The organism is Paraburkholderia sp. J7 (genome assembly GCF_905220155.1).
Classification (GTDB): domain Bacteria; phylum Pseudomonadota; class Gammaproteobacteria; order Burkholderiales; family Burkholderiaceae; genus Paraburkholderia.
In genome coordinates, this window is sequence record NZ_CAJMYZ010000006.1 from 173015 (window position 1) to 288357 (window position 115343).

The 115343-nt window shown below is 64.7% G+C and carries 102 protein-coding genes and 8 tRNA genes (1 of these 110 cut by a window edge); 29 read left to right on the forward strand and 81 right to left on the reverse strand.

Features of this window, described 5'->3' with window-relative positions:
* Positions 1-98 precede the first annotated feature (98 nt).
* Together U5A58_RS12100 and aceA are read left to right on the forward strand one after the other, a co-directional pair.
* Entirely contained in the window at positions 99-1817 is a 1719-nt protein-coding gene (locus tag U5A58_RS12100) for a DEAD/DEAH box helicase (RefSeq protein WP_321961623.1), read from the forward strand.
* Between the two features lie 420 nt (positions 1818-2237).
* Positions 2238-3545 carry an isocitrate lyase gene (gene aceA, locus U5A58_RS12105; RefSeq protein ID WP_321961624.1) on the forward strand — a complete coding sequence of 436 codons (1308 nt, stop codon included), beginning with the start codon at positions 2238-2240 and terminating at the stop codon, positions 3543-3545.
* A gap of 287 nt (positions 3546-3832) precedes the next feature.
* Here aceA and U5A58_RS12110 read toward each other — a convergent pair whose 3' ends face one another.
* Complete coding sequence (locus U5A58_RS12110) at positions 3833-4267, reverse strand: universal stress protein (protein ID WP_321908842.1); 435 nt, start codon at positions 4265-4267, stop codon at positions 3833-3835.
* A gap of 202 nt (positions 4268-4469) precedes the next feature.
* Positions 4470-5372: a LysR family transcriptional regulator gene (locus U5A58_RS12115; protein WP_321961625.1), complete on the reverse strand. Its 903-nt coding sequence runs from the start codon at positions 5370-5372 to the stop codon at positions 4470-4472.
* 165 nt (positions 5373-5537) lie between these two features.
* On the opposite strand from U5A58_RS12115, the gene U5A58_RS12120 reads away from it, so the two are divergent.
* Positions 5538-6311 carry a haloacid dehalogenase type II gene (locus U5A58_RS12120; RefSeq protein ID WP_321961626.1) on the forward strand — a complete coding sequence of 258 codons (774 nt, stop codon included), beginning with the start codon at positions 5538-5540 and terminating at the stop codon, positions 6309-6311.
* Between the two features lie 69 nt (positions 6312-6380).
* Positions 6381-7973, forward strand: a complete 1593-nt coding sequence (gene aceB / locus U5A58_RS12125) for a malate synthase A (RefSeq protein ID WP_321961627.1) — start codon at positions 6381-6383, stop codon at positions 7971-7973.
* Positions 7974-8084: 111 nt separating this feature from the next.
* Here the strand turns inward: aceB and U5A58_RS12130 are convergent, their stop codons facing one another.
* Positions 8085-8492 carry a gamma-glutamylcyclotransferase family protein gene (locus tag U5A58_RS12130; RefSeq protein ID WP_321934877.1) on the reverse strand — a complete coding sequence of 136 codons (408 nt, stop codon included), beginning with the start codon at positions 8490-8492 and terminating at the stop codon, positions 8085-8087.
* A 182-nt stretch (positions 8493-8674) separates the two neighbouring features.
* Between U5A58_RS12130 and U5A58_RS12135 the strand changes: the two genes are divergently transcribed.
* Positions 8675-9568: a helix-turn-helix transcriptional regulator gene (locus U5A58_RS12135; protein ID WP_321961628.1), complete on the forward strand. Its 894-nt coding sequence runs from the start codon at positions 8675-8677 to the stop codon at positions 9566-9568.
* An 18-nt stretch (positions 9569-9586) separates the two neighbouring features.
* Here the strand turns inward: U5A58_RS12135 and U5A58_RS12140 are convergent, their stop codons facing one another.
* From U5A58_RS12140 to gltX, 9 genes are all read right to left on the reverse strand, one after another.
* A complete protein-coding gene (locus tag U5A58_RS12140) occupies positions 9587-10051 on the reverse strand; it encodes a GNAT family N-acetyltransferase (RefSeq protein WP_133181337.1) in 465 nt (154 codons plus the stop codon).
* A 176-nt stretch (positions 10052-10227) separates the two neighbouring features.
* Positions 10228-10304: transfer RNA gene (locus tag U5A58_RS12145), tRNA-Asp, on the reverse strand.
* Positions 10305-10384: 80 nt separating this feature from the next.
* Positions 10385-10460: transfer RNA gene (locus tag U5A58_RS12150), tRNA-Glu, on the reverse strand.
* Between the two features lie 58 nt (positions 10461-10518).
* Positions 10519-10595, reverse strand: a tRNA-Asp gene (locus tag U5A58_RS12155).
* 94 nt (positions 10596-10689) lie between these two features.
* Positions 10690-10765: transfer RNA gene (locus U5A58_RS12160), tRNA-Glu, on the reverse strand.
* Positions 10766-10836: 71 nt separating this feature from the next.
* Positions 10837-10913 (reverse strand) — tRNA-Asp (locus U5A58_RS12165).
* 74 nt (positions 10914-10987) lie between these two features.
* Positions 10988-11063: transfer RNA gene (locus tag U5A58_RS12170), tRNA-Glu, on the reverse strand.
* Positions 11064-11113: 50 nt separating this feature from the next.
* Positions 11114-11189, reverse strand: a tRNA-Ala gene (locus tag U5A58_RS12175).
* Positions 11190-11424: 235 nt separating this feature from the next.
* Positions 11425-12846, reverse strand: coding sequence for a glutamate--tRNA ligase (gene gltX / locus U5A58_RS12180; protein ID WP_321961629.1), 1422 nt, complete (start codon positions 12844-12846; stop codon positions 11425-11427).
* A gap of 495 nt (positions 12847-13341) precedes the next feature.
* On the opposite strand from gltX, the gene U5A58_RS12185 reads away from it, so the two are divergent.
* Positions 13342-14286: a patatin-like phospholipase family protein gene (locus U5A58_RS12185; protein WP_321961630.1), complete on the forward strand. Its 945-nt coding sequence runs from the start codon at positions 13342-13344 to the stop codon at positions 14284-14286.
* 100 nt (positions 14287-14386) lie between these two features.
* On the opposite strand, the gene U5A58_RS12190 is transcribed toward U5A58_RS12185, so the two are convergent.
* The 5 genes from U5A58_RS12190 to U5A58_RS12210 form a co-directional block, all read right to left on the reverse strand.
* On the reverse strand, positions 14387-15097 hold the full coding sequence (locus U5A58_RS12190) for a C40 family peptidase (protein WP_321908858.1): 711 nt from the start codon (positions 15095-15097) through the stop codon (positions 14387-14389).
* A 160-nt stretch (positions 15098-15257) separates the two neighbouring features.
* Positions 15258-16877, reverse strand: coding sequence for a dipeptide ABC transporter ATP-binding protein (locus tag U5A58_RS12195; RefSeq protein ID WP_321961631.1), 1620 nt, complete (start codon positions 16875-16877; stop codon positions 15258-15260).
* On the reverse strand, positions 16874-17980 hold the full coding sequence (locus U5A58_RS12200; protein ID WP_158757636.1) for an ABC transporter permease: 1107 nt from the start codon (positions 17978-17980) through the stop codon (positions 16874-16876). The genes U5A58_RS12195 and U5A58_RS12200 overlap by 4 nt, the downstream gene beginning before the upstream one ends.
* A gap of 1 nt (position 17981) precedes the next feature.
* Positions 17982-19019 carry a microcin C ABC transporter permease YejB gene (locus U5A58_RS12205; protein WP_321908863.1) on the reverse strand — a complete coding sequence of 346 codons (1038 nt, stop codon included), beginning with the start codon at positions 19017-19019 and terminating at the stop codon, positions 17982-17984.
* 27 nt (positions 19020-19046) lie between these two features.
* Positions 19047-20981 carry an extracellular solute-binding protein gene (locus tag U5A58_RS12210; RefSeq protein ID WP_415774211.1) on the reverse strand — a complete coding sequence of 645 codons (1935 nt, stop codon included), beginning with the start codon at positions 20979-20981 and terminating at the stop codon, positions 19047-19049.
* 109 nt (positions 20982-21090) lie between these two features.
* Here U5A58_RS12210 and fabI point away from each other — a divergent pair, with 109 nt between their 5' ends.
* Positions 21091-21879 (forward strand): enoyl-ACP reductase FabI, encoded by a 789-nt coding sequence (gene fabI, locus U5A58_RS12215; RefSeq protein ID WP_321908866.1) that lies wholly within the window; start codon positions 21091-21093, stop codon positions 21877-21879.
* Between the two features lie 135 nt (positions 21880-22014).
* Here fabI and U5A58_RS12220 read toward each other — a convergent pair whose 3' ends face one another.
* From U5A58_RS12220 to cysS, 7 genes are all read right to left on the reverse strand, one after another.
* On the reverse strand, positions 22015-22365 hold the full coding sequence (locus U5A58_RS12220) for a hypothetical protein (RefSeq protein WP_321908868.1): 351 nt from the start codon (positions 22363-22365) through the stop codon (positions 22015-22017).
* 593 nt (positions 22366-22958) lie between these two features.
* A tRNA-Ser gene (locus U5A58_RS12225) sits at positions 22959-23052 on the reverse strand.
* Between the two features lie 224 nt (positions 23053-23276).
* Positions 23277-24527, reverse strand: a complete 1251-nt coding sequence (locus U5A58_RS12230) for an aspartate kinase (RefSeq protein ID WP_321908870.1) — start codon at positions 24525-24527, stop codon at positions 23277-23279.
* A 493-nt stretch (positions 24528-25020) separates the two neighbouring features.
* Positions 25021-26451, reverse strand: a complete 1431-nt coding sequence (tilS, locus tag U5A58_RS12235) for a tRNA lysidine(34) synthetase TilS (RefSeq protein WP_321961633.1) — start codon at positions 26449-26451, stop codon at positions 25021-25023.
* Positions 26452-26492: 41 nt separating this feature from the next.
* The gene (locus U5A58_RS12240; RefSeq protein ID WP_158757629.1) at positions 26493-27464 is read right to left on the reverse strand and encodes an acetyl-CoA carboxylase carboxyltransferase subunit alpha; all 972 of its coding nucleotides are present in this window, start codon (positions 27462-27464) and stop codon (positions 26493-26495) included.
* 128 nt (positions 27465-27592) lie between these two features.
* Entirely contained in the window at positions 27593-28477 is an 885-nt protein-coding gene (locus U5A58_RS12245) for a DNA-3-methyladenine glycosylase (protein WP_321961634.1), read from the reverse strand.
* Positions 28478-28524: 47 nt separating this feature from the next.
* Positions 28525-29922, reverse strand: coding sequence for a cysteine--tRNA ligase (gene cysS / locus U5A58_RS12250; RefSeq protein ID WP_321961635.1), 1398 nt, complete (start codon positions 29920-29922; stop codon positions 28525-28527).
* A gap of 285 nt (positions 29923-30207) precedes the next feature.
* Between cysS and U5A58_RS12255 the strand changes: the two genes are divergently transcribed.
* The 4 genes from U5A58_RS12255 to U5A58_RS12270 all read left to right on the forward strand — a co-directional run bounded on the left by U5A58_RS12255 (position 30208) and on the right by U5A58_RS12270 (position 33055).
* Complete coding sequence (locus U5A58_RS12255; RefSeq protein ID WP_321961636.1) at positions 30208-30924, forward strand: tetratricopeptide repeat protein; 717 nt, start codon at positions 30208-30210, stop codon at positions 30922-30924.
* A 61-nt stretch (positions 30925-30985) separates the two neighbouring features.
* Complete coding sequence (locus U5A58_RS12260) at positions 30986-31570, forward strand: peptidylprolyl isomerase (protein WP_158757625.1); 585 nt, start codon at positions 30986-30988, stop codon at positions 31568-31570.
* 159 nt (positions 31571-31729) lie between these two features.
* A complete protein-coding gene (locus tag U5A58_RS12265; RefSeq protein WP_321908879.1) occupies positions 31730-32224 on the forward strand; it encodes a peptidylprolyl isomerase in 495 nt (164 codons plus the stop codon).
* 33 nt (positions 32225-32257) lie between these two features.
* A complete protein-coding gene (locus U5A58_RS12270; RefSeq protein ID WP_321908880.1) occupies positions 32258-33055 on the forward strand; it encodes a UDP-2,3-diacylglucosamine diphosphatase in 798 nt (265 codons plus the stop codon).
* Positions 33056-33097: 42 nt separating this feature from the next.
* Here U5A58_RS12270 and cysE read toward each other — a convergent pair whose 3' ends face one another.
* Positions 33098-33922, reverse strand: coding sequence for a serine O-acetyltransferase (gene cysE / locus U5A58_RS12275; RefSeq protein ID WP_321961637.1), 825 nt, complete (start codon positions 33920-33922; stop codon positions 33098-33100).
* Positions 33923-34143: 221 nt separating this feature from the next.
* Positions 34144-34938 (reverse strand): RNA methyltransferase, encoded by a 795-nt coding sequence (locus U5A58_RS12280; protein WP_321961743.1) that lies wholly within the window; start codon positions 34936-34938, stop codon positions 34144-34146.
* Positions 34939-35467: 529 nt separating this feature from the next.
* Between U5A58_RS12280 and U5A58_RS12285 the strand changes: the two genes are divergently transcribed.
* The 4 genes from U5A58_RS12285 (at position 35468) to U5A58_RS12300 (ending at position 41907) form a co-directional block, all read left to right on the forward strand.
* Positions 35468-36268 (forward strand): inositol monophosphatase family protein, encoded by an 801-nt coding sequence (locus tag U5A58_RS12285; protein ID WP_321934887.1) that lies wholly within the window; start codon positions 35468-35470, stop codon positions 36266-36268.
* A gap of 155 nt (positions 36269-36423) precedes the next feature.
* Complete coding sequence (gene lplT / locus U5A58_RS12290; protein ID WP_321908883.1) at positions 36424-37722, forward strand: lysophospholipid transporter LplT; 1299 nt, start codon at positions 36424-36426, stop codon at positions 37720-37722.
* Positions 37723-37808: 86 nt separating this feature from the next.
* A complete protein-coding gene (mutS, locus tag U5A58_RS12295; RefSeq protein ID WP_321961638.1) occupies positions 37809-40496 on the forward strand; it encodes a DNA mismatch repair protein MutS in 2688 nt (895 codons plus the stop codon).
* A gap of 100 nt (positions 40497-40596) precedes the next feature.
* A complete protein-coding gene (locus U5A58_RS12300) occupies positions 40597-41907 on the forward strand; it encodes a hypothetical protein (RefSeq protein WP_321961639.1) in 1311 nt (436 codons plus the stop codon).
* Positions 41908-41914: 7 nt separating this feature from the next.
* Here the strand turns inward: U5A58_RS12300 and U5A58_RS12305 are convergent, their stop codons facing one another.
* Complete coding sequence (locus tag U5A58_RS12305) at positions 41915-42460, reverse strand: peptidylprolyl isomerase (RefSeq protein ID WP_321908888.1); 546 nt, start codon at positions 42458-42460, stop codon at positions 41915-41917.
* A 32-nt stretch (positions 42461-42492) separates the two neighbouring features.
* On the opposite strand from U5A58_RS12305, the gene U5A58_RS12310 reads away from it, so the two are divergent.
* Together U5A58_RS12310 and U5A58_RS12315 are read left to right on the forward strand one after the other, a co-directional pair.
* A complete protein-coding gene (locus U5A58_RS12310; RefSeq protein ID WP_321908890.1) occupies positions 42493-43725 on the forward strand; it encodes a cupin domain-containing protein in 1233 nt (410 codons plus the stop codon).
* A 232-nt stretch (positions 43726-43957) separates the two neighbouring features.
* The gene (locus U5A58_RS12315; RefSeq protein ID WP_112172866.1) at positions 43958-44233 is read left to right on the forward strand and encodes a hypothetical protein; all 276 of its coding nucleotides are present in this window, start codon (positions 43958-43960) and stop codon (positions 44231-44233) included.
* 167 nt (positions 44234-44400) lie between these two features.
* Here the strand turns inward: U5A58_RS12315 and U5A58_RS12320 are convergent, their stop codons facing one another.
* The 3 genes from U5A58_RS12320 to U5A58_RS12330 form a co-directional block, all read right to left on the reverse strand.
* A complete protein-coding gene (locus U5A58_RS12320) occupies positions 44401-46608 on the reverse strand; it encodes an ATP-dependent DNA helicase (protein WP_415774216.1) in 2208 nt (735 codons plus the stop codon).
* A 139-nt stretch (positions 46609-46747) separates the two neighbouring features.
* Positions 46748-46981 (reverse strand): DUF465 domain-containing protein, encoded by a 234-nt coding sequence (locus U5A58_RS12325; RefSeq protein WP_028204122.1) that lies wholly within the window; start codon positions 46979-46981, stop codon positions 46748-46750.
* Between the two features lie 87 nt (positions 46982-47068).
* Entirely contained in the window at positions 47069-48073 is a 1005-nt protein-coding gene (locus U5A58_RS12330; RefSeq protein ID WP_321961744.1) for a colicin transporter, read from the reverse strand.
* A 172-nt stretch (positions 48074-48245) separates the two neighbouring features.
* On the opposite strand from U5A58_RS12330, the gene U5A58_RS12335 reads away from it, so the two are divergent.
* Entirely contained in the window at positions 48246-50597 is a 2352-nt protein-coding gene (locus U5A58_RS12335; protein WP_321961641.1) for a Tex family protein, read from the forward strand.
* 97 nt (positions 50598-50694) lie between these two features.
* Here the strand turns inward: U5A58_RS12335 and U5A58_RS12340 are convergent, their stop codons facing one another.
* The 17 genes from U5A58_RS12340 to ndk all read right to left on the reverse strand — a co-directional run bounded on the left by U5A58_RS12340 (position 50695) and on the right by ndk (position 70379).
* Entirely contained in the window at positions 50695-52581 is a 1887-nt protein-coding gene (locus U5A58_RS12340; protein WP_321961642.1) for a potassium transporter Kup, read from the reverse strand.
* Positions 52582-52839: 258 nt separating this feature from the next.
* Positions 52840-53409, reverse strand: coding sequence for a phosphoribosyltransferase (locus tag U5A58_RS12345; RefSeq protein WP_321908898.1), 570 nt, complete (start codon positions 53407-53409; stop codon positions 52840-52842).
* Positions 53410-53432: 23 nt separating this feature from the next.
* Positions 53433-54779, reverse strand: coding sequence for an adenylosuccinate synthase (locus U5A58_RS12350; protein ID WP_321908899.1), 1347 nt, complete (start codon positions 54777-54779; stop codon positions 53433-53435).
* 179 nt (positions 54780-54958) lie between these two features.
* Positions 54959-56110: an ATP phosphoribosyltransferase regulatory subunit gene (locus U5A58_RS12355; protein ID WP_321961643.1), complete on the reverse strand. Its 1152-nt coding sequence runs from the start codon at positions 56108-56110 to the stop codon at positions 54959-54961.
* 122 nt (positions 56111-56232) lie between these two features.
* The gene (locus U5A58_RS12360; RefSeq protein ID WP_028210024.1) at positions 56233-56424 is read right to left on the reverse strand and encodes a DUF2065 domain-containing protein; all 192 of its coding nucleotides are present in this window, start codon (positions 56422-56424) and stop codon (positions 56233-56235) included.
* Positions 56425-56471: 47 nt separating this feature from the next.
* A complete protein-coding gene (locus U5A58_RS12365; RefSeq protein ID WP_321908903.1) occupies positions 56472-57386 on the reverse strand; it encodes a protease modulator HflC in 915 nt (304 codons plus the stop codon).
* A 13-nt stretch (positions 57387-57399) separates the two neighbouring features.
* Positions 57400-58872: an FtsH protease activity modulator HflK gene (gene hflK / locus U5A58_RS12370; RefSeq protein WP_321961644.1), complete on the reverse strand. Its 1473-nt coding sequence runs from the start codon at positions 58870-58872 to the stop codon at positions 57400-57402.
* Between the two features lie 98 nt (positions 58873-58970).
* On the reverse strand, positions 58971-60140 hold the full coding sequence (gene hflX, locus U5A58_RS12375) for a GTPase HflX (RefSeq protein WP_321961645.1): 1170 nt from the start codon (positions 60138-60140) through the stop codon (positions 58971-58973).
* A 74-nt stretch (positions 60141-60214) separates the two neighbouring features.
* Positions 60215-60451, reverse strand: coding sequence for an RNA chaperone Hfq (gene hfq / locus U5A58_RS12380; RefSeq protein WP_027793540.1), 237 nt, complete (start codon positions 60449-60451; stop codon positions 60215-60217).
* Between the two features lie 162 nt (positions 60452-60613).
* Positions 60614-61951: a ribosome biogenesis GTPase Der gene (der, locus tag U5A58_RS12385; RefSeq protein WP_321908907.1), complete on the reverse strand. Its 1338-nt coding sequence runs from the start codon at positions 61949-61951 to the stop codon at positions 60614-60616.
* A 468-nt stretch (positions 61952-62419) separates the two neighbouring features.
* Positions 62420-63565, reverse strand: coding sequence for an outer membrane protein assembly factor BamB (gene bamB, locus U5A58_RS12390; RefSeq protein ID WP_321961646.1), 1146 nt, complete (start codon positions 63563-63565; stop codon positions 62420-62422).
* 87 nt (positions 63566-63652) lie between these two features.
* Complete coding sequence (locus tag U5A58_RS12395; RefSeq protein WP_321961647.1) at positions 63653-64282, reverse strand: tetratricopeptide repeat protein; 630 nt, start codon at positions 64280-64282, stop codon at positions 63653-63655.
* A 78-nt stretch (positions 64283-64360) separates the two neighbouring features.
* Positions 64361-65698, reverse strand: coding sequence for a histidine--tRNA ligase (gene hisS, locus U5A58_RS12400; protein WP_321908911.1), 1338 nt, complete (start codon positions 65696-65698; stop codon positions 64361-64363).
* An 85-nt stretch (positions 65699-65783) separates the two neighbouring features.
* Complete coding sequence (gene ispG, locus U5A58_RS12405) at positions 65784-67091, reverse strand: flavodoxin-dependent (E)-4-hydroxy-3-methylbut-2-enyl-diphosphate synthase (RefSeq protein WP_321961745.1); 1308 nt, start codon at positions 67089-67091, stop codon at positions 65784-65786.
* A 125-nt stretch (positions 67092-67216) separates the two neighbouring features.
* Positions 67217-68431, reverse strand: a complete 1215-nt coding sequence (locus tag U5A58_RS12410) for a RodZ domain-containing protein (protein WP_321961648.1) — start codon at positions 68429-68431, stop codon at positions 67217-67219.
* 211 nt (positions 68432-68642) lie between these two features.
* Positions 68643-69806 carry a 23S rRNA (adenine(2503)-C(2))-methyltransferase RlmN gene (rlmN, locus tag U5A58_RS12415; RefSeq protein ID WP_321961649.1) on the reverse strand — a complete coding sequence of 388 codons (1164 nt, stop codon included), beginning with the start codon at positions 69804-69806 and terminating at the stop codon, positions 68643-68645.
* A gap of 147 nt (positions 69807-69953) precedes the next feature.
* The gene (gene ndk / locus U5A58_RS12420) at positions 69954-70379 is read right to left on the reverse strand and encodes a nucleoside-diphosphate kinase (RefSeq protein WP_321908916.1); all 426 of its coding nucleotides are present in this window, start codon (positions 70377-70379) and stop codon (positions 69954-69956) included.
* Between the two features lie 316 nt (positions 70380-70695).
* Between ndk and U5A58_RS12425 the strand changes: the two genes are divergently transcribed.
* Complete coding sequence (locus U5A58_RS12425; protein ID WP_158757600.1) at positions 70696-71394, forward strand: Bax inhibitor-1/YccA family protein; 699 nt, start codon at positions 70696-70698, stop codon at positions 71392-71394.
* A gap of 123 nt (positions 71395-71517) precedes the next feature.
* Here U5A58_RS12425 and U5A58_RS12430 read toward each other — a convergent pair whose 3' ends face one another.
* The 10 genes from U5A58_RS12430 to U5A58_RS12475 form a co-directional block, all read right to left on the reverse strand.
* On the reverse strand, positions 71518-72294 hold the full coding sequence (locus U5A58_RS12430; protein ID WP_321961650.1) for an MBL fold metallo-hydrolase: 777 nt from the start codon (positions 72292-72294) through the stop codon (positions 71518-71520).
* Positions 72295-72305: 11 nt separating this feature from the next.
* On the reverse strand, positions 72306-73445 hold the full coding sequence (bamC, locus tag U5A58_RS12435) for an outer membrane protein assembly factor BamC (RefSeq protein WP_321908919.1): 1140 nt from the start codon (positions 73443-73445) through the stop codon (positions 72306-72308).
* 138 nt (positions 73446-73583) lie between these two features.
* Positions 73584-74489 carry a 4-hydroxy-tetrahydrodipicolinate synthase gene (gene dapA / locus U5A58_RS12440; RefSeq protein WP_321961651.1) on the reverse strand — a complete coding sequence of 302 codons (906 nt, stop codon included), beginning with the start codon at positions 74487-74489 and terminating at the stop codon, positions 73584-73586.
* 44 nt (positions 74490-74533) lie between these two features.
* Positions 74534-75166 carry a class I SAM-dependent methyltransferase gene (locus tag U5A58_RS12445; protein WP_321961652.1) on the reverse strand — a complete coding sequence of 211 codons (633 nt, stop codon included), beginning with the start codon at positions 75164-75166 and terminating at the stop codon, positions 74534-74536.
* 8 nt (positions 75167-75174) lie between these two features.
* Positions 75175-76377 (reverse strand): tryptophan--tRNA ligase, encoded by a 1203-nt coding sequence (locus U5A58_RS12450; RefSeq protein WP_321908926.1) that lies wholly within the window; start codon positions 76375-76377, stop codon positions 75175-75177.
* A gap of 4 nt (positions 76378-76381) precedes the next feature.
* Positions 76382-77047, reverse strand: coding sequence for a site-2 protease family protein (locus U5A58_RS12455; RefSeq protein WP_321908927.1), 666 nt, complete (start codon positions 77045-77047; stop codon positions 76382-76384).
* Between the two features lie 61 nt (positions 77048-77108).
* The gene (locus U5A58_RS12460) at positions 77109-77747 is read right to left on the reverse strand and encodes an L-threonylcarbamoyladenylate synthase (protein WP_321908928.1); all 639 of its coding nucleotides are present in this window, start codon (positions 77745-77747) and stop codon (positions 77109-77111) included.
* 179 nt (positions 77748-77926) lie between these two features.
* A complete protein-coding gene (locus U5A58_RS12465; RefSeq protein ID WP_321908930.1) occupies positions 77927-78757 on the reverse strand; it encodes a 3',5'-nucleoside bisphosphate phosphatase in 831 nt (276 codons plus the stop codon).
* A gap of 122 nt (positions 78758-78879) precedes the next feature.
* Positions 78880-79773 (reverse strand): alpha/beta hydrolase, encoded by an 894-nt coding sequence (locus U5A58_RS12470; protein ID WP_321961653.1) that lies wholly within the window; start codon positions 79771-79773, stop codon positions 78880-78882.
* 61 nt (positions 79774-79834) lie between these two features.
* Entirely contained in the window at positions 79835-80755 is a 921-nt protein-coding gene (locus U5A58_RS12475) for a ferritin-like domain-containing protein (protein ID WP_321961654.1), read from the reverse strand.
* Between the two features lie 188 nt (positions 80756-80943).
* Here U5A58_RS12475 and U5A58_RS12480 point away from each other — a divergent pair, with 188 nt between their 5' ends.
* The 3 genes from U5A58_RS12480 (at position 80944) to U5A58_RS12490 (ending at position 83077) form a co-directional block, all read left to right on the forward strand.
* Positions 80944-81468 (forward strand): gamma carbonic anhydrase family protein, encoded by a 525-nt coding sequence (locus U5A58_RS12480; protein WP_321908935.1) that lies wholly within the window; start codon positions 80944-80946, stop codon positions 81466-81468.
* A gap of 77 nt (positions 81469-81545) precedes the next feature.
* A complete protein-coding gene (gene hslO / locus U5A58_RS12485; RefSeq protein ID WP_321908936.1) occupies positions 81546-82511 on the forward strand; it encodes an Hsp33 family molecular chaperone HslO in 966 nt (321 codons plus the stop codon).
* A 164-nt stretch (positions 82512-82675) separates the two neighbouring features.
* A complete protein-coding gene (locus U5A58_RS12490; protein WP_415774212.1) occupies positions 82676-83077 on the forward strand; it encodes a hypothetical protein in 402 nt (133 codons plus the stop codon).
* 96 nt (positions 83078-83173) lie between these two features.
* Here U5A58_RS12490 and ftsB read toward each other — a convergent pair whose 3' ends face one another.
* The 9 genes from ftsB to U5A58_RS12535 form a co-directional block, all read right to left on the reverse strand.
* Positions 83174-83596 carry a cell division protein FtsB gene (gene ftsB, locus U5A58_RS12495; RefSeq protein WP_321934904.1) on the reverse strand — a complete coding sequence of 141 codons (423 nt, stop codon included), beginning with the start codon at positions 83594-83596 and terminating at the stop codon, positions 83174-83176.
* A 101-nt stretch (positions 83597-83697) separates the two neighbouring features.
* Positions 83698-84981: a phosphopyruvate hydratase gene (eno, locus tag U5A58_RS12500; protein WP_103703989.1), complete on the reverse strand. Its 1284-nt coding sequence runs from the start codon at positions 84979-84981 to the stop codon at positions 83698-83700.
* 335 nt (positions 84982-85316) lie between these two features.
* Positions 85317-86171, reverse strand: coding sequence for a 3-deoxy-8-phosphooctulonate synthase (gene kdsA / locus U5A58_RS12505; RefSeq protein WP_028204156.1), 855 nt, complete (start codon positions 86169-86171; stop codon positions 85317-85319).
* Positions 86168-87829: a CTP synthase gene (locus U5A58_RS12510; RefSeq protein ID WP_158757586.1), complete on the reverse strand. Its 1662-nt coding sequence runs from the start codon at positions 87827-87829 to the stop codon at positions 86168-86170. The genes kdsA and U5A58_RS12510 overlap by 4 nt, the downstream gene beginning before the upstream one ends.
* 151 nt (positions 87830-87980) lie before the next feature.
* Positions 87981-88784: an alpha/beta hydrolase gene (locus U5A58_RS12515; RefSeq protein WP_321908941.1), complete on the reverse strand. Its 804-nt coding sequence runs from the start codon at positions 88782-88784 to the stop codon at positions 87981-87983.
* 76 nt (positions 88785-88860) lie between these two features.
* Positions 88861-91494, reverse strand: coding sequence for a ComEC/Rec2 family competence protein (locus tag U5A58_RS12520; RefSeq protein WP_321961655.1), 2634 nt, complete (start codon positions 91492-91494; stop codon positions 88861-88863).
* Between the two features lie 90 nt (positions 91495-91584).
* A complete protein-coding gene (locus tag U5A58_RS12525; protein WP_321961656.1) occupies positions 91585-92373 on the reverse strand; it encodes a TatD family hydrolase in 789 nt (262 codons plus the stop codon).
* A gap of 21 nt (positions 92374-92394) precedes the next feature.
* Positions 92395-93126: a lipoprotein-releasing ABC transporter ATP-binding protein LolD gene (gene lolD / locus U5A58_RS12530; RefSeq protein ID WP_321961657.1), complete on the reverse strand. Its 732-nt coding sequence runs from the start codon at positions 93124-93126 to the stop codon at positions 92395-92397.
* Positions 93119-94372 (reverse strand): lipoprotein-releasing ABC transporter permease subunit, encoded by a 1254-nt coding sequence (locus U5A58_RS12535; protein ID WP_321908947.1) that lies wholly within the window; start codon positions 94370-94372, stop codon positions 93119-93121. The genes lolD and U5A58_RS12535 overlap by 8 nt, the downstream gene beginning before the upstream one ends.
* Positions 94373-94713: 341 nt before the next feature.
* On the opposite strand from U5A58_RS12535, the gene U5A58_RS12540 reads away from it, so the two are divergent.
* The 5 genes from U5A58_RS12540 (at position 94714) to U5A58_RS12560 (ending at position 101592) form a co-directional block, all read left to right on the forward strand.
* Complete coding sequence (locus U5A58_RS12540; protein ID WP_321961658.1) at positions 94714-95841, forward strand: regulator; 1128 nt, start codon at positions 94714-94716, stop codon at positions 95839-95841.
* 33 nt (positions 95842-95874) lie between these two features.
* Entirely contained in the window at positions 95875-97581 is a 1707-nt protein-coding gene (recJ, locus tag U5A58_RS12545; protein WP_321908950.1) for a single-stranded-DNA-specific exonuclease RecJ, read from the forward strand.
* A gap of 106 nt (positions 97582-97687) precedes the next feature.
* Positions 97688-98792, forward strand: a protein-coding gene (gene prfB, locus U5A58_RS12550; protein ID WP_321908951.1) for a peptide chain release factor 2 whose coding sequence is annotated in 2 segments (ribosomal slippage) — positions 97688-97768 and positions 97770-98792 — 1104 coding nt in all. Because the reading frame shifts where the segments join, the coding sequence is not laid out codon by codon here.
* Between the two features lie 211 nt (positions 98793-99003).
* Positions 99004-100539, forward strand: a complete 1536-nt coding sequence (gene lysS, locus U5A58_RS12555; RefSeq protein WP_321961659.1) for a lysine--tRNA ligase — start codon at positions 99004-99006, stop codon at positions 100537-100539.
* Between the two features lie 315 nt (positions 100540-100854).
* Positions 100855-101592 carry a glycine zipper 2TM domain-containing protein gene (locus U5A58_RS12560; RefSeq protein WP_321961660.1) on the forward strand — a complete coding sequence of 246 codons (738 nt, stop codon included), beginning with the start codon at positions 100855-100857 and terminating at the stop codon, positions 101590-101592.
* A 106-nt stretch (positions 101593-101698) separates the two neighbouring features.
* Here the strand turns inward: U5A58_RS12560 and iscX are convergent, their stop codons facing one another.
* The 12 genes from iscX to U5A58_RS12620 form a co-directional block, all read right to left on the reverse strand.
* Complete coding sequence (gene iscX, locus U5A58_RS12565; RefSeq protein ID WP_028204168.1) at positions 101699-101896, reverse strand: Fe-S cluster assembly protein IscX; 198 nt, start codon at positions 101894-101896, stop codon at positions 101699-101701.
* A gap of 30 nt (positions 101897-101926) precedes the next feature.
* Complete coding sequence (fdx, locus tag U5A58_RS12570) at positions 101927-102268, reverse strand: ISC system 2Fe-2S type ferredoxin (protein ID WP_158757575.1); 342 nt, start codon at positions 102266-102268, stop codon at positions 101927-101929.
* 184 nt (positions 102269-102452) lie between these two features.
* A complete protein-coding gene (gene hscA, locus U5A58_RS12575; protein WP_321961661.1) occupies positions 102453-104324 on the reverse strand; it encodes a Fe-S protein assembly chaperone HscA in 1872 nt (623 codons plus the stop codon).
* A gap of 61 nt (positions 104325-104385) precedes the next feature.
* The gene (hscB, locus tag U5A58_RS12580; RefSeq protein ID WP_321908959.1) at positions 104386-104934 is read right to left on the reverse strand and encodes a Fe-S protein assembly co-chaperone HscB; all 549 of its coding nucleotides are present in this window, start codon (positions 104932-104934) and stop codon (positions 104386-104388) included.
* Positions 104935-105020: 86 nt separating this feature from the next.
* Positions 105021-105344 carry an iron-sulfur cluster assembly protein IscA gene (gene iscA / locus U5A58_RS12585; protein ID WP_028210067.1) on the reverse strand — a complete coding sequence of 108 codons (324 nt, stop codon included), beginning with the start codon at positions 105342-105344 and terminating at the stop codon, positions 105021-105023.
* A gap of 143 nt (positions 105345-105487) precedes the next feature.
* Positions 105488-105892, reverse strand: a complete 405-nt coding sequence (gene iscU, locus U5A58_RS12590; protein ID WP_028216879.1) for a Fe-S cluster assembly scaffold IscU — start codon at positions 105890-105892, stop codon at positions 105488-105490.
* A gap of 111 nt (positions 105893-106003) precedes the next feature.
* Complete coding sequence (locus U5A58_RS12595; protein ID WP_321934908.1) at positions 106004-107227, reverse strand: IscS subfamily cysteine desulfurase; 1224 nt, start codon at positions 107225-107227, stop codon at positions 106004-106006.
* A gap of 90 nt (positions 107228-107317) precedes the next feature.
* Positions 107318-107851, reverse strand: a complete 534-nt coding sequence (gene iscR, locus U5A58_RS12600) for a Fe-S cluster assembly transcriptional regulator IscR (RefSeq protein WP_321908964.1) — start codon at positions 107849-107851, stop codon at positions 107318-107320.
* Positions 107852-108005: 154 nt separating this feature from the next.
* Positions 108006-108488 carry a low molecular weight protein-tyrosine-phosphatase gene (locus U5A58_RS12605; protein WP_321961662.1) on the reverse strand — a complete coding sequence of 161 codons (483 nt, stop codon included), beginning with the start codon at positions 108486-108488 and terminating at the stop codon, positions 108006-108008.
* 103 nt (positions 108489-108591) lie between these two features.
* Complete coding sequence (locus U5A58_RS12610; protein WP_321961663.1) at positions 108592-108822, reverse strand: hypothetical protein; 231 nt, start codon at positions 108820-108822, stop codon at positions 108592-108594.
* Positions 108823-108981: 159 nt separating this feature from the next.
* Positions 108982-110418 (reverse strand): lactate utilization protein B, encoded by a 1437-nt coding sequence (locus U5A58_RS12615; protein ID WP_321961664.1) that lies wholly within the window; start codon positions 110416-110418, stop codon positions 108982-108984.
* 88 nt (positions 110419-110506) lie between these two features.
* Positions 110507-111229 (reverse strand): (Fe-S)-binding protein, encoded by a 723-nt coding sequence (locus tag U5A58_RS12620; RefSeq protein WP_321908971.1) that lies wholly within the window; start codon positions 111227-111229, stop codon positions 110507-110509.
* A gap of 181 nt (positions 111230-111410) precedes the next feature.
* Here U5A58_RS12620 and U5A58_RS12625 point away from each other — a divergent pair, with 181 nt between their 5' ends.
* Positions 111411-112211, forward strand: a complete 801-nt coding sequence (locus U5A58_RS12625; RefSeq protein WP_321908974.1) for an IclR family transcriptional regulator — start codon at positions 111411-111413, stop codon at positions 112209-112211.
* Between the two features lie 70 nt (positions 112212-112281).
* Here U5A58_RS12625 and U5A58_RS12630 read toward each other — a convergent pair whose 3' ends face one another.
* The 3 genes from U5A58_RS12630 to pbpG form a co-directional block, all read right to left on the reverse strand.
* The gene (locus U5A58_RS12630) at positions 112282-112806 is read right to left on the reverse strand and encodes a DNA-binding protein (RefSeq protein WP_321961665.1); all 525 of its coding nucleotides are present in this window, start codon (positions 112804-112806) and stop codon (positions 112282-112284) included.
* A 3-nt stretch (positions 112807-112809) separates the two neighbouring features.
* A complete protein-coding gene (locus U5A58_RS12635; RefSeq protein ID WP_321961667.1) occupies positions 112810-113097 on the reverse strand; it encodes a hypothetical protein in 288 nt (95 codons plus the stop codon).
* 237 nt (positions 113098-113334) lie between these two features.
* Entirely contained in the window at positions 113335-114519 is a 1185-nt protein-coding gene (gene pbpG, locus U5A58_RS12640; protein WP_321934911.1) for a D-alanyl-D-alanine endopeptidase, read from the reverse strand.
* A 716-nt stretch (positions 114520-115235) separates the two neighbouring features.
* On the opposite strand from pbpG, the gene U5A58_RS12645 reads away from it, so the two are divergent.
* Positions 115236-115343 carry the 5' portion of a phasin family protein gene (locus tag U5A58_RS12645; protein WP_042264853.1) on the forward strand. It continues 465 nt past the right edge of the window, so only the first 108 of its 573 coding nucleotides appear in the window; its start codon is at positions 115236-115238; its stop codon lies off the right edge, out of view.

Sequence of the window (115343 nt, forward strand, 5' to 3'; positions counted from 1 at the left end):
CGCGGATTGCCCCCGTTTTTCGATTTGTTCGCAAAATCCGACGACTTGGGTATGCCGATTGGCGCCGACGTTCTATTTCCTGTGTAACAAGGATTTTCATGACTTCGAGCAATACCCAAAGCCCCCTGGACGCAATCGCCGATCAGGCCCTCGGTCTTCCCGCCGCCGCCGACGCTTCCGCTGAAGCCCCCGCGCAGGCCGCAGATGCAACCGACGGTTCGGAATTCGCGTCGCTCGGTCTGTCGCCGGAGATCGTCTCCGCGCTGATCGCAGCGGGCTACAAGGCCCCGACGCCCGTGCAGGAACGCGCCATTCCTGCCGCCATCGCCGGCCGCGACCTGCTGGTCTCGAGCCCGACCGGTTCGGGCAAGACCGCAGCATTCATGCTGCCCGCCATCGAGCGCTTCGCGCAGATCCAGAAGGCCCAGGCCGCCCAGCCGCGCGAGCCGCGTCCGCAAGGCCAGAACGGCCAGCAAGCCGATCGCCGCCAGCGCCGCCCGCAACCGGTCGCGCGCCCCGGCCTCCTCGTGCTCACGCCGACGCGTGAACTCGCGATGCAGGTAACCACCGCCGCTTCGACGTACGGCAAGCACCTGCGCCGTCTGCGCACCGTGAGCATTCTCGGCGGCGTGGCATACGGCCAGCAGCTCATGCTGCTCGCGAAGAACCCCGAGATTCTCGTGGCGACGCCTGGCCGTCTGCTCGATCACCTCGAGCGCGGCCGCATCGACCTGTCCGAACTCAAAATGCTCGTGCTCGACGAAGCCGACCGCATGCTCGACATGGGCTTCATCGACGACATCGACACGATCGTCGCCGCCACGCCCGAAACGCGTCAAACGATGCTGTTCTCGGCCACGCTCGACGGCAAGATCGCTTCGATCACCGGCCGCCTGCTGAAGGACCCGGAGCGTATCGAGATCGTGCGCAAGGTCGAAGCGAACTCGAATATCGCGCAAACCGTGCACTACGTGGACGACCGCGATCACAAGGATCGTCTGCTCGACCACCTGCTCCGTGACGAAAGCCTCGACCAGGCCGTGGTGTTCACGGCCACGAAGATGGACGCCGACCAGCTCGCCGGCAAGCTTGCCGACGCCGGCTTCGAAAGCGCCGCGCTGCACGGCGACCTGCCGCAAGGCGCGCGTAACCGCACGATCCGTGCGCTGCGCGAGCGCCGCGTGCGCGTGCTCGTCGCGACCGACGTCGCGGCGCGTGGTATCGACATCCCCGGCATCACGCACGTGTTCAACTACGACCTGCCGAAGTTCGCCGAAGACTACGTGCACCGTATCGGCCGTACCGGCCGTGCCGGCCGCTCGGGTGTGGCGGTGAGCCTCGTGCATCACGCCGAGCAAGGCGCGCTCAAGCGCATCGAGCGTTTCGTGCGCTCGCCGCTGCCCGTGAACGTCGTGGAAGGCTTCGAGCCGCGCAAAGCGCCGCCGGCTAACCGCGGCTTTGGCGGCCGCGGCCGTCCGGGCGGTGGCAATGGCGGTGGCCGTCGCTTCGGTAACGGTGGCGGCAATGGCAAGCCGGGTGGCTACGGCGCCCGTGGCGGCAATGGCGGCAACGGTGGCGGCGATCGCAACGGCAACAGCTGGGGCAACAAGCCGGAAGGCTCGCGCGGCGGCTATGGCGCCCGCGAAGGCGGCTACGGTTCGCGTGAAGGCGGCTTTGGTGGCGGCTCGCGTAGCGGCGAAGGCAACCGTGGCGGCTACGGCCAGCAACGCGAAGGCTACGGCCGCTCGCGCGAAGGCGGTGGCGGTTACGGCGCGCGCCGTAACGACGGCCCGCGTGGCGCACGTCGCGACAGCTAAATCGTCGACAAGCGGCGCACGGCGCGGCCTTTGAGCCGCCCCGCCGCCGCAGCAACATGCTCAGGACCGGTGCTTAGGCACCGGTCTTTTTTTATCGACGCCCGAATTTCACGATATGAAAAATTTTTTTACCTCGTAAAAAATCGTGCTGCATGGCACAAAGCGCTCGATTGCAAGATGGAAAATTGCCTTTCACATTGCAAAAATAGTTTTTTACATCGTTGATTTTATTGAAATAAAAAAGCACAAAAAAGCCCATCGCACGTCTGTTGGTGGTCGACCGATTTGCCTAGACTCTTATATAAGAGTTCGTGAAACGAAACGCCCAAATCCAGAAGCCGGCGCCTTCGTTTTGCGAGATTCAGCGGTTCAGCCGTTTCGTTTCAGCGATCCACTATCAGGCAAACGAAGGAGCACACCATGTCGACTCGTCAACAGCAAGCCCGGCAACTCCAGCAGCAATGGGAAACCGATCCGCGCTGGAACGGCATCAAACGCAACTACACCGCTGACGACGTGGTGCGCCTGCGCGGTTCGATCCAGCCTGAGCATACGCTCGCGAAAAACGGCGCCGAAAAGCTCTGGCAAGGCGTGAACACCGAGCCGTTCATCAACGCATTGGGCGCGCTCACGGGCAACCAGGCCATGCAGCAAGTGAAGGCCGGCCTGAAGGCAATCTATCTGTCAGGCTGGCAGGTCGCGGGCGACGCCAACCTCGCCGGCGAAATGTACCCGGACCAGTCGCTCTACCCGGCAAACTCGGTGCCGCAGGTCGTCAAGCGCATCAACAATACGCTCACGCGCGCCGACCAGATCCAGTGGTCCGAAGGCAAGAATCCCGGCGACGAAGGCTACACCGACTTCTTCCAGCCGATCGTGGCGGACGCCGAAGCCGGCTTCGGCGGCGTGCTGAACGCGTTCGAACTGATGAAGGCGATGATCGAGGCGGGCGCGGCGGGCGTGCACTTCGAAGACCAGCTTGCCTCGGTGAAGAAGTGCGGGCACATGGGCGGCAAGGTGCTCGTGCCGACGCGCGAGAATATCGCCAAACTCACGGCCGCGCGTCTGGCCGCCGACGTCTGCGGCGTGCCGACCGTACTGCTCGCCCGCACCGACGCGGAAGCCGCCGACCTCGTGACGTCCGACATCGACGACAACGACAAGCCGTTCCTCACAGGCGAGCGCACCGTGGAAGGCTTCTTCCGCACGAGAAACGGCCTCGAACAGGCCATCTCCCGCGGTCTCGCCTACGCGCCGTATGCCGACATGATCTGGTGCGAAACGGGCAAGCCGGATCTGGAGTTCGCGAAGAAGTTCGCCGAAGCGATCCACAAGCAGTTCCCGGGCAAGCTGCTCTCGTACAACTGCTCGCCGTCGTTCAACTGGAAAAAGAATCTCGACGACGCGACGATCGCCAGATTCCAGCGCGAACTCGGTGCAATGGGCTACAAGTTCCAGTTCATCACCCTTGCGGGCTTCCACTCGCTCAACTACTCGATGTTCAACCTTGCGCACGGCTACGCGCGCCAGAACATGAGCGCGTTCGTCGAACTCCAGCAGGCCGAGTTCGCCGCCGCCGAAAAGGGCTTCACCGCTGTGAAGCACCAGCGCGAAGTGGGCACGGGCTACTTCGACGCCGTGACGCAGACGGTCGAGCGCGACGCCTCGACCACGGCGCTGCACGGTTCGACGGAGGACGAGCAGTTCTTCGACAAGAAGGTGGCGTAAGACCACCGGCAGTAACGGCAGTAACGGCGGCGCAAGCCGCCGCGCACGAACAGGCAGCTGGCACGCGTACCTTGGCGGGGCGCGCCGGATGCCCACCGGCGCGGCCCGGGCGCATGCCGCAAGGCGTTTCAGGGAGGAAGCGGTAGAGGACACAGGCCGCGCGTGCCGGACAGAATCCGGCTCGCGGCTCGCCCAGCCAACGCACCGGGCGAGCATGGCCTTGTGCTTCATCGCGAATCGGCGAAAAAGCACCCGCCCCGAACGGCGCCTGCATCCCACTAAAAAGACTAGCGATACACGATCACCGGAATCTTCGTATGGGTGAGCACGCGCTGCGTCTCGCTGCCGATCAGCAGGCTGCCGAGCCCGCGACGCCCGTGCGAAGCCATGAATATCACGTCGCAGCCTCCGGATTCGGCGGCTTCGATGATGCCGAGATACGGTGCCGGATGCACGCTCGTGAGGCTGTCGCAGATCACGCCCGCATTGCGCGCAGCCGCCTCGATTTCGTCCAGATGCACGCGCGCCTCTCGCTCACTGCGCGTCTGGAAGTCGCCGGGCGGCTCGATCACCACGTCGGCGTATGGCGAGTACGGATATTGCGGCAGGCACGCGTAGGCCGTGACGCGCGCGCCCACAGTGCGTGCGAGGTCGATCGCGCCGTCGATCGCCTTCTTCGACAGCTCCGAACCGTCAGTCGGTACGAGAATGTGCTTGAACATGGCGCCCTCCGTGGCCTGGCGGATTACGGGCAAGACAAGGGTCAAACGCGGTCAAACGCGGGATTCGAAACGCAGGCAAGCAGTCAGCCAGCGTCTCGCGCAGGCGGGCGCCTTGGCCCACAGGTCGATTGTAGTGCGCGAAAAATCGGCGCAAGCCGTGCGTGCGGGTCAATCCGGATATCGGAAACACGCACTGCGGCCCCTATCCCCAGTAACCGGGTTGACCGTAGGTATGCTTGAGAAAGTCGAGAAAGAGGCGCACGCGCAGCGGCAAATGGCGGCGCTGCGGAAACACGGCGTGGATGCCGATGGGCGGCGCGGCGAACGCGTCGAGCACCGTCACGAGCCGGCCCGCCGCAATATCCTCGCCGACTTCCCACCACGAGCGCCACGCCAGACCGTGGCCAGCGAGACACCACTCGTGCAGCACCGCGCCGTCCGAGCATTCCATCGTGCCCGCCACGCGGATCGACACCACCTTGCCCTCCTGCTGAAACGCCCAGCCGCGCTGCTGGTTCAGGCTCGCGCCGAAAGCGAGGCAGTTGTGACGCACGAGATCGGCGGGCGCTTCGGGCTCGCCGCGGCGCGACAGATACGCGGGCGCCGCCACGCACACGCGCCGGTTTTCACCGAGCTTGAGCGACACGAGGGACGAATCGGGCAATTCGCCCAGCCGCACGGCGCAGTCGAAGCCCTCGTTCACGAGATCGACGAGCCGGTCCGAGAGATCGAGCGCGATGCTCACGTCCGGATGCGCGACCGTGAAATCGGGCACGAGCGGCGCGACGTGCCGCCGCCCAAAACCTGCCGGCGCGGACACGCGCAGGTGCCCGCTCGCCTTCACGCCGCCCTCGGACACGCTCGCCTCGGCGTTCTGCATGTCGTGAATGATGCGCTGGCAGTCCTCGAGGAACGCCGAGCCTTCGAACGTGAGCGTGATGCGCCGCGTGGTACGCACGAGCAGCTTCACGCCAAGCCGTTCCTCGAGCGCATCGATGCGCCGACCGATGATGGCAGGGGCCACGCCCTCGGCCTGGGCGGCGGCGGAAAGGCTGCCCTTGGCAGCCACGGTAACGAAGGTCTCGATCTGTTTGAAGCGGTCCATCAGCGGTCACGGCGCGCACTGGGCGACAGAAACAGTGGAAAAGAGAGATCAGGCCGACAGATTAGGTGGGTAAAAGTAAAAGATCAAGTGATCAATCCCGCCTTTTTCAGTGATACGACTCATGAATACAATCGACCTCGACCTCTGAAGACGGAGTGCAAGGCTATGTCGGCCACAACGACACCATCGACAACACGATTTCCCAAGGCAGTGATCTTCGACGCGTACGGCACGCTCTTCGACGTGCATTCGGTCGTCGCTGCCGCCGAGCAGATGTTCCCCGGCCAGGGCGAGGCGCTCTCGCAGCTCTGGCGCCTCAAGCAGATCGAGTACACGCAGCTGCGCACGCTCTCCGACCCGGCCGGCGCGCGCTACCGCCCGTTCTGGGACATCACGCTCGACGCGCTGCGTTACGCCGCGCGCCGCCTGAACCTGTCGCTCACGGGTGCAGGCGAAAAGCGTCTCATGGACGAATATGCCTGCCTCTCGGCCTTCCCCGACGTGCTGCCCGCGCTGCGCCGCCTGCGTGAGCCGCGCGAAGACGGCACGCGCATGGGCCTTGCGATCCTCTCCAACGGCAACCCGCAAATGCTCGACATCGCGGTGAAGAGCGCCGGCATGAGCGGCCTCTTCGACCACGTGCTGTCGGTCGATGCCGTGCGCGCCTACAAGCCGGCCGCCGCCGCGTACTCGCTCGGCACCGCCGCCTTCGACGCCGCGCCGCGCGACATCGTGTTCGTGTCGTCGAACGGCTGGGACGCCGCGGGCGCCGGCTGGTTCGGCTACACCACGTTCTGGATCAACCGCCAGCGACTGCCCGCCGAAGAGCTCGGCGTGGCGCCGCATGGCACCGGCGGCGGCATGGCAGAACTCGCCGCCTTTCTCGAAACCGCTGCGCCGGACCGGCACAGCCGCCCTCGCCCCAGCCCGGGCGTGTGACGGCGCGCATGGAACGACGCAGCCACAACAACCACACATTCACAGTCTGACCGACCAAGGAGCAAGCAAATGGCGAACACGTTGCAACTGCCGCAAGGCATGCAGATCACGGCTGAAATCCAGCCCGGCTTCGAAACGATCCTCACGCCCGAAGCGCTCGAACTCGTTGCGAAGCTGCATCGCGCGTTCGAGCCGCGCCGCCAGGAACTGCTGAAGGCACGCGTCGAGCGCACGAAGCGCCTCGATGCCGGCGAGCGCCCCGACTTTCTTGCCGAAACGAAATCGATCCGCGAAGGCGACTGGAAGATCGCGGCGCTGCCGAAGGATCTCGAATGCCGCCGCGTGGAAATCACGGGCCCGGTCGAGCGCAAGATGATCATCAACGCGCTGAACTCGGGCGCGGACTCGTACATGACCGACTTCGAGGACTCGAACTCGCCGAACTGGGAAAACCAGATCATCGGGCAGCTCAACCTCAAGGACGCCGTGCGCCGCACGATTTCGCTGGAGCAAAACGGCAAGCGCTACCAGCTCAACGACAAGGTCGCCACGCTGATCGTGCGTCCGCGCGGCTGGCACCTCGACGAAAAGCACGTGACGGTGGACGGTCAGCGTGTGTCGGGCGGCATTTTCGACTTCGCGCTCTTTCTCTTCCACAATGCGAAGGAACTGATTTCGCGCGGCAGCGGCCCCTACTTCTATCTGCCGAAGATGGAAAGCCATCTCGAAGCGCGCCTGTGGAACGACATCTTCGTCGCGGCGCAGGAAGGCGTGGGCATCCCGCGCGGCACGATTCGCGCGACGGTGCTGGTCGAGACGATCCTCGCCGCGTTCGAGATGGACGAAATCCTCTATGAACTGCGCGAGCACAGCTCGGGCCTCAACGCGGGCCGCTGGGACTACATCTTCTCGGCGATCAAGAAGTTCAAGAACGACAAGGACTTCTGCCTCGCCGACCGCTCGCAGATCACGATGACGGTGCCGTTCATGCGCGCTTACGCGCTCGAACTGCTCAAGACCTGCCACAAGCGCAATGCACCGGCTATCGGCGGCATGAGCGCGCTGATCCCGATCAAGAACGACGCGGCCGCCAACGACAAGGCCATGGGCGGCGTGCGCTCTGACAAGGCGCGCGACGCAACGGACGGCTACGACGGCGGCTGGGTGGCGCACCCGGGCCTCGTGCCCATCGCGATGGAAGAGTTCGTGAAGGTGCTCGGCGACAAGCCGAACCAGATCGGCAAGCAGCGCCCGGACGTGAACGTCGCGGGCAAGGATCTGCTCGACTTCCGTCCGGAAGCGCCGATCACCGAAGCTGGCCTGCGCAACAACATCAACGTGGGCATCCACTACCTCGGTTCGTGGCTCGCAGGCAATGGCTGCGTGCCGATCCACAACCTGATGGAAGACGCCGCGACCGCCGAAATCTCGCGCTCGCAGGTGTGGCAGTGGATCCGCTCGCCCAAGGGCAAGCTCGAGGACGGCCGCAAGGTCACGGCCGAGTTCGTGCGTGATCTGATCCCGCAGGAGCTGGACAAGGTGAAGGCGTCGGTGGGCGGCGACACCAAGCCGTACGAGCGCGCCGCGCAGATCTTCGAGCAGATGTCGACGTCGGAAAACTTCGTCGAGTTCCTGACGCTGCCGCTGTACGAAGAGATCTGATTCATCGGGATTGCTAACGAATAGCCGATGCAAAAGGCCCGACGGATGAGAATCCGTCGGGCCTTCGTGTTTTCATGCGCCGCGCTCACGGGAGCGCCGCGCGTCTTCGGGTCAGCGCGCGCGCCGATGCGTGACCCAGTCGCCGCCCGCAATCTCGGGGCGTCCTGCAATGGCGGCAGACGCAACCGGATAGTAGAGGCAAGCAATGCGTTCGCCCTGCACCTCGATATCCACTTCCTTCGACACGAAGAGTCCATCCACACCCGGATAAACCTGCTCGATTTCGTCGAGTACCGCGAGGAGCGCGTCGTCGATTTCGTAGACGTCGCCGACGACCGTCGATTGCGCATCCGGCGCTTCGGCCACCATCCCCGGATAGCTGCCGAAGTCGAAGAGCCGACCGGCGAGCGTCGTGAGACCGAGGTGACGCGGGCGCGCGATCGCGTTGCGATCGGCCGCGAGGTTGATGTCGTTGATCTCGCCCGCGCGCAGCGTGCCGTAGACGAACACATATTTCATGGCTTCTCTCTCCTTCAGGGTGTCTCGCGCCACACGAGCACGCTATCGATCCGTCCACATTATGCCCGGCCATTAATGCATGCGGCCCAGGCCGCCGCCCGCGAGACGTCTACAATGGGTGCGCCAGACTTGGCAAACCCGTTGGCAATCCCGTCACCCAACCCGCCGCCACCGTGCCCGTCATGCCCGAGGATTCGCCCAACCCTGCGGCCAGCACCGCAAGCCACCCGGCGCCGCCGCACGCCGAACTCATCGATATCCCGCCTGAGTTCGCGCCTACGCCCACGCATCCTATCCGCGTGCGTTCGCGGCCCATGCCGGCGGGGGTCTGCATCGCACAGCACACGCACGCGTGGGCGCAGCTCGCCTACTCGTCGCGCGGCGTGCTGCGCATGGCGACGCCCGGCACGACGTGGATGGTGCCGCCCTCGCGCGCCATCTGGGTGCCGCCTCACATCACGCACGAAGTGGCGATCGTCGAGGATGCGTTCCTGCGCACGCTCTACGTGGACGAATCGGTGATTCCGCCCGGCCTCGACGCGTGCCGCGTGGTCGAAGTCTCAGGGCTGTTGCGCGAAACGATCGCCGCGCTCGACGAGCGTGGCATTCCGACGGCGCGCGAGCGCCTGCTCGGCGCGCTGGCGCTCGACGAGATCACGCGCTCGGCGCCGCTGCCGCTCGCCGTACCGATGCCCGAGGAAAAGCGCCTGCGCGCGCTATGCGAAGCGCTGATCGCCGACCCGGCGGCACCTGGCTCGCTTGAATACTGGGCCGCGCATGTGGGCGCGAGTACGCGCACGATTGCGCGGCTCTTTCGTCAGGAATTGGGCGTGAGTTTTTCGCAGTGGCGCCAGCAAGCGATTCTCGCGCGCGCGATTCCGCTGCTCAATCAGGGGCGCCCGATGGCCATCGTGGCGCAGGAACTCGGCTATCAAAGCCAGAGCGCATTCTCGGCGATGTTTCGCCGCGCGTTCGGCGAGAGCCCGCGCGCTTTCATCGCGCGCGGCACGGGCGCTCGCGACGAGGACGAACCCGAAGATTCCGTGGCCGCCGGGCGCGACGACAACGCGCATTGAACAGGCTACCGGCTGCGTTCAGACCAGCCGTGTCATGTGGCGAATCGAACCAAGCCGCGCAAGCCTCGGACCCGCCACGCGGTACCCCATGCGCAGATAAAGACGCGCGGCCGGGTTATCGACGAACACGCGCAGTTGCAGTTCGCGCAAGCCCCGCTCGCGGGCCCATTGGTGCGAGATGTCGAGCAGGAACGTGCCGGCGCCGTTGCCGCGATAGCCTTGGGCGATCTGCACGTCGCGAATGTGCAGCGAGTCGCCCTCCTGCGTCACGCGCAGCACGCCGATCGCCTCGCCGTCGAGTTCGAGGATGAAATTCTCCGACTCGCGATAGCTGGCGAGAAAGAGATCGCCACGCCAGACGAGGTGATGCCGCAGATAGTAGCCACCCATGTTGTTGCGCGTGAGCGTCTCCGCGAACTCGAAATCGTCCATGGTGGCGCGGCGCAGCTGAAACGGCGACGCAATGTCGTTGGGTGCGAACATGTCGGCAAGCGGAGAAACGAGGTTTCGACAACGCTACGATAACGCGCGACCGTCGGCAATCGCAGATTGTCCGTACGGAAAAATGAAATGGCGCGTAGGGAAAGGATGAGGAGAGAAGGAAGAAACGTCTGCGGAAAAAGAAAAAGCCCGTTGGACGTATCCAACGGGCTTCGTTCTGGCGGAGCGGACGGGACTCGAACCCGCGACCCCCGGCGTGACAGGCCGGTATTCTAACCAACTGAACTACCGCTCCAGCTTGCTGCTCACCGGCGGGCGTCGGTCGATTCCCGCTGGCGGCGTCGCCATACTACGCTTTGGCGCCGCATTTTCATTTGGCGTCCCCTAGGGGATTCGAACCCCTGTACTCACCGTGAAAGGGTGATGTCCTAGGCCTCTAGACGAAGGGGACAACACAGGCTTGCGCCTTAAACTGCATTTCGTTCGCAACTACCGAACGACTTTGAATCTGGCGGAGCGGACGGGACTCGAACCCGCGACCCCCGGCGTGACAGGCCGGTATTCTAACCGACTGAACTACCGCTCCAGCTTGCTGCTCAACCCGCGGGCGTCGGTCAATTCCCGCTGGCGGCGTCGCCACACTGCTTGCAGTGTTACTGCTTTGGCGCCGCATTTTCATTTGGCGTCCCCTAGGGGATTCGAACCCCTGTACTCACCGTGAAAGGGTGATGTCCTAGGCCTCTAGACGAAGGGGACAACACGGGCTTGCGCCTGTAATCGTCACTTTAACTAAAAAGCCCGCTCACAGTTTCTGAACGGGCTGGATCTGGCGGAGCGGACGGGACTCGAACCCGCGACCCCCGGCGTGACAGGCCGGTATTCTAACCAACTGAACTACCGCTCCAGTTCGACACAGTCAGATGGACTCCGTAGATTTCCACCTGATGCCTCACCAATCTCATTGACGACGCTCATGTCTGGCGTCCCCTAGGGGATTCGAACCCCTGTACTCACCGTGAAAGGGTGATGTCCTAGGCCTCTAGACGAAGGGGACCTTTTCAGATAATGCCGTTACCACACTCTACTGCGTACTACGCGTTCTGTTGGTGGAGGTAAGCGGGATCGAACCGCTGACCTCTTGCATGCCATGCAAGCGCTCTCCCAGCTGAGCTATACCCCCTTGCAGAACAGAAGCGAGATTTTAAACATCAATTTCGCTTTCGTCAAGAGCTTTTGAATCGTTTTTTGAAGCGCTTCGAGGTTTCTTTGAAACATCGTTGCCCGATTCTGCGGCTCTTTGCGTGAGATTTGCTGCTAATTCGCGGCCATCTCGCGCTCCGTATTCAACGGAGCCCGAATACTACAAGAACTGCCGCCCGGGCGCTAGGGTCTGGGCGAAAAATTCTTCAAAAAATTTACTTTGCAGCCGAAATGCCCTTCTCGATACGGCTCACCACCGCATCGCGGCCGAACAGCACGAGCACCGCATCGACCGACGGCGTATGCGTCGTACCGGCTACGAGCAAACGGGCGGGCATCGCGAGCTGCGGCATTTTCAGCTTGTGCGCGGCGAGCGTGGCCTTGAGCGCGGCCGAAACGCCCTCCTTCGTCCACTCAGCGCCCTTGAGCGCGGCGGCGAGGTCGGCGAGCGCAGGACGCACCGCTTCCGTGATGTGCTGCGCGAGTGCTTCGGCTTCCGGCTGCGGCTCGCGGTAGAACATCATCGCGCTCTCGGCGATCTCCTTGATCGTGTTCGCGCGGTCCTTGAAGAGCGAGACCACGCCTTCGAGCGACGGGCCCTTGGCCAGCGCGGCCTCGTCCACGCCGAGCGCAGCGAAGAACGGCTTGGAGAGCTCGGCGAGCCGCGCGTTGTCCACTTCCTTCAGGTAGTGGTTGTTGAGCCAGTTGAGCTTGTTGTGATCGTACTGCGCGGGCGACTTGCCCAGATGTTCGAGGTCGAACCACTCGACGAACTGCTCGCACGTGAACACTTCGGCGTCGCCGTGCGACCAGCCCAGACGCGCGAGATAGTTGAGCACCGCTTCCGGCAGATAGCCGGCGTCGCGATAGCCCATTACGCTCATCGCGCCGTGGCGCTTGCTCATCTTCTCGCCCTGCTCGTTGAGCACGGTCGGCAGGTGCGCATAGACCGGCGGCTCACCACCGAGCGCACGCAGGATGTTGATCTGGCGCGGCGTGTTGTTCACGTGGTCGTCGCCGCGAATCACGTGCGTGATCTTCATGTCGAGGTCGTCCACGACCACGCAGAAGTTGTAGGTCGGCGTGCCGTCCGGGCGTGCAATCACGAGGTCGTCGAGCTCTTCATTCGAGATCTCCACGCGGCCCTTGACGGCGTCGTCCCATGCCACCATGCCCGTGAGCGGGTTACGGAAGCGCAGCACCGGCTGCACGCCCTCCGGCGGCGTGGGCAGCACCTTGCCCGGCTCCGGGCGCCACGTGCCGTCGTAGCGCGGCTTTTCGCCGGCGGCGCGCTGGCGCTCGCGCAGTGCGTCGAGTTCTTCGGTCGACATGTAGCACGGGTACACGAGACCCTGCTCCTGCATCTCTTTGAGCACTTCGCGATACCGGTCCATGCGCTGCATCTGGTAGAACGGGCCCTCGTCGAAATTCAGGCCGAGCCATTCCATGCCTTCAAGGATCGCATCGACCGATTCCGACGTCGAACGCTCGAGGTCGGTGTCTTCGATCCGCAAGACGAAGACGCCCTTGTTGTGGCGCGCGAACGCCCACGGGTACAGCGCGGAACGGATGTTGCCGAGGTGAATGAAGCCAGTCGGGCTCGGCGCGAAGCGGGTACGAACGACAGAGGTAGTCATGGGCGATTACTCGAGGACGATGCCATCCGGGGCGCGGCACTGGCGATAGAAGCAGCCACGGCGGCGGACGGCCGGGGTTCGCGGCGCATTCGGCCCGCGCGGCGAGCGCGGCAGCGCCGGGGCGCACAAGCTCGCGCGCGAACGGGAATCCGGAAAATTAGAGACGGGATTATACCCGCCAGGCACGGCTTCGGCCTGGGGGCGCGGTCCGGCGCGCGCCTGTCGGTGCTGCGCTTGTCTCACGCAGGTCTCACGCGGGTCTCAGGCGAACCTCCGCGCGCTCGCAAACCGCGCTGGCGTTTTGTCATCTCCCGACACATCGCGTTACATGCACGCTCGCTAAACCGGCCGCGCTTTGCCTTATGATGTCGGCGCGCCGCCACCACGCTGCGGCGTCGCGCGTGCAAACACAGATATTCAGCCGCCCGCGCGAGCAGACCGGGGTACTGCGTCGTTCCTGACCGAACACGAACGCGGACCGCATGGAGAACCTTCTTGAAGCAGTCATCGCCCTCGTTGAGCCGCCGCCACTTTTCGCTTGCGGCCGCCTCCACCGTCCTTGCCGCCTGCACGACCGCGGGCACGCAGACCGCCAGCGTCCCGCCGCCCGTCACCACTGCGCCCCCGCCGCCGGTCGGCAAGCCGACGCGCCCGATTCGCGTGGGCCTCGCGCTCGGCGGCGGCGCCGCGCGCGGCTTCGCGCATATCGGCGTGATCAAGGCGCTCGAGGCGCGCAATGTGCAAGTCGACTTCGTGGTCGGCACGAGCGCGGGCTCGGTCGTCGCGGCGCTGTACGCCTCGGGCATGAACGGTTTCGCGCTCAACAAGCTCGCGCTGACGATGGACGAAGCTTCGATCAGCGACTGGGCGATGCCCTTCCGCACGCGCGGCCTCCTGCAGGGTGTGGCGCTGCAGAACTATCTGAACACCACGCTGCGCGAGCGCCCCATCGAAAAAATGGCGAAGCCGCTCGGCGTTGTCGCGACTGACCTGCGCACGGGGCAGCCCATCCTGTTCCAGCGCGGTAACACGGGTATTGCCGTGCGTGCGTCGTGCAGCATCCCGTCGATTTTCGAGCCGGTGAAGATCGCGGGCCACGAATACGTGGACGGCGGCCTCGTGAGCCCCGTGCCGGCCTCGTTCGCACGCAAGATGGGCGCCGATTTCGTGATCGCCGTGGACATTTCGTCGCGCCCGGAAACGGCCTCGACGCTCAGCCAGTTCGACGTGCTGATGCAGACCTTCACGATCATGGGCCAGACGATCAAGACCTACGAACTCGACAAGTACGCCGACGTCGTGATCCGCCCGAACCTCAACGCGATGTCGAGCAGCGACTTCACGCAGCGCAACGCGGCGATTCTCGCGGGCGAGGAAGCGGCGGCGCGCATCATGCCGGAACTCGAGCGCAAGCTTGCAGCGGCGCGCCTGACGGCCTGACCGCTAGACCCAAGCGCCCCTTGGGCGGGCGCGCAACCACAAAAAGCCTGCTTCGCGAGAAGCAGGCTTTATAGCTACCGGGTGCGCTACAAAGCCCCGATCAGTTGCCGCCGTTGGGGTCGAACTGTGCGCTCACGCGCTTGAGGCTTTGCTGCTGGTCCGGCGTGAACGACGTCTCGACACGGCGTGCGCCCGTGAAGCGCTTTTCCCAATAGCCGTCGTCGAGGTCGTCAACACGGATCGTGCTGCCGGTGGACGGCGAATGCACGAACTTGTTGTCGCCGATGTAGATACCGACGTGCGAGAACGTGCGGCGCATCGTGTTGAAGAACACGAGGTCGCCCGGCTTCAGGTTGCTCATGCTGACCTTCTCGCCCACGCGGCTCATTTCTTCGGCGCGGCGCGGCAGCGACATGCCGAGCGTGTCCTGGAACACGTAGCGCACGAAGCCGCTGCAATCGAGGCCGGAGTCAGGCGAGTTGCCGCCCCAGCGGTAACGCACGCCAATCATATTGAGTGCGCCGACAACGACGTCGCCGGCTTTGCCGGCCATGCCGGAGAGGAACGCCTTGGCGCCGCCTTCGGTCGGGGCCGGAGCCGCCGCCGGGGTCGCCTGGTTGGCATTCTGGAGTGCGTTCTGAACTGCAGGGATGGACTGCGGATTCGCCGAGCTGCTCGGCGAAAATGAGGCATTCTGGTTAAAGCTGCTTACTTCGTCGGCGAACGCGCCGGGAGCTGCGGCCATCAGTACGCCGATGAACATCCCGGCGACGACGCGCGTGCAAGCCTGGGTCAGGTATCGGTGCTGCATTGGTCGGTAGAAATTGCCCGTAAATCAGGGAGTTAGTAGAAAAGTTTGGACGATACTAGCCAGTAAGTATTTGTGTGTCAAAACAAATAGAAAAATTCAATCGCGACATTCACCTCATTGGTGAATTTCACCGAAATTCACCCTAAAGTTCCGCCAAAGCCTAGCGATCGAATGCGGCTTTCAATAATTTTCGGGTGTAAGGATGAGCCGGTCTATCGAAGATATTCGAGACCTCTCCCGACTCGACGATTGCCCCGTTCTGCATCACTGCGATCCGGTGCGCCATCGCGCCGATCACCTCCAGGTCGTGGCTGATGAACACGTAGCCCAGGTTGTACTTGCGTTGCAGATCCGTCAACAATCTCAACACCTGTTGCTGGATCGACACGTCGAGCGCACTGGTCGGTTCGTCGAGCACAATGACGCGCGGCTCCAGTACCAGCGTGCGCGCAATGGCAATCCGCTGGCGCTGGCCGCCCGAAAACTCGTGCGGGTATCGTTGCAAAGCGGTGCGATCGAGGCCCACTTCGCGCAGCACGCCGACCACGCGCTTGCGCCGCTCCTCGGTGGAGAGATCGGGCCGATGCAGCGCGAGCCCCTCCCCCACGATGCGCTCGATGGTCTGGCGCGGAGAAAGCGAACTGAACGGATCCTGAAAGACAACCTGCAGATGCGAGCGCAACGAAAGCCGCTCGCGCCCCTGATAGCTCGCGATCGGCCGCCCCTGGAACTCGACGACACCGCCCGCCGTTCGTTGCAACCCCAACATCGCCATCGCAAGCGTCGTCTTGCCCGAGCCGGACTCGCCGACGATGCCGAGTGTCTCGCCCTGGCGCACCGCGATATTCGCGTCGTTCACGGCGCGATAGCGCCCTTTCTGCCACCAGCCGCGAAAACCCGGCAGCTTCGTTGAAAAGTCGACGATCACGTCCTTCGTCTGCAGCAGAACCGGCGCGATCGGCAGCACGGGGAGCACGTGGCGTTCGGGCCGGCTCGCGATGAGCCGCTGCGTGTACGGGTGTTGCGGCGCCTCGAAGATTTGCTCGACGCTGCCCGACTCCACGAGCCTGCCCTTCTCCATCACGGCCACGCGCTGCGCGAAGCGGCGCACGAGGTTCAGGTCGTGCGTGATGAGCAGCACCGACATACCGCGCCGCGCTGCCTCCTCGCGCTGTAGTTCGAGCAGCAGATCGACGATCTGGCCGCGGATCGTCACGTCGAGCGCCGTGGTTGGCTCGTCGGCGAGCAACAGGCGCGGACGGCACGCGAGCGCCATGGCGATCATCACGCGCTGTCGCTGGCCGCCCGAGAGCTGATGCGGATAGCTCGACACGCGCCGCCGCGCCTCGGCAATGCCCGTGCGCTCGAGCAGCCCCACCGCCTGCTCGTAGGCCGCTTTCTTGGAGACGCCGTCGTGCAGCACGATGGTTTCCGCGATCTGCTCGCCGATCGTGTAGAGCGGATTGAGCGCCGTCATCGGCTCCTGGAAGATCATCGCGATGTCGCTGCCGCGCAGGCCGCGCATCGCGCGCTCACTTTTCGCGAGCAGATCCTCGCCGTCGAGCCGGATCGTTCCGCTGATCTGCGCGTCCTGCAAGAGCCGCAACACCGCCAGCGCGGTCACGGTCTTGCCCGAACCCGATTCGCCGACGAGCGCGACGCGCTCGCCGCGCCCGATCGTGAGCGTGATGTCGTCGACGGCATGCGTCTCGTCAAAACGCACGCTCAAATGCTCGACCGAGAGCAGCGGCGCGGCGATGTTTTCCGGCTGGGCGCTCACTGGTTACCTCCGGCCTTCATGGCGTCGGAAATGCGCGTATCAAGCGCGTTGCGCAGCGCGTCGCCCATGAACGTGAGCAACAGCAGCGTGATGACGAGCACGCCGAATGTCGACATCGAGATCCACCATGCGTCGAGATTGCCCTTGCCCTGCGCGAGCAGTTCGCCGAGGCTCGGCGTGGGCGGAGGCACGCCAAGGCCCAGGAAATCGAGGCTGGTGAGCGCGAGAATCGCGCCGCTCATGCGAAACGGCAGAAACGTGATGACCGGCGTGAGACTGTTGGGCAGCACGTGGCGCCAGATGATCTGCCAGTTCGAAAGACCCATTGCGCGCGCGGCGAGCACGTAGTCCTGGTTGCGGTTGCGCAGGAACTCTGCGCGCACATAGCTCGCGAGCCCGATCCAGCCGAATAGCGACAACAGGACAATCAGCAGGATGAACCCCGGCTCGAAGATCGCCGCGAAGATGATGAGCAGGTAAAGCTCCGGCATCGAGTTCCAGATTTCGATCAGGCGCTGCCCGACGATATCGACCTTGCCGCCGAAATATCCCTGCACCGCCCCAGCCAGAATACCGATGACCGTACCGATCGCCGTCAGCACGAGCCCGAACTCCACGGACACGCGAAAGCCGTAGAGCAGCCGCGCGAACAGGTCGCGTCCGCTCGCGTCGGTGCCAAGCCAGTTCTGTCGCGACGGTGGCGCGGGATTCGGCACCTTTGAAAAGTAGTTGAGCGTGTCGTAGTAGTAAGGGTTGGGCGGATAGATCGCGAAGTTGCCGGGCGCGTCGAACCGGTGGCGGATATACGGATCGAGGTAGTCGGCAGGCGTCGGGAAGTCGCCGCCGAACGTCGTCTCCGGGTACGCCTTGAAGAGCGGAAAGTACAGATGACCGTCGTAGCGCACGACGAGCGGCTTGTCGTTGCACCAGAGCGGCGCCGCAAGGCTCGCCGCGAAGGCCACGACAAAAATGATGAGGCTCCAGTAGCCGAGCCGTTGCTGCTTGAAGCGCAGCCACACCCGCCGCGCGGGCGTGGGCGACTTGAAGGCGCGCACGGACTCGGTGCGCAGCTCGGACTCGGCGCCGGCACGGACTCGGTTCAACTCAGCGCTCCAGTTGTTCGAATTGAATGCGGGGATCGACCCACACGTAACAGAGATCGGAGATCAGATTCGTCAGGAGTCCGATCAACGTGAAGAGATACAGCGTGCCGAGCACGACCGGATAGTCGCGCCGCACGACGGATTCGTATGAAAGCAGCCCTAGCCCGTCGAGCGAGAAAAGCGTTTCGATCAGCAGGCTGCCCGTGAAGAACGCGCCGATGAACGCGGACGGGAAGCCCACCACGAGCGGCAGCAACGCGTTGCGAAACACGTGCTTCCAGAGCACGGTGCGCTCCGAGAGGCCCTTGGCGCGCGCCGTCAGCACGTATTGGCGGCGGATCTCTTCGAGAAAGGCGTTCTTGGTCAGCATGGTCGTGACAGCAAAGCTGCCCACCACCGAGGCGGTAACCGGCAGCGCGATGTGCCAGAGATAGTCGAGAATCTTGCCGCCGAGCGAGAGCGTGTCCCAGTTATCGGAGGTGAGATTGCGCAGCGGAAAGAGCTGCAGGAACGAGCCGCCGCCAAACAGCACAAGCAGCAGCACGCCCAGCACGAAGCCCGGAATCGCGTAACCGACGAGCACGACAAGGCTCGTCACGAGATCGAAGCGCGAGCCGTTGCGCACCGCCTTCGCGATGCCCAACGGCACCGATATCAGATAGGTGAGGAAGAAGGTCCAGAGACCAATGCTGATCGAAACCGGCAGCTTGGAAATGATGAGCGACCAGACGCTCTGGTGATGGAAATAGCTCTGCCCGAGATCGAAGCGCGCGAAGCGCCCGAGCATCAGAAAATAGCGCTGCAGCGGCGGCTTGTCGAAGCCGTAGAGCTGCTTGAGCTGTGCGATCTGCTGCGCGTCCACGCCTGAATGCGCACGCATGCCGAACGGCATGCCCTGCTCCGCGCCTCGCCGCAATTCGCGCACTGCCTGCTCAACAGGGCCGCCCGGCACGAACTGGATCACGCCGAAGGTCAGCGTGAGCACGCCAAACAGCGTCGGGATCATCAGCAGCAGGCGTTTGACGATGTAGCTCCACATGATTCGTTGCTTCCGTCGTGTCCGTTGTTAATGACCAGCGGCTTGCTGCCCGGGTTGCGGCCGGGGTGGTGACTTCAGCCACCACGTCGAGATGATCCAGTCATTCGCGCCATAGTACAGCGGCAATTTCGCCGGATATGCCAGCGTGTTCTTGAACGCCACACGGTGCGTCGCGCTGAACCACTGCGGCACCACATAGTAGCCGTGCATCAGCACCCGGTCGAGCGCATGCGTGGCGTCGAGCAGTTGCTCGAGCGTTTGCGCCTGCGTGAGCGCCTTGAGAATCGCATCGACGGCGGGTGACTTCAGGCCCAGCAAGTTGCCCGAGCCCGGCTCGTCGGCGGCCTTGCTCCCGAAGCGGTCGATCTGTTCCGCGCCGGGCACCTGGACGTCGGGGAACTTGATGGTCGTCATGTCGAAGTCGAAGGCGTCGAGCCGCTTCTGGTAGAGCGCGAAGTCGACCGAACGATAGTTCACCTGGATCCCGAGCCGCTTGAGCGCCTGCGTGTACTGCGCCATGATCGGCGCCCACTGCGCCGAAGCGCTCGTGTCGTCGAGCACTTCGAACGTGAACGGCTCGCCCTTGGCGTTGCGCAGCGCACCGTCGCGGTAGGTCCAGCCGGCGTCGGCCAGCAGCGCGCGCGCCTTGAGCAGATTCGCGCGCAGCGAGCCCGGCGGCGTCGTATCGGGCTGCAAGGGCGGCGGCCCGAACACGGCGGGATCGAGCGACTTGCGCCACGGCTCGAGCAAGGCAAGCTCGCCTGGCGACGGCAGGCCCTTGGCCTGCAGCTGCGTGTTCGCGAACCAGCTGTCGATGCGACGGTACTGGCTATAGAACAGCATGCGGTTGAGCCACTGGAAATCGAGCGCGAGGTCGAGCGCGCGGCGCACGCGCACATCCTGGAACACGGGCTTGCGCAGATTCATGACGAAGCCCTGCATGCCCGTGCCATTGTGCTGCGGGAACTCGCGCTTGATGAGTTCGCCGCTGTCGAAGCGCTTGCCGACATCGCGCCGCACCCAGTTGCGCGCGACATATTCGACGAGCGCGTCGTACTCGCCCGCCTTGAAGGCTTCGAGGCGCGCCACGTCATCCGAATAGAGCTTGTAGGTAATGCGCTCGAAATTGTTGGTGCCCACACGCACCGGCAGATCCCTGCCCCAGTAGTTGGCGTCGATTTTGTAGGTGATCGTGCGGCCGTTCGAGTAGCGGTCGATCACATACGGGCCGCTGCCGATCGGCTGCTCGAACGCCAGCTGATCGAAGGCGATGCGGCTGCCGTCCGGTCGCAATCCCCACTTGTGCGAGAACACGGGCATGCCGCCCGCAATGAGCGGCAATTCGCGGTTCTTGGTGCGAAACTCGAAGCGGATCGTCGCGGGGTCGACCACCACCGCGCGCGTGATCTCGCTGAAATACGCCTGCATGGAGGGCGCGGCCTGGCGGCTCTTCAGGGTATCGAGCGAGAACTTCACGTCTTCGGCCGTCACCGGGTCGCCGTTCGAAAAGCGCGCCTTCGGGTTGATGTGAAACGTCACCGAAAGCGCGTCGGGCGCGATGCGGATGTCGTCGGCGAGCAGACCGTAGGCGGAGGCCACTTCGTCGAGACTTCCCGTCGTGAGGCTCTCGAACAGCATGCCGAGGCCCGGTGCCGGATTGCCGCGCAGCGTGAACGGGTTGAACTTGTCGAAGCTTGTGAGGCGGTCGGGGTTGGCGAGGACGAGCGTGCCGCCCTTGGGCGCATCGGGATAAACGTAGTCGAAGTGCGCGAATCCTTGCGGATATTTGGGCTCGCCATACTGCGCGATGGCGTAGACCGCGTGCGCGGACGGCATGGCCATCAGCCCGAATGCGAGCGCCAGACACGCGGCCGCCAGCCTTTTTCCAGGCGCGAACCATGCCGCAGGAACGGTTGCCCCAAGCGCGCCGCGCGCCGTCCTGCCTCGCGTTCCTGTCGTCATAGATCGGTAATTGTCCGGGCTGCCTTGTCAGTTGTGAGAGAATTCTACCCAAACCACGCGGCGCCGCCCCTACAGGCGCCGGGCGCAATGACCTGATTTAGGAGAATTCATGGGCTTCCTCGCTGGCAAACGCATTCTGTTGACCGGCCTGCTGTCGAACCGTTCGATCGCATACGGCATCGCGCAGGCATGCAAGCGCGAAGGCGCGGAACTGGCGTTCACGTACGTCGGCGACCGCTTCAAGGACCGTATTACCGAGTTCGCGCGCGAGTTCGAAAGCGACCTCGTGTTCCCTTGCGATGTGGCCGACGACGCGCAAATCGAAGCGCTCTTCACCGACCTCAAGCAGCACTGGGACACGCTCGATGGCCTCGTCCACTCGATCGGCTTCGCACCGCGCGAAGCGATCGCGGGTGACTTTCTCGATGGCATGACCCGCGAGAACTTCCGTATTGCGCACGATATTTCGGCGTACAGCTTCCCGGCGCTCGCCAAGGCCGCCAAGCCGATGCTCGCCCAGAATGCTTCGCTGCTGACGCTGACCTATCTCGGCGCCGAACGCGCCATCCCGAACTACAACACCATGGGCGTCGCGAAGGCCGCACTCGAAGCGAGCGTGCGTTATCTCGCGGTGGCGCTCGGCGGGCAAGGCGTGCGCGTGAACGGCATCTCCGCTGGCCCGATCAAGACGCTTGCGGCAAGCGGCATCAAGGGCTTTGGCAAGATTCTCGACTTCGTCGAGCAAAACGCCCCGCTGCAACGTAACGTGACCATCGAGCAGGTCGGCAATTCCGCCGCGTTCCTGCTCTCCGACCTGGCAGCCGGCGTGACCGCCGAAATCATGCATGTCGACTCAGGCTTCAACGCCGTGGTTGGCGGAATGGCCGGCCTCGAATAAGCCCGCCTTCGCGTTGTACGCGCCTCGTTGCGCGTGCAACGACAGACAAGCAAAAGCCGCCCAATGGGCGGCTTTTCTTTTGGCGCAACGCGTTACCCGTGTCACACGCGTTACGCCAGCGACCAGCCTCGCGGCTTAGTGCCAGTGTCCCGGAGGACCACCGTGGTCGCGGTCATAGTGACCACGGCCCGGGCCGTCGTAGCCGCCGTGGTGACGATACCAGTCGTCACGCCCCCAGTAGCGGCGGCCGTCCCAGTAACGGTCGCCATGCCAGCCGATCACGATGGCCGGCGGCGCCGCGTAGACGGGAGCCGGTTGATAAACGACCGGCGGCGGGGGCGGCGGTGCGTAGACCGGCTGCGGAGCGACATAAACCGGGGCCGGAATACCGATGTTGACACCAACGCTCACGCCAGCCATAGCAACGCTCGATGCGCCGATAGCCACGCCCCCGAGCAGCATTGCAACAACACGTGGGAACTTCATGGACTCACCTTTCGGGTTTGATGTTTTGTTGAAACCAATATAACGCACGGTCTTGGCCGGCGTATTTCAAACTTGTAATAACTGATGCACAAACCTGCCCTGCGTTCGATGTCGTTACGTCTCGTTACACCCACGCGAAGGCTGGCGGCGCGCAGCGCAGTGCGAATGCGCGCATCGTTCGCGTGCTTTTCGCGACCCGGTGCTGCCGTGAGCATGGGCGCGGCGAACGACGGCGCAGCGGAGGATATCACCGCTGGCGCCAAAGCGTGCGGGCGCCAGCAAGACCTTGGATCTTGAGTGCGGCATTCACGCGACAAACGCCGTTTCATTCGCATGCCGAACGACTTTGCGCACACCCCGCTCTTCCACGAGGCGTTGCGCACGACTCGATGTGAAACCCCATATCGCTTCCCTGATATATATCCATTGCAGTCCTGATTAAATGAATCCTGGAAATCGGGAATCGAGAACGGAGCCGCCTCGACGGCGGCAAGAAGCAATAAGCGGCCGACCAAACACCGACTTTACGCACAACGTGAGCCAAAAAACAAAAACCCCGCAAGCCGAGACTTGCGGGGTTTCGCCGCCATTACTGGCGGAGACGGAGGGATTCGAACCCTCGATCCAGGTTTTGGCCCAGATGCTCCCTTAGCAGGGGAGTGCCTTCGACCTCTCGGCCACGTCTCCCGAAAACTTCGTTCGCGCCAGGGAGGCAGCGCAACGAAGCCAAGATAATAGCGGGTTAGCGCGTTCCGGTCAATTCATACGACGCTTTTTTGCAAAGTTTTTTCTGCAAGCGCACAACGAACGTCGCGCGCGGCATCTCAAATCAGAATCAAGCGAAAAAACTGCGTCACATCCGCGTCATACAACCCAGACACAACGCCAATACAACGCCAACCCAGCGCGATTTACGCGTGCTCGAGGTCGAATGCCTTGTGCAGCGCGCGGACCGCCAACTCCATGTACTTCTCGTCGATCAGCACCGAGATCTTGATTTCCGAAGTCGAGATCATCTGGATGTTGATGCCCTCTTCCGAGAGCGTGCGGAACATCTTGCTCGCCACGCCCACGTGCGAGCGCATGCCCACGCCGACCACCGAGACCTTCGACACCTTCGGATCGCCCAGCACCTGCTCGGCGTTCACGTGACCCTTCACCTGGTTGTTCAGGACATCCATGGCGCGCTGATAGTCGCCGCGCGGCACCGTGAACGTGAAGTCGGTCTTGCCGGCCACGCTCTGGTTCTGGATGATCATGTCGACGTCGATATTCGCGTCCGCCACCGGGCCGAGGATCTGATACGCGATACCCGGCTTGTCGGGCACGCCCATCACGGCAATGCGGGCCTCGTCGCGCTGGAACGCGATACCCGAGATGACTGCTTTTTCCATGGTCTCGTCTTCTTCAAAAGTAATCAGGGTGCCCGAGGTCATTTCCTCGTCGAGGTTCATCATCGGGTCGGTCAGGCTGGAGAGCACACGCGTCTTCACCTGATACTTGCCCGCGAATTCCACCGAGCGGATCTGCAGCACTTTCGAGCCGAGGCTGGCCATTTCCAGCATCTCTTCGAACGTGATGCGATCGAGACGGCGTGCGTCGTCGACCACACGCGGGTCGGTCGTGTACACGCCGTCCACGTCCGTATAGATCAGGCATTCGTCGGCCTTCAGCGCGGCTGCGACTGCAACCGCCGAAGTGTCCGAGCCGCCGCGGCCGAGCGTGGTGATATGGCCTTCCGGGTCGATGCCCTGGAAGCCCGTGATCACGACCACCTTGCCTTCGTCGAGGTCGGCCAGCACGCGCTCGCCGTCGATGTCGTTGATGCGGGCCTTGGTGAACGAGCTGTCGGTTTTGACCGGCACTTGCCAGCCGGTGTAGCTGATGGCGTCGACGCCTGCATCCTGCAGCGCGATCGAGAGGAGACCAACGCTCACCTGCTCACCGGTCGACGCAATCATGTCGAGCTCGCGCGGGCTGGGCTGCGGCGAAATTTCTTTCGCGAGACCGAGCAGACGATTGGTTTCGCCGGACATCGCCGAGGGCACGACGACCATCTTGTGGCCGGCCTTGTGCCATTTGGCGACGCGCTTGGCGACGTTCTTGATGCGCTCGACCGAGCCCATCGAGGTGCCGCCGTATTTGTGTACGATGAGTGCCATTGTCGTTCTGAACTGGAGATGTTACCGCGCTGGCGCACCGAAGGACTGGGCCGCCCGGACGCTTATGGCCATGGCGGCGGCTTCAGCGCGTGCAGCACGCGCGGGTTTTGCCCTCAGGGGCGCGAAGGCCGGCGCATCGTGTCGATTGGTGATGCGCGCTTGTACCTTCTCGTGCCTTCTTGTGGCTTGCACTTGCGCCCTGCCCGCATGCCGCTACGACGTCCCTGCAACCGTCGGATACCGCTCGAAGGAAAAATCGCGCCTTCATGGCACACGCCGCTTTTGACGGCGTCCGTGAACGCGAAAAAGCGGGCTGGACAAACGACTTACACTACCCGATTGACGTCAAAATTACAAGACGAAACAAGCTTGCGGAGGGCGAAAAAGGCTTGCGGGGCAAGGATTTGCGGGGGAACGATCGCAATTGCGCCGGTCGGTTCAGCGGCAACCGTGCGGCAACTGCGCGTCAACTGCGCGGTGACCGCGCACGAATTCAGGCGATCAGTAAATCTTCGCGCCATTCGATGCGACGCCAGGCCACGCCCGGCTCGCCTTGCACCGCACCGAACACCGACCGGTTGACGCCGATACGGGGCACGAACAACAGCGTCTCGCCCACAAAGAGCAGCGGCACGTCGCGCTCCCATGCGGGCACGCCATGCGTCTGGAACAGATTCTTGAGCGTGCGGCTCACGTTCGCCGCCTCGTCGCGCAAACGCTCGCCGCCGCTACGCTCGCGCGCGACGAGCGGAGCGCTCGCGAGCACATGCTCTGGGACGGCGTCGGGGTCGTCGGGCGCGGCAGGCGCAAAAACGTAGGTTCCGCGCCACGATGGCAGACGCCAGATTTCCTCGCCGCGCCACTTCACCGACACAGGCGCACGCGAATGCGTGGCGCCCTCGCCTGCGCGTTCTTCGCGTACGGCTGCGGCTTGCCACGTGACGATGCCGCGATACGCGCGCAAGCGATATCCGGCGTGATCGACGCGCAATGCGTGAGCGTTCAGGTCGTCGCGCGCAACCTCGCGCAACTGCCGCAACATGTCGGCCAGCCGCGCCGCCGATGCCGCCGGCAGGCCAAGCGAGCGCATCCAGTAGCGCAGCACATTGAGCGCGCGCGGGTCGTCGAGCGCAAGCAGCGCGGGGTGTGAAAGCCCGGCTGTGTCATCGAGTCCAACGTCGCGTAAATCGATCCGCGCAAGATCGTCGAGCAGACGCTGCGAAGCAGCCGCATGCGCCGCCGTGCGCGCGAGCGCGTCGCGATAGCCGGGGAAATGGGCCGAGAGCGCCGGCATCACGTCGTGGCGCAAGGCGTTGCGTGCGTAACGCGTGTCGTCGTTCGACTCGTCCTCGATCCACTGCACGCCATGCGCGCGCGCATAGCGCTCCAGTTGCGTGCGCAACAGAGCGAGCAGTGGCCGCATGCGCACCGCGCCATTGCCGCTCGCACGCGCAGGCGCCATCGCCGCGAGCCCTGCGACTCCCGCACCGCGCAGCAACTGCAGCAGCACTGTTTCCGCCTGATCGTCCGCATGCTGCGCGAGCCAGAGCACCTGGACACCATGCACCGCGCACATCGCTTCGAGCGCGCGATAGCGGGCGTCGCGGGCAGCCGCCTCGACGCCGGCCGCGTCGTCGCGCGCCAGCTCCACACGCCTTGCGTCGAACGCCACGCCGTGGCCGCGCGCGCTCGCCTCGCAATGGGCGAGCCATGCGTCGGCGTTCGGGCTCAGTCCGTGATGCACATGCAGCGCAATCAGACGCGCAGCGCCGGCCGCGCGCACCGCGGCATCGAGCAGCACTGACGAGTCGAGCCCGCCGCTATACGCGATCGCGATGCGTGCGTCGTTGGGAAGCGCGGAAAGCACAACGCCGAGCGCATCGAGAACGATGCGCCCGGCGTCGGATTCGGGATGGTCGGTCACAGCACGACCGCAGACGTAGTGGAGCGTTGACGTCGCGCGCCTTACGCGCCCGGCGTCGTTTCCTTGTACTTGCCGTAGGCCATCAGGCGCTCGAAACGGCGCTCTTTCAGGTCGGCGATGCTCATGCCCTGGAACTGGCGCAGCGAGTCGGCAAGCGCGCGGCGCAGCAGCGCAGCCATGCCCTTCGGGTCGCGATGCGCGCCGCCGAGCGGCTCGTTCACGATCTTGTCGATGAGGCCCAGTGCCTTCAGGCGGTGCGCCGTGAGGCCCAGCGCTTCCGCGGCTTCCGGGGCCTTCGCAGCGCTCTTCCAGAGAATCGATGCGCAGCCTTCCGGCGAGATCACCGAGTAGGTCGAGAATTGCAGCATCATGACCGTGTCGGCAACCGCGACGGCGAGCGCGCCGCCCGAACCGCCTTCACCGATGATCGTCGTGATGATCGGCGTCTTGAGTTCGGCCATCACGTAGAGATTGCGGCCGATCGCTTCCGACTGGCCACGCTCTTCCGCGCCGATGCCCGGGTACGCGCCCGGCGTGTCGACGAACGTGAAGATGGGCAGACCGAACTTCTCGGCGAGGCGCATGAGGCGCTCGGCCTTGCGGTAGCCTTCCGGGCGCGGCATGCCGAAGTTGCGCGCGGCGCGCTCCTTCGTGTCACGGCCCTTCTGATGACCGATCACCATGCAGGCCTGACCATTGAAGCGCGCGAGGCCGCCAACGACAGAAAGGTCGTCCGCGAACGAGCGGTCGCCATGGAGTTCGTGAAAATCGGTGAAAAGCTCGTGCACGTAATCGAGCGTGTACGGACGCTGCGGATGACGCGCGATCTGCGAAACCTGCCACGGGCTCAGGTTCGCATAGAGGTCCTTCGTGAGCTGCTGGCTCTTCTTCGACAGCCGCTCGATTTCTTCCGAAATATCGACGGCCGAATCGTCCTGAACGAAGCGCAGTTCTTCGATCTTCGCTTCCAGTTCAGCGATCGGCTGTTCGAAATCCAGAAACGTGGTCTTCATGTGTGGGAATCCTTCACTTTGCGGCAGCGCGTATTCTAACCGCGCCAGCCCGCGCCGAAATTGGCTCAGAACTATCGACTTCTTCGGTCGATAGGATTTTTCTTAATAGATAACGGCTGACTCAAGCCTCACGACGGCTCGAGGCTGCGCCACATGTACCACGTCGCGACAGTACGCCACGGCTCCCAGTTGGCCGCGACTTCGCGCGCTTCGCTGCGCGTGACCGGCTCGCCACTGAAATAGTTGACGCTGATCGCGCGGATCAGACCGAGATCGTCGAGCGGCAGCACGTTCGGGCGCGCGAGATTGAAGATCAGGAACATCTCGGCGGTCCAGCGGCCAATGCCGCGAATTGCCGTGAGCTCCGCGATCACGTCCTCGTCGTCCATCGACGTCCATTTGCCGACATGCAGCGCGCCCGAGACGAAATGCTGCGCGAGATCGAGAATGTATTCTGTCTTGCGTTTCGAGAGCCCGCACGCGGCGAGCTTTTCGTGACCGAGTTTCAGGAACTGTTGCGGCACGAGCTTCGGACACGCGGCTTCCACACGCTGCCAGAGCGCTTGCGCCGCCGCCGTCGAAATCTGCTGGCCGACCACCGAACGCGCGAGCGTGACGAACGGATCGTCGCGGCTCAGCAAATGCACGGGGCCGAACTTCGGAATCAGCTTCTTGAGAATACGGTCGCGCTTGACGAGGTCTGCGCAGGCCTTGTCCCAATAGTCGGGACGCTGCACTTCGAATTCGAGGTCGCCGAGCGCATTCGCCGCCGGCTCCACGGCCTCGAGCACCGCCGGACCATTGGAGAGCGCGGCTTCGATCGCCGCGCCGTCGAGCGCCTCGTGCAATGTGGACGCGCCGTTTGCCTTACCACGCGCCGCCTTGGTAGCCGGCTTTGTCGCTGCCTTGCCGCCCGCGCCATTGAGCGCGCGCTTTGCACCTGCGGGTGCGCCCGCAGTTCCGCCCGTTAGCGACGCAGACCGCCTGGTCTGCGTCTTCGTGGCCGTTGCCATCCTGCCTCCTGCCTCGCGAATCGATCAGTGGAAACTGGACAGCCCGCTTACACGCGGCGCCACTCGGTCAATCCGCCCGGTTTGTCTTCGAGCGCGACACCGGATTCGAGCAGTTCGGCCCGAATCCGGTCCGCCTCCGCATACTGCTTCGCCTGCTTGGCCGCCGTGCGCGCCGCGATCTTCGCTTCGATCGCTGCCACGTCGAGCGCGCCTGCCTCTTCTGCGCCCGCAGCCTGTTGCAGATACACGCGCGGCTCGCGCACGAGCAGCCCGATCACGCGTGCGAGGCGCTGCAGTTGACGCGCAAGAACGGCGTCGCGCGTACGGTTCACCTCGCTCGCGAGTTCGAACAGCGCGGCGATCGCCACCGGCGTGTTGAAGTCGTCGTTCATTGCCGCACGAAAACGCTGTGCGTACGGCTCATTCCAGTCGAGCTCACCGGCGTCGGGCGTCACGTCCTTCAACGCCGTGTAAAGACGCGTGAGCGCGTTGCGCGCGTCGTCGAGATGCACGTCGCTGTAATTCAGCGGCGAGCGGTAATGCGCGCGCGCCATGAAGAAGCGCACCACTTCTGCATCGTACTTCGCCAGCACTTCGCGGATCGTGAAGAAGTTGCCGAGCGACTTCGACATCTTCTCGTTGTCGATATTCACGAAGCCGTTATGCATCCACGTATTGACGAACGTCTTGCCGGTCGCGCCTTCGCTCTGTGCAATCTCGTTCTCGTGGTGCGGAAACTGCAGATCCTGGCCACCGCCATGAATGTCGAAGTGCTCGCCAAGCAGCGTGCAGCCCATGGCCGAGCATTCGATATGCCAGCCCGGACGTCCGCGCCCGTACTTCGAGTCCCAGCTCGTGTCGGCCGGCTCTTGCGGTTTTGCCTGTTTCCACAGTACGAAGTCAAGCGGATCCTGCTTGGCATCGTTCGTCGCCACACGTTCGCCCGCGCGCAGGTCCTCGATCGACTTGCCCGAGAGCGCGCCATAGTTCGCGAACTTGCGCACGGCGTAGTTCACGTCGCCGTCCGCACCCTGGTACGCGTAACCGTTGCGCTCGAGCTTGCCGATCATGTCGAGCATTTGCGGGATGTACTGCGTCGCGCGCGGCTCATGGTCGGGACGCTCGATGCCGAGCGCGTCCGCGTCTTCGTGAAGCGCTGCGATGAAACGGTCGGTGAGCTGCTTGATCGTCTCGCCGTTTTCCACCGCGCGACGAATGATCTTGTCATCGATATCGGTAATGTTGCGCACGTAGGTCACGTTGTAACCGAGCGCGCGCAACCAGCGCTGTACGATATCGAACACCACCATCACGCGCGCATGCCCGATGTGACAATAGTCGTACACCGTCATCCCGCAGACGTACATACGCACGACGCCGGGCTCGAGTGGCACGAAAATTTGCTTGTCACGCGCGAGCGTGTTGTAGATGCGCAGTGATTCCATAAAGGCGATGGATACGTGGGTCGAAAGAAATCCGCGGCGGCGCCGACCGCAGCCAGCGGGTGATGCCCGCATGACTCAGGCTGCTGTCTGTCGGCGTCCGGACTGCAAACAGGTTGCTATGCTCAGCGGAGACGACCACGAGTGGCGTTGGAAAGCCCGGCGACTCGCGCAAGCGCCCGTAATGCAAACATAACGCGAACAAACGGGCGAGGGACAAAGCGCGCGACGAAAACGCACAGACCTTTTGTTAGAATGGCTCGGAGTATAACACCGCGACCTCACCCTATGAAACCTTCCAGCGGCCGCGCGCCCCGCGCTGCGACCCTTGCCGCGTCGGCTCTCTCGAGCGTCGCGATCGTGCTGTGCAGCGTGAGCATCGCGCATGCCGCGCCCCCGGCGACGTCCGACGCCACGCCTGGCGCCGACGCAGCGATCAGCCAGCAGGACTGGGCTGGCGCGCTGCGCAAGCTCGACGAACGCATCAAGACGAACCCGCGCGACGTGCAGGCGAAGTTCAAGCGCGCGACCATTCTCGCGCGCCTGAACCGCGACGACGACGCGATCGAGGCGTTCACCGAACTTACGCAGCTCTACCCCGAACTGCCCGAGCCTTACAACAATCTCGCGGCGCTTTATGCCAAGCATGGCCGCTACGAGGAGGCGCGCGTCGCACTCGAAACGGCGGTGAAGGCGAACCCTTCGTACAGTCTCGCGTGGGAAAATCTCGGCGACCTGTACCTGCGTCTCGCCGATGCGTCATACCGACGCGCGCAAACGCTCGGTCACACGAGCGGCGCGACGTCGCAACGCCTCGCCGACATCGCGAAGATCATCTCGCCGCCGCCCGCTGCGAAGAAAGCGAACGCCGCTGCGGCAGCGCCAGAAGCCGCGTCGGGCGCAAGCCCGACTGCGCTCGTGCCCGCGTTCACCAATCCCGCGTACCAGTTCGGCGGCTCGACGGGGTCGCTGGCGATGCCGCCTTTCGTGGCGCCGTCGAACTAACACGTGGCGCGCAGCACCTCGCGCGCCGCAACACGTTTTTCCCGCACTTCCGAGGATACTCATGAAATGGTTGATGTTGGCGCTCGGCAGCGCCGCCCTGATCGCGAACGCACCCGCCTTTGCGCAAAACGGCCAGCCGGCCGCCGCGCATCCGCAAGTGCTCTTCAAGACCAGTGAAGGCGACATTCGCGTCGAACTCTATCCGGAGAAAGCGCCGAAGACCGTCGACAATTTCCTGCAGTACGTGAAGGCTGGCCAGTACAACGGCACGATCTTTCATCGCGTGATTCGCGGCTTCATGATCCAGGGCGGCGGCTACACGCAAAGCTTCGTCGAGAAGCCCACGCGCGCGCCGGTCGCGCTCGAAAGCAAGAACGGCCTGAAGAACCTCACGGGCACGATCGCGATGGCGCGCACGAGCGACCCGAATTCGGCCACCGCGCAGTTCTTCATCAACACGGTCGACAACGCCGGCCTCGACTATCCGAACCCGGACGGCAACGGCTATGCCGTGTTCGGCAAGGTCACGCAGGGCATGGACGTCGTGAAGAAGATCGAAGCGGCGCCCACCACCTCGCGCGGCCCGATGGCCGACGTGCCGCAAAAGGAAATCGTGATCGAATCGGCGACCGTCGTCGGCAAGTAAAGCGCCGGCAACACGCCAGGTCATCATCGACTAACCGGGCGGCAACGCCGCCCTCACCCGTCGCACGTCGCGGCGCCGGCACACGCGTTGGGCAACACGCCCCGCCTCTTGCCGACGCAGCGGCGTTCACTCCCCCAGCCACAGGCAAAGGATCCCATCATGGTCGAACTGCACACGAACCACGGCGTCATCAAGCTCGAACTGAACGCCGAGAAGGCCCCGAAGACGGTCGCCAACTTCCTCAACTACGTGAAGAACGGCCACTATGACGGCACGGTGTTCCACCGCGTCATCGACGGGTTCATGATCCAGGGCGGCGGCTTCGACGCCGGCATGAAGCAAAAGCCGACCGAAGCGCCGATCGAAAACGAAGCGAACAACGGCCTGAAGAACGAGCGCGGCTCGATCGCCATGGCGCGCACCAACGACCCGCACTCGGCATCGGCGCAGTTCTTCATCAACGTGGCCGACAACGACTTCCTGAACCACTCGTCGCCGACGCCGCAAGGCTGGGGCTACGCCGTGTTCGGCAAGGTCGTGGAAGGCCTCGAAGTGGTCGACAAGATCAAGAAGGTCAAGACGGGCTCGAAGGGCTTCCATCAGGACGTGCCGGTCGACGACGTCGTGATCGAAAAGGCTGTCGTCGTCGAATAAGCTTCAACCCACTCTCACGCACACCCTTCATCGATGCTGCAGGAAAAGGCTTTACGACACGCTGCCGCGGGCGTGCCCGGCGAGGGCAAGCGCCCGCACGCGGCTCGCCCGTTCCTGTTCATTTCCGATGTCCATCTGAATGAAGGGATTCCGCGTACGGTCGCCGCGTTCGAGCGCTTTATCCGGGTCACGGCCGATCAGGCCGACTCGGTGTTCATACTCGGCGACCTCTTCGAATACTGGATCGGTGACGACATGCTCAGCGATCCGTTCCCCGCACGCATGGCTGCGCTCATGCATACGCTCTCCGAGCGCGGCATCGCGCTCTACATCATGCACGGCAACCGCGACTTTCTGATGGGCAAGCGCTTCATGAAAGCCGCGGGCGCGATCTGGCTGCCCGACCCCATCGCGATCACCGCGTTCGGCACGCGTCTCGCACTCGCGCACGGCGACGCGATGTGCACCGACGATCACGGCTATCAGATCTTTCGCAAGCTAGCGCGCAACCGGCTCGTGCAACTGCTGTTTCTCGCGTGGCCGTTTCGCTGGCGGCGTGCGATTGCCGAGCGCGCGCGCTACGCGAGCGAAAGCAAGCGCAGCGGGCCGCGCCTGCCGAAGTACGACGTCACGGCAAAAGGCGTGGCGGCGCTCTTCAAGCGCGCGCGTGCGAACACCATCGTGCATGGTCACACGCACAGGCCAGCGCGCCACCAGGAGCCCGGCGGCACGCGTTGGGTCTTGCCCGACTGGGATCTCGATCACGGCAAGCCACGCGGCGGCTATCTGCGCGTGGACGCCGAAGGGTTCAGGGTCTTGCCGCTTGACTGAAACCGAGGTGTGCCGCTTCTAGCACCCTGGTCGCGCCGCGCGTCAAACGCGCGCGGGCGCTTTCTCTTCTTCGCTGGCCGCCGCAACGACCTGCGGACCGCCACACTCCAGCCCTTCCGACAGACGCCGCAATTCAGCGAGCGCCGCATCGGCGCCGTGCAGCGCCTCGAGACGCGTGCCGAGACGCTCGAGCGCAACGACGATGGCATCGACACGCTGCGCCTGCGTGGCTGCGTGGTCGATCAGGCCGTGGATCGCGAGCGAAACCGGGTCGTCCGCATTGGGCGTGATGCCGTAAGCGCAGAAGCCCTCGCGCGCCGAAGCCGGCTTGGCCTGCACCGGCGCAGTCTTCGCCGGCGCGACGACGCGCGCGGGGTTGCCCACCGCCGTCGCGCCGTCCGGCACCGGCTTCACGACGACGGCGTTCGAGCCGATCTTCGCCCCGGCGCCCACCGTGAAGCCGCCGAGCACCTTCGCGCCCGCACCGACGATCACGCCCGCACCCAATGTCGGATGGCGCTTCGCGCCACGCGTGAGCGACGTGCCGCCGAGCGTGACGCCCTGATAGATCGTGCAGTCGTCGCCGACCTCGGCCGTCTCGCCGATCACGACGCCCATGCCGTGATCGATGAACACGCGCCTGCCGATGGTCGCGCCCGGATGGATTTCGATGCCGGTAAGAAAACGTGCGATCTGCGAAACGTAACGCGCGAGCCAGCGGCGCTTCGCGCGCCAGCACGCATGCGCGAAGCGATGGAGCACGAGCGCATGCAGACCCGGATAACAGGTCAGGACCTCCCACGCACTGCGCGCGGCGGGATCGCGCTCGCGGATCGTGGCAATGTCTTCGCGAAGTCTCTTGAACATGGCAGTCACGCAAAAAAACGTGTGAAACAGGGGGAATGGCGGCCGCACGCCACCGCAGCGTGCGCGCGAAGCGGCGCAGCGGCTATTGCAGCCACGCGCATTTGCTTATGAATTTACCGCCGGTTTTCAGCCGATTGTAGGCGTAAAGCCGATTTGCGGTCGGAAGTCCCCGTCAGCGGCAAGGTCGGACGCCGGCGCGCACGTCGCGCCGGTCCGGCGCGTCAACGGTGCTCGCCTTTGCCCTTGAGCATCAGAATGTGCTTGGCGATGCCGCGCACGATATTGACCTCCTCGCGCTCGAGCCCCGAGCGGGCGAAGAGCCGCCGCAGTCGCGACATCAGCTTCTTCGGATTGGCGGGGTCGAGAAAGTCGAGCGCGATGAGCGCGTTCTCGAGGTGCACATACATGCGCTCGATGTCGTCGCTCGTCGCAAGCGGCGATCCAGCCGAAAGCTGCGAGGCCCCGCCCGCTCCGCCAGCCACGGGCAGTGCCGCGGCAGGCGCGCTCTCGCCGAGATACGCGAGGCGCAGTTCGTAGGAGAGCACCTGAACCGCCTGGGCAAGATTGAGCGAGCTATAGGCGGGGTTGGCCGGGATGTGCGCAAGCGCGCTGCAGCGCTCGACATCGTCGTTCGAGAGGCCCGTGCGCTCATTGCCGAACACGAGCGCGATGTCGCCGCCGTGCGCCACCTGACGGCAAGCGTCCTGCACCGCCCGGCGCGGCGCGGCGGGCGGCGGCCCGTACTCGCGTGTGCGCGCCGTGAGCGCGAGCGACCATTGCACGCCCGCCAGCGCGTCGGCGAGCGTCGGCACGATGTGGGCGGCCGCGAGCACGTCGTCGGCCCCGCTCGCCATCGCGACGGCTTCCGGGTCGCAGTGGACCTGCGGCACGCGCGGCGCCACCAGCACGAGGCGCGAGAATCCCATGGTCTTCAGCGCGCGCGCGGCCGCGCCGACATTGCCGGGGTGGCTCGGCTCGACGAGCACGAAGCGGGTGGACGTGAAGCCGCCGCGCAGCGGCTCGTGGGCGTCGCCGAAAGCCGGCGCCGGTGCGTGGGAATCAGGTGAATCGGGGTGCGCCAAGATGGTTCTCTAACTGCGAAAGGGAGATTGAAATGTCTATGTTAGCGCGCCTCGCGCCGCGGCGAGGGCCGCTCACGCGGATCGTGGCGCGCCAGGCCGCCCGGCATCGCGTTTGCGCCGGCGCGCAGACCGGCCGAACGTCATATCCATAGAAATCCCGATATCCTGCCCGGGAGAAGCCATAGAAATGCCGATACTCGGGTAAAATGGCGGTTTCGCGCGCGTCCGGCGAATCGTGCAGCCGTGTGGTTGCCCGCCAGACGCTCGGCACGTTGCTGGTCACTTTCCGGCAAGCCGCGCCGCCGCGCACCGCTCTTATCCAATTCGTCTCCGTTGACGGGACAGGTTCCGCAGGTCCGATTCGTGACCCGCGCCCTGTCCAATCGTTAGACGCTTTTATCTTTTGCACCACCGGCACGCAGCGAGCTTTCGCGCGAGCGCCGGACAACAAGGATCCTGGCTCATGCATCCCATGCTCAACATCGCTGTCAAGGCCGCGCGCCGCGCCGGACAGATCATCAACCGCGCGTCGCTCGACCTCGACCTCGTGCAGGTCGCGAAGAAGCAGCATAACGATTTCGTCACGGAAGTCGACAAGGCGGCCGAAGCCGCCATCATCGAAACGCTCAAGACGGCCTACCCCGACCACGCCATCCTCGCCGAGGAATCGGGCGAATCGGACAATGAGTCCGAGTACCAGTGGATCATCGATCCGCTCGACGGCACCACCAACTTCATCCACGGCTTCCAGTACTACTGCGTCTCGATCGCGCTCGCGCACAAGGGCATCGTCACGCAGGCCGTGGTCTATGACCCGACGCGCAACGATCTCTTCACCGCCTCGCGCGGCCGCGGCGCGTTCCTGAACGACCGCCGCATTCGCGTGGGCCGCCGCGACCGTCTCGCCGACGGCCTGATCGGCACCGGCTTCCCGTTCCGCGAAAAGGACGGCCTCGACAGCTACTGCGAACTGTTCGCCGAAATGACCAACGCGTGCGCGGGCCTGCGCCGCCCGGGCGCGGCCGCGCTCGATCTGGCCAACGTCGCCGCCGGCCGCATGGACGGCTTCTTCGAGCAGGGTCTCAATCCGTGGGACGTCGCCGCGGGCGGCCTGCTCGTGACGGAAGCCGGCGGTTTGATCGGCAACTACACGGGCGACTCGGACTTCCTGCACGTGGGCGAAGTCGTCGCGGGCAACCCGAAGATCTACGCGCAAATGGTGCCGATCCTCTCGAAGTACACGCGCGTCACGAAGGCGGCCTGATCGTCCATGCGCGTCGCGGTGCACGCCTTGTTCCACCGCGACGCGTGCAACGCGCGCGCCAGGTCAGCCCTGGCCCACCCATGCGCAGCGAGCGGCTTCGGCCGCTTTTTTGTTTCGCCGGTCGCCCTGCCGCAAGAGGGCCACGCACGCATCCGATGAAAAAAGGCTTCTACACGATCATCGCCGCGCAGTTCGTGTCGTCGCTCGCCGACAACGCACTCCTCATCGCGGCGATCGCGCTGCTCACAGTGATTGCTTCGCCCGCCTGGGTGACGCCGCTCCTGCAGATCTTCTTCACGATCTCTTACGTGCTGCTCGCGCCTTTCGTCGGCGCGTTCGCCGACGCCCTGCAAAAGCGCCACGTGATGTTCGTCTCGAACGCGCTCAAGGCGGGCGGTTGCCTGCTGATGATCGCGGGCGTGCATCCCATGCTCGCGTATGGCGTGGTCGGCTTCGGCGCCGCCGCGTACTCGCCAGCAAAGTACGGAATCCTGACTGAATTGCTGCCGGCCGAAAAACTCATCGCCGCCAATGCATGGCTCGAATCGGCCACGGTGCTCTCCACCATTGTCGGCACGATGATGGGCGGCGCGCTCGTTTCGACCTACGCCGATCGTTTCGTCACGCGCCATCCGCTGCCGCTCATCCATTCGGCCGCCCACCTCGCGATGCTCGCCGTGATGATCACGTATGTGTGCGCCGCGATCATCAACATCGGCATTCCCGACACGCTTGCCCGCTATGAAAACCGGCTCAGGGAGCCGGCGCGGCTCATGGGCGATTTCACGCATAGTTTCAACGTGCTCTGGACCGACAAGCTCGCACAAATCGCACTCTGGGTCACGACCCTGATGTGGGGCGCGGCGGTCACGCTGCAACTGCTCGTGCTCAAATGGGCCGACGCGAATCTCGGACTCTCGCTCTCGAAAGCCGCCGTGATGCAGGGCGTGACAGGACTCGGCATCGCGCTGGGCGCGGGCGCGGCAGCCGCATGGGTGTCGCTGCGCGCCTCGTTGCGCGTGCTGCCCGTGGGCGTGCTGTGCGGCGCGGTGGCGATCGGCATGGCGTTCTACAGCAAGGGCCTGTTTCCGCAAGGCGTGGGCGTGCGCTTCGGCACGTTCATCGTGCCCTTCTATCTGCTTTTCGCGTATCCGCTGATGGTGCTGCTCGGCGTGCTCGCCGGTTTTTTCATCGTGCCGATGAACGCCCTGCTCCAGCATCGCGGCGCGACCCTGCTTTCGGCTGGGCACTCGATCGCGGTGCAGAATTTCAACCAGAATCTCGCGGTGCTGCTCATGCTCGGCGCGTATGCGCTGCTGCTCACCGCGAAGGTGCCGGTACAGTGGATCATCGTCGTGTTCGGCGTGTTCGTTTCCACGATGATCTGGCTCGCCATGCGGCACAGTGCGGCAAACGCGCGCACCGTGGACCTGCAGGCGCTGGTCGACGAATGATCGGATGGCGTTAGCCGTAAGGCTGGCTTTACATGCAATCGGCGCGCGTTAAACTCACGCCCTGAACCCCTAGCAAGACACCGAGGATGGCTACACACACCGCAGGCGCAGCCGACACCGCGCAACACACTCCCATGATGCAGCAGTACCTGCGCATCAAGGCCGATCATCCGGGTACGCTCGTGTTCTACCGCATGGGCGACTTCTACGAGCTCTTCTTCGAAGACGCCGAGAAAGCCGCGCGCCTGCTCGACCTCACGCTCACGCAGCGCGGCGCGTCGGCGGGCAATCCGATCAAGATGGCGGGCGTGCCGCATCACGCGGTCGAGCAATATCTCGCAAAGCTCGTGAAGCTGGGCGAGTCGGTAGCGATTTGCGAGCAGATCGGCGACCCGGCCACGTCGAAGGGCCCGGTCGAGCGCAAGGTCGTGCGCGTGGTCACGCCCGGCACGCTGACAGACGCAGCGCTCCTTTCCGACAAGAACGACGTCTACCTGATGGCCGTTTGCCCGGGGCACAACCGCCGCGGCGTGACGGTCAACGTCGGCCTGGCGTGGCTCAATCTCGCCAGCGGCGCACTGCGCCTCGCGGAAGTCGCGCCTGAACAGGTCGCCACGGCATTCGAGCGTATTCGGCCCGCGGAAATTCTCGTCGCCGAAATGCCGGCGGAAACGTCCGCCTGGGCGCCGCCCGCCGGATCGGGCGCGCTCACGCGCGTGCCCGCCTGGCACTTCGACGTCAGCTCGGGCAAACAGCGCCTGTGCGACCAGCTCGACGTGGCGAGCCTCGACGGCTTCGGCGCGCAAACGCTCACGAGCGCGTGCGGTGCGGCGGGCGCGCTGCTGCTCTATGCGGCGGCCACGCAGGGCCAGCAACTGCGCCACGTGCGCAGCCTGAAGGTCGAAGCCGAGTCGGAATACATCGGGCTCGATCCGGCCACGCGTCGCAACCTCGAACTCACCGAAACGTTGCGCGGCACCGAATCGCCCACGCTCTGCTCGTTGCTCGACACGTGCAGTACCGCCATGGGCAGCCGCTTGTTGCGTCACTGGCTCCATCACCCGCCGCGCCAGGCTGCGATTGCGCAAATGCGCCAGCAAGCCATCGGCGCGCTGTTGGAGGCGCCACCGCAAGCGAGCGTCGATACGCTGCGCGGCGCATTGCGCCAGATCGCCGACGTCGAGCGCATCACGGGGCGGCTCGCGCTGCTTTCCGCGCGCCCCCGCGACCTGTCGAGCCTGCGCGACACCTTCGCGGCGTTGCCCGCGCTGCGCGAACAGGTTGCAGCCGCAAGCGGCGCGGCCACGTCGCTTGCGCACATCGCCGAGGCGCTCGAACCACCAGCAGAATGCGCGGCGCTGCTGCTGCGCGCAGTCGCGCCCGAGCCGGCCGCCATGGTGCGCGATGGCGGCGTGATCGCGCGCGGCTACGACGCGGACCTCGACGAACTGCGGGACATCTCCGAGAACTGCGGCCAGTTCCTGCTCGACCTCGAAACGCGCGAGCGCACGCGCACCGGCATCGGCAATCTGCGCGTCGAGTACAACAAGGTGCATGGCTTCTATATCGAAGTCACGCGCGGCCAGACCGACAAGGTTCCCGACGACTATCGCCGGCGTCAAACGCTCAAGAACGCCGAGCGCTACATCACGCCTGAACTCAAGACGTTCGAGGACAAGGCGCTCTCGGCGCAGGAACGCGCGCTTTCGCGCGAGAAGGCGCTCTACGACGCGCTGCTGCAATCGCTGCTGCCGTTCATTCCCGATTGCCAGCGCGTGGCCGCCGCGCTCGCCGAACTCGACCTGCTCGCCGCCTTCGCCGAACGCGCCCGCGCGCTCGACTGGAATGCGCCCACGTTCACGGAAGCCCCCGGCATCGAGATCGAGCAAGGCCGGCATCCCGTGGTCGAAGCACAGGTCGAGCAGTTCATCGCCAACGACTGCGTGCTTTCTGCCGAGCGCAAGCTGCTGCTCATCACCGGCCCGAACATGGGCGGTAAATCGACCTTCATGCGGCAGACCGCGCTCATCGCCCTGCTCGCCTACGTGGGCAGCTACGTGCCGGCGAAGCGCGCAAGCTTCGGGCCGATCGACCGCATCTTCACGCGCATCGGCGCCGCCGACGACCTCGCGGGCGGCCGCTCGACCTTCATGGTCGAAATGACCGAAGCCGCGGCCATTCTCAACGACGCGACGCCGCAAAGCCTCGTGCTGATGGACGAGATCGGACGCGGCACGTCGACGTTCGACGGCCTCGCGCTCGCGTGGGCCATTGCGCGGCATCTGCTCGCGCACAACGGTTGCCACACGCTCTTCGCCACGCACTACTTCGAGCTTACGCAACTGCCGACGGAGTTCGCTCAAGCGGCGAACGTGCATCTTTCAGCCGTCGAACACGGTCACGGCATCGTCTTCCTGCATGCCGTGCAGGAAGGGCCGGCGAACCAGAGCTACGGCCTGCAGGTCGCGCAGCTCGCGGGTGTGCCCGCCGCCGTGATCCGCGCGGCGCGCAAACATCTCGTGCATCTGGAGCAGCAATCGGCGGGACAGCCCACGCCGCAACTCGACCTGTTCGCCGCGCCCGCCGCCGACTACGACGACGAAGCACCGTTCGTGGAAGATCGCGCTGCGCCGGCCGCAGAGGAAGATCTGGGCGCGTCGCTCGTCGCACAGCGGCTGCGCGCACTCGATCCGAACGAATTGCGCCCGCGCGACGCGCTCGACCTGTTGTACGAACTGCATGAGCTGGCCACGGCGCCGGACACGAAGCGCTGAGCGTCGCCTCGCGACGCCGCCGCGGCCACCGCAACCGGTGGGCCGCGGCAGCCCCCGTTCGCGCTATCTGAAAATTATGCGCCGTGTGTCATGCGCGTTGATGCTGGCGTCATTGCTGGGTTTGCCGCTCGTGGCGCTCGCACAAGCGCCGCGCTATGCCTTCGCGGTCGTGGCGAACGCACTCACCTCGCAGTCCGAGGAAGCGTCGGCGCAGCGGCTCATCGATGCCATCGGGCGCGACCCGCAAATCGCCTTCATCGTCTACGACGGCAATCTCAAAGGCGCACGCGAGACCTGCGCCGACCATCTCTACGAGCGGCGTCACGACATTCTCGATGCGTCACGTGCGCCGCTCGTGTTCGTGCCAGGCGAGCGCGACTGGGTCACCTGCGGCATGAATGGCTCGGGTGCCTACGATCCCGCAGAGCGACTCGATTTCCTGCGACAGAACTTTTTCTCCGATCCCAATGCGCTCGGTCAGACTCCCTTGACGCTCACGCGCGAGAGCGAAGTTTCGCGCTTCCGGCCGTATCGGGAAAACGTGCGCTGGCAACTTGGCGACACCGTGTTCATTGGGCTGAATGTGCCGGACGGGAACAATCACTATCTCAATGCAGGCGGGCGCAATGGCGAGTTCGAAGACCGCGTGATCGCCAACAGCTTCTGGCTCGAACATGCGGCCGAATATGCGAAGCGCCGCAACGCGCGCGCAATTGTCATCTTCATGCAGGGCAACGCGATGCCCGAGCATTACGAGCGGCCCGATCGCTTCGCGTGGCTGCGCTTTCACCGTGCGCCGCGCGACGGCTATCTCGAGTTGCGCCGCAGCCTCGTGAAGCTCGCCGAAACGTTCCGCGGCCAGATCATCATCGTGAATGCGGACGACTCGAAGCTCGCACGCGGCTTCACGATCGATCAGCCGCTGCGTAACGACAAAGGCGCCAGGATAGAAAACGTCACGCGCATCGCGTTCTCTCTGCGCGACCCACTTACGCAGTGGTTGCAGGTAGACGCTGACATGGCGCGCCGTACGCCTCTGCGCGTGAGCGTGCGCGATGTACCGAAACATCTGCCAGTGCTGCCCACACCGCCGTCGTTGAACCTGCCAGGCGTAGCGTCGCCCGCGATGCCGGAAATGCCCGAAGTGTCGTCGATGCCGGATGTGACCGAGATTCCGGGCATGCCGCAATCGCCCGACGTGGCGCCCGTGCCGCCGGGCGCATCCGGAACCGCCGTGCCGCAAGGCTTGCCGGCGCCTGAAAACGGCGTGCCGAAGCCGGTGTGGCCCGCGCACGGTGACCAGAATGGACTAGATGGTACGAATGGGCAGAACAGCCCGGAAGGTGGGAATAGCGGCGGCGGCCAGTTGCAGCCACCCGGCGCACCGGCGTCGGGTGGCTTCGCGCATTGATTGGCGATTAGTGCAGGGTGGGTTTCGAGGCGCCTTCGTCGCCGTCGTCTTCTTCGTCTTCGTCGACGATTTCGAGGCCATCCGCGCCGTGCGCGTGCTCATGTTCGATTTCGTCTTCGGTGGCGACACGCACCTCCTTGACCGTCAGGGCGAAGCGCAGCGCCATGCCCGCCAGGGGATGATTGCCGTCGAGCACGACCTTGTCTTCGGCGACGTCCGTGACCGTATAGATGAGCGCGTCGAGGTCTTCGTCGCCTTCTTCGGGCGTGCCTTCGAACTGCATGCCCACTTCGAGCGGCTCCGGAAAGCGGTTGCGCGGCTCGATCTTCACGAGCTCGGGATCGTATTCGCCGAAGGCGTCCTGCGGCTCAAGCTGGATCTGGGTCTCGAAGCCCGGCTCCTGCCCGTCCAGCACTTCCTCGATCTTGGGGAACGTGCCATCATAGCCGCCGTGCAGATAGACCATCGGCTCGTCGCTTTCCTCAATCAGATTGCCCTGCGCATCCGATAGCTTGTAAGCGACCGACACGACGGTGTCCTTTGCAATTTTCATTCGTTCCTCCAGATTACAGACCACATTATACGATGCCGAAGCGGTCCCCAGACCACCCGGTGGACGCGCGCAAGCAGCGCGCCTCCCTCCCCCTGGCATGCCCCGCGCCCGATGTCGCCACGCCGCTCCTGGGCGGTCTGACTCCGGCGCAGTTCATGCGCAAATACTGGCAGAAAAAGCCCCTCTTGATCCGCCAGGCGATTCCCGGGATCGAAGCGCCACTCTCGCGCGACGAACTCTTCGCGCTTGCGGACAGCGACGACGTCGAGTCGCGGCTCATCACCCATTTTCGCCGCCGCTGGGCGCTCGAACACGGTCCGTTCTCGCCGGACGAACTGCCCACGCCGAAGACCCGCCAATGGTCGCTGCTCGTGCAAGGTGCCGACCTGCACGACGACCGCGCGCGCGCCCTGCTCGAGCGCTTTCGTTTCGCGCCCGACGCGCGGCTCGACGACCTGATGATCTCTTACGCGTCGGACGGCGGTGGTGTGGGCCCGCACTTCGATTCGTATGATGTCTTCCTGCTGCAGGTGCATGGCAAGCGCCGCTGGCGCATTGGCGCGCAGCGCGACCTCTCTCTTCAGGAAGGTTTGCCGCTCAAGATTCTCGCGAATTTCGAACCTGAAGAAGAGTGGCTGCTGGAGCCAGGCGACATGCTGTACCTGCCGCCGCATATCGCGCACGACGGCGTCGCCGAGGGCGAATGCATGACGTGCTCGATCGGCTTTCGTTCACCTTCCACGAGTGAATTGACAAGCCAGTTTCTATACTGGCTCGCCGAGCGCGGCGCGAACGACGACAACGGCAAGCCCACGCTCTATCGCGACCCCGACCAGCCGGCCGTTGCGCACCCCGCGCAGCTGCCCCCGGCACTCGTAGAGCGTGTTGGAGGCGTGCTTGCTAAAGTGCGCTGGAGCAACGCCGATGTCTCCTCGTTCGTAGGCTCCTGGCTGTCCGAACCGAAAGCCAATGTCGTATTCGACGCCCCCGAAAAGCCGCTCGACGAAGCCCGTTTCGTTGCGCAAGCGGCAAAAAATGGGATAACACTCGACCGCAGGACAATCCTGCTTTACGATTCGCGGTCGTATTACCTGAACGGGGAACAGTACTTGCTCAAAGAGGCAAGAAAGTGGCTGCCGGCACTGGCCGACAGGCGCTCTATGGACGGGAAACGCTTTGTAACACTCTCACACGATTCGTGTGTGACAGCGTTGCTACACGAGTGGTATCGTGCGGGCTGGATTCGGACCGGGGTGCTTGCCTAAGCGCTTCGGACTGTTATACCGTACTAAAATAGTGCTTGTATGAGAAAGACAACGTATTGTCCCCGGATTTGTCGACGGTCGATACGAAAGTGCCTATAATTTCCGGCCAGGCCGTAGGGAAGATTCACGCTCTTGCAGTGCATCTCCACCAGCGGCTCAGGTCGGTGTTGGGGCACATTTACCGGTATTATTTTGCGCTGTTGCTTACCTTTAACCATAAAAGGACGTGATCATGAAGAAATCCCTCCTCGTAGCATCCCTGCTGGCAGCTGTTGCACTCGCTGCGTGCAACAAGAGCAGCGACCAAGCTGCTGCGCCGGCTAGCGACGCTGCTGCTGCTTCGGCACCGGCTGCTGCTGCTTCGGACGCTGCTGCTGCTGCTTCGGGCGCTGCTGCTGCTGCGAGCGACGCTGCTGCTTCGGCTACCGCCGCTGCTTCGGACGCTGGCGCTGCTGCTTCGGACGCAGGCGCTTCGGCTCCGGCTGCTGCTTCGGGCGCAAGCCAGTAAGTTGCGTTCGCGCGACGCTCGCTGGAGACTACGGTCCCGGCGGGCATCGCAGCGAACCGTCGTACGGTCTGCTGCCTGCGTCAAACGCGCTTCAGACATACGGCGGGCAAGCAAAAAAGCCACGAACTCACGTTCGTGGCTTTTTTGTTATGCCGTGCGCATGAGGCTTAACGTGCCTCGCCCGGCTCCCCTGCCTCCTCGTTCTTCGATTCGAAGAACGCCTGCACCACCTCAATCTCCCGCGTCCGCTTGAACGGCGGCAGGCTTTGCCAGATGCGTCGACCGTACGGCTTGTCGACGAGACGGGTGTCGCAAATCATCAACACGCCGCGGTCGGTTTCCGCGCGAATCAGCCGCCCCGCGCCCTGCTTGAGCGTGATCACTGCCTGCGGGAGCTGGTGGACCGCAAACGGGCTCAGGCCTTTCTTCGCCAGCGCGTCGAGCCGTGCCGCCAGTACCGGGTCGTCGGGCGGTGCGAACGGCAGCTTGTCGATGACCACGAGCGAAAGCGCGTCGCCGCGCACGTCCACACCTTCCCAGAAGCTTTGGCTGCCCACGAGAATCGCATTGCCGTAGGCGCGGAAACGCTCGAGCAACTCCGTGCGGCTCGCGTCGCCCTGCACGAGCAGCGGCGTGTTCCAGCCGCGCGCCTCGATCGTGTCGCGCAGCTTCTGCGCGATGCGGTCGACGGCACGCAACGTCGTGCATAGCATGAAGACACCGCCGCCCGACGCCTCGATCGCCGGCAACGCCGCATCGAACACGGCATCGGTGAACTGCGGCGACGACGGCTGCGGCATATTGCGCGGCACGTAAAGCAGACCTTGCGCGGGATAGTCGAACGGGCTCGGCAGCGTCATCGAGCGGCGCGAGCTCAGGCCCATTTGCGCCGCGTAGTGCGTGAAGTCGCCGCGCACCGAAAGCGTCGCCGATGTGAAGACCCACGTGCGCGGCACGCCCGCGCGTTGCTTTGCGAAAATCGGCGCCACGGAAAGCGGGGTTTCGTGCAACTGCACCGTGTGCGAGAACACCTCGACCCAGCGGACTTTCTCGTCCGCGTCGTCCGCAGCGTGAGCGTTTTCGTCTTGCCCGTTTGCATCGGTCTTGCGTGTTTCGTGCGCTGGGGCGCCGCTCTGCGGTACGGTCCAGCCCGAAAGGATGCCTTGCAGTTCGCGCGCGCGACGCAAGCAGGCTCCGATCGATTCGGCGCGTTCGGCCTGACCCGCGAGCGCGGTGGCAAGCGCGCCAAGTTCGGTCTGCAGCGCATCGAGCGCGTCGAAGAGCGGATGGTCTTCGGGCAACTGCGTGATCGACAGCCGCAGCGAATCTTCCTTGAACGCAAGCCGCACGTCGCGCGCCGCGCGCTCCAGCGCAGCGCCGAGCTTGACCCACTCGACGGCGTCGCGCGCATGACTCAGACCCTCGGCCACGCAATCGCGCGCGAGTTCGAGGAACTGCGCAGTCGAGAGGGTTTCGCCGAAAAAGAGCGTTGCCGTTTCGGGCAGTTGATGCGCTTCGTCGAAGATGATCGTATTCGCGCTCGGCAGCAGTTCGGCCATGCCGGTGTCGCGCAGCATGATGTCGGCGAAGAACAGATGGTGGTTCACCACCACGATATCGGCCTGTTGCGCCTCGCGGCGCGCCTGCATTACGAAGCAGTCCTTGTAATGTGGACACTCCTGGCCAAGACAGTTGTCGCGCGTCGATGTGACCATCGACCACACGGCGGCCGTCTCGGGCACGCTCGCGAGTTCGGCCTTGTCGCCCGAGCGCGTGATCTTCGCGAAACGCACGATTTCCTGCAGATACGCGGTTTCCTGGCGCGACGGCAGCCGGCCGTTGTCGGCCGTGCGCTGCAGGTAGTAATGGCACAGATAGTTGGCGCGGCCCTTGAGCATGGCGACGCTCACAGGCACCGCTAGCGCGTCGCGCACCGTGGGGATGTCACGCGCGAAGAGCTGATCCTGCAAGTGCTTCGTGCCCGTCGAGACGACCACCTTGCCGCCCCACAGCATGGCCGGCACGAGGTACGCGTAGGTCTTGCCGGTGCCGGTGCCCGCTTCGACGATGAGCGTATTGTCACCGTTCTCGGCGGCGGCGCTCGCCGCTTCCCCGGCGCCCGGCTGTGCCGGCGCCCCACGCTCGAGCCGCCGCGCCGGGCGCGACTGGAGTTCGAACATTGCGGGGTCCGGCTGGGATTGCGCGGCGGCTTCCATTGCGGCCGCAACTGCGCGCGCCATTTCGATCTGCGCCGCGCGCGGGCGATAGCCGTCGATCTCACGCGCAAGCAAGCCGTCGGCCGCGAAGAGCTGCTCGAGCTCGGCGGCGCGGCGCGCGCTCAACACGGGGGCTGCGGCTGTTTGCGTCGCACGCACGTCGGCCTCCTGCGCGCCGCCTTCGCGCGCGGGCCGGGAACGAGAAACGGTCGTTGAATTCAAGGCAAGCGGTTCCTGCTCGGTCCGGAAGGGCGCAACCCGCCGACTGCCGCGCCCCGGCGCTTGCCAGGACCCGGGATCAGGCGTGCCCGTCCGAAGTCTTCGTTGAATCGGGGTCCAGCTGCAGTTGCAGCAGGAGGATGTTGTCCTTGACCTTGAGCTTGCGCTTCTTCAGCCTCTGCAGTTCGAGATCGTCATAGTCCGGGGTATCGGACATCCTGTCTATCAGGCGGTCCAGATCGCCATGTTCCGATTCCAGCTGCAGAATGCGGTCACGAAGGACCTCGGTCTTGACTTCACGATGCTCGCGCATGCTCGCCTCCTCGACATATGCGGCGCGCGCTTGCGAAGGACGACGCGCCTGAGGTTGCAGTCCGGCTGAAAAAGCGTGCTACTCGTGCTACTGGTCCTGCTGTTCTTCCTGCTGCTGCTTTTGTTGTTGCTGCTGCTGTTGTTCTTGTTGCTGCTTTCGTTGCGCCTTCTCGGCCGCCTGTTTCTGACGCTCTTCGACGTCGGCCTTATGCTTCGCCGCGTCTTCCTGCTTCTGCTGGTAGCGCTGGGCCTTTTCCGCACGCTCCTGGCCCTTCTGCTCGCCCTGGCGGCGCGCTTCGTCCAGTTGGTTCTGGTACTGCTTCTGATCGTACGCCGCCTGGTTCGCGTCGCGCTGCGATTGCTCGCCCTGGCGTTGCGCCTGAGCCAACGCATGTTGGCGCTGCTTTTCCTGATACGCCTGCTCGTTCGCCGCACGCTGCGGCGCTTCGGCCTGGCGCTGCGCCTGATCGAGCGCGTGTTGCTGCTGCTTCTGTTCGTACGCCTGTGCACTCGCCGCTTCGTTGGCGGCGCGCTGCGGCGCGTTGGCTTCGTCTTGCGCGCGCTTCAATGCGGCCTGCTGGTCGCGCTGCTGCGCATGCGCGGCGCGTTTTTCGTCGTCGAGCGCCAGTTGCTCGCGGCGGATATCGGCCTGCACGACACGCATCTTGTCGCGCGCCTTGCCGATGCAATGATTCACGAAGAACGTGCTGTAGCAGTTGTGCTGCGCGACGGCAAACTGATAGTCGTTCTCCGCACTCCGACGGTCCAGCACTTGTTGCCGCTGATCGAAATCGCTCTGCTGCGACGCCGACGTGCCAGCGCCCCCTCCATCAGACGCTGCGAGCGGCGCGTTGCCCAAAGCCGCTGGCTTCATGACCGGTGCTGCTGCCGCACCTTGCTGCTGTAGCGGCCCCGATACCCCGACCGCCTGCGCGAGGGCCGGAACGCTCGCACCAAGGCTCAACGCGACGGCACAAATTGCCCCAAGAGCGGGGAACCGCCGAGTGACGCCAACAGGCGCGCGAAACCGGGCAAGGGGCAAATCGAGGGAGAAGCGGGAGGTCGTCAACGTCTTCTGTGGGCAGCGGAACATGGCTGAAATTCTAACACCCCCCGGGTTGAGCGCTCGGCCATTTATGGCAAAATGCCCCGCTCCACCGGCCGGCGGCGCACCCGGCAACGTGCCTTTTTTGGGCACTGCGGGCGCTCGAGCCCGCACCGGCCGCCGGACCGCAAACCGATCCTCGCAGGAATATCCAGACCCTATGACGGAAACCGTAGCACTCAAGATCGTCCAGCGTATCGCCACTGAACTGAGCGTGCAGCCGCGCCAGGTCGCAGCCGCCGTGCAGCTTCTCGACGAAGGCTCGACCGTTCCGTTTATCGCCCGTTACCGCAAGGAAGTCACGGGCAATCTCGACGATACGCAACTGCGTACGCTCGAAGAGCGCCTGCTCTATCTGCGCGAACTCGAAGACCGCCGTGCGGCGATCCTCGCGAGCATCGAGGAACAAGGCAAGCTCACCGATGAGCTGCGTATCGCCATTGAAGCCGCCGACAGCAAGCAGGTCCTCGAAGACCTCTATCTGCCCTACAAGCCCAAGCGCCGCACGCGCGCGCAAATCGCACGCGAAGCCGGCCTGCAGCCGCTCGCCGACGCGCTGCTCGCGAACCCGCTGCTCGACCCGCAAACGGAAGCCGCGCAGTACGTGGACGCCGAGAAGGGCGTCGCGGACGTGAAGGCCGCGCTCGACGGCGCACGCGACATCCTCTCCGAGCAGTTTGGCGAAACGGCCGAACTGCTGGGCAAACTGCGCGACTGGCTGTTCAACCAGGGCGTGGTGATGTCGAGCGTGGTCGAGGGCAAGGAGAGCGAGGAAGGCGAGAAGTTCCGCGACTATTACGACTACTCCGAGACTATCAAGACCGTGCCGTCGCACCGTGCGCTCGCGCTGTTCCGTGGCCGCAACGCCGGCGTGCTGATGGTCAAGCTCGGCCTTGGCGGCGAACTGGACGCACAGGTGCCGCATCCGGGCGAAGCGATGATCGCGCGCCACTTCGGCATTGCGAACCAGAACCGTCCGGCCGATAAATGGCTCTCCGACGTCTGCCGCTGGTGCTGGCGCGTGAAGGTGCAGCCGCATATTGAAAACGAGTTGCTCACGAATCTGCGTGAGCAGGCCGAAAACGAAGCGATCCGCGTGTTCGCGCGCAACCTGAAGGATCTGCTGCTTGCCGCGCCGGCCGGCCCCAAGGCCGTGATCGGTCTCGATCCGGGCCTGCGCACGGGCGTGAAGGTCGCTGTGGTCGACCGCACCGGCAAGCTGCTCGCCACCGACACGATCTACCCGCACGAACCGCGCCGCGACTGGGACGGCTCGCTCGCAAAGCTCGCGCGCATTGCCGCGCAAACGCAAGCGGAACTCATCAGCATCGGCAACGGCACGGCTTCGCGTGAAACCGACAAGCTCGCGAGCGAGCTGATCTCGAAGCATCCCGAACTGAAGCTGCAGAAGATCGTGGTCTCCGAAGCCGGGGCGTCGGTTTATTCGGCGTCCGAACTGGCTGCGAAGGAATTCCCCGAACTCGACGTTTCGCTGCGCGGCGCGGTCTCCATTGCGCGCCGCCTGCAGGACCCGCTCGCCGAACTCGTGAAGATCGAGCCGAAGGCGATTGGCGTGGGCCAGTACCAGCACGACGTGAACCAGCGCGAACTCGCGCGCTCGCTCGACGCTGTCGTCGAGGACTGCGTGAACGCCGTGGGCGTCGATGCGAACACGGCTTCGGTCGCCCTGCTCGCCCGCGTGTCGGGCCTGAACTCCACGCTCGCGCGCAATATCGTCGATTACCGCGACGCGAACGGCCCCTTCCCGTCCCGCGAGCATCTGAAGAAGGTGCCGCGTCTGGGCGACAAGACGTTCGAGCAAGCCGCAGGCTTCCTGCGCATCAACGGCGGCGACAATCCGCTCGATCGCTCGTCGGTGCACCCGGAAGCGTACCCCGTCGTCGAGCGCATGCTTGCGAAGATCAAGCGCACGATCGGCGACGTGCTCGGCAGCCGCGAAGCGCTGTCGGGCCTCGCGCCCACCGAGTTCGTGGACGAACGTTTCGGTCTGCCGACGGTGCGCGACATCCTGAGCGAGTTGGAAAAGCCGGGCCGCGATCCGCGCCCCGAGTTCAAGACGGCAACGTTCCGCGATGGCGTCGAGAAGGTGTCCGACCTCGTGCCGGGCATGCTGCTCGAAGGCGTCGTGACGAACGTGGCGGCGTTCGGCGCGTTCATCGACGTGGGCGTGCATCAGGACGGACTCGTGCACGTCTCCGCCATGTCGACGAAGTTCATCAAGGACCCGCACGAAGTCGTGAAGGCCGGCCAGGTCGTGAAGGTGAAGGTGCTCGAGGTCGACGTGAAGCGTCAGCGCATTGCGCTCACGATGCGTCTGGACGACGACCCCATGAGCGCGGGCGGCTCGCGCAGCGGCGGAAGCGCGGGCCAGCCCGGCAACCGCGACAACCGCGGTGGCGGCAATCGCGACAATCGCGGCGGCCAGCGTTCGCGCGATGCGGAACCGGCAGGCGCAATGGCGGCGGCATTCGCGAAGCTCAAGCAACGCTGATGTCCGCATGACGCGACGTGGGCCGCAACGGCTCACGTTGCGTGCGCAACAAAAAAGGCACCCTCGGGTGCCTTTTTTGTTGGTCGAAACGCCGCGATCAGATCTCGATCTTCGTCCCGAGTTCGACTACGCGGTTCGCAGGAATGCTGAAGAAGTCGGTGGGCTTCGCGGCGTTCTGATGCATCCACGCGAATATGCGTTCGCGGAAGATCGACATGCCCGGCAGTTGCGTCGGCACGACCGTCTCGCGCGCGAGGAAGAACGACGTGTCCATCATCTCGAACGTCATGTTGTGGGTGCGCGAAATGTCGTCGAGAACCGCCTGCACGTCGGGGGTTTCGTTGAAGCCATAATCGGCCTTCACGAGAAAGAGCCCGCCGCCGATATCCTTGACCGACACGCGTTCGGCGTCAGCCACATACGGAATGTCGCGGATCACGAACGTGAGGAAGATCGTGCGCTCGTGAAGGACCTTGTTGTGCTTGAGGTTGTGCAGCAGGCTGACCGGCACGAGCGATTCGCTGCCCGTGAGGTAGATGGCCGTGCCCGAAACGCGATGCGGCGGGTGCGCGAGCAGCCCTTGCAGGAACGGCATGAGCGGAATACCGTCGGCGGCCGTGCGGTCCTTCACGATCATACGGCCCTTGAACCACGTCATCAGCAGGAAGAACAGCAGCGCGCCGATGCCAAGCGGCAGCCAGCCACCCTCTTCGACCTTCAGCAGGTTCGCGCCGAAAAACCCCAGGTCGACGGCCAGCAACACCGAGATGATGCAGGCGACGAGCGCCTTGTTCCACTTCCATACCTTCGTCATCACGACGGCGACGAGCACCGTGGTGATCACCATCGTCGCGGTCACGGCGATACCGTAGGCGGCGGCCAGATTGTCCGAACTCTTGAAGGCGACCACGATGCACAGAATGATGAAGAGCAGCATCCAGTTCACGACCGGCACGTAGATCTGCCCGATGGCGAGATCCGACGTGTGCAACACTTTCATGCGCGGTACGTAGCCGAGCAGAATGGCCTGACTCGTGAGCGAGTATGCACCCGAAATCACGGCCTGCGAGGCGATCACGGTGGCGACCGTCGAGAGTACGACGAGCGGCAGCAAGGCCCAGTCAGGCGCGAGCAGGAAGAACGGATTTTCGATCGCGCGATGGTCCTGCATCAAGAGCGCGCCCTGGCCGAAGTAGTTGAGCACGAGCGAGGGCATCACGAGCGTGTACCAGGCGCAGCGAATCGGCTTCGCGCCGAAGTGGCCCATGTCGGCATAGAGCGCTTCCGCGCCGGTCAGCACCAGCACGACCGAACCGAGCACCACGTAAGCCTGCAGCATGTGCGCGCCCATGAAGCTGACCGCGTAGTACGGACTGAGCGCCGCGATAACGCCAGGCGCCTGCACGATGCGCGAGACGCCGAGCACGCCGATGGTGATGAACCAGAGCACCATGATCGGGCCGAACAGACGGCCGACCAGCGCGGTGCCGTGCCGCTGGATCCAGAACAGCAGGATCAGGATCACCATCGTGAACGGCAGCACCAGATGCGAGAGTTTGGGCGCAGCAATTTCGAGGCCTTCCACTGCCGACATGACCGAGATCGCCGGCGTGATCACGGCATCGCCGTAGAACATGCACGCGCCGAAGATGCCCAATGCCGTGAGCAACGCCGCCGACTTGCTCTTGCGGTTGAACGAGCGCATGGCGAGCGCCATGAGCGCGAGTACGCCGCCCTCGCCGTTGTTGTCGGCGCGCATCACAAAAAGGACATACTTGACGCTGACGACGATCACGATCGCCCAGAACAGCAACGAAATGACGCCGAGGATGGAGGTGTCGTTGAGCGGAATGCCGTGTGAAGGGCTGAACGCCTCTTTCAGCGAATACAGCGGGCTCGTGCCGATGTCGCCGAACACCACACCGATGGCCGCTACGGCGAGAGTAGGTAGCGGCTGCTTGGCCACGTGTGTGCTAGTTGTCATATACGCGGTAATCCGTTGCGAGGCGGAAAAAACGAGCGCTATTCTAAACCGGGCTGTGGCCAAAACCGAGCGGCCGTCGCGGCACTGCGACATCCCCTTGTCCCCGCGCAGTTTAGCACCGGCCCCAGATGACGTCTGCCCGCCTGCGCTGCCGCCAGGGAACGTGGGCGATACGCAAAAAAAACGGAGCCATAAAGGCTCCGTCTCTGGATCAGCGCGCCACGGGTCCGAAAACCCTGGCGGCGGCATAACCCCTGCTTACTTCTGCGCCGCTTGCGCCTGCTGCAGACCACGCTTGATCCACGCACCGAGATTGTGCGGGCGCACCGTGTCCCACTCCTCGAACGGCTGGTGAATCCACGGATTGGTCGGCAGATGCTGGACGAAATAGTCCGGTGTCACCTTCGAGCAGCCCTTGTACCAGAGCACCGCCGAGCGCACGCCGGTCACGGCCGGGTAACGCTCCTTGAGGTGCTCCTGCACGCGGGCAAGCGTGACGCCCGAATCGACGAGGTCGTCGACTAGCAGCACGTTGCCTTCCAGGTGACCGCGCGTCATCGTGATGTACTGCGCGATGTCGAGATCGCCTTGCTCCGTACCTGCGGCTTCGCGGTACGAGCTGGTTGCGAGGATCGCCAGCGGCAGATCGTAGATGCGCGAGAGCTGGTCGCCCACGCGCAAGCCCCCGCGCGCGAGACACAGGATCTGGTCGAACTTCCAGCGCGACTCGTGCACCTTGAGCGCGAGCAGTTCGATCAGCCGGTGATACTCATCCCAGCCGACCCACAGGTTCTTGTCGTCGTTGCGCGGGTCCATCATTTGAATCATTTTTGCTTCTGCCTTCTTGCTACTTAGACCTTGAACGGATGACGCAGCAGGATCGTTTCGTCGCGATCCGGGCCCGTCGAAACCATATCGATCGGCACACCGGCGACTTCCTGCACGCGCGTGAGATACGCCTGCGCGCTCTTGGGCAGCGCGTCGAACTGCGTGATGCCGATGGTGCTTTCGTTCCAGCCTTCGAACGTCTCGTAGACCGGCTCGCACGCAGCCACTTGCGAGGCGCCGCGCGGCAGAATGTCCACGTCCTTGCCATCGACCTTGTAGCCGACGCAGAGCTTCACTTCGTCGAGACCGTCGAGCACGTCGAGCTTCGTGATGCACAGACCCGTCACGCCGTTGATCTGGATCGAGCGGCGCAGTGCAGCAGCGTCGAGCCAGCCGGTGCGGCGCGGACGGCCCGTGACCGAACCGAATTCCTTGCCGACCTTCGCGAGCGTGAGGCCCACTTCTTCCTGGCGATCGGCGTTGTCGGCGTCGTACAGTTCGCTCGGGAACGGGCCCGAACCGACGCGCGTGCAATACGCCTTGGTGATGCCGAGCACGTAATTCAGCTTTTGCGGACCGACGCCCGCGCCGGCCGAAGCTGCACCCGCGACGCAGTTGCTCGATGTGACGAACGGATAGGTGCCGTGGTCGATGTCGAGCAGCGTGCCCTGTGCACCTTCGAACAGCAGGTTGCCGCCTTCGTTGTTCACGTCGTACAGACGTCGCGAAACGTCCGTGACCATCGGCTTCAGACGCTCGGCGTACGAGAGCATCGTGTCGAGCGTTTGCTGATAGTCCACGGCCGGCGCGCCCAGGTACTGCGTGAGCACGAAGTTGTGGTAGTCGAGGTTCTCGCGCAGGCGAGCGGCGAAGTTTTCCGGCTCGAACAGGTCCTGCACGCGCAGACCGCGGCGCGCCACCTTGTCTTCGTAGGCCGGACCGATGCCGCGACCCGTCGTCCCGATCTTCGCGGCGCCGCGCTTGGCTTCGCGCGCCTGGTCGATGGCGATGTGGTACGGCAGGATGAGGGTGGTGGCTTCGGAGATGAACAGGCGCTTCTGGACGTCGATGCCCGCTTCTTCGAGCTCGCCGATTTCCTTGAAAAGCGCTTCGGGCGAGAGCACCACGCCGTTGCCGATGTAGCAGGCGACGCCGGCACGCATGATGCCCGACGGGATCAGCCGGAGAATGGTCTTCTTGCCGCCGATGATGAGTGTGTGGCCGGCGTTGTGACCGCCCTGGAAACGCACCACGCCTTGCGCGTGGTCCGTCAGCCAGTCGACGATCTTGCCCTTGCCTTCATCGCCCCATTGGGTGCCCACGACGACGACATTGCGCCCCGGGGTTACATTCACTGCGCTGGCAGACATGGTGTTTCGTTAGCTGGTTAAAAACGTATTTTACCTGGGTTCAGCGGCAAGGCCGCCTTTTTTTCCCGAAATTCGCGGAATTTCCTTTTGCACTCAACGGCATGCGCGAAGCGAAGCGTGCTTTGGCACGGCTGCGCGGCCGCTTCGCGGGCGGCGCGAATGGCCGCCCCAGTGCAGTATCAGGCGTGTTTTTCGACGACCCAGACGCCGTCGCGCTCGATGAGCACGCGGTCGCAGGCGAACTCGTCCATGTCGTGCTCGTGGCCCGGCAGCGCCTGGATCACGACCTCGCCCGCATCGCGCAGCGCGGCGACGGCGGCGCGCAGCGCCTCGTCATGGCGCCACGGCGCGAGGATCGCGCTGCTGCGCGCTTCGACCGGGGAAATACGCGCCACTTCGCGCAAATCGAGCGAGAAGCCCGTTGCCGCGCGGGCGCGGCCATAGGCCTCACCCACCTTGTCGTAACGGCCGCCACGGGCCACGGCGTTCGGCACGCCGTCCACGTAGGCGGAGAACATCACGCCGCTGTGGTACGCGTAGCCGCCGAGATCGGCGAGGTCGAGCATCAGCTCCGCACCCTCGATCTGGCGCACGAGGAACGCGAGGTCGTCGAGCGCTCGCGCAATGCCCGGCAGCGCCGGCAGACGCGCGCGCGCCTCGTCGATCACGTTCGCGTCGCCGTAGAGCGACGGCAGCGCGCGCAAAGCGTCGCGCGTGGCGGCTTCGAGGTTCTGCGTGAGCTCCGCGAGGCGCGGCACGTCCTTGCCGGCGAGTGCTTCATACAAGGCATCGCCGAGTGCAGCCGCAGCCGGGTCCGCTTCGAAGATCGCCGCGAGCACGCCCGCGTGCGAGAGGTCGAGGCGCACCTTCGCGAGGCCCGCGAGGCGCAGCGCATCGAGCATCAGCTGCTGGATTTCGAGGTCGGCTTCGAGGCCCGCGTGACCGTAGATTTCGGCGCCGGTCTGGATCTGTTCGCGCGTGGCATGCAGGCCGCGCGGGCGCGTGTGCAGCACGTTGCCCGCGTAGCACAGGCGCGTCACGCCCTGGCGGTTCAACAGGTGCGCGTCGATGCGCGCGACCTGCGGCGTCATGTCGGCGCGCAGGCCGAGCGTGCGGCCCGAGAGCTGGTCGACGAGCTTGAACGTGCGCAGGTTCAGATCGCGCCCGCTGCCCACGAGCAACGACTCGAGATACTCGAGCAACGGCGGCATGACCATTTCGTAGCCATAGGCGCGGAAACGATCGAGCAGGCGGCGGCGCAGCTCTTCGATCTTGCGCGCTTCGGACGGCAGCACGTCCGCAATATTCTCGGGGAGTAACCAGGTCGACATCGGTTGAGTCCTACCACAATGAGGGCCACGCGCAGCGAAGCGCCACGCGGCCCGGTAATTCGGAATCCGTCAAAAAACGCCCATCGCACACCACATCTGAAGACAGCGGCGGCACGAAGCTGTCAGGTCGCCAGCATCAGCAGTACGAGGCCGAGCCCCATCACGATGAGCCCGCCGATCCTGATGTGATGCGGCGGCCGTTCCGCGATTTTACGGAATGTGTCACGCCACGCCGTCGGAAAAACGAACGGGAACATGCCCTCGATAATCAGCATCAGCGCGATCGCGAGCAAGAGGGAGCCAGCTATGTCCATGCGAAGAAAGACGCCGCGCAGTGCGCGGCGCGTATGTCTCGTTTTGTCTAGTGTTTGCGCGGGGTGGCGGAAGCCGAAGCGTTATCTCCGCCATTCGCGCCGCCGTTCGGGCCGCGCATGAAGCGGAAGAAGTCGCTCGACGAGTCGACCACGATGACGTCGCCGGGCCGGAAGCTCTCGCGGTAAGCGAGCATGCTTTGATAGAACCGGTAGAAGTCCGGGTCGCGCCCGAACGCCTCGGCGGCAATCGCGGCGGCCTTGCCGTCACCCTCGCCCTTGATCGCTTGCGCCTGCGCATAGGCGTCGGCCAGCACGCCCTGCTGCTTGCGCTGCGCGTCGTCCTTGATCTGCTGCGCCTCGGCCGCGCCCTTCTCGCGAATCTCGGCAGCGGCCTGCTCGCGTGCGGCGCTCATGCGCTTGAAGATCGTTTGCGCCAGTTCCGGCGGGTAATCGACGCGCGTGAGTTCAATCGCGATCACGTCGATGCCGAGCGGCGCCGCGCTTTGTCTGAGCGCGTCGCGCGCGCCGTTGGCAATGGCTTCCTGCTGCGCCAGCGCCTCGGTGAGCGTGACTTTCGAGATCGCGTCGCCGAGCGCGTCGCGCGACAGCGACGCGAGGCGGTCGGAAAGCGTCTGTGCATCGCCCTTCGTGGCCGCGAACAGCTTGAGCGGATCGGAAATGCGATAACGCACGACCGGGTTCACGAGCAGCTCGGTCTTGTCCGACGTCGTGTAACGGTCGGCATCGGGCGCATCGAACGCCTGAATGCGCGTGTCGATGAACGTGGCGGTCTGGAACGGCGGCGGCAGCTTCACGTGCAGCCCAGGACCTGCGAGCGTGGCGTTGGCCCCGCCCGACGAGGAAATGATGGCGACGTGGCGCGGATCGACCATGAAGACGGCCGACGACGCAACCAGCACGACAACCACGACGGCAACGACGAGCGCAATGATCTTGTTCATAGTGACGCTCCCCTTATTGCACGTCGCTTTCGCGGCCGCGCGAGCGGAACGCATCGCGCGAACGGAAGGCGTCGCTCGCGGCAGCTGCCGCGTCGCTGGCCGTGGTTGCGGGAGCCGCGCCCTGCTGCTGGGCGCCCTGCTGCGCACCTTGCTGCTGTGCGCCTTGCTGTGAGTCGCTGCCCGCTGTCGGAGCGGAGGCCGCGTTGGCGTCCGAAGCCGCGCCGGCCGTTGCCGCACCGGCGCTCGAAGCCAAAGCCGAAGCCGAGGCCGCAGCCGCGCCCGTTGCGCCCGCCGCCACGGCGGCGCGCTGACGTGTCATGTCGACGAGCTTGTCGAGCGGCAGATTAATCACGTTGTTGCCCGACTTGCTGTCGACGAACACCTTCGTCGCATTCGAATAGATGTGCTGCATCGTCTCGAGATACATGCGCTCGCGAATCACAGCCGGCGCCTTCGCATATTGTTCGTAGACCTGCGTGAATCGTTGCGCATCGCCCTGTGCCTGCGACACCACACGTTCGCTGTACGCCTTGGCTTCGTCGATGAGACGCGCCGCGTCCGCCTGCGCGCGCGGCAGCAGCTGGTCGGCATAGGCCTGGGCGTCGCGCTTCGCGCGGTCGCGGTCCTGGCGCGCCTTGGCTTCGTCGTCGAGTGCCGCCTGCACCTGATCGGGCGCCGAGACGCTCTGGATCGCCACGCCGGTCACGCCGAGGCCCGTCTTGTACTCGTCGAGCGCGTGCTGGATCGTGTCGGCGAGTTGGGCGCGAATTGGCTCGCGGTCGGCGTAAAGCATGTCATTCGTGCTGCGCGCGCCCACCACGGTGCGCACCGCCGCCTGCGCGGCCTGCGTGACGGTGAGGTCGGGATCGACGCTGCGGAACAGATAGTCGGTCGGCTGCTTGACCTGGTACTGCACGGTAAAGCGCACGTTGAGGATGTCGCCGTCGTGCGTGATGACCGCGGCGTCCTTCACGTTTGCCGGGCGCACGAGGTTGTTGCGGCCGATCTCGACGGTGCGGATCTGCCCGACATTGACGATTTCATGCGTCTGGAACGGATACGGCATGCGCCAGTGCACGCCCTGACCCACCGTGTGGCGATACTGGCCGAACTGCAGCACGACGCCGGCCTGCCCTTCCTGGACGACGAACACGCCACTGCCCACGTAGATCGCAATGAGCACGCCGATTACGATGCCCACGCCGATGCGCGCGCCGTGGCCGTTGTCCGGGCGCGGCCCGAAGCCACCCTGCCCCTTGCCCTTGCGGCCGAAGAAAGCGGACACGCGGCGGTTGAAGTCGCGCCACATTTCGTCGAGATCCGGCGGACCGTCTCCCTTGTCGCCGTTGTCACCCTTGTTGCCCGGCGGGCGACGCCCGTCGTCAGAACGCTGGCCATTGCCGTCGCCTCGACCCCAACGCGGGTCGTTCAACGAGAAAATGGCGCGCGCGCGCTGCCAGCCAGTCCGCTTGTTGTAATCGTTCACCTGTGTTCGTTCACCAGAGTAGACAGCGGGTCAATTGCGTGCGGATTCCATCGGAGCCGCGGGGCCGGCCTTGCGTGCAAGGCAAAGCCGGGCGCGCTTCAGCGCTCGTGTTCGGGTTCCCAGCGAGGTTCTTCCTGCACCGCGCTCCAGTCTGCGGCCAGGGACTGCGGCGCGTCGGCAAGCGGCTCGGCAGTCGCGATTTCGGCGATGGCGGAGCGCAGCGCATCCAGTCCGACGCCCGTGCGCGCGCTCAAAAAGACGCGCGAAATATTACCATATTCATCACGCTCGACCGTTCCGCCACGGGCCGCCAGTTCCGGCACCGAGTCGATCTTGTTGAAGACCAGCACCTGACGGATCGTGTCCGCGCCGATATCGCGCAGCACCTTGTTCACCTCGTCGATCTGGTCGAGACGCACGGCGCTCGACGCATCCACCACGTGCAGCAGCAAGTCGGCCTGAACCGTTTCCTGCAGCGTCGCGCGAAACGCGGCGACGAGCTGGTGAGGCAGTTCGCGGATGAACCCAACAGTATCGGACAGCACGATCTGGCCAACTTCGTCACCGAGCCAGAGGCGCCGCGAGGTCGTGTCGAGCGTCGCAAACAGCTGGTCGGCGGCGTAGGCCTGCGCCTTCGTGAGCGCATTGAAGAGCGTGGACTTGCCCGCGTTCGTATAGCCCACGAGCGACACCGACATCGTGCGGGTGCGCTCGCGCTGACGCCGCTGCGTGCCGTGCTGGCGACGCAGCTTCGCAAGCTTGCCCTGCAGCATCTTGATGCGCTCGCCGATCAGCCGGCGGTCGGTTTCGAGCTGCGTTTCACCCGGGCCGCGCAGGCCGATACCGCCCTTCTGGCGCTCAAGGTGAGTCCAGGCGCGCACGAGGCGCGTGGCGAGGTATTGCAGCTGCGCGAGTTCGACCTGCAGCTTGCCTTCATGGCTGCGGGCGCGCTGGGCGAAGATGTCGAGGATCAGGCTCGTGCGGTCGACCACGCGACGATTGAGCGCGCGCTCCAGATTGCGTTGCTGGGCGGGCGACAGCGCGTGATTGAAGATGACGATTTCGATGTCGTTCGCTTCGCAGGCGAGACGCAGTTCCTCGGCCTTGCCGCTACCGATGAACATGGCGGCGTCGGGGCTGGAGCGTCGCCCGGTGAGCGTGACAGCAGGAGTGGCGCCCGCGCTTTTAGCGAGCAGGCTGAGTTCTTCGAGACTGGCTTCGAAGTCGGTCTTGCCGAAGTCGATGCCGACGAGTGCGGCGTTGATCAAATTAGAGGATGTCAAAATGAAAGCGGCCGGACCAGAGCAGCCTGCGAGGCGCCCCGGTCCGGCCGCGTCATGGGTCAGGACGCTTCCGTATCCGGGTGGAAATTCACCGGACGGGCCGGAACCACCGTGGAGATGGCGTGCTTGTAAACCATTTGCGTAACCGTATTACGGAGCAACACGACGTACTGGTCGAACGATTCGATGTTCCCTTGAAGCTTGATGCCGTTGACCAGATAGATCGAAACAGGCACGTGCTCCTTGCGCAGCGCGTTCAGAAACGGGTCTTGTAACAATTGCCCTTTGTTGCTCATAGCAAACTCCGTATTTTTTTGCAGGTTTAACTTATATTGGGATGAAGAAAAAGAAATCCACCACCAATCGCTACACTATAGCCGATTCTCGTTCCCCCGCGCGGTTCCTGGCGGTTCGGCCAGGCGGCCTTTGCGGGGTAGCGAACGCTATTCAGCAACAGCCTAGTTTTTCTCGGTATAGGGATTCGTCGAGGAGCGAAACTCTATGCGCAATGGAGTGCCGGTGAGCGAGAAAGTTTCCCGGAAACGGTTCTCCAGATAGCGCTTGTAGGTTTCCGTCACGGCGTCGAGTGCGTTGCCGTGAATGACGATAATCGGAGGGTTCTGTCCCCCCTGGTGCGCATAGCGCAGCTTCGGACGCACCGGGCCGCGGCGGCGCGGCTGCTGGAACTCCACGGCTTCGATGAGCGCGCGCGTGAGCTTCGGCGTGGGCAGCTTCGCCATGGCGGCGGCATAGGCGTCGTCCACCGAACGCATGAGCGGGCCGATGCCGAACTTCTCCGTCGCCGAGATGAAGCGCATTTCCGCGAAGTCGAGGAACTTCAGCTTGCGCTGCAGGTGGTGCTTGGTGCGCTCGCGCGCGTGGTCGTCCATGCCGTCCCACTTGTTCACGCCCACCACCAGCGCGCGACCCTGTTCCACCACGAAGCCCGCAATATGCGCGTCCTGGTCCGAGATTTCCTGCTGCGCATCGAGCAGCAGAATCACCACGTTGGCGTCGGCGATCGACTGCAGCGTCTTCACCACCGAGAACTTCTCGATCGCTTCGAACACCTTGCCGCGGCGGCGCAAGCCTGCCGTGTCGATCAGCGTGTACTTCTTGCCGCCGCGCTCGAAATCCACGTAGATCGAATCGCGCGTCGTGCCCGGCATGTCGAACGCGATCACGCGGTCTTCGCCGATCAGCGTATTGACGAGCGTCGATTTGCCCACGTTGGGGCGGCCGACGATCGCGATCTTGATCCCGTGCTTGGCGGCGTCCTCTTCGCTTTCCTCGGGCTGATCGGCGTACGCCTGTTCGAGCGCCTCGTTGATCATTTCCGTCACGCCGTCGCCGTGCGCCGCGGAAATCGCGCGCGGGTCGCCGAGACCGAGTTCATAGAAGTCGGCAGCCACGGCGCTGTACTTCATGCCCTCTGCCTTGTTCACCACAAGGAAGATCGGCCGGCCGGTCTTGCGCAGGTAATCGGCGATGTGTTTGTCCTGGGGCGCGAGTCCATTGCGGCCGTCGCAAATGAACACGACGATATCGGCCTCTTCCACAGCCTGGCGCGTCTGGCGCGCCATTTCGTGCAGGATGCCGTCCTTCGCGACCGGCTCGAAGCCACCGGTGTCGACCACGAGATACGGGCGCTCGCCCACGCGCCCTTCACCGTAGTGACGGTCGCGCGTGAGGCCAGGCAGGTCGGCCACCAGCGCATCGCGCGAACGCGTGAGCCGGTTGAACAGCGTGGATTTCCCCACATTGGGGCGCCCGACGAGGGCGATTACGGGTTTCATCTGATCTTTTCTACAGTAAGGCGCAGCGCCGGAGAGTCCGGCGCGCTGCGCGGCAAGCCCTGCGCCTGCGGGGCTGCATCAGTTGCAAATTATCACGAAATTCACGAGCAGGGCCGCGTCCCCGAGCCGAAAGCGCAACGCGACCGGGGCTGGACGCCGCGCAACCGCCATGGGGCGGTAACGGTGAACAGCGGGTGAACAGCGGATGAACGACGAGGTCGTGCGCGCCGCCGTCCCAAAATGCGCATGGCCGGCTTGAGCCGGCCAGCGGGTGAGGCATCGGAACCTGCCGGCTCCGGTACCTCGAGCATCTGCATGCATCGGAGCACCGCTCGTGAGGCGCTGCCAACTGCGTATGCGTGCAGTGCGCGGGGCGATGCGCGTTTCTTGCCTTGCACGCCGGCCGCGCAAGCCGGCGTCATGTGTCTCTGCGGCGCGCCCCGAAGGCGCTACCGCAGCCAACGCCACTTAGTGCGGACGCAGACCGTACAGGTCGCCGTCCTTCGTCTGCACGACCAGCGTGTTGCCAGCGAGCACCGGCGCGGCCGTGATCGGGCTGCCGTCGGTCTTCACGCGCGAGACGAAGCTGCCGTCGTCGAGCGAGAGGAAATGGACGTAGCCCTCAAAGTCGCCGAGCACAACCGCGTGGCCCAGCAATGCAGGCACGCTGACGTCGCGGCTCTTGAGCTTCTCGTTCGTCCAGGCCGGCTCGCCCGTCGACACGCTGAACGCCTTCACGACCGACCAGTCGTCGCCACCCACCACCGTAGACTCGTCCTGAGCAATGCCGCTCGTGCTCGAGAACGCCTTTTGCCACATCGGACGACCCGAATTGGCGTCGAAGCAGCCAACCTGCCCCTGGAACGTCACTGCGCAGGTCGTGGCTCCCACCAGCGTGGGCGGACCGCTCACGTCATTGATACGCTCGACTTCCGTCACGCCCTTCGGGTACGAAACCGGCGTTTCCCAGAAGGCGTCGCCGGTCTGCAGGTTGATCGCGGCAAACGAGCCGCCCGGGAAGCCGGCCAGCACGGCCTGGTCACCCGCGAACGTCATGCCCGCCGACACACGCAGATTCAGCGGCACAGCGCGGTTGCGGTAGAGCCACTTCTGCTCGCCCGTCTGGCCGTTGAAGGCGACGATCTGCCCGTCGATCGTGCGCACGATCACGAGGCCGTTGCCGACGAGCGGCGGCGAAATGACTTCACCCGGGGCCTTGGCCTGCCACGAGAGCTTGCCGTTCGAGTCGAGCACGTAGACATCGCCCTTCAGGCCGCCCACCGCCGTGAGATTGCCATCGCTGCCCACACCCGCCGAGAGGTCGTCCTTGAGCTTGGTGCGCCAGATGTCCTTGCCCGACGCGGCGTCGATCTTCGCGACCGAGCCGTTCTCGCCCGCTGCGTAGATCGCGTCGCCCACCGCGACCGGCGCGAACAGATAGCGGCCGGCCTTGCCGACGCTCGACTTCCACACTTGCTGGACATCCAGCGCCTGCTTGAAATCGGTCAGCGGTACCGGCACGCGACGCACGTCTTTCGTCGATGAGCAGGCTGCGAGAGCCAGGACGGTCATCGCGAGAGCGACGGGCACAACGGTTCGTTTCAGCAGATTCATCGGTGAACGACGCATGAATGAAGTTGGTTTGAATAGTTTCGCAATGCTGCGCGCACGCACGGCGCGCTTCGCAACTTAGCCGGCGAATTAGCCGCCGAGCGCATCCAGCTTGAACTGGATCAGCTGACGCTCGGAAGCGTCGCTCTTCGGCAGGCTGTCGAGGGCCAGCTTGTAGGACGCGCGCGCGTCGTCGCGCTTGCCGGCCGCAGCCAGCAAATCGCCACGGCCGTCGGCCACGATGCCCTTGAACGGACCCGAATCCGGTTGCGGAATCAGCGCGAGGCCCTGATCGTAGGCCTTTTCGTCGAGCAGAAGCGAAGCGAGACGCAGCTTCGCGATCTGGCGGAATTCGTCGTCCTTCGCGTGATCGGCGGCCCATTGCAGCTGCGCCTTCGCGCCTGCCGTGTCGCCCGCCATATAGAGCGCCTTGGCCACGCCGAGCGCAGTCATCTGCGCGTACGCCGTGCCGCCGAAGCGATCTTCCATGTCGGTCGCCACGCGGGTGAGCATGGCCTTGTCGCTGCTGTTCGCGGCCTGTTGCACCTGGTCGTACAGCACAGCGGCTTCAGCCGCCTGGCGGCGCTGCCAGAAGTTCCAGCCGTTCCACGCTGCGAGCGCGAGCAGAACGATCAGCACGACCCACGTAGCGGCGTTACCCCACTGCCCCCACCATGCCTTGAAGCTCTCGATCGATTCCTGTTCGTCGTGGTAACTCATCGCGTAGCGATTCCTCGTTTATTCTGAAGCCTGTTTTCGAATGCGCAGCGAACCGGGCAGCCCGTTGGGGCGGCCCTATTAATCGTCGCCGTCTTCGGCGGATGCAACCATCGCATTGATCAGATATTCGGTCAAGTCCTCAAGCGCTACCGTTTGTTGCTCGCTGCGGGCCTCCGCGGCCGTGCCGCGCAGCGCCTTCACACCGGCCTCGCCCTTGGCCACTTCGTCCTCGCCGAGCACCACGGCAAACGCCGCGCCGCTCGCATCTGCGCGCTTCATCTGCGATTTGAAGCTCGCGCTCTGACCGTCGGCACTGCAATGCAAAATAACGTCGAGGCCCGTGTCGCGCAGACGCTCCGCCACGATGAACGCCTTCTCGCGCGCGGCGTCGCCCTGGTGGACAACGTAGACATCGCAACCTTCTTCTTCCGGCACGAGGTCTTCTTCCTTGAGCAATTCGAGAATGCGCTCGATGCCCATGGCCCAGCCGCACGCCGCCGTCGGCTTGCCGCCAAGTTGCTCGATCAGCGGATCGTAGCGGCCGCCCGCTGCGACCGTGCCTTGCGCGCCGAGCTTGTCGGTCACCCATTCGAACACGGTCAGATTGTAGTAATCGAGACCGCGCACGAGACGCGGGTTGATCTTGAACGGAATGTTGTTCGACTTGAGAATGCGCTGCAGCCCTTCGAAGTGCGCGAGCGAAGCCTCGCCGAGGAAGTCGATCAGCTTCGGCGCCTTGTCTGCGATCTCCTGCAGCGCGGGATTCTTCGTGTCGAGCACGCGCAGCGGGTTCGTGTAGAGGCGGCGCTTGCCGTCTTCGTCGAGCAGATCGACGTGCTGCTCAAGGTACTTGATGAGTTCGACGCGATGCGCCGCACGCTCTTCGGCCACGCCGAGCGAGTTGATCTCGAGCTTGATGCCGGCGAGGCCGAGATCGTCCCAGAGGCGCTGGCACATCAGGATGATTTCCGCGTCCGCATCGGGACCCGCGAAACCGAGCGCCTCGACGCCCACCTGATGGAACTGACGATAGCGGCCGCGCTGCGGACGCTCGTGACGGAACATCGGGCCGATGTACCACAGGCGCTTCGGACCGTCGTAGAGCATGTTGTGCTCGATCGACGCGCGCACGGCCGCAGCCGTGCCTTCCGGGCGCAGCGTGAGGTTCTCGCCGTTGAGCGCGTCGGTGAAGCTGTACATCTCCTTCTCGACGATGTCGGTCACTTCACCGATGCCGCGCGTAAAGAGCTGCGTATGCTCGACGATCGGCGTGCGGATATTTTGATAGCCGTACGAACGAAGCATGGACTTGACCGTGGTTTCGAAGAATTCCCACAGCCCTGCCTCCTGCGGCAGGATGTCGTTCATGCCCTTCACGCCCGTGAGCTTTTCGGGCTTGCGTTTCTGTTCAGTCATTGCGTTGCGTATTGGCTTTATTCGGTTGTGCGTATCGTGACCACAAGCGGCCACAAGCGAACCAGGAGCGGCCCGGCCGCCCTGCTCAGTTCGTCGCTTCGGCCTTGCCGTACTTGCGCGCGACGTAGTCGCTCACGATCTGCTGGAATTCTTCGGCGATGCGCTCGCCGCGCAGCGTCTTTACCTTTTCGCCGTCGATGAAGACCGGCGCCGCGGGGTTCTCGCCCGAACCCGGCAGGCTGATGCCGATGTTCGCGTGCTTCGACTCACCCGGGCCGTTCACGATGCAGCCCATCACAGCGACATTCATCGTCTCGACGCCAGGATACTCGTCGCGCCAGACCGGCATCTGCGCGCGCAGATAGCCCTGGATCTGCGAAGCCAGTTCCTGGAACAGTGTGCTGGTCGTACGGCCGCAACCGGGGCAAGCGATGACCATCGGCGTGAACGAGCGCAGGCCCATGGTCTGCAGGATTTCCTGTCCGACCACGACTTCGCCCGTGCGCGCGCCGCCCGGTTCCGGCGTGAGCGAGATGCGGATCGTGTCGCCAATACCCTGCTGGAGCAGCACGGAAAGCGCCGCCGTCGAAGCGACGATGCCCTTCGAGCCCATGCCCGCTTCCGTGAGACCCAGGTGCAGCGCGAAGTCGCAGCGCTTTGCGAGTTCCTGGTAGACGGCGATCAGGTCCTGCACGCCGCTCACCTTGCACGACAGGATGATCTTGTCGCGGCCAAGGCCGAGTTCGACTGCGCGTTCCGCCGAGCCGATGGCCGACTGAATGAGCGCTTCGTACATCACGCTTTGCGCTTCCCACGGCTCCTTGCGAGCGCCGTTCTCGTCCATCATGCGCGCGAGCAGGTCCTGGTCGAGGCTGCCCCAGTTCACGCCGATACGCACCGGCTTGTCGTACTTGATGGCCGCTTCGATCATCTGCGCGTACTGCGTGTCGCGCTTCGCGCCCTGGCCCACGTTGCCCGGGTTGATACGGTACTTCGAGAGCGACTCCGCGCAAGCGGGATAGTCGCGCAGCAGCAGATGGCCGTTGTAGTGGAAGTCGCCGACGAGCGGCACCATCACGCCCATGCGGTCAAGCTGCTCGCGGATGTACGGCACGGCCGCCGCGGCTTCCGGCGTGTTGACCGTGATACGTACGAGTTCCGAGCCCGCCTGCGCGAGCTCCTTGATCTGGATCGCGGTGCCGATGGGGTCCGCGGTGTCGGTGTTGGTCATCGACTGCACGCGCACCGGCGCGTCGCCGCCGATCGTCACCAGCTGGCCGCCCCAGCGCACATGCACGGCATGCGACTTGCGGCGCGGCGCGTGGCCGCCGAGGACCGGCTCGGTCGAGCAGATCTGACTGTTGCTGGTCGAGGATTGCGTTTCGCTTTGCATCGAAAAACCCATTTACGCCTCACGCGCGCTTATCGCCAGCTAGTTGGCGACGGCACTGCGTGAATTGAAAAAGCGTCGCGGCAGGCAAGGAGACTTGCCCGGCCGCGACGCGTGCCATGTCTTGATCAGGGCAGCACGAAGCGCGCAACGTTGCCGCGCGCCGACGCGTACTTCGACGTGTCGACCGGCTGGCCGTCGATGGTCATCGACTCGATGCCGGCCTTGTTGCCCACTGTGACCTTGAGCGGCTCGGTGCCGGTGATCTCACGCGCGTCGCTGCCGTGGATCATGCCCGAGAAAACTTCCTTGCCATCCTTCTGACGCACGCTGACCCAGGTGTCCTGCGTCACGCGAATCGCGAACGTCGAAGTGTCCGCGCCGTTGTCGGCTGCCGCGTTCTGCGCTGCCGCTGCGGCCGCTGCACTCGCCGCCTGGGCGTGCGCTGCGCTCGCCGCGTTGGCAACGGCAGCCGCCGGCGCTGCGCTTGCAGCGGCGGGCTTCGCGGCCTGGGGCGCCGGCTGAGCCGGTTGCGTTGCCGGTTGCGTTGCCGGCTGCGTCGCCTGTGGCGCCGGTTGCGTAGCCTGCGGCGCCGCAAGCGGTGCGCTCGCGCCTGCGCCTTGATCGGGCGCGGCATTGGCGTTGTCGCCCGCATCGTTTGCGTCGCCGGCTTGCGGCGTAGCCGGCTGATCGGTGCCCTCCGCGGCCGAAGCGCCTTCGCTACCGGTCGCGGCGCCCTGCGTCACCGTGGGCGAGGACGCACCCGGCTGCACGCTCGCGCCATTTGCCATCGCCTTCAGGCGAGCAAACCACGCCGACGATTCGCCACTATTCGTGTGCCACATGGAAAGTGCGAGCACCGCGACCACGATGATCGCCACGCCCCACAGCCACGAGGCGCGACGGCGCGGCGCACGTGCGCCACCGCCGCCGAGCGAGAGGGAAACGCGGCCGCGCGGCAGATCGGAGCCGGCCGAAGCGGGCATCGACAGATCCGGCTGCGCAATGCCGCGCTCGCGGCGCAGCGCTTGCGTGAACGGCGCAGGATCGGTGCCGAGCAGCTTCGCGTAGGCGCGCACCACGCCCAGCGCGAACGTCGTGTCCGGCAGATGGCTGAGATCGCCCGCTTCGAGTTCGCGCAGCTTCGACACCGCCACTTTGAGGCGCGCCGAGACATCTTCGATCGCCCAACCCTTGGCCTCGCGCAGCTGTGCAAGACGCGCGCCGGCCGCAGCCAGTGTGTCGGGCACGGCCTGCACCGGCGAGGGCGACGCGCCCGGCGCCGAACGACCTGCGTTGCTGTCAGTTCCGTCTGTCCCGAAAGGGTGCTGCGGCTCGCTCATCCCAAAGTCCTTGCGTCGATTCTTTTCATACTGGAACCGGTGGGGCACGTCCCGCCCCGCGTCTACCCGATTCGCAGACCGTTTATAACAAAATGCGCGGCCACGTTGTAAAACCTTTGGCCGCTTGCGATCGCTTCTGCAACGTTTCTTTACTACCGCCTACGACCGCGCGTTTCCCCCGCACGCCGCCGTGGGCCCTCCTCATGCCGGCTCAGTGCCGAACCGGCCGTACTTCGATGACCTTGCCCGCGTTCCGGCTCATGCGCTCGGTAAGGCGCGTGCGGTCCTTCACCTCGCCGGCGAGCTGGCCGCAGGCCGCGTCGATGTCGTCGCCGCGGGTCTTGCGCACGGTCGTGACGACGCCCGCATCCATCAGAATCTGCGCAAAGCGCTTGATCTGGTCCGATTTCGAGCGCAGCAAGCCCGACTCGGGGAACGGATTGAACGGGATCAGATTGAACTTGCACGGCACGTCACGCGTGACGGCGAGCAATTCGCGCGCGTGCTTTTCGGTGTCGTTGACGCCGTCGAGCATGCAGTACTCGAACGTGATGAAGTCGCGCGGCGCGACTTCCAGGTAGCGCTGGCAAGCTGCCATCAACTCGCGCAGCGGGTACTTGCGGTTGAGCGGCACGAGTTCGTCGCGCAGCGCGTCGTTCGGTGCGTGCAAGGACACGGCGAGCGCCACGGGGAGTTCGGCCCCGAGACGGTCCATCATCGGCACGACGCCCGAAGTGGAGAGCGTGACACGCCGGCGCGACAGGCCGTATGCGTTGTCGTCGAGCATCAGGCGCATGGCCGGCACGACCGCGTCGTAGTTCAGAAGCGGCTCGCCCATGCCCATCATCACGACGTTCGTGATAACGCGTTCGCCCTTGCCGTCACCGCCGGTCGCGCGCCCGCCTGCCTCGCCGAGCAGCGAGGCACGGAGGGCGAACTCCGCCATGCGCAGCTGGCCGATGATTTCGGCCGTGGTGAGATTGCGTGAAAAACCTTGCTTGCCGGTCGAACAGAACCGGCAATTGACCGCGCATCCCGCCTGCGACGACACGCACAGCGTGCCGCGGTTGTCTTCGGGGATGAACACGGTTTCGACCGCGTTGCCGTTGCCGACATCCACGAGCCATTTGCGCGTGCCGTCGGAGGAAACGTTGTCGCTAATGATGCCGGGCATGCCGATGGTGGCGCGCCCTTTGAGCTTCTCGCGCAGCGATTTGGCGAGATCCGTCATGCCGTCGAAGTCGGCGGCGTTGTACTGATGGATCCAGCGCTGAAGCTGTTTGGCGCGAAACGGCTTCTCGCCCAGGCTCTCGCAATAGGCGACGAGCCCTTGGGCGTCGAGATCGAGAAGGTTGACGGTGGAACTGCTCGTCATATCGAATCCTGCCATTTCAGTGCGAGAGCGCGCCCACCGCCCGCGTTGCCCAACTGCCTGCGCACTTGCGCGGCACCGGGAACTGGACGGTGAGCGTCATCGCCGTTCGCGACCCTATGCTACTACTGCAATCTGCCCGCGCTGTGCTTAGCGCGAGTAGACGTTGACTTGCGGGAAGAAGAACGCGATTTCCACGGCAGCCGTTTCAGCGGCGTCCGAACCGTGAACGGCGTTCGCGTCGATGCTGTCGGCGAAGTCGGCGCGGATCGTGCCCTTGTCGGCCTTCTTCGGGTCCGTTGCACCCATCAGATCGCGGTTCTTCAGGATGGCGTTCTCGCCTTCGAGTGCTTGAATCATCACCGGGCCCGAGACCATGAAGTCCACGAGGTCCTTGAAGAACGGGCGCGCTGCGTGAACAGCGTAGAACTTCTCGGCGTCAGCGCGCGAGAGGTGGACCATGCGGGCGGCAATGACCTTCAGACCAGCGTTTTCGAAGCGGCTGTAGATCTGGCCGATCACGTTCTTTGCCACTGCGTCCGGCTTGATAATCGACAGGGTGCGTTCGATCGCCATAAAAGCTCCAAAAAATTAAGAGGTTACAGATTCAAATGAATCCGCAATTGTAGCATGTTCCCATGTATGATTGCGATTGAACCCTCATAGCCCGGCAAACTGGCGCTAATGAGCGCAATTCAGACACAAGCGCCGCGCCGCCGCAGGTTTCAGAGAGGCTTAAGATTGACGGCATAGTCTGTACGCAAGCGCTGTAGAAACATAACGGAAACTGTGTGGCAACCCGTTGAAACTCTGGGTCAGCACACTTATCTTATGGGGGAGCGGACCGCGCACCTGCGCACCCTCACCCACGCGTCTCACGCAAGGAGAAAGCATGAACGAGTATCCCTATAACTTCGGCCGCGGCGGCACCGTCACCTCGGCGGAGACCCGCAACCGCGTGCTGCGCAACACCTATTGGCTGCTCGCGCTGTCGATGGTGCCGACGGTGCTCGGCGCGTGGGTGGGCGTCGCGACCGGCTTCTCGCTTTTTGCTGCCACCAGCCCGGCCATGAGCCTGCTCGCGTTCTTCGCGATCGCTTTCGGCTTCATGTTCGCAATCGAGCGCACCAAGGACAGCTCGGTGGGCGTGTTCGTGCTGCTCGGCTTCACGTTCTTCATGGGCCTGATGCTTTCGCGCCTGCTGTCGTTCATCCTCGGCTTCTCGAACGGCCCGCAGCTCATCATGCTCGCATTCGGCGGCACCGGCATCATTTTCACCGCCATGGCCACCATCGCCACGGTCAGCAAGCGTGACTTCTCGGGCCTCGGCAAGTGGCTCTTCATGGGCGTGATCGTGATCCTGCTGGCCGGCGTCGCGAACATGTTCCTGCAACTGCCCGCGCTGATGCTGACGGTTTCGGTGCTCGCCATCGCAATCTTCTCGGCCTACATGCTGTTCGACGTGCAGCGCGTCGTGAACGGCGGCGAGACGAACTACATCTCGGCGACGCTCGCGATCTATCTGGACCTCTATAACGTGTTCACGAACCTGCTCGCCATCCTCGGCATCTTCGGCGGCAATCGCAACTAAAGCGCAACCAAACCCTGGCGGGGCCGGATCGACAGATCGCCGGCCTCACCATGCAAAAAGCCCATGACTTTCGTCATGGGCTTTTTTTCGTCCACTCGTTTGGTTGCCAGGCGAGCGCAGGACTTAGAGCGCGATCCAGTCAAATCCTTCGGCTTGCGAGGCGACCCCGATTTCCGTCGCGGCGTTTCCCATAACCGCGGCCATCGCCGCGCGCGCAAGCTCGGGAGTGTTGTTCTGCTGGCTCAGGTGCGCGGCGATCAAATGCCGCAACTTCGTACGATCGAGCCCCGCGAGGATGTCGCCGGCCGCCTCGTTGTTCAGGTGACCATGCGACCCGCCAATACGCGCCTTCAGCGATGCGGGATAGCGGCTCGCCGCGAGCATCTCGAGGTCGTGGTTGCATTCGAGCACGAGTGCGTCACAACCGCTCAGCACGCTACTGATATGCAATGTCGATTCGCCGACGTCGGTCAGCACGCCAAGCCGGCTCGCGCCGTCGCTGAACACGAACTGCAGCGGCTCGCGGGCGTCGTGCGGCACCGTGTAGGGCAACACGCCAAGTTCGCCAATTTCGACTGCTTCATCGCCCCACAACACGTTGAGTTCGACGCCTGCGGCATCGTCGGCGCCGACGGCCTGCGCGGTGCCCCAGCTCATGTAGAGCGGAATCGACCAGCGGCGCGCCAGTGTGAGCGCACTGCCGATGTGGTCGCTGTGTTCGTGGGTAATGAGAATCGCGGTGAGCGAGTCGGCGGCCAGCCCCGCGCGGGCGAGGCGCCGCTCGACTTCTTTCGCTGAGAATCCGCAGTCGAGCAGCACGCGCGTAGGCGTCGTGCCGCTGCCTGCTTCTACGACCAGTGCGTTGCCCTCGCTGCCGCTGCCGAGGCTCGCAAATCGCATATCAGCGCACGTCAGTTCAGCTGCGCATGGAGCGCGGAAACGATACGTTGCGCGTCCGAGGACGTGTCGATGCGGCCGGTCTGGTCGACCACGGCAACCTGAGTCGAATTGCCCGTCGAGCGAACCGCCACGACGTATTCCGGACCCTGATCCTTCGCAGCCTTCTTCGGGTTATAGAAAAGCTTGCCGAGCAGGCCGTCGCCCTTGAGCTCCTGCATCGAGTCGGCGTAGCGCACGTAGTAGAGGCCCTTCTCGCGGTCGCGGTTGTCGACCGTGAAGTTCGTGCGGTCGAGCGCGAGGCCCACGCGCAGCCACGCGGTGTCGAACGCTTCGGGCAGATCGAGCGTCGTGCCGTCAGGACCGGCGGCGACCTTGACGCCCGCCGTCGACGGACGCGCATCGGTCAAAAGTTGCTTGGACTGTGCGTCGGTCAGGCCAAACTTCTGCATGATCTTCGCGAGGAACGCGGCTTCGAGCGCCGGATCGCGCGGACGCTCCACCCACTTCGAGCCGGTCTTGTCCTGGCCCGTCAGCACTTCTTCCATCGCGTTATGCGTGACGGAAATATCCGTCTGACCGTCCGGGCCACGCGAGACCAGCACGCGGAAGCGATCGCGCGTGCCCGACGAGTACGCGAAGTCGATCACGCGGCCAATCGTGCGGCGGAACCAGTCGTCCGGAATGTTGGCGCGGTTTTCCGCCCAATCGGTCGTCATGATGCCCGTGGACGGCGAGTCGGTCGTCAGCGTGAAGCCGTTTTCCGTCCAGAATTCCTGCAGCTGCGGCCAGACGTCGTCCGGCGAGCGGCCGTCCACCACGAGCCAGCGGCGGTCGCCGTCGCGCTCGACGTGCATGCCGAACGGATCCTGCGTACTCGGCACGCCGAGCGTGGCGTTGCCGGCCGGCGTGACCGTGCGCTGGGCAGCACCGCCAAGCGTGACCGTGGGCGGCGGCGCAACGTACTTCTGGTCGCTCGGCGCCGACGACAGATCCTGCGGCACGTTCAGCGGCGGCGCGGTCGGCGTGTCCTTGTAGTTCACGCGATCGGACGCGAACATGTCGTTCAGCGACTCGCAGCCTGCGAGCGAGCCAAGTGCAAGCGCCAGCACCGCCATGCGGGTTGCGTGGAGGGAAAAAGCGGAACGTTTCATGTGGGCCTTCGTGTGATACGGGAACGCTAAGCCTTGCTCTGCGAGACGGTCGGTCCGAGGTCGGTCCGAGGTCTTTCAGTGATTGGGCGGCTGGGCCGTGGCGGCGTCGGTTGAAAAATCGGCGACTGGCTGATCGGATCAGCCAGCCAGACCGGCTTCGCGCAGCGCGGCACGCACCACGTCGTGGTAGCGCGCGTCGAGCGGCGTGAGCGGCAGTCGGATGCCGCCTTCGATGCGGCCGAGTTCCTGCAGCGCCCACTTCACCGGAATCGGATTCGATTCGATGAACAGGTTCTTGTGAAGCGACAACAGCTTCATATGGATCGCGCGCGCCGTCTTGACGTCGCCGGCGAGCGCGGCCTTGCACAGGTCGCTCATCTGGCGCGGCGCAACGTTCGCGGCCACCGAAATATTGCCGTGGCCACCGAGCAGCATCAGCGCGATCGCCGTGGGATCGTCGCCGCTGAAAATCTTGAAGCCGTTCGGCGCATGCTTGATGAGGTGCGCAGCGCGGTCGATGTTACCCGTCGCTTCCTTCACCGCGATGATGCCCGACACTTCGGCCAGACGCAGGATGGTCTCGTTCGCCATGTCCGCGACCGTACGGCCCGGCACGTTGTAGAGAATGACCGGCAGATCCACGTCCTCCGCGATCTTCGCGAAGTGACGGTACATGCCTTCCTGGGTCGGCTTGTTGTAATAGGGCACGACCTGGAGCGACGCCTGCGCGCCGACTTCCTTTGCGTGCTTCGTGAGTTCGATGGCTTCGGCGGTGGAATTGCCGCCGGCGCCCGCGATGATCGGCATACGGCCGGCAGCGTGCTCGACCGCCGTCTTGATCATCAGGATGTGCTCTTCGACGTCAAGCGTGGCGGACTCCCCGCTCGTACCGACGACGACGAGGGCATCCGTCCCCTCTTCTACGTGCCAGTCGATCAGTTTGCGGAATGCCGGCAGGTCGAGACTGCCGTCTTCGTGCATGGGGGTGACGATCGCGGGAATGCTGCCTTGCAGCGTAATGCCGTCCTGAGTGCCGTTAGCCATGAAACGCCAGAAAAATGAGTCGGTTAAACCGCGATTGTAGCGGATTAGCCGGTCAGATCGTAACGCGTTACGGGTAGTACCTGGTTCTCGGGAACATTACCGGCTCTTTCGGGGGACGCTGAGGTCGTTTTTTCCCGTACCGCGCAGATGCGCTGAATATACGCCTCACGCGGCTGCGAAAGAAATCCGTCCTGATAGGCGATTACCCGCAGCGCGGGCGTGCAGACTGCCAGCAACTCGCCGGGAACCAGCAGGAAAGCGGGGTTCGATGGCTTGCCGACCGTTTCGTTGCCCTGCGCGAAGGTTTCGTAGATCAGGACGCCGCCCGGCGCCAGCGCGTCAATGAGACGCGGCATGAGCGGGCGGTGCAGGTAGTTCGTGACGACCACGGCGGCAAAACGGGCATCCGCCGCGAGCGGCCAGGGCGCGCCTTCGAGGTCGCACTCTAATGTCGCAACGCCCGCCACGTCATGCAGCGTGGCAAGCGCGGCGGCATCGCGGTCGAGCGCCGTGACCGGATGGCCCTTCCCCGCGAGCCAGCGGGTGTGCCGGCCCGCGCCGGAGGCCACGTCGAGCACCGTGCCGCCGGGTGCGATCAGGTGCGCCCAGCGGCGCACCCAGCGCGAAGGCTCGGAGAGCCCGTGGGCCAGCGAAGCGGCAGCAGGCGTCGACGTCATCAGCTCGATCAGCTGTACGAGAGGCCCATGGCCTCGCGTACGTCGCGCATCGTTTCGTTGGCGAACTTGCGCGCCTTGTCGCAGCCGTCCGCAACGATTGCACGCAGCAGCGACGGGTCGTCCATGTACTTCTGCGCGCGTTCGAGCATCGGCTGCTGCTCACGCAGGATGCCCTCGATCACCGGCTGCTTGCATTCCAGGCAACCGATTCCCGCCGTACGGCAGCCCTTTTGCACCCAGTCGTGCGTCTGTTCGTCCGTGTAGACCTGGTGCAGCTGCCACACCGGGCACTTGTCCGGATCGCCCGGATCGGTGCGGCGCACGCGTGCGGGGTCGGTCGGCATGGTGCGGACCTTCTTCGTGATCGACTCGGCGTCTTCGCGCAGGCCGATGGTGTTGCCGTACGACTTCGACATCTTCTGGCCGTCGAGGCCCGGCATGCGCGAAGCTTCCGTGAGCAGCACCTGCGGCTCCGGCAGGATGATCTTGCGCGAGCCTTCGAGGTAGCCGAAAAGACGCTCGCGATCGCTCATCGAGAGGCTTTGCGACTCCGAAAGCATCGCGCGGGCTTGTTCGAGGGCCTCTTCGTTGCCTTCCTGCTGATAGGCGTTGCGCAGCTCGTGGTAGAGCTTCGAGCGCTTGCCGCCCAGCTTCTTCGCCGCTTCGTTGGCCTTCTCTTCGAAGCCCGGCTCACGACCGTACATGTAGTTGAAGCGGCGCGCCATTTCGCGCGCCATTTCGACGTGCGGCACCTGGTCCTCGCCCACCGGCACGAGCGACGCGCGGTACAGCAGGATGTCGGCGGCCATCAGCACCGGGTAGCCGAGGAAGCCGTAGGTACCGAGGTCCTTGTCGCGCAGCTTCTCGATCTGCTCCTTATAGGTCGGCACGCGCTCGAGCCAGGACAGCGGCGTGCTCATGCCGAGCAGCAGCGCGAGTTCGGCGTGTTCGGGCACGCGGCTCTGGATGAAGAGCGTGGCCTGGTTCGGGTCGATACCCGAGGCGAGCCAGTCGATCAGCACGTCCCAGACGTTCTTCTCGATGACATCCGGCGTTTCATAGTGCGTGGTGAGCGCATGCCAGTCGACCACGCAGAAGAAGCACGGATACTCGGACTGCAGGCGCACCCAGTTTTTCAGCACGCCGTGATAGTGGCCGAGGTGCAGCGACCCGGTGGGCCGCATGCCGGAGAAGATACGGTCTGGGAACATGATGTTATGAAAAGAGCGACACAAGAGGGGTAAGGATGGCGGTGACCGCGGCGTAACCTAGACTTACGAGCGGGCGCAGCCAGAATCGCGTGAAGATGCCACTCACGAGCAACCCCATCACGATGATGAAACCATAGGGCTCGATACGGGCGAGCGCAATGCTCGCGCGCGTGGGCAACAACGCCCCGAGCACGCGGCCGCCGTCGAGCGGTGGCAGCGGAAAGAGATTGAGCACGCCAAGCACGAGATTCACGCCCACGCCGGCAGCGGCCATGCGCGTGAAGAACGGCTCATCCACGCCGAGCACCGCGAGCGCCACGCCGAACACGCCCCATACGATGGCCTGCACGAAGTTGCACAGCGGCCCGGCTGCCGCGACCCACAGCGTGCCCCAGCGCGGATCGCGCAGATTGCTGAAGGCGATCGGCACGGGCTTCGCGTAACCGAACACGAACGCGCCATTCGTCAGGAAATACAGCACGAGCGGCATCGCGATGGTGCCGATCGGGTCGATGTGGCGCATCGGGTTGAACGAGACGCGACCGAGCACGTACGCGGTGTTGTCGCCGAGCATGCGCGCGACGTAGCCGTGCGCAGCTTCGTGCAGCGTGATCGCGAAGATGACCGGCAACGCGTAGACGACGATCGTCTGAATCAGATTGGCTTCCATGGCGGGCTATTGTATCAATGCGTCAATGCGCTCTGGCCGCGTTCACACCGTGCAAGTTGCGTCATGCCTCTTCCTCTTCGATGCCGAAGGGCGCCAGCGCGCCCCGCCCCGGCCGCACGAGCACCGGTTCTTCACCGGTGAGATCGATCACGGTGGACGGCTCGCACGGGCACGCCCCGCCGTCGATCACGAGATCGAGCTGTTTTTCAAGGCGCTCGCGAATCTCTTCGGGGTCGTTGAGCGGCTCGGTGTCGGGCGGCAGGATCAGCGTGGAGGCAAGCAGCGGCTCGCCCAGTTCTTCGAGAATCGCCAGCGGAATCGGATGTCCGGGCACGCGCAGGCCGATCGTCTTGCGCGACGGATGCGACAGACGCCGCGGCACTTCTTTCGTCGCCACCAGCACGAATACGTACGGGCCCGGCGTCACCGACTTGATGAGCCGGTACTGGCGATTGTCCACCATGGCGAAGTTCGCGAGTTCCGACAGGTCCCGCACCATCAGCGAGAGCAGCGCCTTTTCGTCGAGCCCGCGGATGCGGCGCAAACGCTCGGCCGCGTGCTTGTCGTCGATGCGCGCGGCGAGCGCGTAGCTCGAGTCAGTGGGCAGCGCGATCACGCCGCCGTCGCGGATGATCTCCACCGCCTGCTTGACGAGGCGCGGCTGCGGGTTTTCTGGATGAAGCCGAAAGAACTGGGACATGGCAGTAATCAGCTAACGAATGGCGAAGAAAAACGGCGGCGGTGAAAAACTGCGATGCGCTGCGCGCAAACGGCAGGCAACTGCACGTAGTACCACAAAGTGACGACAAAGCGGGATTGACCGGCGCGCAGCGCCTTGCAGCAAAGGGACGGGTCAGTGGGCCACGCGCCATGCGCGGCCTACAGCCATCGCTCCCAAACAGGCTTGAGATCGGAAGGCAACGGCGGCAGCGTGCCCGGCTCGATCGCGTCGGGCCCGGGTGCATGGAAGTCCGAACCGCGCGACGCTTCGAAACCAAAGCGCCTCGCCACGGCCGCGTACTCGCCGTACTGACTGGGCGTATGGCTGCCGGTGACCACTTCGATGGCCTTGCCGCCCAGATCGATGAACTCGCCGAAAAGCGTGTCGAATTCGAGCTGGGTGTAAGCGTAGCGGCCCGGATGCGCGATGATCGCCTCGCCGCCGGCCGCCTTGATCCACGAGACGGCGTCGGCGAGCTTCGCCCAGCGGTGCGCGATGTAACCAGGCTTACCTTCCCCGAGCCAGCGCGAAAACGCGTCCTGGGTGTTCTGCGCCCGGCCGCTTTCTACGAGAAAGCGCGCGAAGTGGGTACGTGAGATCAGGTCGGGATTCGAGACATACTCGAGCGCGCCTTCGTACGCGTCGGGAATGCCGAGTTCGCCGAGCCGCTCACCAATCGCTTCGGCGCGCGCCGCGCGGCCGTCGCGCGTGCGCGCGAGTCCGTCCACCAGCGCGGCGCACTCGGTATCCACATGCAAGCCAACGATGTGCACCGTGCGCGACGCCCAGGTCACCGATATCTCGACGCCGCACAAATAGCGCATGCCGAGCGCTTCGGCCGCCTCGCGCGCTTCGCGCTGGCCGCCGAGCACGTCATGATCGGTGAGCGCCCACAGGTTCACGCCGCCCGCTTTCGCCAGCTGCGCGACGGCAGCGGGGGCCAGCTGGCCGTCGGAGACAGTGGAATGACAGTGGAGATCGGCGTTCATTGCATGTGGGAAAAGGGTGAACGCTCATTTTACTGCAACGCAGTGAAGTCGTCGGGCGGCGCCTCGTGCGCCGTCGTCGCCCGTATGAACACGCGATGCACAACGCCCGATGCGCCAGTCACTCAGGCGCAGAACGCCTCAATCAGGCGCGCGACCTCTTCGGGCTGGTCGTGGTGCACCATGTGACCCGCCCCGTCGACGAACCGCTCGCGCCAATCGGGAAACGCCTCGAAGCGCTTCTTGAATTCGTCGATGGGCACCGCCCCCGCGAGCCGCGCGAGCGTTTCGGAGCCGGCCGCTTCGACGTGCAGCACGCGCGCACTCACCTTCGACCAGATCGCCATCACTTCGTCTAGCTGATACAGCAGCGGCCCGCGCATCTTGTGCGCCGGATCGCCTAGCAGCACGTAGCCGCCCTCGCCGTCCGGCTTCGACCAGTGTTCGGCAAGAAAGCGCGCGCGCGGGGCGATCAGACGCGGATTCGTCTTCACGAGCCGCGCGGCTACGTCGTCCAGCGACGCGTAGGTACGCAGTTGCGGCGGCGTACGGACCTCGTCGAGCCACTCGCGCACGCGGGCCGGCGCCTGTCTCGGTGACGTCGCCGGCAGGCCGAAACCCTCCAGATCGACCACGCGCCGCACGCGCTCGGGCCGCACGCCCGCGTACAGGCAAACGATGTTCGCACCAAGGCTGTGTCCGACGAGATCGACCTGGCCCTCCGGCGCGTAGTGCGCGAGCAGGGCATCGAGATCGGCAAGGTAGTCGGGGAACCAGTAGTTGCTGCCCTGCCCCTGCGCAACGGGCCAGCCGGAGAGGCCGAAGCCGCGCAGGTCGGGCGCGATCACCTGCCAGTTGCCGCCGCGTGTGTCGAGCGCGTCGACGACGAACTGGAACGACGCCGCCACGTCCATCCAGCCGTGCAGCATGAAGAGCGCGGGGGCGCTCTCTTCACCCCAGCGGCGCACGTGCAGCCGGATGCCATTGACATCGACGAATTCGGAACGGGATTGATTCATTTGCGCCGCCGCAAAAAAGAATGATCGTTCGATTATATAGGCGCTGAGCGTCTGCGCCAGGTCATTCGTTCGAGTAACGTTCCGTTGACTGCTGCGTGGCGGCCTGCTCCGCCGCATCCTGAGCCGCCAGCGAAGCCAGTTCAGCCTCGTCGAAGCCCGCCGAGCGGCGCGCTTCGAAGTTGAACGGCCCGCGCATGCGCGGCGCGTGGTACTGCTCGGCGAGCGCGAGCCACGCCGCGTGCGGGTCGAGACCGCGCGACTCGCACAGGTAGCGGAACCAATGGTTGCCGATGCGCACGTGCCCCACTTCGTCGCGCAGGATGATGTCGAGGATCGCAGCCGATTCGTCGTCGCGGGCCTGCTTCAGGCGCGCGCGAATGGGCGGCGAGGCGTCAAGCCCGCGCGCCTCCAGCACGCGCGGCACGAGCGCCATGCGTGCGAGCACGTCGGTGCTCGTGCGCTCGCACATCTCCCACAGGCCGTTGTGCGCGGGGAAGTCGCCGTACGCGTGACCATAGTCGGCGAGGCGCGCGCGCAGCAGGGAGAAGTGATACGCCTCTTCCGCCGCGACCTTGAGCCAGTCGGCGTAGAAGGCGTCGGGCATGGCGGGAAAGCGCCACACGGCGTCGAGCGCGAGATTGATCGCGTTGAATTCGATGTGGGCCAGCGCGTGCAGCAGCACCACGCGGCCCTGCGGCGTGCTCATGCTGCGGCGTTGCAGTTCGCGCGGCTCGACGAGCGGTGGCTCGCTCGGGCGGCCGGGCAAGCCGGCCGGCGTCGCGATGTCGCGTTGCGCGTCCCAGCGCGGCGCCGCGGCCTGAGCCTGACTTTGTGCGTGCAGCGCGCGTACCGCGTCGGCCTTGGCGACCGGGTCGCACTCGCGCAGCGCGGCGAGCGCGGCGAGGCGCCAGCAGGTGGACGCGTCACCCAGTGAAGTTGAGACGTCAGCGCTTGCGGTGGCAGCGGAGAAAACGGAATTCATCGGCAGAAGAAACAGGGACCGAAAAACGGGGAGCACCCAACCTTTGCGCGAAGCCGCCCAAACCTGCCCCAAGCGGACCGCGCACGCAACCGTTTACAATACGCGATTCACCTGCCTCGCGTCGTCCGCATCCATTGCGTGACGCCCGCGGACCGGCAGCAGCCCCCAATATCAGGAGACTCGACACCGTGGCCATCTACAAGCTTGGCGAAGCCGCACCGACCATTCACGAAAGCGTGTTCGTCGCGGACAACGCGACCGTCATCGGCAAGGTCGAACTGGCCGAAGACTCGAGCGTCTGGTTTGGCGCGACGCTGCGCGGCGACAACGAGCCGATTACCGTCGGCGCGCGCAGCAACGTTCAGGAAGGCGCGGTGCTCCACACGGACCCCGGCTACCCGCTCACGCTCGAAGCGAACGTGACGGTGGGCCATCAGGCCATGCTGCACGGCTGCACCGTGAAGGAAGGCGCGCTCATCGGTATTCAGGCCGTGGTCTTGAATGGCGCGGTAATCGGCCGCAACTGTCTGGTTGGCGCGGGTGCGGTGGTCACGGAAGGCAAGGTGTTCCCCGACAACTCGCTGATTCTCGGTGCGCCGGCCAAAGTCGTGCGTGAGCTGACCGAGGCCGACATCGCCGGCCTCAAGCGTAACGCGGATGTCTACGCGCAGCGTCGCGAATTTTTCAAGGCGCAGCTCGTGCGCATCGGCTGAGAGCCGCAGGTGAGAGTGACACGCTCTCGCCGTGCGGCGCGGGCCGCGCCGCCCCGATTCAAACGAAGGAAAAGATTGTGAACGACCAGTTGCAAAAATTCATGTTCAGCGCCGCCCCGGTGCGCGGCGAGATCGTCTCGCTGGGCAACGCGTGGCAGGAAGTGCTCAAGCGCCGCCAGTATCCGACGCCGGTACGCACCGTACTCGGCGAAATGATGGCGGCGTGCGCGCTGCTCTCGGCGAATCTCAAGTTCGACGGCACGCTGATCATGCAGATCTTCGGCGACGGCCCCGTGAAGATGCTGGTCGTGCAGTGCGGCTCGGATCTGACGATGCGCGCCACCGCGCGCCTTGGCGAAGACTTTACGGGCGAAAACGCCCTGCCGCTCAGCGAAGAACTCACGTTCGCCGACCTCGTGAATCCGGACGGCCAGGGCCGCTGCGTGATCACACTCGACCCGGCGAAAAAGCAGCCGGGCCAGCAGCCCTACCAGGGCATCGTGCCGCTGAACGGCGAAGACGGCAGCCCGCTCAAGTCGATCGCCGCCGTGCTCGAGCATTACATGCATCACTCGGAACAGCTCGACTCGCGCCTGTGGCTCGCCGCAAACGACGACCGCGCGGTCGGCATGCTGCTTCAGAAGCTGCCGGGCGACGGCGGCATCGTGCCGCATCAGGGCGAGCACGACCTCGATACCTGGGAGCGCGTCTGCACGCTCGGCGGCACGCTCACGCGTGACGAAATGCTCACGGAAGACGGCGAGACGTTGTTCCGCCGCCTCTTCTGGCAAGAAAATGTGCGTCACTTCGAGCCGCTTGCGCCGCGCTTCCAGTGCTCGTGCTCGCGCGAGAAGGTGGGCGCGATGCTCAAGATGCTGGGCCGCGACGAAGTCGATGGCGTGATCGAAGAACGCGGTCATGTCGAGATTCATTGCGACTATTGCAACCAGCGCTATGAGTTCGACCCGGTGGATGTCGCGCAACTTTTTGCCGTGACGGGGCTCTCAGAAAGCGTGAGCCCCGCTGCCGAGCGTCGCCACTGAGGCGCGCCGAAGCGCACCAGGGCACACTGAGCCGATAACGCCTATGCGGCGCAACGCGTGTTGCGCCGCCGCCCCGTACAGCAGCGCGTAGACGGATGTCCGAACCGAAATGCGGGCCCGCCGTCATCTCAAATTATTTAGGCGTCCGATAGATGGAGAGAAGCATGATCAAGAACAAACGCTTCGCACTTCCGTTGCGCGACCGCACGCCGCGCGTGGGCGCGCTACTCGTGTTGGCTGCACTCGGCGCGACCGTTGCATCGACGAGCGGCTGCATGATGGACCCGCCCGGCCCATCGCCGATCTATAGCCGGCTGCCCGCGGCGCAGTCCGGCCTTCCCGCCGCCGCGCCAGTGCTCACGCCCGACGAAAAAGCGCGCTACGACGCAATCGACCGCCAGGTGCTCGCTGAACAGGACAACGCCATGGCAGCGGAAGCTGCCGCACAGGCGTGGTCGCGGGCCTACGCGCCGCCCGTCACGGTCTACGGCAGCTATTACAGCGGCGGTTGGGGGCACGGCTGGGGCACGGGTATTGGCTACGGCTATCCGGGTTGGGGCTGGTAATCACGCAGCTTTCCAGCGCGAACGCGTAAACGAAAAAAGGCGCGGCTCAATGCCGCGCCTTTTTGCTTGCCCGCGTGCTCAGAACAAGCGGCGCACTCAACCCGCCTTCTTCGCTTCCTTCCCGTGCCCGTGCCGCTTCTCAGGAACACGCGAAACGGGGTTCGGCACCACCCTCACCGGCGCCGCCGACATCTCGCCGCGCGTCGAAGTATTCGACGAACCGCTCGGCGTCACAGGTGGCGTCTGGTTCGGCGAGACGAACTGCACGAACACCTCGCTGTCCTTCACCATGCCCATTTCGTAGCGCGCACGCTCCTCGACAGCAGCGGTGCCGCTCTGCAGATCCTGCACTTCGCCCGCAATGCGCTCGTTGCGCAGTTTCTCGTCGTCGTTCTGCTTTTGCTGCTGGGCGAGCTGCTGCTGCAGTTCGTGCACACGCAGCCAGCCACCATGGCCCCACCAGAGCGGATACTGAATCAGCACAAGCAGGATGATCAGAACGACAGTGACAAGCCGCATGAAAGGTGCCGGATAAATACACGCCGCCCTGCGCTATACGCAGGGCGGCGGAGAGAGATGACGAAGGGTGACAGCAAGGCTGCTGCCGGCGCAGGTTCCGCTTAACGCAGGTTATAGAACGCCGACTTGCCCGGGTAGCTGGCGATATCACCGAGATCTTCCTCGATGCGCAGCAGCTGGTTGTACTTCGAGATGCGGTCCGAACGCGACAGCGAACCGGTCTTGATCTGACCCGCGTTCAGGCCCACGGCGATATCGGCGATCGTCGAGTCTTCGGTTTCGCCCGAACGGTGCGAGATCACGGCCGTGTAGCCGGCGCGCTTAGCCATTTCGATTGCCGCGAAGGTTTCCGTCAGCGTGCCGATCTGGTTGATCTTGATGAGGATCGAGTTGGCGATGCCCTTGTCGATGCCTTCCTTCAGGATGCGCGTGTTGGTCACGAACAGGTCGTCGCCCACGAGCTGGACCTTCTTGCCGAGCTTGTCGGTCAGCAGCTTCCAGCCGGCCCAGTCGGACTCGTGCATGCCGTCTTCGATCGAGACGATCGGGAACTTGTCGGCGAGCGTGGCCAGGTAGTCGGCGAACTCGGCCGACGACAGCTGCAGGCCTTCGCCCGCGAGCTGGTACTTGCCGTCGTGGTAGAACTCGCTCGCCGCGCAGTCGAGCGCGAGCAGCACGTCTTCACCGGCGCGGTAGCCAGCCTTTTCGATCGCTTGCAGGATGGTCGAGAGGCATTCGTCGTTGCTGCCGAAGTTCGGTGCGAAGCCGCCTTCATCGCCCACTGCCGTGCTCATGCCGCGATCCGAGAGGATCTTCTTGAGCGCATGGAACACTTCCGCGCCGCAACGCAGCGCTTCGCGGAAGGTCGGCTGGCTCACCGGCACGATCATGAATTCCTGAATGTCGAGGCTGTTGTTCGCGTGCGCGCCGCCGTTGACGATGTTCATCATCGGCACCGGCAGTTGCATTGCGCCCGAACCGCCGAAATAGCGGTACAGCGGCAGGCCGGCTTCTTCAGCGGCGGCCTTCGCGACGGCCATCGACACGGCCAGCATCGCGTTTGCGCCGAGGCGCGACTTGTTGTCGGTGCCGTCGAGCTCGAGCAGGGTCTTGTCGAGGAAGGCTTGTTCCGACGCGTCGAGGCCCATGATCGCCTCGGAGATTTCGGTGTTGATGTGCTCAACGGCCTTCAGCACGCCCTTGCCGTTGTAGCGGCCGGCTTCGCCGTCGCGCAGTTCGATCGCTTCGCGCGAACCGGTCGACGCGCCCGACGGCACCGCTGCGCGGCCCATCGTGCCCGATTCGAGCAGCACGTCGCATTCGACGGTGGGATTGCCGCGCGAATCCAGAATCTCGCGACCGATGATATCTACGATTGCACTCATGGTTTCCTCAGGAAATGACAGTAATTCTTGCGCGAGCTGCGCCGCCTGCTGCATCGGCCCGCGAGGCACAGTTTCTATGCTCGCTCGGGGCACACCGTCACATGGGACAGGCTGCGTGCTCGCCAGGTTCAACTTGCCGCAGCGCGTCGGTCACGCTCCAGTGACCGAGACGCTGCCACGCTGCCTTGTACATCGAACGCGGTGCGTTGGCGCCGCTGCGCACAGCATGATGTCGTTACGTGACATTTGCCATGCGCGCGGTCCTGCGCCGCGCTGCTCCTCCATCGCGCCGCTCATGCAATCGAAGCGGCGCGCCGTACTACGTAATTCCCAACTCAGCTGAAGTCGTTCTCGAGGAACGGCGTGCGCTTGACCGCCTGGTCGAGCGTCACGAGGGTTTCGAGCAGATCGGCCATGCGGTTCAGCGGCACGGCGTTCGGACCGTCGGACTTGGCCTGCGCAGGGTTCGGGTGCGTCTCCATGAAGAGACCCGCCACGCCCGTGGCCACGGCCGCGCGCGCGAGCACCGGCACGAATTCGCGCTGACCGCCCGAGCTCGTGCCCTGCCCGCCCGGCAACTGCACCGAGTGGGTCACGTCCATCACGACCGGTGCGCCGGTCTCGCGCATGATAGCGAGCGAACGCATGTCCGAGACGAGGTTGTTGTAACCGAACGAAACACCGCGCTCGCAGGCGAAGAAGCGGTCTTCGGAAAGACCCGCCTCACGAGCGGCTTCGCGCGCCTTGTCGATCACGTTCTTCATGTCGTGCGGCGCGAGGAACTGGCCTTTCTTGATGTTGACCGGCTTGCCCGAGCGCGCGCACGCATGGATGAAGTCGGTCTGGCGGCACAGGAACGCAGGCGTTTGCAGCACGTCCACGACCGACGCCACGGGCCCGATCTCTTCTTCCGAGTGCACGTCGGTCAGCACGGGCAGACCGAGCTGGCGCTTCACTTCGGAGAGGATGCGCAGGCCCTCGTCCATCCCGAGGCCGCGAAACGACTTGCCGCTCGAACGATTGGCCTTGTCGTAGGACGACTTGTAGATGAACGGGATGCCGAGCTTCGACGTGATTTCCTTCAGGCGGCCCGCCGTGTCGATCGTCATCTGTTCAGATTCGACGACACAGGTGCCCGCGATCAGGAAAAACGGCTTGTCGAGACCTACCTCGAAACCGCACAGATTCATGCTTTCTCCTCGGCGCGCGCCTCATGGTGCGCGACTGCCGCTTCGACATACGCCTTGAAGAGCGGATGGCCGTCACGCGGCGTGGACGTGAATTCCGGGTGGAACTGGACGCCGACGAACCACGGGTGCATATCGCGCGGCAGTTCCATCATTTCCGGCAGATCTTCCGACGGCGTACGGGCGCTGATGATAAGGCCGTTCGCCTCGAGCTTGGGCACGTAGCCGTTATTGACTTCATAACGGTGACGGTGACGCTCGTTCACATCCTTGCCATAGATTTCCGCCGCGAGCGTGCCGGGCTTGATCGGGCAGCGCTGCGAGCCGAGGCGCATCGTGCCGCCGAGGTCCGAGTCTTCGGTGCGCTTCTCGACCTTGCCTTCGCGGTCGGCCCATTCGGTGATGAGCGCGACGACGCGGTCAGGCGTGTCCGGATCGAATTCCGTGCTGTTCGCGTGCTTCAGGCCCACCACGTCGCGCGCGAATTCGATCACGGCGAGCTGCATGCCGAGGCAGATGCCGAGGTACGGCACCTTCGCTTCGCGAGCGTATTGGATAGCCTTGATCTTGCCTTCGGTGCCGCGACGGCCGAAACCGCCCGGCACGAGGATCGCGTCGAGATGCTTGAGGCTCTCGACACCCTCTTCATCGATCTGCTCGGAGTCGATGTACTCGATGTTCACCTTCGCCGACGTCTTGATCGACGCGTGGCGCAGCGCTTCGATGAGCGACTTGTACGACTCGGTCAGGTCGACATACTTGCCGACCATGCCGATCGTGACTTCGTGCTTCGGGTGCTCGAGCTTTTCGACCATTTCCGACCAGATCGACAGATCGGCGGGCTTGGCGGAAAGCTTCAGCTCGTCGCAGACGATCGAGTCGAGACCCTGGTCATGCAGCATCTGCGGAATCTTGTAGATGCTGTCGGCGTCCCACACCGAGATCACGGCGTCTTCGGGCACGTTCGAGAACATCGAGATCTTCGCGCGTTCGTCGTCGGGAATACGGCGGTCGGCGCGGCACAGCAGCACGTTCGGATAGATACCGATTTCGCGCAGCTTCTGCACGCTGTGCTGCGTGGGCTTGGTCTTGAGCTCACCCGCCGTGGCGATGAACGGCACGAGCGTGAGGTGCACGAAGCACGCGCTGTTGCGGCCAAGGCGCAGGCTCATCTGACGCGCGGCCTCGAGGAACGGCAACGATTCGATGTCGCCCACCGTGCCGCCCACTTCGACGATCGCGACATCCGGCTCGCCGCACGTCGCCGATGCGGCGCCGCGTTCGATGAATGCCTGGATTTCGTTCGTGATGTGCGGAATGACCTGCACGGTCTTGCCCAGATAGTCGCCGCGGCGTTCCTTGCGGATCACCGATTCGTAGATCTGGCCCGTGGTGAAGTTGTTGGCCTTGCGCATCTTCGTGGTGATGAAGCGCTCATAGTGGCCGAGGTCGAGGTCGGTTTCCGCTCCGTCTTCCGTCACGAACACTTCGCCGTGCTGAAACGGGCTCATCGTGCCGGGGTCGACGTTGATGTAGGGATCGAGCTTGAGGAGGGTGACTTTCAGACCGCGCGATTCGAGGATCGCGGCGAGGGAGGCGGCGGCAATACCCTTGCCAAGGGACGAAACTACGCCGCCGGTGACGAAAACATATTTGGTCATCGCTGAATGCTCGCGGGAAAAACGGATTATACCTGAAAGCAAGGGCTAACCCTGAATTTTGAGCGGGCCGAATGTGGGTCGAATGCGAGGCGTAGTGTGCCGCCCTGCGCGCTCCCCTGCCCCGCGAGCAACCGCGCCGGAAAGCGAGCGCTCAGGCTCCGTTTTCCATGGCGTAAAGCATGCGCTGCACCGCGCGCGCGGTCTCGATCGGACGCTCCATGGGGTACAGATGACTGCCCTCGATCCACTCGAAGCGCTCGCCCGCAATGCGCCGGGTTGCCGCAAGCCCGACCTGGCGGACTTCACGCGACTGCGTGCCCGCGACGAAGCTCACCGGCACGGGCGACCCATGCGCAAGCCGTGCGCCGAGCGTGTGCGGCAGCGTGCGGTAGATCATGTATTCGGTCTGGCGGTCGAAGGCGAGCGTGCGGCCGCCGTCCACCGAGGTCTGAGGAATGCCGAAGTCGACATAGTCGGACAGCACACGCTCGTCCCAGCGCGCGAACGCCGCCTTCGAATGGAAATGCCGCCAGGCTTCGTCGCGGCTCGCCCAGTTCGTGCGGCGCGTGCGCGTGGCGGCGGCCGGCGAAAGCCGTTCGTCGAGGCCGGTCCACTGCGAAACCCGCAGCATGCTGCTGCGCCAGCCCGCGATCACAGGCGAATCGAGCATCACGACGCCTTTGACCCATTGCGGCTTTTTCAGCGCGGCCATAAGAGAGAGATAGCCGCCGAGCGAATGGCCGACGAGCCATACGGGTTCCTCGTAGGTGCGGCCAATGTCGTCGAGCAGTTGTTCGACGAGGTGCGGCCAGTCGCGCGTGACGGGAAAGCGCGCGTCGTGCCCGATGCGCTCGATGTAGCGCAGCTCGTAGTTATCGCCCAGTTCGGCGAAGAACGTGCGATAGATCGAGGCCGGAAAGCCGTTTGCGTGGGAGAAATGGATGACGTTTTTCAAAGGCGGCTTGTCTCTCTATTTTGTTGATCTCTTTCGTCGATCGCGCGTGCGTCCCCGCCTCTGCCGGCCCGGCGCGTCAGTCTTGCGTGGGCGGGTCCATCCAGTAGCGCCGCTGTGTATCGCGATAGCGCTCCACGGCGAGCGCGCCGGGTCCTGCCTCGACGCGCACGGCACCGTGGGCGTCGCTGCGCGCGAGCACAATGTGACGGGCCGCGTAGCGCGCGTAGACGCCCGGGTGCGGGTGATGAAAGCGGTTCAGATAGCCTACCTGAAATATCGCGACGAGCGGCCGGACAGAGTCGAGGAACGGTTCAGTCGACGAGGTTCGGCTGCCGTGGTGCGGCACGACGAGCACCTGCGCGCGCAGCCGCGCGGGGTCGCGCGCAAGCAGCGTACGCTCGACCCCCGCTTCGATGTCGGCGGCGACCAGCGCGGAAACCGGGCCCGCCTGGGTTTCGCGCGCGGCGCTCGCCGCCGTTGTCACCCGCAGGACGCAGCAATGCGCATTGGGCTTGCCCGCGAGCGGCCCAGGGTCGGGCCACAGCACCTCGAAGTCGACGCCGTCCCACCGCCAGCGCTGGCCGGCGGCGCACTGCACGGTCTGCGCGCCCTTTGTGCGCGCGCTCGTCCAGAGCGGATGCGCCGGCAGGATGCCTGCCACGAATTGCCCCACATCAACGGCATCGAGCACGGCTTGCGCGCCGCCGGAATGATCGGAATCGTCGTGGCTGATCATCAGCGTGTCGAGGCGCCCTATGCCATGCGCCTGCAGATACGGTACGACAATGCGCTCGCCCGCCTGCGTCGATTCGGGCCCTGGCCCCGCGTCGAAAAGCAGGCGATGATGCGCGGTTTCGACCAGCACCGACGTACCCTGCCCGATGTCGAGCGCGGTGAGCCGGAAAGCGCCCGGCGGCGGCCCCGGCGGCGCAGGCACCAGTAACGGCAGCCACGTGAACGGCGCGAGCCAGCGCAGCGGCCAGCCGCGCGGCGCAAGGCACCAGGCGACGCCCACGGCCGCGCAGGCGAGCGGCCACGCCCCGGGTTGCGGCAATCGCAGAACTGCCCACGGCAGGCCTTCGAGTGCGCCCAGCGTCGCGGCCAACCCGTCGAGGCAGCTATGCGCCACGCGTAGCGCGAACGCATCGATCGGCGCGGGGAGCGCCGCGCTCCCAATGATCAATGGCGTGACAAGCATGCTCACCCAGGGAATGGCAAACGCATTGGCGAACGGTCCGATTAGCGGGATCTGTGCGAACCAGTAGGCCGTGAGCGGCGCGAGCGCCAGCGTCACGGCCCATTGCACGCGAGCGCTATCGCCAACGCGCGAGGCAATGCGTCGCGTCGCGTCACGCCAGCCGCCTCGCGGAAAAACCATGGCGGCGAGACGCCGAAGCCAGCGATCGCGCGCGGGTGGCTCTGCGGGTGGCTCGGCTCGGTCGCGCATCGGATCGATCTCGTCAGCCGATAAATCCTGTGGTGCTTCCCTGTACAAACGGGGCACGCCGCTCGCCGCGAACAGAATCGCCCCGACCGCGCAGAACGAGAGCCAGAAGCCGGCGGCCGTCACTGCCCACGGATCGCGCAGCAGGACAAGCCCGAGCGCCCACGCCAGCACGTGCGAGCGCGCGACTTCGCGCCCGGCGAATAGCGCGAGGGCCACGACCGCCAGCATCCAGAGCGCGCGCTGCACCGGCACGTTGAAGCCGGCGAGCGCGGCATAGACGCCCGCCGCGAGCAACGCGCCCGCAACGGCAACCTTCTGCGCGGGCACGAAGAGCGGCGTCTCGACGCCGCGCCAGCGCGCGCGCCGCCACAGCGCACCGGCGACCCACCCCGCGAGCCCCGCGACGAACGCAAGATGCAGCCCGGAAATCGCTACCAGATGGCTCGTGCCCGTATTGCGCATGAGGCGCCAGTCCGCGTCGCTGACCGCGTCCTGCGCGCCGGTCGCGAGCGCGATAACGATGCCGCGATGCGGCGCATCGCCGAGCACCGCGTCGATGCGCGCACGCAGCGCCGCGCGCGCCCGTTCGATGCGCACGCCGATACCGGAGGCGTCGACGGGCAATCGCACAGCATGCTCCGGATCGCTCACATAGCCGTTTGCGCGCACGCCGCGCGCGAGCAGTGTGGCTTCCGTGTCGCGCAGACCGAAGTTGCCATTGCCGTGCGGGCGTTTGAGCCGCACGGCAAGGCGCCAGCGCGCGCCGGGCACGAGCGGCGGCAGCGACGCTTCGCGCGCCACCCAGGACAACTGGATCAATTGCGGCAGCTGCGACGCGGCTTTGTGCGCTTCTTCGTGCGGTCCCCAGGATTCAACGCGAAAGAGGAAGCTCGCGCCGTTTGCGCCGTATAAAGGCAAGCTGGAGATATAACCGGTGACGTCGAGATTGCGGGTCTGCCAGGCGGCGGGAAGCGCCTGTGCAAGCCGCAGTTCGGCGCGCCAGGCTGCATAGCCAAAGCCTGCGCATCCTGCTGCGAGCCACACCGCCGCCCAGCCGCTCGCCGTGCGCCAGCGTTGGTCGCCAAACCCACCGAACATCCGTGGGTGATCTGCCTGCGCATGGGCGCCGAGCCCCCAAACCGCCCACCCGGTTGCAAGCACGATTGCCAGAACGAGCCCGACCCACGCGCTCCACCCCGGTAGCGCAGCCTGCCGCTGCAAGGCAATCACGCCCAGCGCAAACCCGCACCATATCGCCCGCATCCCGCCTCCTCGCAACGAGGGGGCAACATGCGCCGACCGCAACAATCGCGCCGCGCACACCGCGCGCCGTGCCCGCCACCCTGGAAACGATTATGCAGACGAAAGCGCGAGCCGCGGCAGCGCGGCCGCCGCGTTAGCCGTCGTGCCAAGTGCAAGTTCCTCGGGACTCAAGCCGCGCAAGCCCGCAAGCACAGCGCCGATGCGCGGCACCTGGTCTGGCGTGTTGCGCTCGCGATAAAGCCAGGCTGGCGAGATATCCGGGGCGTCGGTTTCCATGACGATCGACTCGAGCGGCAATTGCTGCGCGAGCCTGCGAATCTGCAGCGCGCGCTCGAACGTCAGATTGCCGCCGAAGCCCAGGTGCATGCCTTGATCGATGAACGCGCGCGCCTGCTGAAAACTGCCGTTGAACGCATGCGCGATCCCGCTTTTCACGCCGTTGCGGCGCAGCCCCTTGAGCACCTGATCCTGCGATTTGCGCACGTGGCAGATCGCCGGCAGGCCGAACTCGCGCGCGAGGCGCAGCTGCGCGTCATAGAAGTGCTGCTGACGAGCCTCGTCGAGGCCCGGCACGAAGTAATCGAGCCCGATCTCGCCAATGCCAACGAAACGCGGATCATCGAGACTCGCTTCGATCTCGCGGCGCAACGCCTCAAGGTCGTCGTCGCGCGCCTGCGGCGTATAGAGCGGATGGATGCCGAGCGCGTAGACCGCGCCCGCGGTGCGGTGCGCGAGCGCGCGAACCGTCGAGAAGTTCTCGCGCGCAACCGCCGGAATCACGATGCGCGACACGCCCGCCGCTTGCGCCGCCGACGCGACCGCGTCGCGGTCAACGTCGAACTCGGCGGCATCGAGATGGCAGTGCGTGTCGATCCACATGGCGCTCGCTCGCGGGAAAGCTCAGACCGGGACGACCGGTTCCTCGTGCAGCATGCCGTCGCGCAAACGCACAATGCGGTCGCAGCGCGCCGCGAGGTCGGGATCGTGCGTGACGATCACGAAGCTCGTATCGAACTGGTCGGAAAGTTCGAGCATCAGATTGAAGACGGTATCCGCCGTCGTGCCGTCGAGGTTGCCCGTGGGCTCGTCGGCGAGCACGCAGGCGGGCTTCGTCACGAGCGCACGTGCGATCGCCACGCGCTGGCGCTCACCGCCCGAAAGCTCGCCCGGCCGGTTGCGCGCACGATGCGACAGGCCCACGCGCTCCAGGATCTGCATCGCCTCGGCGCGCGCGTCTTCCTGCGTCATGCGTCGAATGCGCAGCGGCATCGCCACGTTGTCGAGCGCCGAAAACTCGGGCAGCAGATGGTGGAACTGATAAACGAACCCGAGCGCGCGATTGCGCAACTCGTTGCGCTCGCGCTCGGAAAGCTCGGTAAACGGCTTGCCGAGCACCGAGACCTTGCCCGCGCCCGGCTCATCGAGCCCGCCCAGCACGTGCAGCAGCGTGCTCTTGCCCGAACCCGACGCGCCCACCACGGCGAGCTTTTCACCGCGCCTCACTTTCAGATCGGTGTCGTGCAGCACCTGCACGGCAAGCGCGCCCTGGCCGAACACCTTCGAGACGCCGTGCGCTTCGAGCACATACGGATAGTCGCCGGCCGCGGCGATCAGCGATTGACGGTCATTCATAGCGCAGCGCCTCCGCAGGACGAACCTTGGCCGCACGCCAGCTCGGATAGAGCGTGGCGAGCGCGGACAGCACGAACGCAATCACGCCGATGCGGATCACGTCGGAAGCCACGAGTTCCGAAGGCAGCTCGCTGATGAAATACACCGAAGGCGGCAAGAACTGGATGCCGAGCAGATGCTCGATCGCCGGCACGCTCCATGGAATGCTCCATGCGATCAGGCAACCGAGCGCAATGCCGAGGCCGGTGCCCACGAAGCCGATCGTCACGCCCTGCACGACGAAGATTTTCATGATCGAGCCCGGCTGTGCGCCGAGCGTGCGCAGGATCGCGATATCGGCCTGCTTGTTGGTGACGGTCATGACGAGAGACGAAACGAGATTGAACGCCGCGACCGCGATGATGAGCGTGAGAATGATGAACATCATGCGTTTTTCGATCTGCACGGCCGAGAACCAGGTCTTGTTCTGCTGCGTCCAGTCGCGAATATAGAGGTCGCCCGAAAGCGTATGCACGAGCTGGCGCGCCACCGCTGGCGCGCGTTGCATGTCCTTCAGGCGCAGGCGCACGCCGCTTGGCGCGCCGAGGCGATACAGCACTTCCGCATCGCGGATGTTGGTGAGCGCAAGCGTGCTGTCGTACTCGTAGTGGCCCGATTCGAACACGCCCACCACCGTGAACTGCTTCAGGCGCGGCAACATGCCGGCCGGCGTGATCGAGCCCTCGGGCGCGACGAGCGTGACCTTGTCGCCCACCGTCACGCCGAGGTTCACGGCGAGATCGGCGCCGAGCACGATACCGAAGCTGCCGGGCGTGAGGTCGTTCAGGCTACCCGCCTTCATCTCCTTGCCGATGTCCGACACCTGTGGCTCTTCGGAAGGCTCGATACCGCGCAGCGCGACGCCGTTCACGCTGTCGCCGCGCGTGAGCAGCGCCTGGGCGTCCACGTAGGGCGCCGCGCCGATCACTTCCGGATTGGTCTTCGCTTCCTTCGCGGTGAGCTGCCAGTCAGGCATCGTGCCCGTTGGCGAGAAGATCTCGATGTGCGCGAGCACGGAGAGCATGCGGTCGCGCACGTCGCGCTGGAAGCCGTTCATCACCGAGAGCACGACGATCAGCGCCGCGACGCCGAGCGCGATGCCCGACATCGAGATGAGCGCGATGAACGAGATGAACCCGTTGCCGGTCGTGCGTTTGCCGGCGCGGGTGTAGCGCCAGCCTATCTGCCATTCGTAGGGAAGTTTCAAGCGAATCCTTTTTGCGTCTTCGTTGCGCTCCGGCGGCGCGTATTGACCCTGGGTGACCCTGGGGCCAGTGCGCCGGACGCCCAAACAATATCGTGCCGGGTCGGGCGGCGATCAACCGCGAAGTTTGCCATACTGGCGCCCCTCCACGGACATTCGACCGACTTTCGCCGGCGTTCGCACAAACTTGCGCGCCTGCGACACGCACGGCCCGCGGGCGTTTGCCCGCCCTCTCCTTCGAGCCGCATTTCGTCCACAAGTGCCGCCGCACAAGCATAACGGAGCGATGCGGGCCCGTTGCGATACGCCAGAGGGCCGCCCGGCGCGCCAGGCGCCGAAGTACAATGCGCACCATCATGCCCGCCGACCGACTCCATCTCCTCGTTCCTTTTGCCTTGCCGTCCGCTGCGGCCGCCTCCACCGCGCTCGCGGGCCTCGAATACCCGGCGCTCTCGAAACTGGTTGCGCGCGCGACACTCGGCGAGCAGGTGATCGGCGAGGACTTCCAGCGCACGCTGCCGCACGAGCGCTGGGTTGCGCGCCAGTTCGGCGCGCTCGGTGCCGCGAACGCAAACGACGCAAGACCCGCGCCGGCCGCCGACGACGAAGCGCCCCTTGCGCCCTACATGCTGCTCGCCGATGGCGGCACGCCAGGCAACGCCACGTGGGCATGCGTGCAGCCCGTGCACGTGCGCATTGCGCACGACCATCTGGTGCTGATCGACCCCGCTTCGCTCGAACTCGCCGACGCCGACGCCGCCACGCTCTACACCGTCGCCCGCCCGCTGATTGAAGAGCTGGGCGTGCGCGTCGAAGCCCCGACGCCGCAGCGCTGGTACCTCTCCTCAGAAGCGTTCGGCACGCTCGCGGGCGCTTCGCCCTTGCGCGCGAGCGGCCGCAACATCGAGATCTGGCTGCCGCACGAGGCCCAGTCGGGCCAGCGTTCGCGCGCCTGGATGAAAGTGCAGAACGAAGTGCAGATGGCGTGGTTCGAGCATCCTGTGAACGAGGCGCGCGAGGCGCGCGGTCTGCCCGCCGTCAATTCGATCTGGTTCCACGCGCAAGGCGAGCTGCGCCCGGTCACGAGCCCTTATGCACGCGTGCGCTCCGACGCAGCCGCCACACGTGGCCTGGCACTCGCCGCGAAGGCGGAAGTCAGCGCCGCGCCTGCGACCTTCGCCGCGCTCGCAGCCTCGCTCAACAACGGTTCGGGCACGGGGGCGACGCTCGTCGAACTCGATCCGTTTTCAGCCGCCTTCATCCAGCAGGACTGGGGCCGCTGGAACGCCGCGTTCGCGCAACTGGAGCGCGACTGGTTCGCGCCCGCGCTCGCCGCGCTGCAAACGGGCGCGCTCGCCACGCTCGACCTCACGCTGTGCGGCGACACCGGCTCGGTCACCCTCTCCATCACGCGCGGCGATTTGCGCAAGTTCTGGCGACGCCGCCTGTTCGCGTCGCTCTTTATCGAATGATCCCCGAATGACCTCTTTCTTCCGCCTCCCCGCATGACCCGAATCGTCACCCGCGCCTGCTCGCCCGCCGACACCGAAGCGCTCGTGCGCCACGGCCTGCATCCGGTGCTCGCACGCCTTTACGCCTCGCGCGGCGTCTGCCAGCCCGATGAGATCGAAACCGGACTCGCACGCCTGATTCCGCCCACGGGCATGAAAGGCATCGACGAGGCCGCCACGCTGCTCGCCGACGCGCTCGAAGCGGAGTGCCGCATGCTCGTGGTCGCCGACTACGACTGCGACGGCGCAACCGCGTGTGCCGTGGCCGTACGCGGCCTGCGCATGTTCGGCGCGCAGATCGACTATCTGGTGCCGAACCGCTTCGAGTATGGCTACGGCCTCACACCTGAGATCGTCGCGCTCGCCGCCCAACGCAAAGGCGGGCCACCCGACGTCCTGATCACGGTGGACAACGGCATCGCCAGCGTGGAAGGCGTCGAGGCCGCCAACGAGCTCGGCATCGAAGTGCTCGTGACCGATCACCACCTGCCGGGCGACACGCTCCCCGACGCACGCGCCATCGTCAATCCGAACCAGCCGGGCTGCGAGTTTCCGAGCAAGTGCATCGCGGGCGTGGGCGTCATGTTCTACACGCTGCTCGCGCTGCGCGCGGAATTGCGCAAGCGCGGCGCGTTCAGCGATGGCAAGCCCGAGCCGCGCCTCGACGGCCTGCTCGATCTCGTCGCGCTCGGCACCGTCGCCGACGTCGTGAAGCTCGACTGCAACAACCGCGTGCTCGTCGCGCAGGGCTTGCAGCGCGTGCGCAACGGCCGCATGCAGCCGGGCATCGCAGCGCTCTTTCGCGCTGCGGGGCGCGACGCGAAAAGCGCGTCGGGCTTCGACTTCGGCTTCGCGCTCGGGCCCCGCCTGAACGCAGCCGGCCGGCTTTCGGACATGTCGCTCGGCATCGAATGCCTGACCACCGACGACGTGGGCCGCGCGTGGGAACTGGCCCAGCAGCTCGACTCGATGAACCGCGAGCGCCGCGAGATCGAGGCGGGCATGCAGCAGCAGGCGCTTGCCGACCTCGCCGATGTCGATCCGCAAGGCAAGGCTACGCTCACGCTGTTCAACGAAGGCTGGCACCAGGGCGTGATCGGCATCGTCGCGGGGCGCCTGAAGGAGCGTTTTCACCGCCCGTCGTTCACCTTCGCCCCGGCCGACGACGACGGCGAACTCGTGAAGGGCTCGGGCCGTTCGATCCCCGGTTTCCATCTGCGCGACGCCGTCGATCTCATCAGCAAACGCGAGCCGGGCCTGATCCAGAAGTTCGGCGGCCACGCCATGGCCGCGGGCATGACGATCGCCGCCGCCGATGTGCCGCGCTTCGCCGCCGCGTTCGAACGCGTGGGCCGCGAATGGCTCACCGAAGAAGCGCTCGCCCGCACCGTCGAGACCGACGGCGATCTCGAAGACGCCTACTTCACGCCCGATTTCGTGGAGATGCTCGACGCCGCAGTGTGGGGCCAGGGCTTTCCGGCGCCCGTGTTTTCGGGAGAATTCGAAGTGGCTTCGCAGGCGCTCGTGAAAGACAAGCACCTCAAGCTGCAATTGCTGCGCGGTCGCCAGCGCTTCAACGCGATCTGGTTCAACCACACCGAGTCGCTGCCGCAGCACACCACGGTCGCTTACCGGCTCGTGCGCGACACCTGGAACGGCGTCTCGCGCGTGCAACTCGTCGTGGAGCACGCGGCGCTCTGAGTGCGCCATGAGCGCTTGGGCGCGGCCCCTCAGATGGTCCGCGCCGCCCTTGATCCGGGTCCAATCGGCTATAATTCAATATTTTACACGCCGGATCACGACACAAATGGAAGCGGAACGTCTCAACGCGATCGAAGCCCTTTTGGCGGACCTGCGCATGCGCGCGGGCGAGCTACGGGGGTATCTTTGACTACGACGTAAAAGCCCGACGGCTCGTCGAAGTCAACAGCGAACTCGAAGACCCCAACGTCTGGAACGACGCCAAGCACGCCCAGGGTCTCGGCAAGGAAAAGAAGCTGCTCGAGGGCGTCGTGCACGTGCTCGACGGCATCGAGAACGACACGCGCGACACGCAGGATCTCTTCGAGATGGCCCGCGAGGAAGGCGATGAGGACACGCTCGTCGCCATCGAAACCGACACTCACGCGATCGAAGCACGCGTCGCCGACGTCGAGTTCCGCCGCATGTTCGCGAATCCGGCCGACCCGAACAACGCGTTCATCGACATCCAGGCCGGCGCCGGCGGCACCGAGGCGTGCGACTGGGCTTCCATGCTGCTGCGCCAGTACGTGCGCTACTGCGAACGCAAGGGCTTCAAGACCGAAGTGCTCGAAGAGTCCGAAGGCGACGTGGCCGGCATCAAGAGCGCGACGATCAAGGTCGAAGGCGAATACGCCTACGGGTTCCTGCGCACCGAAACCGGCATTCACCGCCTCGTGCGCAAGTCGCCGTTCGATTCGTCGGGCGGCCGTCATACGTCGTTCTCGTCGGTGTTCGTGTATCCGGAAATCGACGATTCGTTCGAGATCGAAGTCAATCCGGCCGATCTGCGCATCGACACGTACCGCGCTTCGGGCGCGGGCGGTCAGCACATCAACAAGACCGACTCCGCCGTGCGTATCACGCACGTGCCGTCGGGCATCGTCGTGCAGTGCCAGAACGACCGCTCGCAGCACCGCAACCGCGCCGAAGCCATGGCCATGCTCAAATCGCGCCTGTACGAAGCCGAAATGCGCAAGCGTCAGTCGGAACAGGACAAGCTCGAAGCGGGCAAGTCGGATGTGGGCTGGGGCCACCAGATCCGCTCCTACGTGCTCGACAACAGCCGTATCAAGGACCTGCGCACCAACGTCGAAATCAGCAACACCAAGGCCGTGCTCGACGGCGATCTCGACGCCTTCATCAGCGCGAGCCTGAAACAGGGCGTGTAAGCTTGCCGCACGTCACGGGCGCTGCAGATCACCGCATGCCGCCCTCTCCTGCTGCGCCGCCCGCCTCGACTACGAGGCATGCGGCGCGCAGCAGGAACCGAAGTCCGCTTATCTGCGCGCAGTGCGCGCCGTGTCCCGCGAAGGACCATGCCGGGGCCGCCGCCCCGAAAACTCGCCGAAACACCTGCGAATCAAAGAACTCCGAGCCATCATGACCGAACCGACCCAGCAGAACGCGCCCAGCGCCGCGCCCGAACTCGACGACAACCAGATCATCGCCGAGCGCCGCGAGAAACTGCGCGCACTGCGCGAGGCAGGCGTCGCCTATCCGAACGACTTCCGCCCCACCCACCACGCCGCCGACCTGCAGCGCGACTACGCCGACACCGACAAGGACGCACTCGAAGCCAATCCGCTCGAAGTCGCGATCGCCGGCCGCATGATGCTCAAGCGCGTGATGGGCAAGGCGAGCTTCGCCACGGTGCGCGACGGCTCGGGCCAGATCCAGTTCTTCATCACGCCCGCCGACGTGGGCGAAGCCACCTACGAAGCGTTCAAGAAGTGGGACCTGGGCGACATCGTCGCGGCCACGGGCGTGCTGTTTCGCACCAACAAGGGCGAGCTTTCGGTGCGCTGCACGGAACTGCGCCTGCTCTCGAAGGCGCTGCGTCCGCTGCCGGACAAGTTCCACGGCCTCTCCGACCAGGAAATGCGCTATCGCCAGCGCTATGTCGACCTGATCGTCACGCCCGAAGCGCGTCAGACGTTCCAGGCGCGCACCAAGGCAATCTCGTCGGTGCGCAACTTCATGGCGAACGCAGACTTCATGGAAGTCGAAACGCCGATGCTGCACCCGATCCCGGGCGGCGCGGCCGCCAAGCCGTTCGTCACGCACCACAACGCGCTCGACATGCAGATGTTCATGCGCATCGCGCCCGAGCTGTATCTGAAGCGTCTGATCGTGGGCGGCTTCGAGCGCGTGTTCGAAATCAACCGGAATTTCCGTAACGAAGGCGTTTCGCCGCGTCACAATCCGGAATTCACGATGATGGAGTTCTACGCGGCGTACACCGACTACGCGTGGCTCATGGACTTCACCGAGCAGCTGATCCGCCAGGCCGCCATCGACGCGAGCGGCACCGCCGTGCTGACGTATCAGGGCCGCGAGCTCGACCTCTCGAAGCCGTTCCATCGCTTGACGATCGTCCAGGCGATCCAGAAGTACGCGCCGCAGTACACGAACGAGCAACTCGCCGACGCCGCCTTCCTGCGCTCGGAACTGAAGAAGTTCGGCGTGGACGCAAACCAGCCGCAGTTCCTGAATGCGGGCGTGGGTTCGCTGCAACTGGCGCTCTTCGAAGAAACCGCCGAGTCGCAGCTGTGGGAGCCGACCTACATCATCGACTACCCCGTCGAAGTCTCGCCGCTTGCTCGCGCCTCGGACACGCTGCCGGGCATTACCGAGCGCTTCGAGCTGTTCATCACGGGCCGCGAGATCGCCAACGGTTTCTCGGAGCTGAACGATCCGGAAGACCAGGCCGCCCGCTTCAAGAAGCAGGTCGAGCAGAAGGACGCCGGCGACGAAGAAGCGATGTTCTACGACGCCGACTACATCCGCGCGCTCGAGTACGGCATGCCCCCGACGGGCGGCTGCGGCATCGGCATCGACCGCCTGATCATGCTGCTCACGGACAGCGCGAGCATCCGTGACGTGATCCTCTTCCCGCACCTGCGCCGCGAAGACTAAGCGCAAGCTCTGCCTGACATGACGGGGCGCATGCGGTTCACACCGCATGCGCCCCGTTTCTTTATGGCATCTCAACGCCCAGGTTTGTAACCATCGGTAAGATCTGCCGGCTAGCGCAACGGCTGAAACGGGCACATCAATTGCGCCAGCGTGGAAAACCGCGCTGTGCAACGCTGCGCGACGATTGCGCACTTTTCGTCACAATGCCGCCGATGCGCCGGGTTACAAATTGAAACGCTCACAGAATTGGATTGGCTCACACTGGGTCTCACAAGTCTCACAAGCGAGCCAACTCTGCCAAAGACGGAGCCTGTCATGAACACAACTGATCCAACCACACCGAAACGCCGCCTCCACCCGTTGATCGCAACCGCGGCGGCGGCCGTCATCGTTGCGAGCCTCGCGGCCACCGCAGCCATCACCGGCGTTTTCCCGAAAGCTTCCGGCACCGACGGGCAAAGCGCTCAAGTGCAGACAGGCCAGACGTCCATGACGGCTTCACAGCCGCCTGTCGTCGACTCGACGAGGCCGGTGCAGGCTTCGCAATACGCGCAGAACGACCAGAATGCGCCCACCGAGACGCAACCGGCGCCGGTACAGGCTCAACAGCCAGCGGCCGTGCCCGTCGCGCCTGCGCAGCAATATGGTCAACAGCCTGGCCAGCCGCCGCAGCCATCGCAACAGCAGTACGCACAGGAAGCGCCGCCCGCCCAGCCCGCGTGTTCGACGTGCGGCACGGTCGTTGCGATTTCCGAGACCAAGCAAGAAGGCCACGGCACCGGTATCGGCGCAGTGGGCGGCGCGGTGGCCGGCGGCGTGGTCGGCAACCAGTTCGGCTCGGGTAACGGCCGCACGGCCATGACGTTGCTAGGCGCACTCGGTGGCGGCTTCGCGGGCAACTCGGTCGAAAAGCACCTGCGCAGCACGACAACCTATTCGGTGCGCGTGCGCATGGAGAACGGCAAGACGCGCTACTTCACGTATCACGAAGCGCCGCCGTTCCAGCAGGGCGCGCGCGTGCGCGTGGAGAACGGCACGCTGGTCGCGGGTTGATCGCGCAGACACCGGGAAGGTAGCCGCGCAATAAAAAAGGCGATTTGCCGTAAGGGCAAATCGCCTTTTTCTCGTCTTCTCGTCTGCTTCGCGGGTGTGCCGGGAATCAATAGTCCGCGTCTTCGATCCACGCCGCCTGGATCGCCTCGAGGATCTTCTCGTTCGAGCGCTCGGGGTCGTCGTCAAAGCCGTCGAGCTGCGTGATCCAGCGGTGCAGATCGGTGAAGCGCACGTACTGCGGGTCCACTTCTGGATGGGTGTCCGTCAAGGCCATCGCGATGTCCTGCGTATCGGTCCATTTCATGGCTGCGCGCTCCTCCTGATGTTCAGTGGCTCAGTGGTTTTCCTTCGCATGGTTGATCGAGTAACGCGGAATCTCGACCACCAGATCGTCGTTCGCAGGCACGATGGCCTGGCACGACAGCCGCGACGTCGGCTCGAGTCCCCACGCCTTGTCGAGGAGATCGTCTTCGTCTTCCTCGGACGGCACGAGCGCATCGAAACCTTCGCGCACGATCACGTGACAGGTCGTGCAGGCGCACGACTTCTCGCATGCGTGCTCGATTTCGATACCGTGTTCGAGCAGCGCGTCGCACACGCTCTCGCCCGGCTTGGCGTCGATGACCGCACCCTCAGGGCACAGTTCGACATGGGGCAGCACCACGATTTGAGGCATTGTGATTTCCGTATCCAATAACTTTCATATCGGGCGCATGCCCCGCCTCCGACGGCGGCATGTGCCCATTCTACTGTCGGTGCGTGCTCCGCCACATCGGGAAAGCACGCACGCGCGCGCCGTTTGCTAACGACGCGTTCCCCTTTAAGCTGTTGAGGTTTCAGCCACGCTTTTAACCGCGGCTTCAGCCGATCTCGTCGAGCTTCTTGCCCGCCAGCGCGCGCTTGATGCCCTTGTTCATCCGGCGCGCGGCAAACTCGTCGGTGCCTTCGGAGAGCGCCTTCGTCGCCGCTTCGATCGCGCCGGCGTCGTCGCCCTGCGCGACTTGCGCGAGCGCGGCGATCAGCGCGTCGACTTGCGCACGCTCGGCTTCGTCGAGCAGTTCGCCATCGGCGCCCAAAGCGGCGTTCGTCGCTTCGATGATGCGTTGCGCCTCGACCTGTGCCTCGCGCAGCGCGCGGGCGCGCATGTCGACTTCGGCAGTCTTGAAGCTGTCTTCGAGCATGCGGGCCACGTCGTCATCGGCGAGACCGTAGGACGGCTTCACCACCACCGACGCTTCCACGCCCGAGAGCTGCTCGCGCGCGAACACGGACAAGAGGCCGTCCGCATCCACCTGGTAAGTCACGCGAATACGCGCCGCGCCCGCCGCCATCGGCGGAATGCCGCGCAACTCGAAACGCGCGAGCGAGCGGCAGTCGGCGACCAGTTCTCGCTCGCCTTGCACGACGTGAATCGCCATGGCCGTCTGGCCGTCCTTGAAGGTCGTGAAGTCCTGCGCGCGCGCGACCGGAATGGTCGAATTGCGCGGGATGATCTTCTCGACGAGGCCCCCCATCGTCTCCACACCGAGCGACAGCGGAATGACGTCGAGCAGCAGCCAATCGTCCTCGCCACCGCGGTTGCCCGCGAGCAGGTCGGCCTGGATCGCCGCGCCAAGCGCGACGACCTGGTCCGGGTCGAGATTCGTAAGCGGCGCCTGGCCGAAGTGCTGCTCCACGGCGCGGCGGATGACCGGCATGCGCGTCGCGCCGCCGACCAGCACTACGCCCTTCACGTCCTTTGCGGCGACCTTTGCGTCGCGCAGCGCCTTCTTCGTCGGCGTAAGGGTGCGCTGCACGAGCGCTTGCGTGAGCGTTTCGAAGCGCGGCTCGTCGATTGTCAACGCGATCTGCTTGCCGCTCGACAGGCTCGCCTCGATGCGCGCCTCGGGCGCGGACGAGAGCGCTTCCTTCGCGTCGCGCACGCGATCGAGCAACAGGCGCACGTCTTCGGGCGCGAGGCTCGCGCGCTCGATTCCGGACTGCTCCAGCGCATACGCGAAAAGCGCGTGGTCGAAATCGTCGCCGCCGAGCGCCGAATCGCCGCCGGCCGCCAGCACTTCGAACACGCCCTTCGTGAGCTTGAGAATCGACAGGTCGAACGTGCCGCCGCCGAGGTCATAGACCGCATAGAGGCCTTCGGCGCCGTTGTCGAGCCCGTAGGCAATCGCCGCCGCGGTCGGCTCGTTGAGCAGACGCAGCACGTTCAGGCCCGCGAGACGCGCGGCGTCTTTGGTCGCCTGGCGCTGCGCTTCGTCGAAGTACGCGGGCACCGTGATGACGGCGCCGACGAGTTCGTCGCCGAGCGTGTCTTCGGCGCGCTGGCGCAGCGTCGCGAGAATCTCCGCCGAGACTTCAACGGGGCTCTTCACGCCGTCTACGGTCTGGATCTGCACCATCCCCGGCGCGTCGACGAAATCGTATGGCGCGTTCGCCGCGCCTTCGACTTCGGACTTGCCGCGGCCCATGAAGCGCTTGACCGACACGATCGTGTTGCGCGGATCGGTGGCGGCTTCCGCCTTCGCCGCGCGGCCGATGCGGCGGCCGCCCTTCGCCAGATAGCGCACGACCGAAGGCAGCAGCACGTGGCCGTCTTCGTCGGGCAGCACGTCGGGCACGCCGCTGCGCACCGCTGCGACCAGCGAGTTCGTCGTGCCGAGGTCGATGCCGACGGCGAGTCGCCGCTGATGCGGCGCCGGCGCCATGCCGGGTTCGGAGATTTGCAGTAATGCCATCTGTGTAATCTGCTTTTTAACCTGCTTTAAACCTGATGAGCGCGAGCGCCCGATATCCGCTTCAGCCTTCGAGACGCTCGATCTGCGAGTCGATCTCGCCCGCCACGCGCTCAATGAACATGAGCTGGCGCACCGCCTCGGCGGCCGGCTGGTTCGAGCCGCTGTCGAGCAGCGCCGCGAGCTTCGTGAAGCGCACGCGTTCGTCGTCGCGCAGTTCGCCCGCGAGCGCATCGAGCGCGTCGACATTCTTCGCGCCGACCGCGTCTTCGATCGCCTCGCGCCACTCCATCTGCTGCATGAGGAACGCAGGCTCCATCGCCGTGTTGTTCTCTGCGCCAACGTCGATACCGCGTAAATGCAGCAGATACTTCGCGCGCTTGAGCGGATCGCGCAGCGTCTGGTACGCCTCGTTCGTGCGCGTGGCCCATTGCATGGCGATGCGCTTTTGCGCCTCGCCGGCCGCGGCGAAACGGTCGGGATGCACCTGCGCCTGCACCGTGCGGTAGGCGTGGTCGAGCGCGTTCGCATCGATCGCGAACTGCTCGGGCAGTCCGAACAGCACGAAGTGGCTGTCGGAGAGCGATCGGGTAGACGTGGAAGGCGTGCTCATCGGCTGGAACGTTCGGGTAGGGCTATCACAGGGCCATCAAAATCAAAAAGGCGGCACAGGCCGCCTTTTCACCGCTCGACGCGGGCTCAAACGCGGAAGGACTCGCCGCAGCCGCACTCGTCCTTCACATTCGGGTTGTTGAACCGGAAGCCTTCGTTCAGGCCTTCGCGCACGAAGTCGAGCTGCGTGCCGTCGATATAGGCAAGGCTCTTCGGGTCGACGATGACCTTCACGCCGTGGCTCTCGAAGACGTTGTCCTCGGGCGCTAGCTCGTCGACGTACTCGAGCTTGTACGCGAGGCCCGAGCAGCCCGTCGTGCGCACGCCAAGACGCAGGCCCACGCCCTTGCCGCGACGGGTCAGGTACTTTTGCACGTGCTGTGCCGCTTTTTCAGTCAACGTAATTGCCATAGCATCTTCGCCGCGCCTCGCGCCGCCGGGTTCGGCTTTCGCCTTGCCTTGCGTCGCGACGCAACCCTGCTGCATCCAAAATCGTTAGTCCCAGAGCGCCGCACCCCATGGTCCGGCGCCTTCCTGCATCGACGCTGCCGCGCTTACGCCGCGTCGGCCTTCGCTTCAGTCGTGTGACGCTGGCGATAATCCGCGACCGCTGCCTTGATTGCGTCTTCCGCGAGAATCGAGCAGTGGATCTTCACCGGCGGCAGCGCCAGTTCTTCGGCGATCTGCGTGTTCTTGATGTCGAGGGCCTGGTCGAGCGTCTTGCCCTTCACCCACTCGGTCACGAGCGAGCTCGAAGCGATCGCCGAGCCGCAGCCGTAGGTCTTGAACTTCGCGTCTTCAATCACGCCGTCCGCGCCCACGCGGATCTGCAGCTTCATCACGTCGCCGCACGCGGGCGCGCCGACCATGCCGGTGCCGACCGCGTCGTCGTCCTTGGCGAACGAGCCGACGTTGCGCGGGTTTTCGTAGTGGTCCAGAACCTTGTCGCTATATGCCATGATCACACTCCTTCAATTCGTTGGCCGCGCTGCATGCAGTGCTCTGCTCATTGCGCTGCGGCCGGTTCGTTTTCGATGCAACTACGCGATGCTGACTGCGCCGCGAAAGCCTTAGTGCGCCGCCCACTGAATGGTCGACAGATCGATGCCGTCCTGGTGCATTTCCCACAGCGGCGACAGCTCGCGCAGCTTGGCGATCTTCGTCTTCAGCAGGTTGATGACGTAATCGACGTCCTGTTCCGTCGTGAAGCGGCCCACCGTGAAGCGGATCGAGCTGTGCGCCAGTTCGTCGTTGCGGCCGAGCGCGCGCAGCACATACGACGGCTCGAGCGACGCAGACGTGCAAGCCGAACCCGACGACACCGCCACGTCCTTGACCGCCATGATCAGCGACTCGCCTTCGACGAAGTTGAAGCTGATGTTCAGGTTGTGCGGGACACGCTGTTCCATGTCGCCGTTCACATACGTTTCTTCGATTTCCTTCAGGCCGCGCAGGAGCTTGTCGCGCAGCATGCGCACGCGCTCGTTTTCCGTGGCCATCTCTTCACGCGCGATGCGGAACGCTTCGCCCATGCCGACGATCTGGTGCGTAGCCAGCGTGCCCGAGCGCATGCCGCGCTCGTGACCGCCGCCGTGCATCTGCGCTTCGATGCGCACGCGCGGCTTGCGACGCACGTACAGCGCGCCGATGCCCTTCGGGCCGTAGGTCTTGTGCGCCGAGAACGACATCAGGTCGACCTTGAGCTTTTGCAGGTCGATGGGCGCCTTGCCCGTGGACTGCGCGGCATCGACGTGGAAAATGATGCCCTTCTCGCGGCAGATCTCACCGATCGTCTCGATGTCCTGGATCACGCCGATCTCGTTGTTCACGTGCATGACGGAAACGAGGATCGTGTCGGGACGCAGTGCGGCCTTGAACACGTCGAGGTCGATCAGGCCGTCGTCCTTGACGTCCAGATAGGTGACTTCGTAGCCTTCGCGCTCGAGTTCACGGCAGGTGTCGAGCACGGCCTTGTGCTCGGTCTTGACCGTGATGATGTGCTTACCCTTGCTCTTGTAGAAGTGCGCGGCGCCCTTGATTGCGAGGTTGTCCGATTCGGTCGCGCCGGAGGTCCAGATGATTTCGCGCGGGTCGGCGTTGACGAGCGCGGCGACCTGCTCGCGCGCTTCCTCGACAGCATGCTCCGCGTCCCAGCCATAAGCGTGGCTGCGCGACGCCGGATTGCCGAACTGCTCACGCAGATACGGAATCATCTTGTCCACCACGCGCGGGTCGACGGGGGTCGTCGCGCTGTAGTCCATGTAAATGGGCAGGTGGGGAATGTCGTTATTCATCTATCGCTCCGGGGAATCTTGTGTGCTGCGCTGTACTGTCTGTATTGTCAACTGCGGCCAACTACGGCGTTCTGGCGGCGCTCGAAGGGGCTACGAACCCGCCATGTTGAAGATCGAGTTCGGACCTAGCGGCACCGCCCTGACCGGCTCCACCGGCGGCGCCTCGGCGCGGCGGTCGCGCAGGACGGCGGGCGCGGCGCCTTCGCGGGCGCGCTGCTTGTCCACCAGATCCTTGAGCGACACCGAATCGAGGTACTCGACCATTTTCTGGTTCAGCGTCGACCAGAGTTCGTGCGTCATGCAGTGGCCGTCGTGCTGCTTGGTGCCCTCGCAGGCGCCCTTGCCGCCGCACTGCGTGGCGTCGAGCGGTTCGTCCACAGCGATGATGATGTCCGCGACCGTGACATCCTCCGCGCGACGCGCGAGGTTGTACCCGCCGCCCGGCCCGCGGACCGATTCGACGATTTCATGACGGCGCAGCTTGCCGAACAGCTGTTCGAGGTACGACAGCGAGATATGCTGCCGCTGGCTGATACCCGCAAGCGTCACCGGGCCCTGCTCCTGGCGCAGGGCCAGGTCAATCATCGCCGTGACGGCGAAACGGCCTTTGGTGGTGAGTCTCATGATGTAGGGGAACCGCAATTCTCGACAATTTTCGTCAAGTATAAATACATGACTAGTTTAGTCAAGTATCAACGTCGCGATCTGGGTTATTAGGTGCGCTGCGAATCCCAAAAATGGCGCGATTTCTGCATCCGGCAGATCCGCGCCGCTCATCTCAGTCCGCCAGTTGCCCACGCAATGCGGCGAGCAGACCCGCGCAGGCAGCCTCGCACTGATCGAGCACCATTTCGAAGCCTGCGTCGCCGCCGAAATAGGGATCGACTACCACCCGCGCTTGGGCCTGCGGTGCGAACTCCATCAACAAACGGATCTTGTCGCGCTCGCTCGCCGGGCAGACATCCTGAAGCGCGGTGACGTTCGCGTCGTCCATCGCCACGATCAGGTCGAAGCGGCCGAAGTCCTCGGCAGCGATCTGGCGGGCGCGCAACGGCGCGAGATCGTAGCCGCGCTGGCCGCCTGCCCGCTGCGCGCGCGCGTCGGGTGCCTCGCCGATGTGCCAGTCACCCGTGCCCGCCGAATCGACCTCAACGTGCCCCGCCAACCCCGCTTCATCCACGAGGCGCAACATCACGGCCTCAGCCGTGGGCGAGCGGCAGATGTTGCCAAGACAAACGAAGCAGACGGAAACCTTTTTCATTCGTGGGGGCTGAAACAGCGGTCGGCGTTCTTTGCGCGCAGGCGAATCTTGAATTATACAAAGCGCACGAAGCGCGCGCTGCGCGTTGACGCCAGCGCGCTCGTCAGATCGCGCTCGCTCGCGGCAGCGGCGCGATACCGTTCATTGCCTTCACCGGCGTCTTGCCTTCGCTGCCCACGAGGCCATACGAGACCGCGCGCGCAAGTTCCGCCGTGACCTGATCGGCTGCGAGCGGCATTTGCTGCTCGGCGGTTTTCCATGCATGAACCCATGCGATCACCGCGAGCGGCACGATCAGCGCCAGCGGCCAGTACACCGTTATTTTCTTTCTCATGATGCGACTCTCTATCGACTGTGGAGCGACAGGTGCGGACGCACTATCGCCAGTCGAGATGATATAGAGAGTCGCAATCAGGAAAAACCCGGTCCGGACGAACACACTGTTGCGCCAGCTTAAATAGTCGGCGACCTGAACTTGACCGATGGGCGCGCGTCAGGCCTGTTCGGGACGCTTTGTCGTGTCCAGATGCGTGTGCCGCGCCGCGTACAGCTCGCGGAACGTGCGGCCGACCGGCGCGGGCATGTCGCGCCCGTTGGTCCAGCCACGCGCAAATGGCAGCTTGCGAATGAGCCGGGCCTGGCCGCCCATGCGCTCCAGGATCCGCACGCCGAGTTTGGTGAGCAATGCGTAGGCCGTTGGATGCAGCGCGAGCCAGCCCCAGGCGGCGAGCGCCGCACGCTCGCGCCACGGGCGTAGATGCCGCTCCGTTTGCTTCTCGCGCAGTTTGCGCAGCAAGTCCGACAGCGGAATGCCCACCGGGCAGACGCTATTGCACTCGCCGCAGAGCGTAGCGGCCTGAGGAAGATCGAGCGTCTTTTCGAGACCGACGTAGCTTGGCGTGAGCACGGAGCCCATCGGTCCGGGGTAGACCCAGCCGTACGCATGGCCGCCCACCTTCTGATAGACCGGGCAGTGGTTCATGCACGCCCCGCAACGGATGCAGCGCAGCATCTCCTGGAAGTCCCCGCCAATCAGGCCAGTGCGGCCGCCGTCCACGAGTACGACATACATATGCTCCGGGCCGTCCTGGTCTTCGGGGCCGCGCGGGCCCGTCAAAACCGAGAAATAGTTCGACGTGGCCTGCCCCGTTGCCGAGCGCGGCAACAGACGCATGGCCGTGGCGAGGTCTTCGAGCGTAGGCAGCACCTTCTCGATGCCCGTCACCGCCACATGCACGCGCGGCATCACCGTGCACATGCCCTCGTTGCCTTCGTTGGTCACGAGCACGACAGAGCCGGTTTCCGCGACGAGGAAGTTACCACCCGTCACGCCCATGTCCGCCGAGAGAAAATGCGGACGCAGGACTTCACGCGCCTCACGCGTCATATCGGGGATTTCGGTCAGGCGCGGCTTGTCGTGCGTTTTCGCGAAGAGATCGGCGATCTCGTCCTTGTCCTTGTGGACAACGGGCGCAATGATGTGGCTCGGCGGCTCGTTGTCGTTGATCTGCAGGATGTACTCGCCCAGATCGGTCTCGATAGACTGCACGCCCATTTCCGCGAGCACCGTATTGAGCCGCATTTCCTCCGAAACCATCGACTTGGTCTTGATGACCTTGTGCACGCCGTGGCGCCGCGCGATGTCCGCGACGAGCTTCGCCGCATCCTGCGCGGTTTCCGCGTAGAGCACGGTCACGCCGCGCCGCGTTGCCTCGGTTTCGAACTGTTCGAGCCAGACATCGAGATTCTCGAGCGCGCGGTTGCGGCGCGCCTTGAGCGCTGCGCGCGTGGCGGGGAAATCGATCGCGGTGATCGCCTCGGCGCGCGCCGAGACGAATTTCGTCGAGAGCTTCTTGAGGTTATGCTGCAGGCGCTCATCGGCCAGCTTCTGACCGGCGCGCGCCTTGAACTGCATCGATTGGACTTGCATGGCGTGTGGGCGATGTTGTGCGGTTTTCGGCGGGGTCGGGGCTATTCGTGGATTGCGCGCAAAATGCGCGATGGCAACCAGCGGCGCATCACACGTCGCCTGCCAGCACCTGGGCGACGTGCAGCACGCGCGTGGCGGTGTCGCCGGTGCGGCGCAGGCGGCCTTCGATATTCAGCATGCAGCCGAGGTCGCCGAGCACCACGGCGCCCGTGCCGCTCGCTTGAACATTTGCGCATTTTTCGTCGGCAATGGCCGTCGAGATGTCACCGTACTTCACGGCAAAGGTGCCGCCGAAGCCACAGCAGTGCTCGCAATCCTTCATCTCATGCACTTCGACGCCGCGCTGGGCTAGCAATGTGCGCGGCTGTGCCTTCACGCCAAGTTCACGCAGGCCCGAGCACGAGTCGTGGTAGGTCACCGGCCCGCTGAACTCCCCTTGCGGCAGCGTGACCTTCGCGACGTTGACGAGGAAATCCGTGAGTTCGTAGACGCGCTCACGCAACTTGCCGTAACGCCCCATCAGTTCCGGATCGTCGCGGAACAGGTCGCCGTAGTGCACGCGGATCATGCCGCCGCAGGAGCCCGATGGGACGACGACATAGTCGAACTGCTCGAATTCGCGCAGCGTCTTTTCCGCGAGATCACGCGCGAGCGCGCGCTCGCCTGAGTTGTAGGCCGGCTGGCCGCAGCAGGTCTGCGCAGGCGGCACGACGACTTCATAGCCTGCCTCTTCGAGCAATTTGAGCGCCGAAAAGCCAATTTCCGGACGCATCGTGTCGATGAGGCACGTGACGAACAAACCGACTCGCATGGGGACTCCTCGTTAAAACCGTCCCCGATTATCCGCTGTTTCGTCGCCACGACCAACGCGGGTCTGCATCACCCTCGCCGGCCCGCCGCAGCGCAGCACAAGCCTCCGCCCTACCGCTTACTTTTTTCACAATACGAGATACAATGCATTTCCGCCTCAAGCGTCAAACGAATCTGAACTCATGAGCGACACCCATCCAGATCCGAAGACCTCGATTCAGGTGATCGAGCGCATGATGCGCCTGCTCGACGCGCTGGCCGCGCACAGCGACCCGGTCAGCCTGAAGGAACTTGCGCAGCGCACCGAACTGCACCCTTCGACTGCGCACCGCATCCTGAACGATATGGTGAGCTGCCGGCTCGTCGACCGCTCCGACCCGGGCACCTACCGGCTTGGCATGCGGCTGCTCGAACTCGGCAACCTCGTGAAGGCACGCCTTTCCGTGCGCGACGCGGCGCTCACACCGATGCGCGAACTGCACCGCCTCACGGGTCAGACCGTCAACCTCTCTGTGCGCCAGGGCGACGAAATCGTCTATATCGAACGCGCCTACTCGGAGCGCTCGGGCATGCAGGTGGTGCGCGCCATTGGCGGGCGGGCCCCGCTGCACCTCACTTCGGTCGGCAAGCTCTTTCTCGCCGCCGACGAAGCGAACCGCGTGCGCGCTTACGCCACGCGCACCGGCCTTTCGGGCCATACGCGCAACAGCATTACCGACCTTGGACGCCTCGAGCGCGAACTCGCCCACGTACGCCAGCAATTCTGCGCACGTGACAACGAGGAGCTCGAACTCGGCGTACGGTGCATCGCCGCTGGCATCTACGACGATACCGGCAAGCTCGTGGCAGGCCTTTCGCTCTCCGCGCCCGCGGATCGGCTGCAAGATTCGTGGCTCGGTCAATTGAGCAAGACGGCGCTCACGATTTCGGAGTCGCTGGGCTATCACGCGGAGCCCGCTGAAGGCAACGCGCAACCCGCGTGAAGTCAGGGCGAGGCAGAATCGAGAAGAGCGGAGGCGTGCCCTCCGCTTTTTTTTTGGCTCGCCGGCGTCCTCACGCCACCAGTTCATCGAGCTTGCGATTCAGCTTCGTATCGAGATGGCGCGCTTCTTTTGCGAGATTCACCTGCTTCGCCGTGCGCGCCGTTTCAAGCAGCGCCGAGTCGATGCTGTATCCGTTGCGCCCCTTCAGCCAGGCCAGGATGTCGCTCAGATGCCATAGCGACGGATTGCCCTCGTGCACGGGCTGGGGAAACTCCGCCGCGTGCCCGAGCATCAGCTTGCGCAAGTTCTGGCGCGACATGCCGGTCAAGTCGGCGGCATCGGTCAAGCCGACGAAATCTGGCGCGGCTTCTACGAGGCGCGCCGCAGGCACCGCCTTCTTGACGTCTTGCAGCGCCGAATAGATTGCCGACCATGCATTCGCACTGTCGCGCATGAACGTCAGCGCGATTCGACCTGGCAACCCCACGCCGATTGTCGCGTCGTCGCAGCCCGCGGCGGCGAGGCGCTCCACGAGCGCCTCGTGATCGCTGTCTTCGGCCGGCAGTTGGTACTTGAGAGTGAACAGATAATCCATGCGTTACTCCGGCACGACGGCCGCCGCACACGCGGCTGCCGCGTTGTTACGATGGGTCGTGCAATTCTCGACCACTCGTTTGAGCACATGGGCATGATTGCCCGCGTTACGCGGCGTGCTCCAGATGCTCGTGATGCAGAATTCCCCGCAACGACAGGCGGCATCGTTGTATGGGCAGTACATGCGACCCCACGCGTGCCCGTGGCCTTTACCTGGCTGAACTAACCAGCCTTGTTTCTCGGCGTAAGCAAGCACGGCTTCGATCTCTTTCTTTGGGTGCGAACTTCTCATCGACAAACTCAGTGTATGCATCGTCGGATTGGTTGTCAATTGACAACCATCAAAACCTCATATCGCCGGGCACAAAAGCCAGGCGAGATTGGGCGCCAGGTACTCACCGGGCAATGTTGCCGACGAACCAAACGACGAGACAGTCTGCCGATCGTCATAGGACGACCACCACGCATCAGAAAGCAAAACGCCCCGCAGTTGCGGGGCGCTTATCGGGTAAATCGGAAACGACTGGGATCAGGTGCCAGGACCGCCTGCGTCGGCGCTCGTAATGCGCGGCTGCTGGTCGGCGCCGCCATTGTCGAGCCACGTGCGTACGCGCGTTGCATCCGCGAAGCGCGAATACTTGCCGCTCGAATCGAGCAGGACCATGATCACCGGACGATTGTGAACCGTCGTCTGCATGACGAGGCATTCACCCGCTTCGTTGATGAAGCCCGTCTTCTGCAAACCGATGTCCCACGACGCATTGCGGACCAACGCATTCGTGCTGTTGTAGGCGAGGTTGCGCTTGCCCGTGAACACGTCGTAGCTGCGGTCGGTCGAGAACTGGCGAATCATCGGGTACTGGTAGGCCGCATTCACCATCTTCACGAGGTCACGCGCGGTCGAGACGTTGTGGCTCGTGAGCCCCGTGGAATTCTCGAAGTGCGTATCGGTCATGCCGAGTTGCTTTGCCTTCGCGTTCATCGCCGCGATGAACGCCGGACGGCCACCCGGGTAATAGCGCGAGAGCGCTGCCGCCGCACGGTTTTCCGAGGCCATCAACGCGATGTGCAGCATGTCTTCGCGCGAGAGCACCGAGCCCACGGAAAGACGCGAGCCCGTGTTCTTTTCGTAGTCACGATCTTCGTCCGTGACTTCGATTTGCTCCGAGAGCGACTCCTTCGAGTCGAGCACGACCATCGCCGTCATGAGCTTCGAGATCGAGGCGATCGGCACGACGGCGTGCGAGTTCTTGTCGAACAGCGGTTCGAGCGTGTTCTGGTCGACCACGTACGCAACGCCCGAGCGCAGCATCAGCGAGTCAGGCGTCTCGTGCAGACCGAACGCCTGACCGACGGTCGGCTGGCGCGGTTCGAACGCGACACGGCGCACCGCCGAATGATGGCGGCCGTTCATCGTATAAGTGACGCGGCGCTTTTTCGCCACCGGACGCGCATCGTCGTCTTTCGCGGCGACGGTACGGGTTGCGCCCGCCTTTTTGGTGGCCTTTGCCGATTCCGGCTCAGCCTTCGCAACCTTCTTGGTGGCCTTTTTCGCCTTGGCCGTTTTGGCCGGTGCAGCGTCTTGCGACGCAGCAAAGGCGCCCTCAGGCGCCACGAGCGTCGCACTGATCGCGACGGAAACAGCAACCGACAACGCGGTGCTGATAACCGACGACGGCATCAGTGAGAACGACAGGAGCTTGTCGGATTTCATTGGTGTTCTTGATGGAGCGGCGGGATCGTTCGCCAAGTGTAGTAAAACCACGAAAAATTCGCAAATTGAAGCACTTATCGGCGCTCATTAAACCGAAGTATGACCTTCGATTGAGCTGGCCAATGCACTTCTCGCATTCGATGGAGTCAGACAATTGCCCAAGCCGCTCCTCTCGCCACGGCGCCGCCTGCTGATAACGTTTGCGGCGCACGCACAGTGCGCTTGCTGCGTTAACGGCGTTCGTCGTACGGAACTTGAACTGAGGAAGATACGGGTGAGATTGCCTGACCACCAGTGCCGCCGTGCCGCGCGACGCGCGTTCGACCGCAATGGATCATTAACGTTCCATGTAGGAATTTGGTGTACGCACCCAGGACAAATCCCATAGGCGCGTTCATGTGATCCATGCCGCATCTTGCCAGAAGCCGCGTTTCCGCGCTTGCCCCACCCTACCCGCCGCCGCCCGCAACCCGCCGTGGCGCCAGCGCCTTGGGGCGTCGGCGCCGTTGTCGCACCTGCGCCATGCGCGAGGCATAAGTGACTGTTTAATAATAAATTATCGACATTGTGCGACGCACCAAAAAGCCTTGACTTTCTTCCGGAGCATCCTAAAATCGAGTCAATGTTGCGACGCACAAAGCGAGTGACAGAGCACCAGCGCCGTGCCACTTACTTCAGGCGACCCACGAAGGCCGCCGACATACAGGAGCGTAAACATGAGTCTGCTGACCCCTGAGCAATTCGCCGCTGCCCAGAAAGCCAACCTCGAAACCCTGTTCGGCCTCACCGGCAAGGCATTCGAAGGCGTGGAAAAGCTCGTCGAA

Bases quoted from the DNA above. Each gene is read 5' to 3' on its own strand.
- ispG (WP_321961745.1), bottom strand. From the start codon at position 67,091: ATGCAAAGCGAAACGCAATCCTCGACCAGCAACAGTCAGATCTGCTCG.
- U5A58_RS12240 (WP_158757629.1), bottom strand. From the start codon at position 27,464: ATGAAGACCACGTTTCTGGATTTCGAACAGCCGATCGCTGAACTGGAA.
- U5A58_RS12410 (WP_321961648.1), bottom strand. From the start codon at position 68,431: ATGAGCGAGCCGCAGCACCCTTTCGGGACAGACGGAACTGACAGCAAC.
- U5A58_RS12210 (WP_415774211.1), bottom strand. From the start codon at position 20,981: ATGACGACAGGAACGCGAGGCAGGACGGCGCGCGGCGCGCTTGGGGCA.
- hfq (WP_027793540.1), bottom strand. From the start codon at position 60,451: ATGAGCAACAAAGGGCAATTGTTACAAGACCCGTTTCTGAACGCGCTG.
- eno (WP_103703989.1), bottom strand. From the start codon at position 84,981: ATGAGTGCAATCGTAGATATCATCGGTCGCGAGATTCTGGATTCGCGC.
- U5A58_RS12635 (WP_321961667.1), bottom strand. From the start codon at position 113,097: ATGAGAAGTTCGCACCCAAAGAAAGAGATCGAAGCCGTGCTTGCTTAC.
- U5A58_RS12130 (WP_321934877.1), bottom strand. From the start codon at position 8,492: ATGAAATATGTGTTCGTCTACGGCACGCTGCGCGCGGGCGAGATCAAC.
- U5A58_RS12100 (WP_321961623.1), top strand. From the start codon at position 99: ATGACTTCGAGCAATACCCAAAGCCCCCTGGACGCAATCGCCGATCAG.
- U5A58_RS12110 (WP_321908842.1), bottom strand. From the start codon at position 4,267: ATGTTCAAGCACATTCTCGTACCGACTGACGGTTCGGAGCTGTCGAAG.
- U5A58_RS12285 (WP_321934887.1), top strand. From the start codon at position 35,468: ATGCATCCCATGCTCAACATCGCTGTCAAGGCCGCGCGCCGCGCCGGA.
- U5A58_RS12345 (WP_321908898.1), bottom strand. From the start codon at position 53,409: ATGATTCAAATGATGGACCCGCGCAACGACGACAAGAACCTGTGGGTC.
- U5A58_RS12245 (WP_321961634.1), bottom strand. From the start codon at position 28,477: ATGGCAACGGCCACGAAGACGCAGACCAGGCGGTCTGCGTCGCTAACG.
- fdx (WP_158757575.1), bottom strand. From the start codon at position 102,268: ATGCCTCAAATCGTGGTGCTGCCCCATGTCGAACTGTGCCCTGAGGGT.
- cysE (WP_321961637.1), bottom strand. From the start codon at position 33,922: ATGTTCAAGAGACTTCGCGAAGACATTGCCACGATCCGCGAGCGCGAT.
- U5A58_RS12120 (WP_321961626.1), top strand. From the start codon at position 5,538: ATGTCGGCCACAACGACACCATCGACAACACGATTTCCCAAGGCAGTG.
- U5A58_RS12140 (WP_133181337.1), bottom strand. From the start codon at position 10,051: ATGTTCGCACCCAACGACATTGCGTCGCCGTTTCAGCTGCGCCGCGCC.
- U5A58_RS12490 (WP_415774212.1), top strand. From the start codon at position 82,676: ATGATCAAGAACAAACGCTTCGCACTTCCGTTGCGCGACCGCACGCCG.
- U5A58_RS12610 (WP_321961663.1), bottom strand. From the start codon at position 108,822: ATGAGAAAGAAAATAACGGTGTACTGGCCGCTGGCGCTGATCGTGCCG.
- lplT (WP_321908883.1), top strand. From the start codon at position 36,424: ATGAAAAAAGGCTTCTACACGATCATCGCCGCGCAGTTCGTGTCGTCG.
- U5A58_RS12465 (WP_321908930.1), bottom strand. From the start codon at position 78,757: ATGAACGCCGATCTCCACTGTCATTCCACTGTCTCCGACGGCCAGCTG.
- iscX (WP_028204168.1), bottom strand. From the start codon at position 101,896: ATGAAATGGACCGATACGCAGGACATCGCGATGGCCTTGACGGACACC.
- U5A58_RS12190 (WP_321908858.1), bottom strand. From the start codon at position 15,097: ATGCAGCACCGATACCTGACCCAGGCTTGCACGCGCGTCGTCGCCGGG.
- recJ (WP_321908950.1), top strand. From the start codon at position 95,875: ATGACCCGAATCGTCACCCGCGCCTGCTCGCCCGCCGACACCGAAGCG.
- U5A58_RS12325 (WP_028204122.1), bottom strand. From the start codon at position 46,981: ATGCGCGAGCATCGTGAAGTCAAGACCGAGGTCCTTCGTGACCGCATT.
- ndk (WP_321908916.1), bottom strand. From the start codon at position 70,379: ATGGCGATCGAACGCACCCTGTCGATTATCAAGCCGGACGCAGTGGCA.
- U5A58_RS12365 (WP_321908903.1), bottom strand. From the start codon at position 57,386: ATGAACAAGATCATTGCGCTCGTCGTTGCCGTCGTGGTTGTCGTGCTG.
- U5A58_RS12510 (WP_158757586.1), bottom strand. From the start codon at position 87,829: ATGACCAAATATGTTTTCGTCACCGGCGGCGTAGTTTCGTCCCTTGGC.
- U5A58_RS12360 (WP_028210024.1), bottom strand. From the start codon at position 56,424: ATGGACATAGCTGGCTCCCTCTTGCTCGCGATCGCGCTGATGCTGATT.
- U5A58_RS12470 (WP_321961653.1), bottom strand. From the start codon at position 79,773: ATGAATCAATCCCGTTCCGAATTCGTCGATGTCAATGGCATCCGGCTG.
- U5A58_RS12115 (WP_321961625.1), bottom strand. From the start codon at position 5,372: ATGGACCGCTTCAAACAGATCGAGACCTTCGTTACCGTGGCTGCCAAG.
- aceA (WP_321961624.1), top strand. From the start codon at position 2,238: ATGTCGACTCGTCAACAGCAAGCCCGGCAACTCCAGCAGCAATGGGAA.
- U5A58_RS12270 (WP_321908880.1), top strand. From the start codon at position 32,258: ATGCTGCAGGAAAAGGCTTTACGACACGCTGCCGCGGGCGTGCCCGGC.
- bamC (WP_321908919.1), bottom strand. From the start codon at position 73,445: ATGAAACGTTCCGCTTTTTCCCTCCACGCAACCCGCATGGCGGTGCTG.
- fabI (WP_321908866.1), top strand. From the start codon at position 21,091: ATGGGCTTCCTCGCTGGCAAACGCATTCTGTTGACCGGCCTGCTGTCG.
- U5A58_RS12265 (WP_321908879.1), top strand. From the start codon at position 31,730: ATGGTCGAACTGCACACGAACCACGGCGTCATCAAGCTCGAACTGAAC.
- U5A58_RS12595 (WP_321934908.1), bottom strand. From the start codon at position 107,227: ATGAATAACGACATTCCCCACCTGCCCATTTACATGGACTACAGCGCG.
- mutS (WP_321961638.1), top strand. From the start codon at position 37,809: ATGGCTACACACACCGCAGGCGCAGCCGACACCGCGCAACACACTCCC.
- gltX (WP_321961629.1), bottom strand. From the start codon at position 12,846: ATGACTACCTCTGTCGTTCGTACCCGCTTCGCGCCGAGCCCGACTGGC.
- U5A58_RS12305 (WP_321908888.1), bottom strand. From the start codon at position 42,460: ATGAAAATTGCAAAGGACACCGTCGTGTCGGTCGCTTACAAGCTATCG.
- U5A58_RS12205 (WP_321908863.1), bottom strand. From the start codon at position 19,019: ATGTGGAGCTACATCGTCAAACGCCTGCTGCTGATGATCCCGACGCTG.
- U5A58_RS12520 (WP_321961655.1), bottom strand. From the start codon at position 91,494: ATGCGGGCGATATGGTGCGGGTTTGCGCTGGGCGTGATTGCCTTGCAG.
- hscA (WP_321961661.1), bottom strand. From the start codon at position 104,324: ATGGCATTACTGCAAATCTCCGAACCCGGCATGGCGCCGGCGCCGCAT.
- U5A58_RS12620 (WP_321908971.1), bottom strand. From the start codon at position 111,229: ATGCGAGTCGGTTTGTTCGTCACGTGCCTCATCGACACGATGCGTCCG.
- aceB (WP_321961627.1), top strand. From the start codon at position 6,381: ATGGCGAACACGTTGCAACTGCCGCAAGGCATGCAGATCACGGCTGAA.
- iscA (WP_028210067.1), bottom strand. From the start codon at position 105,344: ATGGCAATTACGTTGACTGAAAAAGCGGCACAGCACGTGCAAAAGTAC.
- U5A58_RS12430 (WP_321961650.1), bottom strand. From the start codon at position 72,294: ATGCGATTTGCGAGCCTCGGCAGCGGCAGCGAGGGCAACGCACTGGTC.
- hscB (WP_321908959.1), bottom strand. From the start codon at position 104,934: ATGAGCACGCCTTCCACGTCTACCCGATCGCTCTCCGACAGCCACTTC.
- U5A58_RS12335 (WP_321961641.1), top strand. From the start codon at position 48,246: ATGACGGAAACCGTAGCACTCAAGATCGTCCAGCGTATCGCCACTGAA.
- U5A58_RS12540 (WP_321961658.1), top strand. From the start codon at position 94,714: ATGCGCACCATCATGCCCGCCGACCGACTCCATCTCCTCGTTCCTTTT.
- lolD (WP_321961657.1), bottom strand. From the start codon at position 93,126: ATGAATGACCGTCAATCGCTGATCGCCGCGGCCGGCGACTATCCGTAT.
- U5A58_RS12230 (WP_321908870.1), bottom strand. From the start codon at position 24,527: ATGGCACTCATCGTACACAAATACGGCGGCACCTCGATGGGCTCGGTC.
- U5A58_RS12260 (WP_158757625.1), top strand. From the start codon at position 30,986: ATGAAATGGTTGATGTTGGCGCTCGGCAGCGCCGCCCTGATCGCGAAC.
- pbpG (WP_321934911.1), bottom strand. From the start codon at position 114,519: ATGAAATCCGACAAGCTCCTGTCGTTCTCACTGATGCCGTCGTCGGTT.
- dapA (WP_321961651.1), bottom strand. From the start codon at position 74,489: ATGGCTAACGGCACTCAGGACGGCATTACGCTGCAAGGCAGCATTCCC.
- U5A58_RS12395 (WP_321961647.1), bottom strand. From the start codon at position 64,282: ATGAGTTACCACGACGAACAGGAATCGATCGAGAGCTTCAAGGCATGG.
- U5A58_RS12340 (WP_321961642.1), bottom strand. From the start codon at position 52,581: ATGACAACTAGCACACACGTGGCCAAGCAGCCGCTACCTACTCTCGCC.
- cysS (WP_321961635.1), bottom strand. From the start codon at position 29,922: ATGGAATCACTGCGCATCTACAACACGCTCGCGCGTGACAAGCAAATT.
- U5A58_RS12445 (WP_321961652.1), bottom strand. From the start codon at position 75,166: ATGACGTCGACGCCTGCTGCCGCTTCGCTGGCCCACGGGCTCTCCGAG.
- U5A58_RS12625 (WP_321908974.1), top strand. From the start codon at position 111,411: ATGAGCGACACCCATCCAGATCCGAAGACCTCGATTCAGGTGATCGAG.
- U5A58_RS12355 (WP_321961643.1), bottom strand. From the start codon at position 56,110: ATGTCGACCTGGTTACTCCCCGAGAATATTGCGGACGTGCTGCCGTCC.
- U5A58_RS12310 (WP_321908890.1), top strand. From the start codon at position 42,493: ATGCCGAAGCGGTCCCCAGACCACCCGGTGGACGCGCGCAAGCAGCGC.
- kdsA (WP_028204156.1), bottom strand. From the start codon at position 86,171: ATGAATCTGTGCGGTTTCGAGGTAGGTCTCGACAAGCCGTTTTTCCTG.
- U5A58_RS12455 (WP_321908927.1), bottom strand. From the start codon at position 77,047: ATGGAAGCCAATCTGATTCAGACGATCGTCGTCTACGCGTTGCCGGTC.
- U5A58_RS12220 (WP_321908868.1), bottom strand. From the start codon at position 22,365: ATGAAGTTCCCACGTGTTGTTGCAATGCTGCTCGGGGGCGTGGCTATC.
- U5A58_RS12425 (WP_158757600.1), top strand. From the start codon at position 70,696: ATGAACGAGTATCCCTATAACTTCGGCCGCGGCGGCACCGTCACCTCG.
- U5A58_RS12525 (WP_321961656.1), bottom strand. From the start codon at position 92,373: ATGTGGATCGACACGCACTGCCATCTCGATGCCGCCGAGTTCGACGTT.
- U5A58_RS12615 (WP_321961664.1), bottom strand. From the start codon at position 110,418: ATGCAAGTCCAATCGATGCAGTTCAAGGCGCGCGCCGGTCAGAAGCTG.
- iscR (WP_321908964.1), bottom strand. From the start codon at position 107,851: ATGAGACTCACCACCAAAGGCCGTTTCGCCGTCACGGCGATGATTGAC.
- U5A58_RS12300 (WP_321961639.1), top strand. From the start codon at position 40,597: ATGCTGGCGTCATTGCTGGGTTTGCCGCTCGTGGCGCTCGCACAAGCG.
- U5A58_RS12560 (WP_321961660.1), top strand. From the start codon at position 100,855: ATGAACACAACTGATCCAACCACACCGAAACGCCGCCTCCACCCGTTG.
- bamB (WP_321961646.1), bottom strand. From the start codon at position 63,565: ATGAATCTGCTGAAACGAACCGTTGTGCCCGTCGCTCTCGCGATGACC.
- U5A58_RS12605 (WP_321961662.1), bottom strand. From the start codon at position 108,488: ATGAAAAAGGTTTCCGTCTGCTTCGTTTGTCTTGGCAACATCTGCCGC.
- rlmN (WP_321961649.1), bottom strand. From the start codon at position 69,806: ATGACGAGCAGTTCCACCGTCAACCTTCTCGATCTCGACGCCCAAGGG.
- U5A58_RS12350 (WP_321908899.1), bottom strand. From the start codon at position 54,779: ATGTCTGCCAGCGCAGTGAATGTAACCCCGGGGCGCAATGTCGTCGTC.
- U5A58_RS12330 (WP_321961744.1), bottom strand. From the start codon at position 48,073: ATGTTCCGCTGCCCACAGAAGACGTTGACGACCTCCCGCTTCTCCCTC.
- U5A58_RS12315 (WP_112172866.1), top strand. From the start codon at position 43,958: ATGAAGAAATCCCTCCTCGTAGCATCCCTGCTGGCAGCTGTTGCACTC.
- ftsB (WP_321934904.1), bottom strand. From the start codon at position 83,596: ATGCGGCTTGTCACTGTCGTTCTGATCATCCTGCTTGTGCTGATTCAG.
- iscU (WP_028216879.1), bottom strand. From the start codon at position 105,892: ATGGCATATAGCGACAAGGTTCTGGACCACTACGAAAACCCGCGCAAC.
- U5A58_RS12255 (WP_321961636.1), top strand. From the start codon at position 30,208: ATGAAACCTTCCAGCGGCCGCGCGCCCCGCGCTGCGACCCTTGCCGCG.
- lysS (WP_321961659.1), top strand. From the start codon at position 99,004: ATGACCGAACCGACCCAGCAGAACGCGCCCAGCGCCGCGCCCGAACTC.
- U5A58_RS12450 (WP_321908926.1), bottom strand. From the start codon at position 76,377: ATGTTCCCAGACCGTATCTTCTCCGGCATGCGGCCCACCGGGTCGCTG.
- der (WP_321908907.1), bottom strand. From the start codon at position 61,951: ATGAAACCCGTAATCGCCCTCGTCGGGCGCCCCAATGTGGGGAAATCC.
- U5A58_RS12460 (WP_321908928.1), bottom strand. From the start codon at position 77,747: ATGTCCCAGTTCTTTCGGCTTCATCCAGAAAACCCGCAGCCGCGCCTC.
- U5A58_RS12475 (WP_321961654.1), bottom strand. From the start codon at position 80,755: ATGAATTCCGTTTTCTCCGCTGCCACCGCAAGCGCTGACGTCTCAACT.
- hisS (WP_321908911.1), bottom strand. From the start codon at position 65,698: ATGACTGAACAGAAACGCAAGCCCGAAAAGCTCACGGGCGTGAAGGGC.
- U5A58_RS12630 (WP_321961665.1), bottom strand. From the start codon at position 112,806: ATGGATTATCTGTTCACTCTCAAGTACCAACTGCCGGCCGAAGACAGC.
- U5A58_RS12135 (WP_321961628.1), top strand. From the start codon at position 8,675: ATGCCCGAGGATTCGCCCAACCCTGCGGCCAGCACCGCAAGCCACCCG.